This window comes from Brevundimonas sp. PWP3-1b1, from assembly GCF_049896065.1.
Lineage (GTDB): Bacteria > Pseudomonadota > Alphaproteobacteria > Caulobacterales > Caulobacteraceae > Brevundimonas > Brevundimonas intermedia_B.
The window spans coordinates 614971-730313 of sequence record NZ_JAFCTO010000002.1; the positions used below are offsets into that span (position 1 = coordinate 614971).

Annotated in this window: 89 protein-coding genes, 1 tRNA gene and 1 pseudogene (1 of these 91 running past the window's edge); 44 read left to right on the plus strand and 47 right to left on the minus strand. The window is 66.0% G+C overall.

Annotation, left to right across the window (positions count from 1 at the left end):
- Positions 1–4 precede the first annotated feature (4 nt).
- From ACP69V_RS14905 to mutM, 4 genes are read right to left on the minus strand one after another with little or no spacing between them, the layout of a single operon-like run.
- Entirely contained in the window at positions 5–793 is a 789-nt protein-coding gene (locus ACP69V_RS14905; protein WP_426024543.1) for an enoyl-CoA hydratase-related protein, read from the minus strand.
- 47 nt (positions 794–840) lie between these two features.
- Entirely contained in the window at positions 841–1284 is a 444-nt protein-coding gene (locus tag ACP69V_RS14910) for a hypothetical protein (RefSeq protein ID WP_426024544.1), read from the minus strand.
- A gap of 3 nt (positions 1285–1287) precedes the next feature.
- Positions 1288–1827 (minus strand): DUF1697 domain-containing protein, encoded by a 540-nt coding sequence (locus ACP69V_RS14915; protein WP_426024545.1) that lies wholly within the window; start codon positions 1825–1827, stop codon positions 1288–1290.
- Between the two features lie 4 nt (positions 1828–1831).
- Positions 1832–2695, minus strand: a complete 864-nt coding sequence (mutM, locus tag ACP69V_RS14920; protein WP_426024546.1) for a bifunctional DNA-formamidopyrimidine glycosylase/DNA-(apurinic or apyrimidinic site) lyase — start codon at positions 2693–2695, stop codon at positions 1832–1834.
- Positions 2696–2823: 128 nt separating this feature from the next.
- On the opposite strand from mutM, the gene ACP69V_RS14925 reads away from it, so the two are divergent.
- Positions 2824–3606, plus strand: coding sequence for a phosphatase PAP2 family protein (locus ACP69V_RS14925; protein ID WP_426024547.1), 783 nt, complete (start codon positions 2824–2826; stop codon positions 3604–3606).
- A gap of 59 nt (positions 3607–3665) precedes the next feature.
- The gene (locus ACP69V_RS14930; protein ID WP_426024548.1) at positions 3666–5711 is read left to right on the plus strand and encodes an OPT family oligopeptide transporter; all 2046 of its coding nucleotides are present in this window, start codon (positions 3666–3668) and stop codon (positions 5709–5711) included.
- 188 nt (positions 5712–5899) lie between these two features.
- Here the strand turns inward: ACP69V_RS14930 and ubiG are convergent, their stop codons facing one another.
- Positions 5900–6718, minus strand: a complete 819-nt coding sequence (gene ubiG, locus ACP69V_RS14935; protein WP_426024549.1) for a bifunctional 2-polyprenyl-6-hydroxyphenol methylase/3-demethylubiquinol 3-O-methyltransferase UbiG — start codon at positions 6716–6718, stop codon at positions 5900–5902.
- A gap of 56 nt (positions 6719–6774) precedes the next feature.
- Here ubiG and ACP69V_RS14940 point away from each other — a divergent pair, with 56 nt between their 5' ends.
- The 6 genes from ACP69V_RS14940 to ACP69V_RS14965 all read left to right on the plus strand — a co-directional run bounded on the left by ACP69V_RS14940 (position 6775) and on the right by ACP69V_RS14965 (position 13907).
- A complete protein-coding gene (locus tag ACP69V_RS14940; RefSeq protein ID WP_426024550.1) occupies positions 6775–8064 on the plus strand; it encodes an aspartate kinase in 1290 nt (429 codons plus the stop codon).
- A gap of 67 nt (positions 8065–8131) precedes the next feature.
- Positions 8132–10390 (plus strand): phosphoenolpyruvate--protein phosphotransferase, encoded by a 2259-nt coding sequence (gene ptsP, locus ACP69V_RS14945; protein WP_245159394.1) that lies wholly within the window; start codon positions 8132–8134, stop codon positions 10388–10390.
- A 101-nt stretch (positions 10391–10491) separates the two neighbouring features.
- A complete protein-coding gene (locus tag ACP69V_RS14950) occupies positions 10492–11604 on the plus strand; it encodes a helix-turn-helix domain-containing protein (protein ID WP_426024551.1) in 1113 nt (370 codons plus the stop codon).
- Positions 11605–11652: 48 nt separating this feature from the next.
- On the plus strand, positions 11653–12789 hold the full coding sequence (gene ispG, locus ACP69V_RS14955) for a flavodoxin-dependent (E)-4-hydroxy-3-methylbut-2-enyl-diphosphate synthase (protein ID WP_426024552.1): 1137 nt from the start codon (positions 11653–11655) through the stop codon (positions 12787–12789).
- A 126-nt stretch (positions 12790–12915) separates the two neighbouring features.
- Positions 12916–13377 carry a PEGA domain-containing protein gene (locus ACP69V_RS14960; RefSeq protein WP_426024553.1) on the plus strand — a complete coding sequence of 154 codons (462 nt, stop codon included), beginning with the start codon at positions 12916–12918 and terminating at the stop codon, positions 13375–13377.
- Complete coding sequence (locus tag ACP69V_RS14965) at positions 13377–13907, plus strand: hypothetical protein (protein ID WP_426024554.1); 531 nt, start codon at positions 13377–13379, stop codon at positions 13905–13907. The genes ACP69V_RS14960 and ACP69V_RS14965 overlap by 1 nt, the downstream gene beginning before the upstream one ends.
- Positions 13908–13964: 57 nt before the next feature.
- Here ACP69V_RS14965 and ACP69V_RS14970 read toward each other — a convergent pair whose 3' ends face one another.
- From ACP69V_RS14970 to ACP69V_RS14980, 3 genes are read right to left on the minus strand one after another with little or no spacing between them, the layout of a single operon-like run.
- Positions 13965–14741, minus strand: a complete 777-nt coding sequence (locus ACP69V_RS14970) for a sulfite exporter TauE/SafE family protein (RefSeq protein WP_426024555.1) — start codon at positions 14739–14741, stop codon at positions 13965–13967.
- Between the two features lie 34 nt (positions 14742–14775).
- Positions 14776–15216 (minus strand): RrF2 family transcriptional regulator, encoded by a 441-nt coding sequence (locus ACP69V_RS14975; RefSeq protein WP_426024556.1) that lies wholly within the window; start codon positions 15214–15216, stop codon positions 14776–14778.
- Between the two features lie 60 nt (positions 15217–15276).
- A complete protein-coding gene (locus ACP69V_RS14980; protein ID WP_426024557.1) occupies positions 15277–15759 on the minus strand; it encodes a response regulator in 483 nt (160 codons plus the stop codon).
- 362 nt (positions 15760–16121) lie between these two features.
- On the opposite strand from ACP69V_RS14980, the gene prfA reads away from it, so the two are divergent.
- Complete coding sequence (gene prfA, locus ACP69V_RS14985; protein WP_135194440.1) at positions 16122–17189, plus strand: peptide chain release factor 1; 1068 nt, start codon at positions 16122–16124, stop codon at positions 17187–17189.
- On the opposite strand, the gene ACP69V_RS14990 is transcribed toward prfA, so the two are convergent.
- The 8 genes from ACP69V_RS14990 to ACP69V_RS15025 all read right to left on the minus strand — a co-directional run bounded on the left by ACP69V_RS14990 (position 17190) and on the right by ACP69V_RS15025 (position 29456).
- On the minus strand, positions 17190–17528 hold the full coding sequence (locus tag ACP69V_RS14990; protein ID WP_426024558.1) for a hypothetical protein: 339 nt from the start codon (positions 17526–17528) through the stop codon (positions 17190–17192).
- Positions 17529–17692: 164 nt separating this feature from the next.
- Positions 17693–18304, minus strand: coding sequence for a glutathione S-transferase family protein (locus ACP69V_RS14995; RefSeq protein WP_426024559.1), 612 nt, complete (start codon positions 18302–18304; stop codon positions 17693–17695).
- A gap of 58 nt (positions 18305–18362) precedes the next feature.
- Entirely contained in the window at positions 18363–19907 is a 1545-nt protein-coding gene (gene odhB / locus ACP69V_RS15000; protein ID WP_426024560.1) for a 2-oxoglutarate dehydrogenase complex dihydrolipoyllysine-residue succinyltransferase, read from the minus strand.
- Positions 19908–19950: 43 nt separating this feature from the next.
- Positions 19951–22965 carry a 2-oxoglutarate dehydrogenase E1 component gene (locus ACP69V_RS15005; RefSeq protein ID WP_426024561.1) on the minus strand — a complete coding sequence of 1005 codons (3015 nt, stop codon included), beginning with the start codon at positions 22963–22965 and terminating at the stop codon, positions 19951–19953.
- A 291-nt stretch (positions 22966–23256) separates the two neighbouring features.
- Positions 23257–24159, minus strand: a complete 903-nt coding sequence (gene sucD / locus ACP69V_RS15010; protein ID WP_409717347.1) for a succinate--CoA ligase subunit alpha — start codon at positions 24157–24159, stop codon at positions 23257–23259.
- Positions 24160–24218: 59 nt separating this feature from the next.
- Positions 24219–25409, minus strand: a complete 1191-nt coding sequence (sucC, locus tag ACP69V_RS15015) for an ADP-forming succinate--CoA ligase subunit beta (protein ID WP_426024562.1) — start codon at positions 25407–25409, stop codon at positions 24219–24221.
- Between the two features lie 85 nt (positions 25410–25494).
- The gene (locus ACP69V_RS15020; protein WP_426024563.1) at positions 25495–27030 is read right to left on the minus strand and encodes a spinster family MFS transporter; all 1536 of its coding nucleotides are present in this window, start codon (positions 27028–27030) and stop codon (positions 25495–25497) included.
- Between the two features lie 125 nt (positions 27031–27155).
- Positions 27156–29456 carry a TonB-dependent receptor gene (locus tag ACP69V_RS15025; RefSeq protein WP_426024564.1) on the minus strand — a complete coding sequence of 767 codons (2301 nt, stop codon included), beginning with the start codon at positions 29454–29456 and terminating at the stop codon, positions 27156–27158.
- Positions 29457–29648: 192 nt separating this feature from the next.
- Between ACP69V_RS15025 and ACP69V_RS15030 the strand changes: the two genes are divergently transcribed.
- The gene (locus ACP69V_RS15030; protein WP_426024565.1) at positions 29649–30407 is read left to right on the plus strand and encodes a TetR/AcrR family transcriptional regulator; all 759 of its coding nucleotides are present in this window, start codon (positions 29649–29651) and stop codon (positions 30405–30407) included.
- On the opposite strand, the gene ACP69V_RS15035 is transcribed toward ACP69V_RS15030, so the two are convergent.
- Positions 30404–30928 carry a DUF2306 domain-containing protein gene (locus ACP69V_RS15035; protein ID WP_426024566.1) on the minus strand — a complete coding sequence of 175 codons (525 nt, stop codon included), beginning with the start codon at positions 30926–30928 and terminating at the stop codon, positions 30404–30406. The two genes, ACP69V_RS15030 and ACP69V_RS15035, sit on opposite strands and share 4 nt — an antisense overlap.
- 167 nt (positions 30929–31095) lie before the next feature.
- Between ACP69V_RS15035 and ACP69V_RS15040 the strand changes: the two genes are divergently transcribed.
- The gene (locus ACP69V_RS15040; RefSeq protein WP_426024567.1) at positions 31096–31860 is read left to right on the plus strand and encodes a LytTR family DNA-binding domain-containing protein; all 765 of its coding nucleotides are present in this window, start codon (positions 31096–31098) and stop codon (positions 31858–31860) included.
- 71 nt (positions 31861–31931) lie between these two features.
- Here ACP69V_RS15040 and ACP69V_RS15045 read toward each other — a convergent pair whose 3' ends face one another.
- Entirely contained in the window at positions 31932–32375 is a 444-nt protein-coding gene (locus ACP69V_RS15045; protein ID WP_426024568.1) for a COG3650 family protein, read from the minus strand.
- Between the two features lie 78 nt (positions 32376–32453).
- Here ACP69V_RS15045 and ACP69V_RS15050 point away from each other — a divergent pair, with 78 nt between their 5' ends.
- Positions 32454–33572, plus strand: a complete 1119-nt coding sequence (locus ACP69V_RS15050) for a DNA cytosine methyltransferase (RefSeq protein ID WP_426024569.1) — start codon at positions 32454–32456, stop codon at positions 33570–33572.
- 420 nt (positions 33573–33992) lie between these two features.
- On the opposite strand, the gene ACP69V_RS15055 is transcribed toward ACP69V_RS15050, so the two are convergent.
- From ACP69V_RS15055 to ACP69V_RS15065, 3 genes are all read right to left on the minus strand, one after another.
- Positions 33993–34352 (minus strand): YdbL family protein, encoded by a 360-nt coding sequence (locus ACP69V_RS15055; RefSeq protein ID WP_135194427.1) that lies wholly within the window; start codon positions 34350–34352, stop codon positions 33993–33995.
- A gap of 34 nt (positions 34353–34386) precedes the next feature.
- A complete protein-coding gene (locus ACP69V_RS15060; RefSeq protein ID WP_159847615.1) occupies positions 34387–34575 on the minus strand; it encodes a YnbE family lipoprotein in 189 nt (62 codons plus the stop codon).
- A gap of 77 nt (positions 34576–34652) precedes the next feature.
- Positions 34653–37871 (minus strand): intermembrane phospholipid transport protein YdbH family protein, encoded by a 3219-nt coding sequence (locus ACP69V_RS15065; RefSeq protein WP_426024570.1) that lies wholly within the window; start codon positions 37869–37871, stop codon positions 34653–34655.
- A 320-nt stretch (positions 37872–38191) separates the two neighbouring features.
- On the opposite strand from ACP69V_RS15065, the gene ACP69V_RS15070 reads away from it, so the two are divergent.
- On the plus strand, positions 38192–39547 hold the full coding sequence (locus ACP69V_RS15070; RefSeq protein ID WP_426024571.1) for a peptidoglycan DD-metalloendopeptidase family protein: 1356 nt from the start codon (positions 38192–38194) through the stop codon (positions 39545–39547).
- Positions 39548–39563: 16 nt separating this feature from the next.
- Here ACP69V_RS15070 and ACP69V_RS15075 read toward each other — a convergent pair whose 3' ends face one another.
- From ACP69V_RS15075 to ACP69V_RS15095, 5 genes are all read right to left on the minus strand, one after another.
- Positions 39564–41231, minus strand: coding sequence for a TadG family pilus assembly protein (locus ACP69V_RS15075; protein WP_426024572.1), 1668 nt, complete (start codon positions 41229–41231; stop codon positions 39564–39566).
- 11 nt (positions 41232–41242) lie between these two features.
- The gene (locus ACP69V_RS15080) at positions 41243–41671 is read right to left on the minus strand and encodes a TadE/TadG family type IV pilus assembly protein (RefSeq protein ID WP_426024573.1); all 429 of its coding nucleotides are present in this window, start codon (positions 41669–41671) and stop codon (positions 41243–41245) included.
- A gap of 308 nt (positions 41672–41979) precedes the next feature.
- On the minus strand, positions 41980–43455 hold the full coding sequence (locus ACP69V_RS15085; RefSeq protein WP_426024574.1) for an alginate export family protein: 1476 nt from the start codon (positions 43453–43455) through the stop codon (positions 41980–41982).
- A gap of 101 nt (positions 43456–43556) precedes the next feature.
- Positions 43557–44828 carry an Nramp family divalent metal transporter gene (locus tag ACP69V_RS15090; protein WP_426024575.1) on the minus strand — a complete coding sequence of 424 codons (1272 nt, stop codon included), beginning with the start codon at positions 44826–44828 and terminating at the stop codon, positions 43557–43559.
- A gap of 174 nt (positions 44829–45002) precedes the next feature.
- On the minus strand, positions 45003–45953 hold the full coding sequence (locus tag ACP69V_RS15095; protein WP_426024576.1) for a dihydrodipicolinate synthase family protein: 951 nt from the start codon (positions 45951–45953) through the stop codon (positions 45003–45005).
- 128 nt (positions 45954–46081) lie between these two features.
- Between ACP69V_RS15095 and ACP69V_RS15100 the strand changes: the two genes are divergently transcribed.
- The 3 genes from ACP69V_RS15100 (at position 46082) to ACP69V_RS15110 (ending at position 48880) form a co-directional block, all read left to right on the plus strand.
- Entirely contained in the window at positions 46082–47092 is a 1011-nt protein-coding gene (locus ACP69V_RS15100; protein ID WP_426024577.1) for a LacI family DNA-binding transcriptional regulator, read from the plus strand.
- 12 nt (positions 47093–47104) lie between these two features.
- Positions 47105–47848, plus strand: coding sequence for a sulfite exporter TauE/SafE family protein (locus ACP69V_RS15105; RefSeq protein WP_426024578.1), 744 nt, complete (start codon positions 47105–47107; stop codon positions 47846–47848).
- Positions 47849–48457: 609 nt separating this feature from the next.
- Positions 48458–48880 (plus strand): hypothetical protein, encoded by a 423-nt coding sequence (locus ACP69V_RS15110; RefSeq protein WP_426024579.1) that lies wholly within the window; start codon positions 48458–48460, stop codon positions 48878–48880.
- A gap of 76 nt (positions 48881–48956) precedes the next feature.
- On the opposite strand, the gene ACP69V_RS15115 is transcribed toward ACP69V_RS15110, so the two are convergent.
- The 6 genes from ACP69V_RS15115 to ACP69V_RS15140 form a co-directional block, all read right to left on the minus strand.
- Complete coding sequence (locus tag ACP69V_RS15115; protein ID WP_426024580.1) at positions 48957–49871, minus strand: hypothetical protein; 915 nt, start codon at positions 49869–49871, stop codon at positions 48957–48959.
- 31 nt (positions 49872–49902) lie between these two features.
- Positions 49903–52602, minus strand: coding sequence for a hypothetical protein (locus ACP69V_RS15120; RefSeq protein WP_426024581.1), 2700 nt, complete (start codon positions 52600–52602; stop codon positions 49903–49905).
- Positions 52599–53456: a hypothetical protein gene (locus tag ACP69V_RS15125; protein ID WP_426024582.1), complete on the minus strand. Its 858-nt coding sequence runs from the start codon at positions 53454–53456 to the stop codon at positions 52599–52601. Before ACP69V_RS15125 ends, ACP69V_RS15120 begins: the two co-directional genes overlap by 4 nt.
- Before the next feature lie 181 nt (positions 53457–53637).
- A complete protein-coding gene (locus ACP69V_RS15130; RefSeq protein ID WP_426024583.1) occupies positions 53638–54369 on the minus strand; it encodes a hypothetical protein in 732 nt (243 codons plus the stop codon).
- 74 nt (positions 54370–54443) lie between these two features.
- The gene (locus ACP69V_RS15135; protein WP_426024584.1) at positions 54444–55229 is read right to left on the minus strand and encodes a hypothetical protein; all 786 of its coding nucleotides are present in this window, start codon (positions 55227–55229) and stop codon (positions 54444–54446) included.
- Positions 55230–55486: 257 nt separating this feature from the next.
- Complete coding sequence (locus tag ACP69V_RS15140; RefSeq protein WP_426024585.1) at positions 55487–55993, minus strand: hypothetical protein; 507 nt, start codon at positions 55991–55993, stop codon at positions 55487–55489.
- A 1052-nt stretch (positions 55994–57045) separates the two neighbouring features.
- Between ACP69V_RS15140 and ACP69V_RS15145 the strand changes: the two are divergent.
- A pseudogene (locus ACP69V_RS15145) lies at positions 57046–57306 on the plus strand (Arm DNA-binding domain-containing protein); the annotation flags it as partial.
- A 96-nt stretch (positions 57307–57402) separates the two neighbouring features.
- On the opposite strand, the gene ACP69V_RS15150 reads toward ACP69V_RS15145, so the two are convergent.
- The 3 genes from ACP69V_RS15150 to ACP69V_RS15160 all read right to left on the minus strand — a co-directional run bounded on the left by ACP69V_RS15150 (position 57403) and on the right by ACP69V_RS15160 (position 63405).
- The gene (locus tag ACP69V_RS15150) at positions 57403–58113 is read right to left on the minus strand and encodes a hypothetical protein (protein ID WP_426024718.1); all 711 of its coding nucleotides are present in this window, start codon (positions 58111–58113) and stop codon (positions 57403–57405) included.
- Positions 58114–58636: 523 nt separating this feature from the next.
- Entirely contained in the window at positions 58637–60967 is a 2331-nt protein-coding gene (locus ACP69V_RS15155) for an EAL domain-containing protein (protein WP_426024586.1), read from the minus strand.
- A gap of 56 nt (positions 60968–61023) precedes the next feature.
- A complete protein-coding gene (locus ACP69V_RS15160) occupies positions 61024–63405 on the minus strand; it encodes a FecR domain-containing protein (RefSeq protein ID WP_426024587.1) in 2382 nt (793 codons plus the stop codon).
- 192 nt (positions 63406–63597) lie between these two features.
- On the opposite strand from ACP69V_RS15160, the gene ACP69V_RS15165 reads away from it, so the two are divergent.
- The 18 genes from ACP69V_RS15165 to ACP69V_RS15250 all read left to right on the plus strand — a co-directional run bounded on the left by ACP69V_RS15165 (position 63598) and on the right by ACP69V_RS15250 (position 91406).
- Positions 63598–65130: a ShlB/FhaC/HecB family hemolysin secretion/activation protein gene (locus ACP69V_RS15165; RefSeq protein WP_426024588.1), complete on the plus strand. Its 1533-nt coding sequence runs from the start codon at positions 63598–63600 to the stop codon at positions 65128–65130.
- Positions 65131–65353: 223 nt separating this feature from the next.
- Positions 65354–67114 (plus strand): PAS domain-containing protein, encoded by a 1761-nt coding sequence (locus tag ACP69V_RS15170; RefSeq protein ID WP_426024589.1) that lies wholly within the window; start codon positions 65354–65356, stop codon positions 67112–67114.
- Positions 67115–67237: 123 nt separating this feature from the next.
- Positions 67238–71707: a YadA-like family protein gene (locus ACP69V_RS15175; protein WP_426024590.1), complete on the plus strand. Its 4470-nt coding sequence runs from the start codon at positions 67238–67240 to the stop codon at positions 71705–71707.
- Positions 71708–71780: 73 nt separating this feature from the next.
- Positions 71781–72026 carry a hypothetical protein gene (locus tag ACP69V_RS15180; RefSeq protein ID WP_426024591.1) on the plus strand — a complete coding sequence of 82 codons (246 nt, stop codon included), beginning with the start codon at positions 71781–71783 and terminating at the stop codon, positions 72024–72026.
- A gap of 100 nt (positions 72027–72126) precedes the next feature.
- Complete coding sequence (locus ACP69V_RS15185) at positions 72127–72336, plus strand: hypothetical protein (RefSeq protein WP_426024592.1); 210 nt, start codon at positions 72127–72129, stop codon at positions 72334–72336.
- A 236-nt stretch (positions 72337–72572) separates the two neighbouring features.
- Positions 72573–73184 carry a helix-turn-helix domain-containing protein gene (locus ACP69V_RS15190; RefSeq protein WP_426024593.1) on the plus strand — a complete coding sequence of 204 codons (612 nt, stop codon included), beginning with the start codon at positions 72573–72575 and terminating at the stop codon, positions 73182–73184.
- The gene (locus ACP69V_RS15195; protein ID WP_426024594.1) at positions 73184–74416 is read left to right on the plus strand and encodes a type II toxin-antitoxin system HipA family toxin; all 1233 of its coding nucleotides are present in this window, start codon (positions 73184–73186) and stop codon (positions 74414–74416) included. Before ACP69V_RS15190 ends, ACP69V_RS15195 begins: the two co-directional genes overlap by 1 nt.
- A 699-nt stretch (positions 74417–75115) precedes the next feature.
- A complete protein-coding gene (locus ACP69V_RS15200) occupies positions 75116–75811 on the plus strand; it encodes a hypothetical protein (protein ID WP_426024595.1) in 696 nt (231 codons plus the stop codon).
- The gene (locus ACP69V_RS15205) at positions 75808–76341 is read left to right on the plus strand and encodes a hypothetical protein (RefSeq protein ID WP_426024596.1); all 534 of its coding nucleotides are present in this window, start codon (positions 75808–75810) and stop codon (positions 76339–76341) included. The genes ACP69V_RS15200 and ACP69V_RS15205 overlap by 4 nt, the downstream gene beginning before the upstream one ends.
- Before the next feature lie 78 nt (positions 76342–76419).
- Entirely contained in the window at positions 76420–79596 is a 3177-nt protein-coding gene (locus tag ACP69V_RS15210) for a helicase-related protein (protein WP_426024597.1), read from the plus strand.
- A 4-nt stretch (positions 79597–79600) separates the two neighbouring features.
- Positions 79601–80356: a DUF4391 domain-containing protein gene (locus tag ACP69V_RS15215; RefSeq protein WP_426024598.1), complete on the plus strand. Its 756-nt coding sequence runs from the start codon at positions 79601–79603 to the stop codon at positions 80354–80356.
- A 34-nt stretch (positions 80357–80390) separates the two neighbouring features.
- Complete coding sequence (locus ACP69V_RS15220) at positions 80391–82382, plus strand: site-specific DNA-methyltransferase (protein WP_426024599.1); 1992 nt, start codon at positions 80391–80393, stop codon at positions 82380–82382.
- The gene (locus ACP69V_RS15225) at positions 82379–85384 is read left to right on the plus strand and encodes a type III restriction-modification system endonuclease (protein WP_426024600.1); all 3006 of its coding nucleotides are present in this window, start codon (positions 82379–82381) and stop codon (positions 85382–85384) included. Before ACP69V_RS15220 ends, ACP69V_RS15225 begins: the two co-directional genes overlap by 4 nt.
- 423 nt (positions 85385–85807) lie before the next feature.
- On the plus strand, positions 85808–87709 hold the full coding sequence (locus tag ACP69V_RS15230; protein WP_178824435.1) for a DUF262 domain-containing protein: 1902 nt from the start codon (positions 85808–85810) through the stop codon (positions 87707–87709).
- A 999-nt stretch (positions 87710–88708) separates the two neighbouring features.
- Positions 88709–89284: a hypothetical protein gene (locus ACP69V_RS15235; RefSeq protein ID WP_426024601.1), complete on the plus strand. Its 576-nt coding sequence runs from the start codon at positions 88709–88711 to the stop codon at positions 89282–89284.
- Entirely contained in the window at positions 89284–89670 is a 387-nt protein-coding gene (locus ACP69V_RS15240) for a hypothetical protein (RefSeq protein WP_426024602.1), read from the plus strand. The genes ACP69V_RS15235 and ACP69V_RS15240 overlap by 1 nt, the downstream gene beginning before the upstream one ends.
- Positions 89671–90010: 340 nt before the next feature.
- Positions 90011–90304 (plus strand): hypothetical protein, encoded by a 294-nt coding sequence (locus tag ACP69V_RS15245; RefSeq protein ID WP_426024603.1) that lies wholly within the window; start codon positions 90011–90013, stop codon positions 90302–90304.
- The gene (locus ACP69V_RS15250; RefSeq protein WP_426024604.1) at positions 90291–91406 is read left to right on the plus strand and encodes a tyrosine-type recombinase/integrase; all 1116 of its coding nucleotides are present in this window, start codon (positions 90291–90293) and stop codon (positions 91404–91406) included. Before ACP69V_RS15245 ends, ACP69V_RS15250 begins: the two co-directional genes overlap by 14 nt.
- A gap of 84 nt (positions 91407–91490) precedes the next feature.
- Here ACP69V_RS15250 and ACP69V_RS15255 read toward each other — a convergent pair.
- Positions 91491–91567 (minus strand) — tRNA-Arg (locus ACP69V_RS15255).
- Between the two features lie 145 nt (positions 91568–91712).
- On the opposite strand from ACP69V_RS15255, the gene ACP69V_RS15260 reads away from it, so the two are divergent.
- Positions 91713–93473, plus strand: a complete 1761-nt coding sequence (locus ACP69V_RS15260; RefSeq protein ID WP_426024605.1) for a gamma-glutamyltransferase family protein — start codon at positions 91713–91715, stop codon at positions 93471–93473.
- 4 nt (positions 93474–93477) lie between these two features.
- On the opposite strand, the gene ACP69V_RS15265 is transcribed toward ACP69V_RS15260, so the two are convergent.
- Together ACP69V_RS15265 and ACP69V_RS15270 are read right to left on the minus strand one after the other, a co-directional pair.
- Positions 93478–94341, minus strand: coding sequence for a lipid A-modifier LpxR family protein (locus ACP69V_RS15265; RefSeq protein WP_426024606.1), 864 nt, complete (start codon positions 94339–94341; stop codon positions 93478–93480).
- Positions 94342–94513: 172 nt separating this feature from the next.
- Complete coding sequence (locus ACP69V_RS15270) at positions 94514–96403, minus strand: ribonucleoside-diphosphate reductase subunit alpha (RefSeq protein WP_135194422.1); 1890 nt, start codon at positions 96401–96403, stop codon at positions 94514–94516.
- A gap of 274 nt (positions 96404–96677) precedes the next feature.
- On the opposite strand from ACP69V_RS15270, the gene ACP69V_RS15275 reads away from it, so the two are divergent.
- The 3 genes from ACP69V_RS15275 to ACP69V_RS15285 are packed head-to-tail and all read left to right on the plus strand — an operon-like array spanning position 96678 to position 100196.
- The gene (locus tag ACP69V_RS15275) at positions 96678–97472 is read left to right on the plus strand and encodes a phosphatase PAP2 family protein (RefSeq protein WP_426024607.1); all 795 of its coding nucleotides are present in this window, start codon (positions 96678–96680) and stop codon (positions 97470–97472) included.
- Positions 97473–97528: 56 nt separating this feature from the next.
- Positions 97529–98848 (plus strand): acetyl-CoA hydrolase/transferase family protein, encoded by a 1320-nt coding sequence (locus ACP69V_RS15280; RefSeq protein ID WP_426024608.1) that lies wholly within the window; start codon positions 97529–97531, stop codon positions 98846–98848.
- A gap of 46 nt (positions 98849–98894) precedes the next feature.
- Positions 98895–100196, plus strand: coding sequence for a PQQ-dependent sugar dehydrogenase (locus ACP69V_RS15285; RefSeq protein WP_426024609.1), 1302 nt, complete (start codon positions 98895–98897; stop codon positions 100194–100196).
- Here the strand turns inward: ACP69V_RS15285 and ACP69V_RS15290 are convergent.
- Positions 100193–101431 carry an argininosuccinate synthase gene (locus tag ACP69V_RS15290; protein ID WP_426024610.1) on the minus strand — a complete coding sequence of 413 codons (1239 nt, stop codon included), beginning with the start codon at positions 101429–101431 and terminating at the stop codon, positions 100193–100195. The two genes, ACP69V_RS15285 and ACP69V_RS15290, sit on opposite strands and share 4 nt — an antisense overlap.
- Positions 101432–101637: 206 nt before the next feature.
- On the opposite strand from ACP69V_RS15290, the gene ACP69V_RS15295 reads away from it, so the two are divergent.
- Positions 101638–104490 (plus strand): M16 family metallopeptidase, encoded by a 2853-nt coding sequence (locus ACP69V_RS15295; RefSeq protein ID WP_426024611.1) that lies wholly within the window; start codon positions 101638–101640, stop codon positions 104488–104490.
- Between the two features lie 129 nt (positions 104491–104619).
- Here the strand turns inward: ACP69V_RS15295 and yihA are convergent, their stop codons facing one another.
- The 4 genes from yihA to rpmH are packed head-to-tail and all read right to left on the minus strand — an operon-like array spanning position 104620 to position 107645.
- A complete protein-coding gene (gene yihA / locus ACP69V_RS15300; RefSeq protein WP_425981529.1) occupies positions 104620–105273 on the minus strand; it encodes a ribosome biogenesis GTP-binding protein YihA/YsxC in 654 nt (217 codons plus the stop codon).
- Positions 105270–107066 (minus strand): membrane protein insertase YidC, encoded by a 1797-nt coding sequence (yidC, locus tag ACP69V_RS15305; RefSeq protein ID WP_426024612.1) that lies wholly within the window; start codon positions 107064–107066, stop codon positions 105270–105272. The genes yihA and yidC overlap by 4 nt, the downstream gene beginning before the upstream one ends.
- Complete coding sequence (gene rnpA, locus ACP69V_RS15310; protein ID WP_159847677.1) at positions 107063–107479, minus strand: ribonuclease P protein component; 417 nt, start codon at positions 107477–107479, stop codon at positions 107063–107065. The genes yidC and rnpA overlap by 4 nt, the downstream gene beginning before the upstream one ends.
- 31 nt (positions 107480–107510) lie before the next feature.
- On the minus strand, positions 107511–107645 hold the full coding sequence (gene rpmH / locus ACP69V_RS15315; RefSeq protein ID WP_003164000.1) for a 50S ribosomal protein L34: 135 nt from the start codon (positions 107643–107645) through the stop codon (positions 107511–107513).
- Positions 107646–107771: 126 nt separating this feature from the next.
- On the opposite strand from rpmH, the gene ACP69V_RS15320 reads away from it, so the two are divergent.
- Positions 107772–108521 carry a TVP38/TMEM64 family protein gene (locus tag ACP69V_RS15320; protein WP_426024613.1) on the plus strand — a complete coding sequence of 250 codons (750 nt, stop codon included), beginning with the start codon at positions 107772–107774 and terminating at the stop codon, positions 108519–108521.
- Positions 108518–109990, plus strand: a complete 1473-nt coding sequence (locus ACP69V_RS15325) for a sensor histidine kinase (RefSeq protein WP_426024614.1) — start codon at positions 108518–108520, stop codon at positions 109988–109990. The genes ACP69V_RS15320 and ACP69V_RS15325 overlap by 4 nt, the downstream gene beginning before the upstream one ends.
- Positions 109991–109996: 6 nt before the next feature.
- Here ACP69V_RS15325 and ACP69V_RS15330 read toward each other — a convergent pair whose 3' ends face one another.
- The gene (locus tag ACP69V_RS15330) at positions 109997–110260 is read right to left on the minus strand and encodes a hypothetical protein (protein WP_135194411.1); all 264 of its coding nucleotides are present in this window, start codon (positions 110258–110260) and stop codon (positions 109997–109999) included.
- A 152-nt stretch (positions 110261–110412) separates the two neighbouring features.
- On the opposite strand from ACP69V_RS15330, the gene ACP69V_RS15335 reads away from it, so the two are divergent.
- The gene (locus ACP69V_RS15335) at positions 110413–110910 is read left to right on the plus strand and encodes a hypothetical protein (RefSeq protein ID WP_426024615.1); all 498 of its coding nucleotides are present in this window, start codon (positions 110413–110415) and stop codon (positions 110908–110910) included.
- Positions 110911–110923: 13 nt separating this feature from the next.
- Here ACP69V_RS15335 and ACP69V_RS15340 read toward each other — a convergent pair whose 3' ends face one another.
- From ACP69V_RS15340 to ACP69V_RS15350, 3 genes are all read right to left on the minus strand, one after another.
- Positions 110924–111559: a glutathione S-transferase family protein gene (locus ACP69V_RS15340; protein WP_426024616.1), complete on the minus strand. Its 636-nt coding sequence runs from the start codon at positions 111557–111559 to the stop codon at positions 110924–110926.
- 89 nt (positions 111560–111648) lie between these two features.
- Positions 111649–112698: a ribonucleotide-diphosphate reductase subunit beta gene (locus tag ACP69V_RS15345; RefSeq protein ID WP_135194408.1), complete on the minus strand. Its 1050-nt coding sequence runs from the start codon at positions 112696–112698 to the stop codon at positions 111649–111651.
- 182 nt (positions 112699–112880) lie between these two features.
- Entirely contained in the window at positions 112881–115007 is a 2127-nt protein-coding gene (locus ACP69V_RS15350; RefSeq protein WP_426024617.1) for a response regulator, read from the minus strand.
- Between the two features lie 130 nt (positions 115008–115137).
- Between ACP69V_RS15350 and ACP69V_RS15355 the strand changes: the two genes are divergently transcribed.
- Positions 115138–115343: the beginning of a hypothetical protein gene (locus tag ACP69V_RS15355; RefSeq protein ID WP_426024618.1), read on the plus strand. Its footprint extends 583 nt past the window's final position; the window shows 206 of its 789 coding nt (coding positions 1–206); the start codon lies at positions 115138–115140; the stop codon falls past the right edge of the window.

Sequence of the window (115343 nt, forward strand, 5' to 3'; positions counted from 1 at the left end):
CGGCTTATCGCCCCTTGAAGTCCGGTTTGCGCTTTTCGACGAAGGCGGACATGCCCTCCTTCTGGTCCTCGAAGGCGAACAGGGAGTGGAACAGGCGGCGTTCGAACTGGACCCCTTGCGTCAAGGTGGTCTCCAGCGCAGCGTTGACCATTTCCTTGTTCGCCATCACGGCGAGCGGGCTTTGCGAGGCGATCCTGGCGGCGATCTTGCGCGTCTCGTCCATCAGGGCGTCGTGCGGGAAGACGCGGGAAGCGAGGCCGGCGCGTTCCGCCTCGGTCGCGTCCATCATGCGGGCGGTCAGGACCATGTCCATGGCCTTGGACTTGCCCACCAGACGGGTCAGGCGCTGCGAACCGCCGATGCCGGGGGCGACGCCGAGGTTGATCTCGGGCTGGCCGAACTTCGCCTTGTCCGAGGCGACGATGAAGTCGCACAGCATGGCCAGCTCGCAACCGCCGCCCAGGGCGAAACCGTTGACGGCGGCGATGATCGGCTTCCTGAAACGGGTGATGCGGTCGTGGCCGAGGGCGAAATAGTTGCCCGTGTACATCTGGGCATAGGTCTGATCCGCCATCTCCTTGATGTCGGCGCCGGCGGCAAAGGCCTTTTCGCCCGAGCCGGTCAGGATGAGGCAGCGTACGCTGTCGTCGTGCTCGACACTGTCGAGGAAGTCGGCGAGGTCCTTGAACAGGGCCGAGTTCAGGGCGTTCAGCGCCTCGGGCCGGTTCAGGGTCACCACCGCATAGCCGTCGGCGTGGCGTTCGATCAGCAGGTTGGAATAGGTGTCGGCCATGGTCGGTCTCCTTTGACGGCGGTCATACAGGCGCAGAGCCCGACGATCTAGCGGCGCGGCATCAGCGCCAGGGTCAGGCCCGCCCGCACCAGTTCGGCGACGACCACCATGGCCAGCAGCAGATTGGCGGCGATCACCTGACCCCGCGCGCCCGACAGGTCCAGCGTCCAGCCGAAGACGGACGACAGGGCCAGAACCAGGGCCGAGAGCAGGATCAGCCCGACCAGCAGCATCAGGGCGACATGCCCCGCCTTCAGCGCCGCCTGAAGCGTCGGCCCCTCGTCCAGCACGCGGGCGCGGCGGCGGAACAGGCGCGCGATCAGCCCGGTGGCGGCGGCCTCGGCCACAGCGGCGACGATCAGGGCGGCGACGAACCACCAGACCAGACCGCCCAGGTCCCCGGCGCGCAGCCCCTGAACGAAGTGAAGGAAATAGGCGCCCCAGACCAGGACGCCGACCACCAGACTGATCCACAGATGGATCTTGCGCATCGCTCAGCCCTCCAGCCCGACCATGGCGGCCAGCTTCTGCACCGTGTTCCAGTTTCGGCCGGTGCCGGCGCCGATCAGGCGCGGCTGGGCCTTTTCCGCCATTTTCGACCGACCCAGGCCGTCGGGATGCCAGAAGAACAGGTCGCCGCCGACAGGCTCGATCCGTTCGTCGCCGGCCGCAAAGCCGCGCAGCGCCTCGACCGCGCCGTCCTTGATCCCCGCCTTCATCACCATGACCAGCAGTTTGGAGCCGTCGAGACCGGCCTCGTCCGCAAACGGATTGGCAGCCATCAATGCCGCCCATTGCACAGGCGTGCGTACGATCACGTCGATGGGGCGGCCGAAATGGGCGGCGATCCCCTGCTCCAGCCGCGCCTCGACATCGGCCGGTTCGGCGTCGCTCTCGACCACCAGATTGCCGCTGGCCAGCAGGGTGCGGGGATGGGCGAAGCCGGACGCGACGGCGATGACCTTGAGCTCGGCCATCGGAACCTTGACCCCGCCGACATTGACGCCGCGCAACAGACAGATGCGGTCGCTCATGGCGTCACGCCTTCTGGCAGGAGGGGCAGTAGAAGGTGGAGCGGCCGCCCTGGACGATGCGGGCGACGACGCCGGTGCATTTGTCGCCGCGACACGGCTCGCCCTCGCGGCCATAGACGTCGAACCGATGCTGGAAATAGCCCTGGCCGCCCTCGGCGTTGGCGAAGTCGCGCAAAGTCGAGCCGCCCGCCGCGATGGCGTCGTCCAGCACGTTGCGGACCTCGGTCGCCAGGCGTTCCAGCCGCGCCTTCGACACCTTGCCGGCCGCGACCAGGGGCGAGATGCGCGCGCGGTAAAGCGCCTCGCACACATAGATATTGCCCAGGCCGGACACGATCCGCTGGTCCAGCAGGCTGACTTTGATGTTCTGCTTCTTGCCCGCGAACGCCTCGACCAGATGCGCGCCGGAAAAACCGTTGCTGAGGGGTTCGGGGCCCAGGCCGGCGAACCAGGGATGGGTCTCGACCTTGTCGGTGGGGATCAGGCCCATGAAGCCGAACCGGCGGGCGTCGGCATAGCCGATGCGGGTCGCCGCCCCATCGCGGATGGCGCAGCCGCTGAAATGCTCGTGCTTTCCGGCGATGGGCGCCGCCTCCTCGAACTCGCCCAGCAGGGTTCCGTCCAGGGTGAAGCGGCCGGTCATCCCTAAGTGCGTGATCCAGGTCTCGCCGGTCGACAGCGGCATGAGCAGATATTTGGCCCGGCGATCGATCCGCTGGACCGTCACCCCCTCCAGCCGTTCGACGAACCGCTCGGGGAAGGGAAAACGCAGGTCAGGCCGGTTGATCCTGACCCGCGACAGCCGCGCGCCCTCCAGCACCGGCGTCAGGCCGCGTCGGACGGTTTCGACCTCGGGAAGTTCAGGCATGAGCGGTCCTAGCCCGCCCGTGCGGCCCCGCCAAGCCAGGTCGCACATCATGGGGTCGTCGCAAGATCGACACGGCGCCGACACGCCTAGAGGGCATGGAGGGCGGACGACGATCCGGGGGGACGATCATGACGGACTTCACCGCCGACGCCATCCCGCCGACCCTGCGAAAGCCTGTCGCCTTTCGATGGCGGATACGGCCGTCCAGCGAGGAGACGGCCATCCTCGCCGCCGCCGCCATCGTGGCACTGAGCGCCGCCTTTTTGCTGTTCCCCGGCGTGGACCTGGCGGTCAGCGGCCTGTTCCACCGGACGCAGGACGGCTTTTATCTGTCCCACGATCCGATGCTGCGCGCCCTGCGCAAGAGCTCAACCCTGGTGATGTCGCTGATGCTGCTGGCGGCGATTGGACGGTGGGTCTGGCGGTTGCTGCGGCGGCGAAAGGCCGATCTGGCGGGGCGCAGGGCCCTGTTCGTGATCGCGGGTCTGGCCCTGGGGCCGGGACTGGTGGTCAACGGCCTGTTCAAGGACATCTGGGGTCGGGCGCGACCGATCGACGTGCGGGTCTTCGGCGGCGACGAGCGCTTCACCGCCGCCTGGCTGCCCAGCACGGCGTGTCAGTCCAACTGTTCCTTCATCTCGGGCGAGGGGGCGGGCGCGGCCTGGATGGTGGCGGCGGCTTTGGTGCTGGTGCCGCGTCGCTGGCGGCCCGTCGCGGGCGGGCTGGCCCTGGCCTATGCCGTCAGCCTGTCGGCCAACCGCATCGTCTTCGGCGGCCATTTCCTGTCGGACGTGCTGCTGTCGTGGGCGGTGACGGCCCTGGTGCTGGCCGTGCTTTATCGCGGCCTGAAGATCGCCTCGGCGGCGCTTCGACGGCGCAAGCTCCGTGTCCTGAACATCGCGATCGCCTGAGACCCGTTGCCGCCTGCGACATAATGCGCTTACGTCCGCGCGAACGTGGGAATTCGCAGATGACAGACGCCGCCGCCGCCCCCAAGGGTCGGCTTGAACTGACGCTTCGCGCCCTGGTGCTGGGCGTTTTGCTGGCGGTGGTCTTCACCGCCGCCAACACCTACCTGGGCCTGAAGGTGGGTCTGACCTTCGCCTCGGCCATCCCGGCGGCGGTCATTTCGATGGCCATCCTGCGCGGGTTCCGCACATCGACCATCTGGGAGAACATGACCGTCCAGACCGTCGCCTCGGTCGGCGGCGCCATGAGTTCGATCATCTTCGTCCTGCCCGGCCTGGTGATGATCGGCTGGTGGCTGGAGTTTCCGTTCTGGGAATCGACGCTGATCTGCATCTTCGGCGGCATTCTGGGCGTGACCTTCTCGATCCCGCTGCGACGCGCCCTGGTGACCAACGGCGGCCTGCCCTATCCCGAAGGCGTCGCCGCCGCCGAGGTGCTGAAGGTCGGCTCGCGCGGCGCCGAACAGACCGAAAGCGCCGTGCGCGAGAACAAGTCCGGCCTGTGGGTCGTGGTCGCCGGCGCCGTGGTGTCGTCGGGCTACGCCCTGCTGGTCGCCGGCCGTGTCTTTGCGGGCGAGGCGGCCAGGTTCTTCAAGCTTCCGGCCGCCCTGGGCGGCGGGGCCACCGGCGTCGGTTTCGGCATGCAGTTCGCCCTGTTGGGCGCCGGGCACCTGATCGGCCTGACGGTCGGCCTGGCGCAACTGTTCGGCCTGATCCTGGCCTGGGTCATCGCCGTGCCGATCCTGACCAGCCCGGACACTATCGCCTGGCTGACGACGCACGGCCTGCCCTCCATCGCCGCGACCCTGCCGGCCGGCACGCCTGCCGAGGAACTGGCCATGACGGTCTGGAGCCGCGAAGTGCGGTTCATGGGCGCCGGCGTCATCGGCGTGGCCGCGATCTGGACCCTGATCAAGCTGGCCGGCCCGCTGATCGGCGGCCTGACATCGGCCCTGGCGGCCCAGTCCAAACGTTCGCACGGCGAGGTGCTGGAACGCGCTGAACAGGACATTCCGATCAAGATCGTCGGCGCCGTCTCGGTCGCGGCCCTGATCGCCATCGCCGGACTGTTGACTTGGATCGCCCTGGCCTCGCCGACGCTGGCGGCGTCCGCGCCCCTCTTGGTCATCGGCGGCCTGGTCTATGTGGTGCTGATCGGTTTCGCGGTCGCCGCCATCTGCGGATATATGGCGGGCCTGATCGGATCGTCCAACAGCCCGGTGTCCGGCGTCGGCATCCTGGCCATCATCGTCGCCTCGCTGCTGATGCTGGGCGTGATGAAGATCGCAGGCGTGCCCGCCGACGGCTCCATCATCGCCTTCGCCCTGATCGTGACGGCGGTCGTCTTCGCCGTCGCCGTCATCGCCAACGACAACCTTCAGGACCTGAAGACCGGCCAGTTGGTCGACGCCACGCCGTGGCGCCAGCAGCTGGCCCTGATCGTCGGCGTCATCGCCGGCGCCCTGGTCATCCCCTTCATCCTGAACAAGCTGAACGGCGCCTTCGGGTTCGAGGGCGGCCCTCCCGGCATCGCCAACGAGCCGCTGGCGGCGCCTCAAGCCACACTGATCTCCGCCTTGGCGCGCGGCGTCATCGGCGGCGACCTGCGCTGGGACCTGATCGGCCTGGGCGCGGTGATCGGCGTGGTCATCATCGTGCTGGACGCCGTCGTATCCAAATCGACCAAGGGCAAGGTCAAGTTGCCGCCCCTGGCCGTGGGCATCGGCTTTTATCTGCCGGCGGCCGTGACGACCATGCTGGTCATCGGCGCCGTGGTCGGCTGGCTCTACGACAAGGCGGTCAAGACGACCCGGTTCGCCGACGTGGCGCGCCGCATGGGCGTGCTGCTGGCGTCCGGCCTGATCGTGGGCGAGAGCCTGTTCGGCGTCTTCTACGCCAGCGTCATCGTCGGCACGAACAGCGAAGCGCCCTTCGCCATGATCCCGGAAGGCTCCGGCTGGCCCGCCATGCTGGCCGGGATCGTCGTCTTCGCAGCGGCGGTGTTCGGGCTTTACAGCTGGACGCGCAAACGGGCCGAGAAGGTCTGAGCCTGACGTAAGATGACGCCTCTCCCTCCCCCTGCGGGGGAGGGTGGCTGAGCCGCAGGCGAAGCCGGGTGGGGGCGGCAGAGCGACGCCCCGCCGATCTGCTTTTGATCAGGCAAGTGCGTCCCTGCCGGGCCGCCCCCACCCCGTCGCTGCGCGACGACCCTCCCCGGAACGGGGAGGGAGAGTTTCTAGGCCGCCCGCGTCGCCACCATCATATAGTTGATGCCCGCGTCGTCGGTCTGGCTCCAGCGGTCGTTCAGCGGATCGTAGTTCAGGCCGTACGGCCCCTCGACCGTCACAGCCTCCTGCGACAGCATCAACCGTATCTCGTCGGGTTTCAGGAACTGACGCCAGTCGTGCGTCCCGGCCGGCACCCAGCGCAGGATGTATTCCGCCGCGACCTTGCCCAGGGCCAGGGATTTCAAGGTTCGGTTCAGCGTAGCGACCATCATGATCCCGCCGGGCCGGACCAGGCGCGAACAGGCGCGCACGAAGGCTTCAGGATCGGCGACGTGCTCGATCACCTCCATGGTCAGGACCACGTCGAACGGCCCAGCCCCCTCGGCCTCGATCTGTTCGACGGTTGCGGCGCGGTAGGCGATGTCCAACCCGACCATGTCGGCGTGCGCCCGCGCCGTGCCAATGTTCTCGGACGAGGCGTCGATGGCGGTGACGGCGAACCCCATCCGCCGCATCGGTTCGGCGATCAGTCCGCCGCCGCAGCCGACGTCCAGCAGGGTCAGGCCCTCGAAGGGCGCGCGCGCCTTGGGATCGCGGCCCAGGCGCGTGCAAAGCTGGTCGCGGATCAGGGCCAGACGCGCCGGATTGAACCGGTGCAAAGGCGCGAACGGCCCCTTTGCGTCCCACCATTCGGCCGCCTGGGCCGAGAACCGGGCCACGTCGGCGGGGTCGATCGATGCACCGAACGCGCCCTCGGACGAATTTTGCGAAAAACCATGCCCTTCGCGGGGTAGGCGAGACGGTGCGGCGTCGCTAGAAGCGGTCATGACGCGAGGGATGAACCTTCGCGCCCTTTCACGCAAGCAGGGGGCGGAACGCCACGATGACGCGGCCTGATTCTTCACGATCTGATACGACACGACTGGTGATGAAGTTCGGCGGCACCTCGATGGGCGACCTCGAACGCATTCGCCGTGCGGCGCGGATCGTCGCGGCAGAGGTTTCTGCAGGCAAGAAGGTCGCCGTCGTCGTCTCGGCCATGGCGGGCAAGACCAACGAACTGGTCGCCTGGACCGACGGCGCCGGTCCGGCGGCCTCGGGCCTGCCGCTCAGCGACGACGAATATGACGTGGTGGTCGCCTCGGGCGAACAGGTCACCTCGGGCCTTCTGGCTGCGACCCTGCGCAACATGGGTCTCAACGCCCGCTCATGGATGGGCTGGCAGGTGCCGATCATCACCGACGACGCCCACGCCCGCGCCCGTATCATCGACATCCCCGGCGAGAAGCTGGGCGCCGCCGTCGATTCGGGCGAGATCGCCATCGTCCCCGGTTTCCAGGGCGTGACGACGGACGGCAAGATCACCACCCTGGGCCGGGGCGGTTCCGACACCTCGGCGGTCGCCGTGGCGGCGGCCCTGGGCGCGCCGTGCGACATCTATACCGACGTGGACGGCGTCTATACGACCGACCCGCGCATCGAGAGCCGCGCGCGGCGCCTGGCCAAGGTGTCGTACGAAGAGATGCTGGAGATGGCGTCCCTGGGGGCCAAGGTGCTGCAGACCCGCTCGGTCGAGCTGGCCATGGCCAAGCAAGTCCCGGTGCGCGTGCTTTCAAGCTTTATCGAACCCGACGCAAATGGCGTCATGCCCGACAAGGGTGGAACCCTGATCTGCGACGAGGAGGAGATCGTGGAAAAACGTATCGTGTCCGGTGTGACCATGAGCCGTGACGAGGCCCGCATCACCCTGCTGGGCCTGTCCGACCGCGTGGACGCCCCCGCCGACGTCTTCACGCGTCTGGCCGAGGCCAACGTCAATGTCGACATGATCGTGCAGAGCCAGTCGCGCACGGCCGGCACCGTCAACCTGACCTTCACCACGGGCCGCCGCGACGCCGTGCGCGCCGCCGAGCTGATGACGGCCAGCCAGGCGCAACTCGGCTTCGAGGAGATCCGCATCGACGAGGACGTGGCCAAGGTCTCGGTCGTCGGCGTCGGCATGCGCAGCCATGCGGGCGTCGCCCAGCTGATGTTCCGGGCCCTGGCCGACAAGGGCGTCAAGTTCCAGGCCATCTCGACGTCGGAGATCAAGATCAGCGTGCTGATCGACGCCGCCTACGCCGAACTGGCGGTTCGGGCGCTGCATTCGGCTTACGGCCTGGACGCGGTATAGGTGATCTGAACAGGGCGCCTATATCCACGAAAAGGGCGCGGGAGACATGATGCCGGCAGGCGGCGCGATGACCAGGGGACCTCGGATCCTCCTGCGCCAGATCCGCGAGGCTCTGGGCGGGGCCGGCGCGGGCGCGACCCCGGCGCAGGACCGTCTGAACATGGTGGTCAGGATCATCGCCCGGTCGATGGTCGCCGAAGTCTGCTCCATCTATCTGCGTCGCGGTTCGGGCGAGCTTGAGCTGTTCGCCACCGAGGGCCTGAACCCCGACGCCGTCCACAATACCCGCCTGCGGCCAGGCGAGGGCCTGGTCGGCGAGGTGGCGCGGATGGCCCAGCCCATCAGCCTGTCGGACGCGCCCTCGCACCCGTCCTTCTCCTATCGACCGGAGACGGGCGAAGACCCCTATCACGCCTTCCTGGGCGCCCCCCTGCTGCGTGGTGGCCGGGCCATCGGCGTGCTGGTCGTCCAGAACCGCACCGAGCGGCGCTATGACGAGGAAGAGGTCGAGGACATCCAGACCATCGCCATGGTCCTGTCCGAGACGGTGTCGTCCGGCGAACTGCTGGCCCTGGACGAGTTGCGCGACGTCGAACTGGCGCCGCATCGGCCCGAGCGGCTGAAGGGGCAGAAGTTCTCGGACGGCCTGGCCTTCGGCCATGTGGTGCTGCACGAGGCGCCCCTGCCCCCGGAAAAGCTGCTGTCCGAAGACCCGGCGATGGAGGAGGCGCGGCTGAAGCTGGCGCTGGCCACGCTGAAGACCGGCCTGGACGTCATGCTGGACAAGGGCCAGGGCCTGGCCGGTCCCTCGTTCGAGGTGCTTGAGACCTACCGCATGTTCGCCGACGACCGGGGCTGGAACCGGTCGCTGGAAGAGGCGGTGCGCAACGGCCTGACGGCCGAGGCGGCGGTGGACCGGGTCAGGAACGAACACCGCGCCCGCTTCGCCCAGGCGCGCGACCCCTATATCCGCGAGCGGCTGCACGACTTCGAGGACCTGGCGAACCGGCTGTTGCGGGTGCTGGCGGGCGACAAGCCGGGCGAGCGCGAACTGCCCGACGACGCCATACTGGTGGCGAGGAATCTGGGCCCCGCCGACCTGCTGGAATATCCGCGCGACAAGCTGAAGGGCCTGTTGCTGGAGGAAGGCTCGGCCGCCAGCCACGCCGCCATCGTCGCGCGGGCTCTGCAGATCCCCTGCGTCGGCCGCCTGATGGGCCTGCGCGACCGGCTGTCGGAAGGCGACATGGTCATCGCCGACGGCGAGACCGGCGAGACCTATCTGCGCCCCCGCCCCGACATGCTGGAGGCCGTGCAGTCGCGCATGGCCGTGCGCGAACAGCGCCAGGCCGAGTTCGCCCAGCTGCGCGACGTGCCGGCCGTCACCCTGGACGGTCAGCGGATCACGGTACTGACCAATGCGGGTCTCGCCGTCGATCTGGAGAACATGGCCGAGACGGGCGCCGAAGGCATCGGCCTGTTCCGCACCGAGTTCCAGTTCATGGTCTCGGACGAACTGCCCCGCCTGAACGCCCAGACGGCGCTGTACAAGCTGGTGCTGGACGCGGCCGGCGACAAACCCGTCACCTTCCGCACCCTGGACATCGGCGGCGACAAGGTGCTGCCCTATCTGGAGGCCGAGCGCGAAGAGAACCCGGCCCTGGGCCGCCGCGCCATCCGCCTGGGCTTGGACCGGCCGTCGCTGTTGCGGATGCAGCTTCGTGCGCTGCTGGCGGCGGGGGCGGGCCGCGAACTGCGGGTCATGTTCCCGATGATCGCCACGGTGGACGAGTTCCGGGCCGCGCGCGAACTGGTGGACATCGAATGCGCCTGGGCCAAGCGTCGCGGGCGCGCCCTGCCGGCCCTGCTGCGCGTCGGGGCCATGGTCGAATGTCCGTCGCTGCTATGGCACCTGGACGCCCTGTTGCCGCTGACGGACTTCGTCTCCATCGGCACCAACGACCTGTTCCAGTATATGTATGCGGCCGACCGGACCAATCCGCTGGTCTCGGACCGTTACGACCCCCTGTCGCCGCCGACCCTGCGCGCGCTTCAGTCGATCCAGAAGGCCTGCGCCGACACCGGCACGCCGGTGTCGATCTGCGGCGAGCTGGCCGGACGGCCGCTGGAGGCCTTCGCCCTGATCGTCCTGGGGTTCACGCGTCTGTCGGCGCCGGCGGGCGGGGTCGGGCCGGTCAAGCGGATGATCCTGTCGGCGGACCTAAGCGCGGCGCGGCGCGGCATGGCCAATCTGCTGAACCTGTCCACCGGCTCGGTGCGCAACGAGATCGAGTCCCTGGCGCGCAAGCTGAACGTCGCGGTCTGATTCCGACGACGGCGACGGGCCACGCGCGGCGTTGCTGGCTGGCCCGCAATCGTCTATCTCCGGCGACACAGACGGCGCTCGGGCGCAGTGTTTTCCCGAACATGGGGTCAGGCCTAATGGCGCTGAATGCGGGGGCTGCCCCCGACGCGATCAAGACCATATCGGACGGGCAGGATCCGACGGCCGAGTTCGCGGGCGCGGCGAGCCTGGGCGAGGGCCTGCGTCATGCGCGCGAGCGGTCGGGCAAATCCCTGGCCGAGCTGGCCGCCGAGACCAAGGTGCATCGCCGCTTCCTGACCGCCCTGGAACAGAGCGACTGGTCGGCCCTGCCCTCGCGCGTCTTCGCCCTGGGCTATGTGCGGGCCTATGCCTCGGCCCTGTTCCTTGACGAGCAACTGGCGGTCGAGCGGTTCAAGCGCGAAAGCCCCGACACCTCCGTGCCGCTGAAGGCGCCCATCGGCATCGCCTTCGAGGACGTGAAACGCCATTCGCCGCGCATCGTCGCCGGCGTCATCGCCGTGGTGGTCGCCGTCATCGGCTGGAACGTGTTCCAGCGCGCCAGCCTGCATCAGGCGGCGCACCCGTCCGACATCGCCGCCGTGCCCAAGACCTGGGTCAGCGGGGTCGATCCCGATCCGCAACTGGCCCTCAGCGCGCCCATGGCCGCGCCGCCCGACCAGACCACGCCCCAGCTCTACATCACGCCCGGGCTTGAGGCCCAACTGACCGGCGTCGATCCGACCGATCCCGCCGTCATCGCCGCCGCCGCCAATCCCGAGCCGGTGCAGAAGGCCTTCAACCCGCGCGGCGCCGTCTACGGCGCCCCGGCCAACGCGTCGATGGTGGTGATCCAGGCCAAGACGGCCGGCGCCCTGGTGGTGCGGCTGGGCGACGGTCAGGCCCTGTTCGCGCGCCAGATGGCGCCGGGCGAGGCCTGGCGGGCGCCCATTGGCGTGACGGCGACGGTGGACGTGTCCGACCCGGCCGCCTTCGACCTCTATCTGAACGGGGAGTATGGCGGGCCGCTGGCCGGCGTGCTGACGCCGCTGGCCCAGTTGAACAGCCGCGCCGACCAGGCCGCCAAACAGCTGGCGGCGACCCAGGCGCGCGCGCAGGTCGAGGCCCAGGCAGCTCAGGCCCAGGCGGCTCAGGCCCGAGCCCAGACGCAAACGCAGACTTCCGCCCCGTCTCCCACGTCCACGACGCCGAACTGAAACGTCGGCCGTGGTCCCGCCGTCATCAACGGCCTATATGATGCTTCCATGAGCGATCACACGCACGTCCGACCCTGGCGCCATATCGAGCGCCGCAAGAGCCGCCAGATCCGCGTCGGCTCCGTCCTGGTGGGCGGCGACGCGCCGATCAGCGTCCAGTCGATGACCAATACGCCGACGACCGATGCGGCGGCGACGATCGACCAGATCCGCCAGCTGGAAGAGGCCGGCGCCGACATTGTCCGCGTCTCCTGCCCTGACGTGGAGTCGACCGAGGCCTTCAAGACCATCGCGCGCGAAGCCAAGGTCCCCTTGGTCGCCGACATCCACTTCCACTACAAGCGCGGCATCGAGGCCGCCGAGGCGGGCGCCGCCTGCCTGCGGATCAATCCGGGCAATATCGGCAGCGCCGACCGCGTCCGCGACGTGATCCAGGCGGCCAAGGACAACGGCTGTTCGATGCGGATCGGCGTCAACGCCGGGTCGCTGGAAAAGGAGCTGCTGGAAAAATACGGCGAGCCCTGCCCCGACGCCATGGTCGAGAGCGCCCTGAACCACGCCCGCATCTTGCAGGATCACGACTTCCACGAGTTCAAGATCTCGGTGAAGGCCTCCGATCCCTTCCTGACCGTCGCCGCCTACCAACAGCTGGCCGAGGCTATCGACTGCCCACTGCACCTGGGCGTGACCGAGGCCGGGCCCTTGCGCACCGGCACGATCAAGTCGGCCATAGGCATGGGCTCGATGCTGTGGGCCGGCATCGGCGACACCATCCGCGTCTCTCTCGCCGCCGATCCGGTCGAGGAGATCAAGGTCGGGTTCGACATCCTGAAGTCGCTGGGCCTGCGTCACCGGGGCGTCAACATCATCGCCTGCCCGTCGTGCGCCCGTCAGGGCTTCAACGTCATCGAGACCGTGACCCTGCTGGAAGAAAAGCTGGCCCATATCTCGACGCCGATGAGCCTGTCGGTGATCGGCTGCGTCGTGAACGGCCCCGGCGAGGCCCTCTATACCGACATCGGTTTCACCGGCGGCGGCAAGGGCGCCGGCATGATCTATCTGAACGGCAAGATCGCCCACAAACAGGCCAACGACGGCATGATCGAACACATCGTCGACCTGGTCGAACAAAAGGCGGCCGAACTGGACGCCGCGCGGGCGGCGGAGCTTCAGGCGGCGGAATAGGTCTGCACGATCCGCCGCGATGGCGCCTTAAACTTCACCGTTCCGTGATTGACGCTCGATAATGAACGTGCAACCTAGGATATAGGTCCGCCTGGGGAGGCCGGACCCTATTTTATCGAGGGTTCAATGATTTCCAAAACTGTCGCGCGCTTTGGCGCGCGTGCGTTCACGCTGGTCGGCGTGGCGCTTTCTCTGCCTGCGTGCGCCACCATGACGCGCGGCACCACGCAAGAATTCACCGTCGAGAGCACGCCGCCCGGCGCTCAGGCGACCACCTCGAACGGTTTCGAGTGCGCCGCGACACCTTGCACCTTCCGCATGTCGCGCAAGGACGCGTTCAACATCACCGTGTCCAAGGAAGGGTATGTTTCGCAGACGCACGAGGTCACCACCAGCATGTCCGGCGCCGGCGGCGCGGCCCTGGCCGGCAACGTCCTGATCGGCGGAATTATCGGTGGGGCCGTCGACGCGTCGTCCGGCGCCCTGAACGATCTGAAGCCCAATCCGCTGACCGTCGTCCTACGCACGCCTGCCGAGGAAGCGGCGGCTGCCCGCACGCCCGCCGCAACTTCGGCCGGGGGCGAATGATGATCCGCCGCATCGCAGCCGCTGGCCTGCTCGCTGCCCTGATGGGCGTCGCGGCCTGCGCCACGCCGTCAAACCCGGCCATGATGACCCTCTCGGCCACGCCGGGCCTGACGGCCTCGGCCGGGGACCTGGGCTATCGCTCGGTGACGAACGTGACTGTATCCGGAGGTCAGAGCACCAATCCGCTGTGGACCTCGCAGGTCTCCAATGCGGACTTCAAGACCGCGCTTGAAGGCTCTCTGGCCGCTGCCGGCTACATGGGGACCGAAGGCCAGCCCATAAGCGTCTCGGCTTCGTTGATCAACCTGAAGCAACCGCTGGCCGGCTTCGACATGACGGTCACCAGTCAGGTTCGCTACACGGTCGCTCGTGGCGAACGCACCGTCTTTGACGAAACGGTCTCTGCGACGGGAACGGCGACGATGGGTCAGGCCCTCGTCGCCGGCGAGCGCCTTCGCATGGCCAACGAGGCGGCGATCCGCGAGAACATCAAGGAATTCCTGACCCGCTTCCGCGCCCGCGCGCGTTGAGCCGCAGGACATGACAATGAAGCGGCGGCGGGTGCGAACCCGCCGCCGCTTTTCGTTTCAGATCACCTTGAACAGGCGCAACGCCTGATAGCCGGCGGACAGAAGCACCACGGCGCCGACGCCGTAGGTCAGGACCCGGCGCGGGGCGATGCGGGCGATGATCCCGGCGAAGGGCGCCGCGATCAGGCCGCCGAGGATCAGGCCCAGGACCGCCATGGCGTGGCTGGAAATGCCCTCGGCCTCTTGCCAGTGGCCGGTCAGCAAGGCGGCGAGGAAGGTCGCCGAGATGGCCGAGGTGACGAAGAACTCGGCCGTATTGGTGGTGCCGATTGACACGCGGGGATCCTGACCCGTTCCCACCAGGGTGGTGGTGACCGTGGGACCCCATCCGCCGCCGCCGATGGCGTCGAAGAATCCGCCGACTAGGCCCAGGGGTCCGGCGAACTTGCGCGGGAAGATCCGCTCGCGCGTCTGGCGGGTGGCGCGCCAGATGATCACGACGCCCATGACAGCCAGATAGGTGGTGATCCAGGGCTTCAGCAGATCACCGTCGATGCTGGTCAGGACGAAGGCGCCGAGGCCGCCGCCCACGACACCGCCCAGGGCCAGGGGTACGAACAGCTTCCAGTTCACGTTCTTGTTGATCGTGTGCGACCCGGCCGAGGCGGCCGTCGTGAAGACCTCGGCCGCGTGGACGCTGGCCGACGCCGTCGCGGGCGGCACGCCGAACGACAGCAGCACGGTCGAGGAGATGACGCCGTAGGCCATGCCCAGCGCCCCATCCACGACCTGGGCCAGGAAACCGACGAGGAGGAACAGAAGGAAGTCTTGCATGGGCGGCCCCTGAAACGCGGACGAACGGTGCGGTTTATTTCCCTAGTCGGTCAATAGGAGAAGAATTGGCGGCGGCTTGCAGAAGGGTTCTTGCCTCGAACACGGCCGCAATGGCGTCGCGACCGTCCTGAAGCACGGGTTGAAGCGGACAGGTGTCGACATCCGGGCAGGTCTCGCAGGGGCCATAGGCGGTGCGCGAGGCGCAAGGGGCCAGGGCCAGCGGCCCTTCCAGCGCCCGGATCACGTCGGCGAAGCTGATGGCGTCGGCAGGCGCGGCGAGCGCATAGCCGCCCGCCCTGCCCCGTTTCGACACCAGCAGGTGGTGACGGCGCAGGTCCAGCAGGATGGCCTCCAGAAACTTGCGCGGGGCCGCCGCCGCCTCGGCGATCTCGGCGATGGTCGCGGGCCCGCCGCCGGGCAGACCCGCCAGATGGACCATGGCGCGCAGGGCGTAGCGGGACCGGTTCGACAGCATGATCCGTGATCGCCCGCCCGGAGGCGGGACGCAAGACGCCGTTCGCCGGTGCGGACGATCTCAGGCCGAGCGGCCCAGCCGGGCCACGGCCTCAAGGATCTGGGCGCCGTTGTAGGGTTTCAGCACCAGGGCCTCGGCCATGTCGGCGTTTCGGGCGGCGGCGGCGACGTCGCCGGAGATGAAGATGACCCGCACGTCCCAGCGTCCGGTCAGCACCCTGGCCAGTTCGACCCCGGTCATCTCGCCCGACAGATTGATGTCCAGCAGGGCCGCGTCGATGCTGTGGAGCGCCGCCGCCGCCTCGGCGGCCGCCGCGTCGTGGAAGGGCCCGACGACGCTGTGGCCCGCCTCGGTCAGCAGTTCGGTCAGGGAGGCGGCGGCGTCGGGATCATCCTCGACCACCAGCAGGGTCAGGGCCTCGGCGTCGGTCGGCGGCGCGGCGTCGGCCGATGTGGCGGGGGCCTGGCGTGTGATGACGGCGCGCAGGTCGCGCCAGACCTCGGTCGAGGGACGGTCGGTGTCCAGGTCATAGATGGCGGCCATGGCGTTCAACTCCCGAGCGTCTTCAGGTGAGAGGTCTCCGGCTGTCTCGGCCAGACGGGTGTCGTACAGGCGACAAAGGCGTTCGACGCTGCCGGCGAAAGGGTCGGTTTCGGGTTGAGCCCTATCGGGTCCAGACGGGGGCGGGTGGCCGAACATGCGTCCTCCTCACGGTTGCCTATTCAGGTTGCTGGGCGCCAGCTAAACGGTTGTATCCCTCTTCGTAACCGCCCTGACGCCATCGTGACCCTGGCGTCATCGTCGATCACAAGGGCGGCGCCCGGCGCTGGCAGCGGCTTGCAATCGACACGACCGCGCCCGGCGGGTAAGGACGGCCCTTCGCTTTTCCTCAGGATATTTCCGTCTTGCGACTGCCCCAGGCCCGTCTCGATCAAGTGCTCGACCGCTTCCATGAGGTGGAGGCGCGAATGAGCGCGGCGACCGACGGCGTAGAGATCGTGCGCCTGTCCAAGGAACATGCCGAGCTGAAGCCGGTCGCCGACGCGGTTCAGGGCCTGGCCCGCGCCCGCGCCGAGATGGCGGACCTGGAGGCCATGACGGCCGATCCCGAGATGGCGGCGATGGCGCAGGACGAGCTGCGGACCCTGGGCGAGCGCCTGCCGGATCTGGAGCGCGAGGTCGCCCTGCTGCTGGCGCCCCGCGACGCCGACGAGAACGCCTCGGCCGTGCTGGAAGTGCGCGCCGGCACCGGCGGCGACGAGGCGGCCCTGTTCGCGGGCGACCTGTTCCGGATGTATTCGCGCTACGCCTCCACGCGCGGCTGGCGGGTCGAGCTGGATTCGGCGACCGAGGGCGACGCCGGGGGCTACAAGGAGATCATCGCCACCGTCACCGGCGACGGCGTGTTCGGCCGGCTGAAGTTCGAGAGCGGCGTCCACCGGGTGCAGCGCGTGCCGACGACCGAGTCGCAGGGGCGCATCCACACCTCGGCGGCGACCGTGGCGGTCCTGCCCGAGGTCGAGGACGTCGAGATCGAGATTCATGACAAGGACATCCGCATCGACACCTTCCGCGCCTCCGGCTCGGGCGGCCAGCACGTCAACACGACCGATTCCGCCGTGCGCATCACCCACCTGCCCACCGGCATCATGGTGACCTCGTCGGAGAAGTCCCAGCACGTGAACCGCGACAAGGCGATGAAGAACCTGCGCGTGCGCCTGTACGACATGCAGCGCCAGGCCAAGGATCTGGCCCGGTCCGACACGCGCAAGTCCCAGGTCGGATCGGGCGACCGGTCGGAACGGATCCGCACCTACAACTATCCTCAAGGCCGGGTCAGCGATCACCGCATCAACCTGACCCTGCACAGCCTGCCTCAGATCATGGAAGGCGACATCGACCCCCTGCTGAACGCCCTGATCGCCGAGGACCAGGCCGCGCGCCTGGCGGACCTGGAAGCCGAGTTCGGCTGATCAGCCCAGCACGCCCGCGACCGGCAGCCACAGCACCAGGCCGGTGGCGGCGGTATAGCCCGCAAAGGCGTGGACCGAACGCCGACGGCCGGAGGCGGCCGGATCGTTCAGATCGGAACGGTTGGCCCAGAGCAGATAGGCGGCCTGGATCACCCATCCCGCCAGGAAGGCGACGACGGCCCAGGCGCTGAGCGCCGCCAGCGCCGCGCCGGACGCCAGGACCAGCACCCCGCCCAGGGCGATCACCCCGTCAGCGACCTGTTCGGTCGTGGGAACGGAAATCAGGCCGGACAGGGCCCGTTGCAGACGCCAGTTGAGCCAAGCCTGATACAAAAGCATCAGTCCGCCCAAGACGTAAAATACCCCTATCGCGCGCGCCGCCCACTCCATGGCAGGAATAAGGCACCATTTTCCGCAGTTGTAATCGCGGAAAATGCACGGCGATCTGGATCGTTAACGACCGGCGCAAAATAGACACAACCGATGGTATCCCACGCCGCGCGCTAAGCCTTGGCGGCTAGAGCCCGCTGGACGGCGGGGCGGGCCTGGATCCGTTCGAAATGGGCCTGGACCCTGGGGAACTCGGCGATGTCCACGCCGTCGGTTTCCAGCCAGCCTGCGAAGGTGAACAGATAGGGGTCCGCGACCGTATAGGCGTCGCCCATGACCCAATCGCCGGTCAGGTCCGCCTCGATCAGAGCGAAGCCGTCGCGCATGTTCTGCGTCACCTTGGCGGCCATGGTCGCCTGGGCGGCGGCGTCATCGCTCCAGCGCGAAGCCCGCCGTCCATGGGCGTGGGCCACATGGATGGTGGTGGCCAGATAGAGGTTGAAGGCCTGCATCCGCGCAAACGCGAAGGGATCGGTCGGCGCCAACAGGCCGTCAGGCGCAAGCGCGGCGATATGGGCCAGAATGGCCGGGCTTTCGGTCAGCACGCCCTGATCGGTCGCCAGGGCGGGCACGCGCCCTTTGGGATTGATCGCCAGATAGTCCGGCTGACGTTGGTCCGACTTGGCGAAATCGATCAGATGAACCGCGTACGGCAGGCCCGACTCTTCCAGCGCGATATGGCTGGCCCGGCTGCATGATCCGGTGGACGTATAGAGGGTCAGCATGTTCGCACCTCGCAGCAAGAAAAAAGGCGGCGAGATCGTCGCCGCCTTTTCAGGGTCGTTACAGGTCGAGCAGGGCCCGCGCCGGATCTTCCAGCAGTTCCTTGACCCGGACCAGGAAGGTCACGGCTTCCTTGCCGTCCACGATGCGGTGATCGTAGCTGAGGGCCAGATACATCATCGGGCGGATCTTGACCTCGCCGTTGATGGCCATCGGGCGCTGGACGATGTTGTGCATGCCCAGGATGCCCGACTGCGGCGCATTCAGGATCGGCGTGGACATCAGCGACCCATAGGTGCCGCCGTTGGTGATGGTGAAGGTGCCGCCCTGCATCTGGTCCATGGTCAGGTCGCCGTCGCGAGCGGCCTTGCCCAGGGCGCCGATGCCCTTTTCGATGCCGGCGAGGGTCAGGGTGTCGGCGTCGCGCAGGACCGGAACCACCAGACCCTTGTCGGTGCCGACGGCGACGCCGATGTCATAGTGGTTCTTGTAGATGATGTCCGTGCCGTCGATCTCGGCGTTGACGGCCGGGATCTCGTGCAGGGCCGCGACAACCGCCTTGGTGAAGAAGGACATGAAGCCCAGCTTCACGCCGTGGCGCTTCTCGAACACGTCCTTGTATTGGGCGCGCAGGGCCATGACGTTGGTCATGTCCACCTCGTTGAAGGTGGTCAGCTGGGCGGCCGTGTTCTGCGATTCCTTCAGGCGACGGGCGATTGTCTGACGCAGGCGCGTCATCTTCACCCGCTCTTCGCGCGGCTGGTCGGCGCGCGGGGCGGCAGGCGCAGCGGCGGCGGCCGGGGCAGAGGCCTGGCCGATGGCGGCGATGGCGTCGGCCTTGGTGATGTTGCCCTTGGGCCCGGTGGCGGTGATGGCCTTCGGGTCCAGGTTGTTCTCTCCGACCACGCGCTGGACGGCGGGCGACAGGGTTTCGTTCTTGGCGCCCGAGACCTGGGCCGAGCCGGTGTTGGCCGAGGCGGCGGCGGCAGGCGCCGGAGCAGCAGCCGGTGCAGCGGCGGCCGTGCCGGAACCCAAGATCGAGCCGATCTTCTGGTTCGGTGTGACGGTCGCGCCTTCGTCGGCGGCGATGGTCAGGACGCCGTCAGCCGGGGCCGACACCTCGACCGCGACCTTGTCGGTCTCGATCTCGACCAGCAGTTCGTCTTTCTTGACCGCATCGCCGGACTTCTTGAGCCACTTGCCCACCGAGCCTTCAGCGACGCTCTCGCCCATGACCGGCACCATGATGTCGATGGCGGCGGCGGCAGGGGCGGCGGCAGGAGCCGCAGCGGCGGGGGCCGATTTGGTCTCGGCCTTGGCGGTCGGTGCGGCCTTGGCAGCCTGAGCGGGGGCAGGAGCGGCGGCGGACGCGCCTTCGGTCACCGAACCCAGGATCGTGCCGGGAACGACATTGTCGCCCTCGGCCGCCTTGATGTCGCCCAGCACGCCGTCGGCGGGCGAGACGACTTCCAGCGAGACCTTGTCAGTCTCCAGCTCGACCAGCAGTTCGTCCTTCTTGACCGGATCACCGACCTTCTTGGTCCACTTCGCGATGGTGGCTTCGGTGACGGATTCACCGAGGGCGGGGGTCAGGATGTCGGCCATGTCAGGTCCAGCTCGTCTCTAGGTCGGTCTTTTTATACGTGTATCAGGCGAAGGCTTCGGTCGTGAAGGCGTCGAGTTCCTTCAGGTGCCGGCTCATCAAACCGGCGGCGGTCGAGGCGGAACCGGGACGGCCGACGTAGCGGGCGCGCTTGGAGGCGACGTCCAGCTTGTCGAGCGTCAGCTCCAGCCACGGATCGACGAAGGTCCAGCCGCCCATGTTCTTGGGCTCTTCCTGGCACCAGACGACCTCGGCCTTCGGGAAGCGGGCCAGTTCCTTGCGCAGGGACTGGATCGGCCACGGGTAGAACTGTTCCAGGCGCAGGATGTAGACGTCGTCCACGGCCTGGCCGTCCTTGGCCTTCTTCTCGCGGGCGTCCAGCAGGTCGTAATAGACCTTGCCCGAGCACAGGATGACCCGGCGGATGTCCTTGTCCGCCTTGATCGTGATCCCGGCGATCTCGGGACGCGTCTGGGCGTCGTCGTGCAGCAGGCGGTGGAAGGCCGAACCCTCCGCCAGGTCCGCCATGGACGAGACCGCCTTCTTGTGACGCAACAGGGACTTGGGCGTCATCAGGATCAGCGGCTTGCGGAACGGCCGGTGCATCTGGCGACGCAGGATGTGGAAATAGTTGGCCGGTGTCGTGCAGTTGGCGACCTGCATATTGTCTTCGGCGCACTGCTGCAGGAAGCGCTCCAGGCGGGCCGAGGAGTGTTCCGGCCCCTGCCCCTCGTAGCCGTGCGGCAGCAGCATGGTCAGGCCGCTCATGCGCAGCCATTTGCGTTCGCCCGAGCTGATGAACTGGTCGATCACCACCTGGGCGCCGTTCACGAAGTCGCCGAACTGGGCTTCCCACATGACCAGCGTATTGGGGTCGGCCAGCGAATAGCCGTACTCGAAGCCCAGCACCGCCTCTTCCGACAGGGCCGAGTCGATGACCTCGTAGTTGGCCTGGCCTTCGCGCAGGTTGTTCAGCGGGATGTAGCGCTCTTCGGTCGTCTGATCGATGATGCCCGAGTGACGCTGCGAGAAGGTGCCGCGCACCGAATCCTGGCCCGACAGGCGGATCGGGAAGCCTTCATCGACTAGGCTGGCGAAGGCCAGGCTCTCGGCCGTGGCCCAGTCCAGCCCCTGGCCCGAGGTGATGGCCTCGCGGCGACCGTCGATGACGCGCTTCAGCGTCTTGTGCATATCGACGCTGTTGGGGATGGTGGTCAGGCGGTGACCCAGGTCGGTCAGCTTGGCCAGCGGCACGGCGGTGTCGCCGCGCAGCTCGTCCTTGGGCGCTTGGAAGCCCTGCCATTGGCCGTCCAGCCAGTCGGCCTTTTCGGCGGACCAGGTCTTGCCGGCCTCGAACTGCTCGTCGAGGAATTTCTCGAACCGTTCGACCTCGGCGTCCACGTCGGCCTGGGTGATCACGCCTTCGGCCACCAGACGCTGCGAATACAGTTCGCGGGTCGAGGGCTGGGCGCGGATCTTCGAATACATCAGCGGCTGGGTGAAGGTGGGATCGTCGCCTTCGTTGTGGCCGAAGCGGCGGTAGCAGAACATGTCCACCACCACGTCCTTGTGGAACTTCTGGCGGTATTCGGTGGCCACCTTGGAGGCGAAGACGACCGCTTCGGGGTCGTCGCCGTTGACGTGGAAGATCGGGGCCTGAACCATCAGCGCCACATCCGACGGATAGGGCGACGAACGCGAGTTGCGCGGGCTGGTGGTGAAGCCGATCTGGTTGTTGATGACGAAATGCAGGGTGCCGCCGGTGCGGTAACCTTTCAGCCCCATCAAGGCGAAACATTCGGCGACCACGCCCTGGCCTGCGAAGGCGGCGTCGCCGTGGATCAGCAGCGGCACGACCTTGGAGCGGTCCAGCGCCCACTGGCCTTCCGGCACGCCCTCGTTGGCCTCGCGGATGTCGAACGCCTGTTTGGCGCGCGCCTTGCCCAGGACGACCGGGTTGACGATCTCAAGGTGCGACGGGTTGGCGGTCAGCGACAGGTGGACGTGATTGCCGTCGAACTCGCGGTTCGACGAGGCGCCCATATGATATTTGACGTCGCCCGAGCCTTCGATGTCGCTCGGCACGGCCGAACCGCCCTGGAACTCGTGGAAGATGACCTTGTAGGGCTTGCCCATCACGGCGGCGAGCACGTTCAGGCGGCCGCGGTGGGCCATGCCCAGCACGACCTCGTCGACGCCCAGCGAACCGCCGCGCTTGATGACCTGCTCCAGCGCCGGGACCATGGCCTCGCCGCCGTCCAGGCCGAACCGCTTGGTGCCGGGGAAGCGTTTGTGCAGGAAGCGTTCGAAGCCTTCCGCCTCGACCAGCTTGGACAGGATGGCCAGCTTGCCTTCCTTGGAGAAGGCGTTCTGCTCGAACTTGTCAGGCCCCTCGAACCGCTGCTGCAGCCAGGATTTCTCTTCCGGCTCGGCGATATGCATGAACTGGATGCCGACCGTGCCGCAATAGGTGCGCTTCAGGATGTCCAGAACTTCGCGGATCGTGCCGGTCTGAAGGCCCAGCACGCCATCCAGGAAGATCGGACGGTCCAGATCGGCGCCGCTGAAGCCATAGAATTCCGGCGTCAGCTCGGGGTTCTCGACCGGCTGTTCGATGCCCAGCGGGTCCAGCTTGGCCTGCAGGTGGCCGCGCACGCGATAGCTTCGGATCAGCATCAGGGCGCGGATGGAATCATGGGCGGCGGCGCGGATGACATCGGCCGAGACGTCGGCGGGCGCAGCCTTGGCGGCCGGAGCGGCCGGCGCGGCGCCGGGCTTCCTGGGATCGGGTTTCGGGGCCGGCCAACGGCCGTCGAACACGCCGGTCTCCTCGGTGGGTTCGGTCGCCACGCCCCGTCCCCAACTTCCCGCTCCCGCTGAGGCGGTCACCAGCGCGGCGTTGTCGCGCAGTTGGTCGAAGAAGGCTTTCCATTCGGCCGAGACGGAGCCGGGGTCTTTCGCCCACTTCTCCTGCAGCTCCTCCACATAGGCCGCATTGGACCCGTAGAGGAATGAGGTCTCGGCAAAGACCTGGTTCAGCCGACCGGCATCGTCCGCCATCGTTTTTCGCAATCCCTGGGCCCCGACGGACACATCTCCGTGAGGGGCGCGCCCGTCATATAGGCGTCGTTTCCTTATGGGTCATGACCGAAACGGGGCAATTCGGTGAGAAATTGGTCGCAGGCGCAAAGAAAAACGCCCCCGGCCTGAGCCGAGGGCGTCCATTCCTGCGTCACACGGCATTTTTGATGCCGAAAGGCGCTCAAGTCGCGAGCCAGAGCCTGTCCTCCGGCTGATCGAAGATCAGGCCGGGGGCGCGGCGAGCATAGCGCCCGCGCGCAGCGCAATGGATCAGCCCTTCAGCACTTCCACCAGGGTCTTGCCCAGGCGAGCGGGCGATTCCGACATGCGGATGCCGGCGGCTTCCATGGCGGCGATCTTGGATTCCGCATCGCCCTTGCCGCCAGAGACGACGGCGCCGGCGTGGCCCATGGTGCGGCCCTTGGGCGCGGTCCGTCCGGCGATGAAGCCGGCCATCGGCTTCTTGCGGCCCTTCTTGGCCTCGTCGATCAGGAACTGGGCGGCCTCTTCTTCGGCGCCGCCGCCAATTTCACCGATCATGATGATCGAGGTGGTTTCCGGATCGGCCAGGAACAGCTCCAGCACGTCGATGAACTCGGTGCCCTTGACAGGGTCGCCGCCGATGCCGACGGCGGTGGTCTGGCCCAGGCCTTCGTTGGTGGTCTGGAACACGGCTTCATAGGTCAGGGTGCCCGAACGCGACACGATGCCGACCGAGCCCTTCTTGAAGATGTTGCCCGGCATGATGCCGATCTTGCACTCGTCCGGCGTCAGGATGCCGGGGCAGTTCGGGCCCAGCAGGCGCGACTTGGAGCCTTCCAGGCGGCGCTTGACGTTGACCATGTCCATCACCGGGATGCCTTCGGTGATGCAGGTGATGAAGGGGATCTCGGCGTCGATGGCTTCGATGATGGCGGCGGCCGCGCCCGACGGCGGGACGTAGATCACCGAGGCGTCGGCGCCCGTGGCGTCGCGGGCTTCGGCGACCGAGGCGTAGATCGGCAGGCTTTCGCCGTGCGAGCCGGTCCAGTTCGTGCCGCCCTTGGTCGGATGCACGCCGGCGACCATCTGGGTGCCGTGATAGGCCAGGGCCTGTTCGGTGTGGAAGCCGCCGGTCTTGCCGGTCAGGCCCTGAACGATGATCTTGGTGTCTTTGTTGACGAGGATGGACATGGGTCTATCGATCTCTGGAATGTGTCAGTCAGCAGGGCGGTGGCGGTGAGGCGATAGCCTCAGCCGACCGCCGCGACGATCTTCTGGGCGGCGTCGTCGAGGTCGTCGGCGGCCGTGATGGCCAAGCCCGACTCGTTCAGGATTTTCTTGCCCAGTTCGGCGTTGGTGCCTTCCAGACGCACGACCAGCGGCACCTTAAGACCGACTTCCTTCACCGCGGCGACGACGCCCTCGGCGATCACGTCGCACTTCATGATGCCGCCGAAGATGTTGACCAGGATGCCCTGGACGTTCGGGTCGGCGGTGATGATCTTGAAGGCCGCAGCGACCTTCTCCTTGCCGGCGCCGCCGCCGACGTCGCAGAAGTTGGCCGGCTCCTTGCCGTACAGCTTGATGATGTCCATCGTCGCCATGGCCAGGCCCGCGCCGTTGACCATGCAACCGATGTTGCCGTCCAGCGAGACGTAGGCCAGGTCCCACTTGGACGCTTCGATTTCCTTGGCGTCTTCCTCGGTCTCGTCGCGCAGGGCCTTGATGTCGTCGTGACGGAACAGGGCGTTGCCGTCGAAGCTGACCTTGGCGTCCAGGACGCGCAGATGGCCGTCCTTCATGACGATCAGGGGGTTCACCTCCAGCATGTCCATGTCCTTCTCGACGAAGGCCTTGTACAGCGCCGGGAACAGGGACTTGGCGTCTTCGGCGGCCGCGCCGGTCAGGCCGTAGGCGGCGCTGATGGCGGCGACGTCGGCGTCGGTCACGCCCGCGTTCGGGTCGATGACGATGTTCTGGATCTTCTCGGGCGTGTCGTGGGCGACGGTTTCGATGTCCATGCCGCCTTCGGTCGAGACGACGAAGGCGATGCGGCCATAGGCGCGGTCGACCAGCAGCGAGAGGTAAAGCTCACGATCGATGTCGGCGCCGTCCTCGATGTAGAGGCGGTTGACCTGCTTGCCGGCGTCGCCCGTCTGGGCGGTGACCAGGGTGTTGCCCAGCATTTCCTTGGCGTGGGAGACGGCTTCCTCGACCGAGAAGGCCAGGCGCACGCCGCCCTTGGCCTCGGCCGGCAGTTCCTTGAACTTGCCCTTGCCGCGTCCGCCGGCGTGGATCTGCGACTTCACGACATAGAGCGGGCCGGGCAGGGATTTGGCGGCCGCCTCGACCTGATCGACCGACGTCACCGCGACGCCTTCGGCGACGGGGGCGCCGAAACCTTTGAGGACCTGCTTGGCCTGATATTCGTGAATGTTCATGGGGGACCACCGCAACCGCTGCTTGGAGAGTTGCGGGGCTTATAGGCCCCACCCCTTCGCAGGTGCAACCGTCCACAGCCCCCCTTTAGTCGACCCAGTCCCGCTTCAGCGTGCGCGAGGCCCCGATCAGCAGGATCGCCGCCAGCACATAAAAGCCCATGCCAGTGTAGATGGCCCACCGCAGGCTCTCCTCGCCGAAGCGCGGCGCCAACAGGTCGCTCATCCAGCCGAAATAGTAGAAGCCGACCGCGATCCCGAGCAGATTGTTCAGCAGCAGGAACAGGGCAGAGGCGGTGGAACGCATGGCCGCCGGCACCAGATGCTGGACCGCCGCCGTGATCGGACCCAGCCAGGCCAGGTTCAGTCCGGTCGGCAACAGGAAGATCAGGAAGGCCAAGGTCAGCTGCTGCACATGGCTGCCGCCGCCGGGCAGAACCAGGCCGATCAGCCAGGGCGAGTTCATCGCCAGGATGAAGCACGGCGCCGAGATCAGGAAAGCGATGGCCGGCGTCAGCGGATAGGCGCCCTTGCCCTTCTTCGACAGTTTGTCGGCGATCATGCCGCCCAGCCAGATGCCCAGGATGCCGCCGATCAGGGCGATGCCGGAATAGTAGATGCTGGTCTGGCGCAGGGTCAGGTCGAAGCTGCGCATGAAGAACAGGGGCAACCAGCCGGCGACGCCATAACCGCACACCGACGACGAGGCCGCGCCCAGGCCCAGCAGCCAGAAGCTGGGCTTCTTGATCACCACCGAGGCCGTGCGGCGCGCGATCATCAGCGATATGCCGATCACCACCGCCAGCAAGCCGCCGAAGGCCAGCACCAGCGGATTGCCCAGCGACGTGCCCATCAGCCAGCTCAAGCCCCCGAGGATCAGCAGGCCGATCCCCAGCCCCAGCATGATCTGGGCGGCGATCTTGCCCGCCCGGTCCGTTCCGACGGGGGCGGCGGCCAGGGCCGCGACCTGGGCCTCGGTCTTGACCGCATCGGTCCCTCCCCGCCTGGGATCGCGCACCGTCAGACGCAGCAGCGGCGCGACCAGCACGCCTAGCAGGCCGACCACGATGAAGGCCGTGCGCCAGCCGTAGGTCGCCGCCAGCAGGCCGCCGACCAGTGTGCCCGCCGCCATGCCCAGCGGAATGCCGAAGGCGAAGGCGGCCATGGCTCGCGCGCGCTGATGCGGCGGGAAATAGTCGGCGATCAGCGAATAGGCCGGGGCCACCCCGCCCGCCTCGCCGATGCCCACGCCCATCCGACACAGGAACAACTGCCCGAAGGAACCCGCCATGCCGCACAAGGCGGTGAAGCCCGACCAGACCGTCAGGGCGCCGGTCATGATCCAGACCCGGCTGTAGCGGTCCGCCAGCCAGGCCAGGGGAATGGCCAATGTCGAATAGACCGAGGCGAAGGCGATGCCGCCCAACAGGCCGAACTGGCTGTCGGACATGCCGAACTCTTCCTTCAGCGGCGCGGCCAGGATGCCGATGATCTGGCGATCCAGGAAGTTCAACATGTAGATCAGGATCAGGACCGCCAGCACATAGTAGCGGTAGCCAGGCCGTTCCGGCCGCGCCTCACCCTCGACGGCCTTGTCTTCGACCGTCAGCGTATCCGTCGTCATCGGCGTTTCCCTCGGCGTCTTTTTTATTCGTTGAGGCGAGCCTAGCCGCAACTGTGCTCTCTGCAAACAAAAGGGCGGCGGCCCGGAGACCGCCGCCCCTCGTCGTCAGGCGTTGTGGATAGGGATCAGAATTTCAGCCCCAGGGTGGCCGTGACCGTGCGCGGCGGGCCGTAGAAGCCGATGATCGAGTCGCCGGTCAGGGCGCCGGGGAAGGTGTAGCCACCGACCTTATAGCGTTCGTCGCCCAGGTTCTTGCCGTGGACGCCGAAGGTCAGGCGGTCGTCGGACGAGGTCCAGACGATGCTGGCGTCATACATCCAGTAGGCGCCCTGATCGAGCAGAGGCGCCGCCGTCTCGAACTGCTGATAGGCGCCGCGATAGGCCACCGATGGAATGAAGGCGATCGACGAGCCGTTCTCCATAAACCAGTTGTAGGTGGCGCCGATCGAGCCGGTCCATTCGGGGGTGTTCTGGAAGTCGCGCTGCGACGACACATCGACGACGCAGCCCGGCAGGGTGGGGCAGGACGTATTGCCCGACGCTGTCGGAATATAGGCCAGGAACTGGTCAAAGCTGGCGTCGATATAGCTGAGCGAGGCGTTGATCGTCAGGGCGCTGGTCGCGCGCAGACGGCCCTCGAACTCCCAGCCGCGGATCGACGACGAACCGACATTGTCCACCACCGAGGCGACGGTGGCGCCGGCTGGATACTGGGTCGTGATCTGCTGGTTCTCGTAGCTGGAATCGAAGATCGCCGTGGCGAAGGTCAGGCGACGATCCAGCAGCGAGCCCTTCAGCCCGATCTCGTAGGTCTCGACGGTCTCGGGCGCATAGCCGTTGACGGTGGCGGGATACAGGACCGCATCGCCGCGCATGTCGAACCCGCCCGACTTGAAGCCCTCGCCCCACGAGGCATAGGCCGTCAGATCGGGGCCGAACTTGTAGTTGACCGAGACGCGTGGGGTGAACTTCTCGAACTCGCGGGTGCGGGTGTAGTTGGTGCGGGGTGCGCCTGCCAGGACAGAGGTGTTGTTGCCAAAGTAAGGGCTGCGGATGCCAAAATATTGTTGGCGGAAGACCGTGCCTTCCTTCTCGTCCTTGGTGAAGCGTCCGCCGACCGAGACGGAGAGAGCGTCGGTCACGTCGTAGCTGAAGTCGGCGAAGGCGGCGTAGCTCTTGGTCGCCACCGAACCCGAGGTCAGGGTGGTCAGTCCGACAGGGAAGGTGCCAGCCGGCAAGCTGAGAACCACATTGGCGTCATATAGACCCACGACGGTGTCGAAGGCGCCCGAGGCGTTGGCGTCCATGTAGAAGACACCGGCGACACCGTTCAGGCGGCCTGCGCTGACCACCACCTGGAACTCCTGGCTGAACTGGTCGTCGTCATAGGCGGCGGGGATGTCCAGGATCGGTCCCGGCAGGTTGTCGAAGTCGATGTTGCCGCGCGTGAAGCCGTCGCGATAGGCGGTGATCGACTTGAAGGTCAGCAGGTCGCTCATCTCCCATTCGCCGGTCAACGACACGCCGCGCGTCTGGACGCGGTTCTTGTCGCCGGCGCCGGCGTTGGTGTCGTACGGATCGGCCGGCGAAGGGGCGAACTCGCGGTGGCCGTGCCGGGCGTTGGAATCGTCGTTCACCAGATCGCCGGCCAGACGGAAGAACAGGCTGTCGGTCGGGGTCCATTCCGCACTGGCGCGGAAGGCGGTGACGTCCTTGTTGTAGTGCTCGTTGCCGGTGTTCAGGTTCTTGCCGTAGCCGTCGCGCAGATAGCGGGCCAGGGCGGCCGAGACCTTGAATTCGTCGCTGAAGGGCAGCTGGGCGCTGGCGATCACGTCGCGCTGGTTATAGCTGCCGTAGGAGGCGCGGATGCGACCTTCGGGCTCGTCGGCGTCGATGCGGCTCGTGACGTATTTGATCGCGCCGCCGATGGTGTTGCGGCCGTAAAGGGTGCCTTGCGGTCCGCGCAGAACCTCGACCCGCTCCACGTCGAATATGTCCAGAACGGCGGCCTGCGGACGGGCCACATAGACGTCGTCGATATAGAGACCCACGCCGGGATCGAAGCCCCACAGCGGATCCTGCTGGCCCACGCCGCGGATGAAGGAGATCAGGGTCGAGTTCGAACCGCGCGCGGCGTTCAGCGTCAGGCTGGGCGTCGAACGCGCCAGTTCGGTGATGTCCAGGGCGCCGCGCGCCTCAAGCTGTTCGCCGCTGACGGCGGTGACGGCGACCGGCACGTCCTGCAGGCTTTCCGCACGACGACGCGCGGTGACGACGATGTCGTCGACGGTCGCTGCATCCTGATTGTTGGCGGCCCTATCGTTTGCGGTTTGGGCGGCGGCCTCCGCATCCTGGGCGACCGAAGCCCCCGCAAGCACGCCCCACGCCGCGCCGGCCAGCAGCGCGCACTTCACATGACGGTTCATGATCATAGACCCCTTGTTGTCGTTTCCAGCCCGTTGACGCTTTTATTCAGCGTTCAATGATTTTCGTGAACCTACCCGGTTTCGCCCGGCTGTCAAACGCTGTGCTGACGCAGCGTCACATGAGGCGTCCAGCGTGGCGCCGTTGCACCGGCCCCGTTGCACCGGGGTTGGGTCGCGCCTAAGCCTTGCCGCATGAGCAAGCCGGACGCCGCCCTCCCGACACCCCGCCCCGTCGCCGCCGCGCGTCGCAAGGCGGCGGGCGCGGCGCCGGCCCGCCGGGGCCGCCCCCCCAAGGCCCAGGCCAAGGCGGCGGGCGAGACTCGCGAGCTGATCCTGGACGCCGCCGAAGACCTGTTTTCCAAACACGGCTTCTATGGCGTGACCATCCGCGAGGTGGCGCGCGAGGCGGGCGTGGATACCGCCTTGGTCCACTATTATTTCGGGGCCAAGCGCGACCTGTTCGACGCCGTCTTCCTGCGTCGTGCGGCGGTGTGGAACGACGAACGGGTCGCGGCCATCGATCGCTATGCCGAGACGGCGGGCGAGGCCATGACGCTGGAAGGGCTGCTGGAGGCCTTCCTGCGGCCGCCGTTCGAATGGTCGCTGAAGGGCGGGCCGGGCTGGAAACACTATGCCGCCCTGGTGGCCCAGACCAACGCCAACCCCAGTTTCGGCGGCGAGACCATGGCCCGTTATTTCGACCCGGCGATCCACCGGCTGATCGAACTGATCGCGAAGGTGCTGCCGGACGCCAGCGAGGTCGATCTTTACTGGGGCTATCACAATCTGTCGGGCGCCCTGACCCTGACGCTGGGCGAGACGGGGCGGCTGGACCGGCTGTCGAACGGACAGGCGCGGTCGGGCGATCTGGAGACGGCGGGCGACTATATGGTCCGGTTCGCCGCCGCCGGCTTCCGCGCCGTGATCGGGATGTCGCCGCGCCGGCCTTAACCGAAGAAGATCGCCCACATCAGCCGGCCGGGCAGGAAGGTGAAGGCGCCGGCGACGATCAGCCCGCCGACGAACATGCCCGTCATGGCGCGCCGGTGGTCGGCGATGCGGTGGCGACGCGCGGCATGGACCGCCATCGGCAGGGCGATCACCGTCCAGCCGCTGAGCAGGTGGATCAGGGAGAAGCCGCCCGGCCCGCCCGGATTGAGCCGATGGATGAAGAAGGAGCTGACCGCCGTCGTCGCCATGGCCAGCACCCAGGTCCAGCCCAGGGTCCGGTGCAGCCGGTTTCCCTTCACCCCGATCAGCAGGACGATACCGATCGCCAGGGCCGTCAGAGCGGCGGCGACATGGATCTGGATCGCCGGCGGCGAGGCCAGCAGCAGGCGCCAGTCGGGGGCGTGCGGCGTGAACCCCATCCGCGCCAGCCGCCCGTCGTCGACCGCCAGATAGGCGACGAGAGGAACGATCAGCAGAGCGAGGGCCAGGACGGACGGCAAGAGGCGAGACAGACGAGGCATGAGTTTCTCCGTTTCCCCGCTCCTGCCGCAGCGCCCCGAAGGCGGCATCCGAGCTTTCGCCAACGGCCACCCCGGCTGCGTCAGCGCCCACCTGTCTTTCGCCCCCTCTTTTCAACGAGCGGAAAATCATGGTCTCAAGAGGCGATCTTCCGATGCCGAAAGCCGCCATGACGCCCCTTGCCGCCGACCGCCGCCGCGCCTTCCTGCGCGGCCTGATCGTCGCCGTTCTGGGCGGCGTCTTCCTGGCGGTCACCGGGGCGTTCGGGACGGCCGGAGCGAGCTTGGGACCCCGGGCCGCCTATTGGGTCATGGTCATGGTGCTGGGCGGCCTTTGGGGTCATCTGTGCGGTGTGGTGGTCAGCCGGTATCTGGACGTGGACGAACGGCCGTGGCTGACCATCGCCGTAATGGTGGTGGTGATCACGGGGCCGCTATGCGTCATCGTCTGGGCGGCGACGGGCCTGTTCTTCGCCCAGAGGCTTTATCCGCTGGGCGTCCTACCTCAACTGGTCGTGCCGGTCGTGGTGATCACGGCGGCGGTGACGACGCTGAACGTCTTCCTGGGTCGCGCGCGGCCGGTCCAGACCCATGCGGCGGCGACCGAGATGGCGGCCCGGCCGGTGCGGTTTCTCGACCGCCTGCCGATGAAGCTGAGGGGCGCTGCGATCCGCGCGGTCCAGGCCGAGGACCATTATCTGCGCATCCACACCGACCGGGGATCGGACCTGATCCTGATGCGGTTGTCGGACGCGGTGGAGGAGCTGGAAGGGCTGGAAGGCGCCCGGACGCATCGCAGCTGGTGGGTGGCGCGCGAGGCGGTGCGCGGGGTCGAGCGCGGCGACGGGCGGGCGACCCTGACGCTGGACGGCGGCCTGTCGGCGCCGGTCAGCCGCCGCTACGCCCGGATGCTGCGCGACGCCAAATGGTGGTGACGCTCTCTTTGAGCGCATGATTCACGCTTCGGACGGGGCCGCGTTGCGCCCCGATCCGACACGATCATGCGCTAGGGCGCGGGCTGCGCCGTCAGCATCGACGCCGGGGCCGCGCAGCCGGTCAGTGTGTCGTCGCCGATCTCGACCTTGGCCGTCAGCGGATAGGTGCGGTCGCTCATGCCGTCCGAGCATTCGGTGGCGATCAGGACGACGTTCAGGGCCTGGTTCAGATCGGTGGAGCTGGCGAAGGTGGCGACCGTGCCCTGAACCGTCGCGCCGCGATTGGGCGCGCGCTGGGCCGGTTGATCGACGCGGGTGTAGATCAGGGCGTCGGGCGTGATCTCCACGCCCCAGAAGGGCTCGGTGCCGAGCGCCCGCACCGGCTTGCCCAGATCGACGCCGCCCAGGGTCGCGGCGGCCTGCGGCTCGGGCGCGGACTGGGGCTTGGAGTCGTTGCGGTCGTAGCAGGCCGTCAGCGAAAGAGCCGCGACGGCGGCGAGCAGAATGGGGCGCATGACGGTCTCCTCTCTCGTGGCGGAGGTGAGGTCGAGGACGGTCTCGGTCAAGGGGCGGGGCTGCGTTATGCTGATCCCATGTCGATTCGCCCCAGCGCATATGAGTTCTTCGCCGGGGGCGGTCTGGCGGGGCTGGGCCTGTCGGATGCGGGCATGGACACCGTCTTCGCCAACGACATGGACGCGGCCAAGGCGCGAGCCTTCGTCACCAATCATCCGCAGACGCCGTTTCGCCAGGGGGATGTCTGGGGCCTGACGGTCGAGGACCTGCCGGGACGACCGGACATGGCCTGGGCGTCTTCGCCCTGTCAGGACGTCAGTCTGGCCGGCGCGCGGGGCGGACTGGAGGCAGGGCGATCCGGCGCCTTTTGGGGCTTCTGGCGGTTGATGCAGGGGCTGGCGGCCGAAGGGCGCGGCCCGCGCGTGATCGTGCTGGAGAACGTCATCGGCCTGCTGACCTCAGGTCAGGGGCGGGATTTCGCGGCCGTGTGCGCGGCCATGGCCGAGGCCGGATACACGGTCGGGGCGCTGGAGATGGACGCCGCTCATTGGTTGCCCCAATCGCGGCCGCGCCTGTTCGTGGTCGCCGTTCGGGGTGAGGCGCCGCGCGTGGCGGGACCGGTCGCACCCTTCCATTCGACGCGCCTGATCGCCGCCCACGCCCGCCTGCCCGAGACGGTGAAGGCGGCCTGGGCCTGGTGGTCCCTGCCCGCGCCGTCGCAACGCAATCTGGACCTGGCCGCAGTGCTGGAGCCGGACGACGCCGTGACCTGGCTGGAGGATGCGGACGCCATCCTGGCCCTCGCCGGACCGCTGCACCGCGCCCGGATCGCGGCGGCCGTGGCCTCGGGCCGGCGCTGCGTCGGGGCAGCCTATCGCCGGGTGCGGACCGAGGACGGCGAGAAGGTCCAGCGGCTGGAGGTCCGGTTCGACGGCCTAGCAGGATGCCTGAGAACGCCGGCCGGCGGGTCGTCGCGGCAGTATGTGGTGGTGTGCGATCAGGGCCGGGCGCGGGTGCGGCGCCTGACCGGGCGCGAGGCGGCGCGGCTGATGGGCGTCGCCGAAGACTATCGCCTGCCGTCCAGCGAGAGCGCGGCGCTGAAGCTGATGGGCGACGCCGTCGCCGTGCCGGTGGTCAGGGCTTTGGCGGAGGGTCTGTTGCGGCCCGCGCTGCTGGATAGACGCGCGGCGGCCTGATCCGGCGAGGCGGTTAGGGCGGAATTGCGCTCCAACGGAAAAACAGTGCAAGTTGTGCAACTTCACGTCAGCGCGTTGTTTTCGTTTAAGTAAAGTTCAGCCTCGAATTGCACTGGTGCAACAAGGTGCAATTTGCTCGACGAAGTTGGACTCCGACAAAAACAGTCTAACGAGTCCAAGAGTCCAAGTCGTGGGGGTGGCGATGTCAAAGACCGGGCATGCATCTTAACCCGGCCTGACGTGACGCTAAGGAATATGACGATCCGGCAGTGTAGTGGCCTGAAAACGCGTCTTTTCTTCTTGCGCAATAGGATGGGTGAGCAGCCCCGCGAGGGTTGAGGCCGCGCAGCCCAGCCCTGCGAGTCGTGCCTGAACCGCCGTGGGCCCTCGGGACGAGCCCGAGGGTGACGGTCTTTTATTTTAGCGCTGGACCCACTGGCCCTGGGCGTTGCGGTACCACTGGCCCGAGGAGATGCGGGGCAGCAGTTGAGATTCGAACATCCGGGCGCCGGCGACATCGGCCGAGGTGCCGGCGTCGGTCGCGCTGCGGGCGTAGGCGGCGCGGCGGCCGGCGTTGGTGGCGTCGACGGCGGCGCGCAGGCCGGCGTCCGAGGTCGGGGTGCGGAAGCCCAAGTAGCCGTCGGCCTGCTCGCCGACGACGCCGGCGGCCTTGGCCTGGTCGATCTGGGCCTTTTGGGCGCCGGTCTGGGCGATGGCGGCGCCAGCCACGCCCATGGCGGCGACGGCGGCGCCGATGACGAAGAGTTTGCGGAAGGTCATGTCAGCCTGTCCCTTTCAGAAGAGAAGCGGGAGATCAGAAGAGATTGGGGTTCTGCTGGAGCAGGGTTTGCAGTTCCTGGTCCAGGCGGACGCGCACGTCGGCGTCCAGCTTGGCGTAGATCTGGATCGGCGCGACCTCAAGACGGATGGTCGGGGCGCAGGCCGCGAGGGCGACGACGACCGCTCCGAAGCCGAGGCCGGCCAGTTGGCGCTTGTGAATCATGACGTGGGCTCCGGTTCGGCCGAGAATGACAAGTCTAATAGCACGTCGCCAAGTGAACGCGCGCTGAATGGTGAAGTTCAATCGGCGGGCGCCGTGGTCGGGTCCGGCTCCTGCTGACCCCCATCCCCTTGACCTTGGCGGGCGCGATTGACCGCCAGCAGGTCCGAGATCAGCTGGTTGGCGTTCAGGGTCGTGTCCAGCGTCAGGTCGATCTGGGTGTTCGAGGGCAACGGCAGCTTGCGGTTCAGGAACTCGCGGCTGATCAGCTCGGCGATCGTCAGGCGCAGTTCCTGGCGCTGGGGCGGATCGTGGCGGCCGCGAATGTGGAACAGCACCGAGACCCGGCCGCCGTCCAGACTGTTCACATCGGCGCTCAGCATGTCGAAGGACAGGTTCTCCATCGCCTGATAGGCCAGGTCCTCGACCATGCCGCTAGGCAGTTCCTCGCCGCCGCCGCCCGCGTTGACGTCGGTCAGCACCTCGCGCTTGATCGACAGACGGCCCGGCTGGACCGCGCCCAGGGTTCCGGCGGTGATGCGCAGGCCCGTCTTGGGGTCCATGATGAAGGGCAGACGGCCCGAGACCACGGCGTCCAGCAGCACCTTGTCGTCGAAGCCGGTGTCGGCGACGATGTCGCCCAGCTGCACCCGGTCCAGCACGATGACGCCGCTGTAGGGCTGGGTGGCGTCCAGCGGGACGGTGAAGGGCTCGACCGAGACGGTTCCGCCGCCTGCGGCGACCTGGGCGCCGTCGATCAGGACGCCGGACTCGTTGACCGAGAAGGTCACGTCCAGGGCCGTGACCGCCGTGCCGACCGCCAGGCTGTCGGCCGTCAGCTTCTGGTTCGGGGCCGTGATCAGGGGCGTCAGGCTGCTGAAGACCACGTCGCCGCGCAGGTCCTTGACCGCCCCGGCCGGGCTGACGAAATCCAGGCCCGGCGTGACCAGACGCCCGCTGGACGTCGGCTCGGCGTCCTTGGTCCAGTCGAAGCGGCCGTCGAAGCTGACGGAACCGTCGACCGGCGACGCGAGGAAGTCGGCGGCCAGGGGGCTGAGCATCGCCGGCTGAAGGCCGTTCTCGGCGAAGGTCACGTTCGGGGCCGCAATGACGATGCCGCCCGAACCCGTGCGACCGTCGTGCGCCAGGGTCAGGCGGCCCAGCGTATGCGCCGCCGCCTCGCCCGTGCCCTTCAGGTCGAAGGCGCCGCTCCAGCGTTCATTGGCCAGGGTCGCGGCGCCGGTCGCGACCAGGGGTTCGAACCGTGCGGGGGTCAGGGCGTCGATGGCGCGGGCGGTCGTGACGTTCGCCGTCAGGCCGACGCCCGCCTTGGTCCCGTCGACCGTGACCCGGCCCGAGGAGTCGGCGAACCGCATGCCCAGGAAGGGGGCCTGGGCCGAGACCTGATCGAAGGCGCCGACAACGCGCCAGACGCCGTCCTTGGATGTCAGCAGGGGACCGCCGGCGGGGCACAGTTTGCCGGCGACCTGATGCACGTCGTTCTCGTCCAGCTCCAACCGCTCGACCGTCAGGTCCACGCAGTCCGGGGTCGCATAGGTCAGCCGGCCGTCGGTCATGGCCAGGACGCCGCGCGTGCGGGCGTCGATGCCGCGCGCCAGGTCGAAATCGAGACGGGCGCGGCCGTCCAGCGCAGCCTCGAAACCGGTCTCGGTCAGCCGCCAGTTCGGCACGGCGACAGTCATCTCCGGCAGGCCCTTGCCGCGAGTGGCGGTGACGCTCAACGCGCCACCACCCAGACGGCCGGCCTCGGCCTGATAGGCGCCTTCGCCTGCCTGGGCCACCGTCAGGACGCCGCCGTTGGCCGGGGTCAGGGTCACGGGACGCGCCAGGGCGACCGTCGTGCCCGCCGACCCGGTCGCGAACCGGATCGCCGGGGCGTTCAGGGCGAAACTGCCCAGCGCCCGCTTCATCTGCGCCAATTCGGCGATGTCGTCGGGCCCGACAGGCCCGAACAGGGGCCAGGCGCCGTCGGCCGCACGCAGAGATCCGTCGGCGCCGATCTGGATCACGCCGTCGCTGACGACATCCAGGTTCAGGTCGGCGCGTCCGCGCTTCAGCGCCAGGTCGCCGAAGCCGAACCGGTCGAAGGTCGCGCTGACCGGCCCGGTCGCCTCGAAGGCGGCGTCCTTGCCGCCGAAGCTGAGGGCGCGCGAGGTCAGCGACAGGCGGCTGATATTCGTCTGGCCCATCCGCCCCGAGGCGGCCGTCAGGGACAGGGGCGCCTGCACGCTCCAGCGCAGGGCGTCGTCGCGCGAGACGGTCAGTTTGGCCTGGGTCGCCGTCGCCACGACATCGGCGATGCGCAGGTCCGCACCCTGGACCGCCGCCGCCTTCAATGCGGTCGTCGCCGCGCCTTCAAGTCGGAAGGTCTCGATCCAGCCGGAGACGACCCCGTCGAACTGGGCCGTGACGTCCGCATTGCGCGCGCCGAGGGTTTCGGTCTCCAGGCTCGCCCCGCTCAGGCGGCCGTCCAGAACCACGCGGCCGTCTCCGCGTCGGGTCTTCAGATCGGGATAGGGCAGGTCGCCGGTCAGGGTCAGGTTCGCCCCCTGCCCTCTCGCGGCGGGCGTCGTAAAGGCGTCGGCCGCCGCCAGCAGCCGCACCGCCACCCGGTCGCCCGTGGTGATCAGCTCCAGCGTCGCGGACAGGCCCCGCGCCTCGACCTCGCCGCTTTTCAGCGCCGCAGACGGAAGGCGCGCCGCCAGCCGCATCAGCTTGCCGTCGTCGATCCGCGCATCGGCCAGGATCTCGACCGGGCCATATTCGGTGTCCAGCCGCCCGCGACCGCCCTCGATGATGACCAGGGGACTGCGCTGGTCCGGGCGCGGCGGGCCGCCGGTGAACTCCTTGACCAGCGGATCCAGCGAACCCAAGGACAGCTTTCCACCCTTCCAGCTGGCCCGCACCACCGGCCGGACCAGGCGGATGCGGCTGGGCGTGACGCCCAGGCCGGTCTTGGACCACGGCAGGGCGACGGCGTAGTCGACCTCGGCCCGCTCGACCACGACGTCGGGATTCTTGGGGTCGCCGATACGGATGCGGCCGACGAAGCCGTCGATCTCGACCCGCTCGACCTCGACATCGGCCTGGATGCCGCGCTGGTCCAGCCAGCCGACCAGAACGTCGCGCGCCACCGCCCGGCGATTGAGATAGAGCAGCGCCGCCGCGATCCCGACCAACAGCACCACGATCAGCACGACGATCGCAACGACGCGCAGAACACGGCGACGCGGTGGCGTCCGGGACGACGGAGAAGGCTTTGTGGGGGTGTCGGTCAAGCGGATCGATCGCGTGATTGAAACGGGTCGCCGATCACCTTCGTCATCCTGATCCCAAGCACAAGATCAAAGCGTCACCGGCGGCGTTCGACGGCGCGTTCCTTGACGGTGAAGCTGGGCGATAAAGGGGCGCGAGCGGGTGCGTTCGTCCACAGCGGATGATCGCTCCTGATATCGGACGTTAACCGTTTGTAACGGTCTGTCTTCCCAAAGTGAAACAGGCAAGCTATAGGACCGCCTTCGCGCCACGGGCGATCGGCGCGAACTTCGAGAACGAGTAACGCTTTGGCGCCGCAGGCGTCGCAATACGACGGGGACCGATGGCTCAGTTCGACCCACGCCGCCAGCCGACACGGCTCGCGCCGCACATGCTGACTGCGGTCGCCGCAATCTCGGTGGCGATGCTCGCCGGTAGAGCCTATCAACCCGCTCAGGCCGAAGAGGTTCCCGCGCTGACATCGGCCCAGATGGCCGCCATGGAAGCCCAGGCCTTCGCCTCCGCCAACGCCCCCGCCGGCATGACAGCGCCCGAGGCCGTCAACGTCCAGATTCGCCGCGGCGAAACCTTCGAGCAGGCCGTCGCCCGCACCGGCGTCGCGCCGGAAGAAGCCAGCGCCGTCGCCGCCACCGTCGCCAACGCCTTCGACCTCGCCGACCTGCGCGCCGGCCTGAAGTTCGAGACCGCCATCGCCAAGCCGCGCGACGGCCGGGGCGACGCCCGCCTGATCGGCCTGACCATGCGCACCGGCCCGGCGTCGCAGCTGACCGTATCACGCAGCTTCGACGGCGCCCTGCGCCTGCGGTCGCTGGAAGAAAAAGTCACCCACGAGACCGTGGTGCTCAAGGGCGACGTCGAACGGTCCCTGTCCGCCAGCGCCCGCGAACTGGGCGCCACCGCCTCCATCGTGCGTTCCGCCAGCCGCCTGTTCGCCACCAAGTTCGACATGCAGCGCGACATCCGCGCCGCGGATGAATTCACCATGGTCTTCGACCGTGAAGTGACCGAGGCCGGCCGCACCGTCGATGTGGGCGACCTGATGTACGCCGAACTGCGCGGCGTCACCTTCTATCGCTTCAAGCCTGCGGGCGCGAAGGAGGCTCAGTTTTTCGACGCCAACGGCAAGAACCTGCGCTCGGCCATGATGCGCACCCCGCTGCAAAGCTTCCGCCGGGTGTCGTCCAACTTCGGTTTCCGCACCCACCCGATCTCGGGCTACAAGAAGATGCACCAGGGCATCGACTTCGCCGCCGGAACAGGCACGCCGGTCGTGGCCCCCGCGGACGGCGTGGTGGTCGAGGCCCGCCGCTGGGGCGGCTATGGCAACTGGCTGCGCATCCGTCACAACAACGGTCTCGAAAGCGGCTACGGCCACCTGTCGCGCTATGGCTCGGGCATCCGCGCCGGCCAGCGGGTCAGCCAGGGCCAGATCGTCGCCTATGTCGGTTCGACCGGCGCCTCGACCGGTCCGCACCTTCACTATGAGCTGTGGCGCGGCGGCCGACGGATTAATCCTGCCGGCGTGCGCACCCAGGAAGGCACAGAGTTGGCCGGCGCCGACCTGACCGCCTTCCGCGCCGAAAAGGCCCGCATCGACCGCATCATCGCCTCGGGCGGTCAGAAGCGCCCGTCGATGCAACAGGCCTCGGTCGACGGCCTGCGCCCCGCGCGGGGTTGAGGCCTCACGGCTGAGTTCAGCCGACCAGGCGCGGCGTGGATCGGCCTTCGCTCGGGCATGACAGGCCGTGAACCGCCACATCGGCTTCGCCAAGCCTGAGCCCCAACACGTCCAGCACCGGGTTCAGCACGCCGTCCAACACCGGGCCCAATGGTTCGAGCAGCCGACCCAGAGCCTTGGTCAGGTCGCCGAGACCCAAGCCCAGTCCGACCACGTTCACATCCACCTCCAGCCGCCCCAACAGGCTGGACACCAGACCGCTGGCGAAGCTGCGCGAGGCCACGGTCTTGATCCGTTGCGCCTCGATGTCGGCGGCGTCGAATCTCACCGGCTTGAACCCCGCATCGGCCGCCTCCACGTCGGCCTTGCCGGTGATGCTGACCAGACCCAGGACCGACAGCAGGGTGGCGCGTTGCGGCGACAGACCCGTCTTGAAGTCGTCCAGCTTCGTCTCGTCCACGACGCCGATGGCGGCGCGCGCCAGGCTGGGGCGCACCTCGACCTCGACCGACCGCGCGGGATCGCAGGACAGGGATTTCAGCCGCGCCTCGGACGCCGCCAGCTCGACCAGGATCGGCAGTTCGACCCGCGCCAGACCCGACAGGGCCTGGGCCGTCCGTGCACGGACATAGAGCCGCGCCTGGGCCGTGCGGATGATCGGCTGGCCGTCCGCCGTGACCGTCAGCCAGGGCGATCCGTTGGGCCGTTCGCCGATGGCCAGGCTGGTCTTCAGATCGGCAAGGCCGGCGGGCACGCCCAGGTACAGGGCGATCTGGCGGTCCCCGCCCCCGACCTCCAGCATCGCCATGGCCAGGTCCATGGCCGAGACGGACGCATCCAGCCCCTCACGGATTCCTTGCGGCGACTGGGCCTCGACGCCGATCAGATCGCCCAGCTTCACCTTCGTCCCGACCGCGGCCGAGGCCAGCCGGCCCAGGGCTCCGCCGTCGTCGCCGCCCGCCAGCCGTTCCAGCACCTTCAGCGCCCGGCCCGCATCGACATCGGTCGCCAGCAGCCGGTCGTAGTCGCCGATCTCGATGTCCAGATCCGTCGCCAGGGCGTCGGTGAAACCCAGCAGATTGACGTCCAGGTCCGCCAGCCTGCGATAGTCCATGAGGCTGAGCGAGACCTTGGAGCCCGTCAGGCCGCTCAGCACCTGGTTCGCCACCCCGTCGTCCAGCCGCGCCAGGCGTGAGCCGATGGAGAACATGGCCTTGGGCGGGGCGCCGGTCGCGGTCGAGGCCGTGGCGCGCCGCGTCACCCGCACCTCGTCCTTGCCTAACAGGAGTTGAGTGAAGAACAGGGGCGCGCGGCTGGTCACCTGAACCCGCGCGGCGTTGGGCGTCTGACCGCCTGCCGTGAACCGCGCGTCGCGCGCCCTGGCCGGATCAGGCGCATAGACGCCGAGCGTGGTCGCCACCGTGACGGAGATATCCGGGGCCACATTCGCCTGGACCGTCGCCTGGGCCGCGCGGCCGACAATGGCTTCGCCCTGGCCTAGACTGTGCACCGCCGACAGGGCCGCCAAATCCGCCGCCCCCTGAACCCGACGCGTATGCAACACCAGCACGCCCAGATCGATGGTCACAGCCGTGACGATGCACAGCACGCCCCCCGCCACGGCGGCGATCACCGCGACCGCCCCACGCCGATCCGCGCCGAACCGCGCACGCCAGGCGCTCATGGCCCGGCTGCTCACGAGTAGTCCCCCACATGGATCACCGCCGAGCGCCGGATGACCACCGGCGGACGGGGCAGCATTCCGCCCAGCGCCATGACCAGACTGTCGCCGGTGTCATAGACCACCACGACCCGCAGCCGCCCGGCCTCCTCCGCAACCTCGATCGTGGTTCTATCGGGATCCAGCGCCACGCCTCGCACCGCCGCCGTCACCTCGCGTCGCGCCAGCGCATCCCGCTCGACCGCGTCCAATCCGCCGACCGCCGCCCGCGCCCCCTCCGACGCCAGAGCCTGAACCGACTGCGCCATCAGGAACCAGCCGCCATAGACCACGATGGCGATCAGCAGCAGGATCAGTATGGGCCCGACCAGGGCGAACTCCACCGCCGCCGCGCCTTCGCGCCCGCGCCGATTTTTCTGAAGGATGGGGCCAGACGTCCGCATGGCAACCTCACAACTACTCGTGTGGGTTGTATATCATCGCGGTTAAAGGATCGTGTGGCCGCGACGCCGTTCTCGCGAGACCACCTCAGAGCCCAAACCGCCTGAAAGCGTGGTCAGTTGATCAGTAGTTTTAAAGAATGATGGCGCGCTTTGGATGATCCTGTGAACTATTCAGCGACCGTCGGGTGGGCCGCGTAGGTTAGAAATCCGCCATGAGCGGACATTGTGCTTCAGCCTTAAAGGCGACGTTGAGTCCAACTCGATGCTGCTAGCAGCAAGCCCAAAGAACCTAGTAACCGCCATGCGATTCAAAATTTAAAGTTCACCCAGGCCGTCAGATAGTCCGAGCTCTCGTAGCCGGCATCCTTGAGCACCGATCCGGCAGTCAGGTGCTCATAGCGGGCGATCAAGCTGGTCCTGGGAGAGATCGCGTGCGCCAGTTGCAGCTTCCAGACTTCGCCGACACGGCGGCCCTCCACTAGCTCGGTGCCGACATAGGGCAGGTCGGTGGCTCGATAGACGGCGTCGCGTTCCGACGCGCGCCAGGTGAACTGGACCTCCCCCGTGACGCTGGTCCTGCCTTTGCGCACCGTGACGCCCGGCGCGACCGCGATCATGTTCACCGGGTTGAAGACGTTCTGGTAGCTGTAGAAGATCGGCACGCCCTGCGGGGTCAAGGCGTTGCGGATCACGCCGCCGTCATAGGCGCCGCCGCCTGAGCCATAGTCTACGCGCAGGCTGATACGCGGCGCACCGGCTCCTTGGCCCGCCCGCACGCTCTGGGTCGTAAACACTTGCAACGCCTCGATATCGCGATCGCCGAAGCGACCGGTCTGGCGCGCCAGCGTCCAGTCCAGTTGCGCCGGCCCGGCTTCGCCCCACAGACGGGCGCCGACATAGGTCCGCTCTTCCTTAGCCGTCTCGGCGCCCCAGCGACGCGCGTCCTGACTGTAGCGCCAGACGAAAGGATCGAAATACAGCTTCGAGCCGCCGAACCAGTCGCTCGGAACCTGGGTGCTGACATTCAGACCGCTGAACCGTCGGGCTTCGTCTGTTCGGTCATCGGACACGTCTCCGGTCCCCAGACGGGTCGGACGCAGATCAAACAGGTCGGCGCGCCAGTGCTCGCCCCTCACCCACCCCCGGATCCCATTGAAGGGGGTGAGCAGGGTCGCGCCGTTACGGGTGCTGATCAGATAGGGTGAGCCGTCGATGAAGAACTGGCGGCCATAGCGGACGCCGACCTCGCGTCCGCCGAGCTCTCCGGTCACATCGACGAAGGCTTGGCTCACGGCCAGATCGTTGCGAATAGCGCCGACCGGATTGCCATAGTTGTCGCCGCCCGCACCGCCGTGCGCCAGTTCGCCGAAGACGCGCAGATGAGGGCCTATGTGCAAGTCCGCGCCGCCGACAAGGCGCAGGGTGTCCAGCCGCTGATCTGCGCCCTCGCGAAGGCCGGGACTGGTGGTCAGGGCCGTACGCAACCGCATCTCGCCCGACAGGCTGAGCCAGACCTCGCCATCTTGCGACAACGGAATGTATTTCAGCCGATCAAAAACATCCTTGCGCCGTTCCGGGTCGCGCAAGGCGGACCAGTCCTCGGCCCAGCGCGCCTCGGCATAGCCGCCGGCGATCGAACCGACGCCGATGGCGGCGCGGGGATAGGGCGCAGAAGCCTCAGCGCCCTGGGCCTTCGCGGAAGCCGGCACCGCGGCCAGCGCAAGCAGGGTCAGGGCGGCATGGCGCCCACGGCGCATCCCGCGCCGGTCTTTACGAACCGTCATGGTCTCGTCTCCTGGTGTCTTGTTTTCGCTTCGCCCGCCCCGCCGGACGTCTGTGATCCGGCGGGGAACTCCGGGGAGGAGGCAGGCGCGGGCCGGCGCGGTCAGCGCGCGATGACGCCCGTGAGGCTGAGGATCAGCAGGACGCTGGTGGCGAAGATGGAGATCAGCCCCACGCCGGCGAACAGGTTGTGCCACCACCTGTTGCGCAGGTCGCCCAGCAGACTGTTGTTGGCCGTCAGGACCAGCAGAACACCCAGCATGGGCGCGACCAGCACGGTCATGGCCTGGGCCAGAATGATCAGTTGGATCCGCGAGCCGGGTGCGAACGTCACCACCAGCACGCCGAAGAGCAGGACGCATCCCACCAGGATCTTGGTCCGCAGAGAATCGAACGATCCGCCCCAGCCGAGGCCGTCCGACAACAGGGTGCCACCCGCCGTGGCGTTGGCCAGCATCGAGGAGAAGGCGGCGGCGAAGAAGCCTGTGACGAAGACATAATAGCCGACCTGACCGGCCAGAGGTTCGAAGACGCTGGCCAGTTGCGGCAGGGTCTCGACGCGCTGTCCGGTGTGACCCAGCACGGCCGCCGCAACCATGATGACAAGGGCGGTCATGATGCCGGGCGCGACGATGCCCGGGATGGTGTCGGACAAGGTCGCGTCCGCATATTCATCCCGGCGAATACCGCGCGCCTTGGTGGCGTAGCTGGTGAAGAAGGCGGCGTTGATCGAGAAGTTGGTGCCGACGAGGGCGACGATCAGCAGTTCAGCGCCGACGGGGAAGCTGGGCAGCATGCCCGACACACCGGCCGCCCAGTCCGGGCGTGCGAGAAAGGCGCTGCCGACAAAGCCCACCGCCATCAACGCCACCAGCACCAGAAGCGCGCGCTCGACCGTCTTGTAGACATTGCGGACCAGCAGAACGAACCCGACCGCCACGGTGACCAGCAGCGTCCAGAACACCGCGCTGCCGCCAAACAACATCGACAGGGCCAGACCCGAGCCAGCGGCATTGCCGACCGAAAAACACAGGGTGATGAAGAAGACGCCACAGCCGGCCAGCACACCGACCGGCCTTCCCAGCGTCTGTTTGATGGTGCCGATCATGGACAGTGGCGAGGCGATCCCGACCCGCACGCTCATGTCGGTGAAGAAGATCATCAGCACGGTCGAGACCAGGATCACCCAGATGAGGGCGTAACCAAAGGCGCTGCCCGCCTCGATCGCTGAGGTCAGATTGCCGGGCCCGAACTGCCAGGCGCCGGCGATGAAGGCAGGGCCGATCAGCGCCAGCTTGGCCACCAGCGACCGATTTGAAGCGACTTTCGGCGAGAGCACGGGTGGAGCCGCGTCCACGACGTCACGATGCGACATGACTTTCCTTTCGGGCGCGACGATCCTCGGACCGGTCGACGCCTGGCTGTTTCTCCCTTGCACAGTGACGCTTCTTTGGAGCCATCCGTGCGGTGATACGCGTTCCAGGGCCGGTGCGGGACCACCCCGGAAGCAAAAGGTCCCCGCACCCTGCGGCGCGAGGACCTCATCAACTCATTCGGCGGCGATGGCCGAGGCGGAGACCGGACCGATCCCGGCCGCATCGAAGGCGGCGAAGATCTCCCGCTCCGCCGCTTCGCCCAGGTTCTTGAGCGGCTCGCGGATGGTGGCGTGGTCCAGCACGCCGCGCTTCACCAGACCCAGCTTGAGGGCGACCGTGCCCTCCATGTGCGAACCCCGGTGATAGACGGCCTTGGTCACCGGCAGCAGTTGTTCGAAGATGCGGCGCGCCTCAGGATAGTCCTGAGCCTTGCCGGCCTCGATCAACTGAACCAGCAATTCGGGTGCGATGTTGCCGTAGCCGACCAACAGGCCGTCGACGTCGAACATGGTCGGCAGCAACCACTCATCGTGGCAGGAAAGAACCTGCAGCTCGGGGGCGGCCTTCTTGATCTCTGGGATTTCGGTGTACCAGCGCTTCATGTTGCGCACGCCGTTCTTGGTGGCGACGACGCCATCCTGAGTGGCGATGTCGATCTGGGTTTGCAGATCATATGAGGCTTTGGTGGCGTCAGGGTATTGGAACAGGATGCACTCCAGGCCTGACTCCTGCCAAATGGCCTTGTAGCGGTCCTGGGGCGCGCCCTTCTGGAAGCCGAACCGCAGCCAGCCGTGGTTCGGATAGACCAGGGCGCCCGTCGCGCCGGCGGCCTTGGAGGCCTTGGCCTCCTGTGCGGCGACGCGGGTGCCTTCGCCCGTGATGCCGGCGATGATCGGCACGGCGCCGTCGACCGCCTCGGCATAGGTCTCGATCAGCTTCAGGCGCTCTTCGACGGTCAGGAAGGTGCCTTCGCCGGCATGGCCCAGGATAACTAGGCTCTTCACGCCCTTGATGGACACCAGCCATTTGGCCAGCTGCGCATTGGCGGCGTAATCGACCTCGCCATCGCGGGTGAAGACGGTGACGGGGGCGGGGCTGAGGCCGCGCAGGTCCATGACGCTCATGATTTCCTCTCTGGGTTTCTTATGGGGATCGCAAATAGGGAACGATGCCGGGAACGTTCCCACTTTACATCCGAGTTTGTCCGGGTCAAGCGTTCTGGCAGGAGACGTCATGAAATCAGAGCATCGACATGCGTGAGCGGCGCGGTGAAACGGGCCGCGTGACCATTCTGGATATCGCCCGAGCAACCGGGGTGTCCAAGAGCAGCGTGTCGCGTTTTCTTGACGAGCGATCACCGTCCAACAGCGAGACCGCCCGTCTGGTCCGTCGCGTGGCGACAGAGCTTGGTTATGTCCGCGATGCCTCGGCCGCCAATCTGCGTCGAGGCTCGACCGGCACGATCGGCGTGATCGTGCCGCGCCTGACCGATACGGTGATGGCGATGTTGTACGAATCCCTCGCGCGCGCAGCCGGCCGCGCCGATCGATTCACTATCGTCGCCACGAGCAACGACGAGCCGGCCGCAAATCAGCGCGCTGTCGACATGCTGCTCGCGCGCGGCGTTGACGGGCTGGTGCTGGCGACGACGCGGACCGGCGACGGCCTGGCCGACAAGCTGTCGGCCCAGGGCGTCCGCTTCGTGCTCGCCCTGCGCACGGACGGCGTGCATCCGTCATCGGTGGGCGACGACGCTCTGGGGGGCTATCTCGCCGCACGCCACCTCATCGACCTGGGACACCAGCGCATCGGCGTCATCGCCGGGCCCGCCGACACATCCAGCGCAGTCAGCCGGGTCGAGGGATATCGCCGCGCGATGGAGGAAGCCGGCCTCGTCGTTCAGCCGGAATGGATCGTGCCATCCACCTTCGGCTTGGACGCGGGCCATCTGGCGGCGCGCGAGCTGATGACCCTGGCGTATCCGCCCACGGCCATTTTCGCAATCAACGACAACACCGCCATGGGCGCCCTGTCGGCGCTCGCCCAGCTCGGCGTGTCGGTGCCCGGCGACATCTCGGTGGTGGGCTACAACGACATCCCGATCGTCAGTCACCTGCCCACGCCCTTGACGACGGTGCGTACGCCCTTCGATCAGATCGCCGCGGCTGCGGTGAACCTGCTGCTCGACAGCGACGATCCAGCCGAGCTGATCGTTCGGACAGCGCCAACCCTGATCCCAAGACAGTCGACGCGGCGCCTCTAGAGTCCAGATCAGATGGAGCCGACCACACTCGCCCTCATCGCGGCCGCCTTCTTCGCCGCCGGTTGCGTCAAGGGCGTGTCCGGCATGGGCCTGCCGACTGTCGTGATGGGACTTCTGGGCGCGCTGCTGTCGCCATTGACTGCCGCCAGCCTGGCGACCGTCCCCACCTTCTTGACCAATGTCTGGCAACTCTTCAGCGGCGGACGCTTGGGGCTTCTGGCCAAACGTTTCGGGCTCATGCTGGTCCTGACGTTCACAGCGACCCTTGCGGGCACAAGTCTGATCGTAAGACTGGACGCCGCCCAAATCACGGGCGCCCTGGGGATCGTGCTCGCGCTTTACGCAGCCTATGGCCTACTGGCGCGGCCATTCAGCCTTTCGCCGCTATGGGAGCGCCGCCTCGCGCCGATATCAGGTCTTTTCACGGGTGCGATCACGGGCGCGACCGGTGCTGCGGTCGTACCGCTGGTCCCTTTCCTTCAGTCGCTCGACCTGTCCAAGGACGACCTTGTCCAGTCCCTGGGCCTGTCGTTCACCGTCTCAAGCCTCGCCCTTGCGATCGGCTTGGCCTGGCATGGCGCATTCCAGCCCGCTATGGGCCTGATCTCCATTGCAGCGACGATCCCTGCGATCGCCGGCATGATCGCCGGTCAGTCTCTGCGCCGCCGCATCTCGCAAGCCCTATTCCGCCGCCTGTTCTTCATCGCCATCGCCCTCCTTGGCTTAGAAATGGCGACGAGAGCCGTTCGCGGCTGAAATGAAGGCGTAGCTTATTCGACATTGTAAGCAGATCACACCAGTCGCCTGTCGGCCTGCCCCAGCCATCTGGAATGTCTGAACGAGTGAGCCCCCGTCGTAATGAAACGCATCACAGATGGCTTGAGCGAGGTTTGTCGTAGGTGCGCCGCCGTGGACGATGCCGAGAACCATTCAGCGACTGTCGGATGGGCAGCGTAAGTCGCATATGGGTCATTCCAAACACGAACCTCGCTCCGGAAAGGCGACCTTCGCTGAGCCACTGCGGCGCTCACTTCCGCGCACCGGTCCATTGGCAGCCGATCACGGCCGTTAGGTGCTAATCCTAGAGCTGCCAGGGTTTCTAGCTAAACGTTCGGATGAACTGGATAAGTCACCAAGCTCATCGCAGTAGCATTAGGCCCGAGTAAACGTCATGCTGATGACGATCCACCTGTTCGATAGCTCCCCGGACTTGGCTAGGCCGAGTCATTCCAACGATGCAGTCAACTTACTCTCACCCACCTGTCGTCGGCGTTATGGTTTAGGGGCCGTTAGGCGTGTTCGATCGCCTGAACTTAATAGCCAGCGTTCTATTGTTCATCTGCAATGTGCAGATCGGAACGGTCCATGACCCAAGGTATCCTTCGCGTTATCGTCGGCGCCACGTTCGGCTTAGGCCTGATCGCAGCCGCCGCGCCCGCTCTGGCCGGCCCTACGGCAGGCGGCACCTATCGCCTGCGCGCCACCGTGCCCGTCGCCTGCTGGGTCAAGCCGACTTCCCCGGTGATGGCGGCGAGCGGTCGCTCTGGCGAGGTGGTCGAGGCCTGCAACAGCCCGGGCGGCTTCACCGTCTCGGCTCAATATCGTCCGCTGTCGCTGACCGAAAAGGCCGTCATGTTCTATGGCGACAGGATGTTCGATCTGGACAAGTCCGGGGGTCAGATCCTGCGCCGCTCCAGCATCGCAACGATCCGTTCGGTGTCCTATCGCTTCGATGAAGTCGAACTGGACCAACCGCTGATTCTGGCCCTGACGATCCAGCCGATCTGATCGACAGCGACATTGTCTGAGATTGAATAGAGGCGGGGACGCGCAACGCCCCCGCCTCTATTCAATTGTGCCCGCACTAAAGGGCGGCGACGGTGAAGGTCAGGATATCGGAATAGTCGCCGGCGCGCTTGCCGGTCGTGCTGCCCACATTGATGGTCAGCGGATAGTCGTCCAGCCGCGCACGACGCGACACCACGTCCACCCGGCCTCCACGCGACAGGTCCATGTCGCGATCTCCCAGCGCTAGGCTGTAGGGCACGTACCATTCGCTAGCGCCCTGGCGCAGGCGACCTCGGTTCTGGGACGCGACCGACACGCTGTAACCGGCAGTGCTGAGCACATAGAGGGTGGTGCGCAGTTGGCGCACGCCCTGGGTCAACTCCCCCAGGTCGATGGTGGGCATGCCGCCACTGCGACGAAACTCACCCTTCAGACCCATGACGGCGGCAGATGGGACCTGCAGGCTCAGGGTGACGGGCTTTTCCGCCAGTGGCTGACCGTCTGTGGTTTCCAGATTGATGAAGGCGCTCTGAGAATACAGGCCTGCCGACAGGGCTTCTGACGGCGCTGCGGTGAAGGAGAACCGCATTAGACCGCGTTCGCCGGGCGCCAGGTTCAGCGGCCGCACGCCGACACGACGCGCGCTCTGACCGGCGCGGGGCGTCACATCCGTGCCGCCGCGCTCGTCAACGAGTGCATAGGGCATCCGCTGCGCCCCGGCCCCATTGGTCAGTCCGAACGGTTCGCCCCGCAATTCGACCCGACTCACGGTTGAACACGGCGCATCCCCATGGTTGACCACGGCGACGTCGAATTCCTGCAGCGCCACGTCCTGATCGAACGGCTCGTAGCGCAACAACCACTGGTCCGCGCCGGATTCGATCACCAAGCGGCAACCGTCAGTCTGCGCCTGGCTAGGCGCTGCGCCTAGCAGGGCGGCGGTCGCCGCAGCGGCGGCCAGAAGCAGGGCGGATGTACGATTACGGGACATTTCAGCCTCCTCGGCTGTGGTCTCTGGGGCTTTAGTCTTCAGGCACGTCGAGAGGAACGGTCACGATCTGTAGATCGAGCAGGCCCTCGTTGTCTTCCGGCACGGTGAACTCGAAGCCCAGGGCAGGGCTGGAAAACAGCTCGACGCGGTAGCGCTTGCCCGGCTCCAGGTTTTGCACCGCGAAACGTCCGACCGAATTGGTGAAGAACAGCTCGGGTTCGGCGTTCGGATCGTCAACGGGACGGACGCGACCGGACATCAGGGAGACCGGACGGTTGGCGTTGCCGACCAGCCGGCCCAGGGCGCTGACGAACTTGGCGCTGCCGACCTGGATGGCGTAGCCGCTCTTGTAGGTGGGGCGAACACGCGCGATGCCGTCGCCGATATTGTAGCCCAGCGGGGCGTTCAGCACGTCGTATCGGACGGACTGATTGACGTAGGCCGTCAGATTGTTGGCCACGGCGCCGCCCAGCAGTCCGCTGCGGCCGGTGTAGCGGCCGCCCTGGAAGCTGTCGCCGACGATGACCGGATGGTCGTCGATGGACTTGTGCGGATAGACGATGGCGAAGCTGTCGTAGATGTTGCGGCCCACGGCGGCCTTGCCCCCTGTGGTCGAGATCGACGAACCGACCCGCAAGGTGGTGACCTGCTCCTGGGTGATGTCGGAGAAGTCGTTGCCGAAGGCCGTGTGGCTCAGGCTCGCATCGAACCGGTTGGCGATATAGTCGAGCTGGCCCGACAGGGTCGAGGGCCCGTCGTCATAGGTCGAGGCCACCGAATAGCCGTAGGAACCCACGCGGTTCTCTGTCGACTGCTGGAAGCGAACGCTGCCGCTATTGCGCGCCGAACTGTAGCGCGCCTCGGCCCGGCGGTCGTAACGGGGCTGCCAGATCAATGCGAAGGTGGCGCCGAAGCCGGCGGATTCAAAGCCGCCGAAGCTGGCGCCGAAATCCGAATACTCCAGGCCGACCTGGGCGCTCCAGTCGCGGGCGAAGCGGTAGGTGCTGGTGGCGTTGACTGAATAGGAATCGTCGATCACCTCGCTGCGACTCATCCGGTACGAGGCGCTGACGTTGGCCAGCCAGTCCTGCGAGAACTGGTGCGAATAGCCGCCGGAAAAGATCCAGGATGTCGGGTTCTGCGCCGTGGGATTGCCGATCGTGGCGAAGTCCTCTGAGGTGTAGTCCGCGACCACCGTCCAGCTGTCATAGGTGTCGCCCAGATCGACGATGTGGTCATAGCCGAGCGCGAAGGCGTAGCCGGCGCCGGGATCGCCGTTGCTGGCCGCCGCATCGAGACGAACGCGCGCGCCGTTCCGCAGGATGATCTGGCTCTGGCCCGAGAGGGTCTGGGCGTCTTCCGACGCCTGCAGTCCAACGCCGATCGCCGGACGGTTCTCGAACGCCTTGCGCCAGAAGCCGGTGAAGGCGATACGGCCGTCGGAATAGTCGGGCGAGCCGAAGATGCCGTTGTTGATCGCGCCGACGTAGGCCCCGTATTCGTAGTCGCCCGGCTCCAGCTCGATCGCGTCCAGATAGGCGCTGTAGGAGACCGTCTGGGCCCGGCCGGAGTCGTTCTGGATCTCCAGCTGGATGTCGTTCGAGCCGGTTTCGAGCGGCAGATTGGTCAGATCGTACTGGCCAGGATCCAGGCGGAATTCGCGGACGAAGACGCCGTTCCTGAGCACGCGCACAGTGGAGGCTTCCTGCAGCACCAGTTGCCGGCCCCCGGCCAAAACATTGTTGCGGAAGGAATCGAAACGCATGCGCTGGCGCGACACGCCGACGCCGCCAAGCTCGGAAAAGCCCTGGCGGCCGCGGATCTCAGGTTCCAGATCGCCCAGATACCAGCGACGGAAATCCTCGGGCTGATCATAGACGAAGCGGGCGTAGCGCCGCTCGACATTGTATTCGCCGGTGAACAGGTCCTCGCGCCCCTGCACGTCCGCCTCGAACACCAGGCTCTTGTAACGGACGGCGCCGTTCAGGAACACGCTGGGCGTATCCACGTCGCCTGTCGATTCCCGACGCTGGACCGCGATGTTGGCGTTCAGATAGGCGCTGAACGGCTCCGGAGCCTGGCCCGGCTCTTCCGGACTGCCGCCTCGGAAAAGCGACTCCACAGACCGCTTGGTCGGGTCGATCCGCAGCACCAGCACAGCCAACTGCTCAGGATCGTAGTCGAGCTGGATCCCGGTGTCGTTGATCTCCTCCGGCGCGAAGGAGCTGACGCCTTGCAGATGGGCCGTCAGTTCGGCCTGCGCCTCCGGCGTCAGCAGAGGGTCGATCAACGTCTTGAAGCCGGAGCTGTCGACGATGAAGCGGTCGTCGCGCGTCAGCACGACCGGCAGTTCGCCCAGAACACGACTGTTGAAGTTCAGCGGCACCGTCATGGGGATGTCGCGGTCGTAGGGATTGATGTCGCGGCGACCGGGTGCGGCCGGCGGCGGCGCAGCAGCCGTTGTCGTCGGCGGGGACGTCGAAGGGGGCGCTGCGGGCGTTGCGGCTGCGGCTTGCACGGTTTCTTGGGCGGCTTGAACCGCAGTGACGGCGGCTTCGGCGGCTTGCAGGCTGGCGCGGTTCAGGGCCGCTGTGACGTCTTCGGCAGTCTGCGCGGCTTCGGCATAGGCTTGGTGCGCGGCCCGCACCGCCGCGATGGCCGCCGAATCCGGCACGCACGCCAGCCCCCAGGCCAATGCGACCGCCGAAACGCCTCCCCCCAGCGTTCTCATCGTCCGAACCGCAACGTCACGGGCTTGGCGGGATCGAGGGCGACGCCCGTCGGCAGTTTGAAGGTCCGCTTGCCGCCGCCGGGCGCCAGATATCCGACCCCCACGGTCTTGGAGACTTCGCCGCTTTCATATTCGCGCCGGAAAGGCTGGCCCGACGCATCGGTCCCTTCCAGGATCCAGGTCGCGCCGCTCATCAGGGCGTAACGCTTGCCGGTGTTGGAGACGACGATCTCGACGCCCGGCTCTTCGGGGGGCGGAGGCGCCGCCTGACCGTTCGACAGGCTGGGATCGATCTCGGGCGCCGGCGGACTGACCATGGCCGGGGTGACCGACACCACCTCGACCTTGGGTTCCGCTCCGGGCGGCGCGACCACGATCAGCGCCTTCATGGTGTAGAGCACCTGCACCGAAACGGCGCCGCCGCTCTCCGGCGTGGCGTTGGGATCGGTGACGACCGGCAGCTGACGGACCCACAGATAATAGGCGCGCGACGTGTCGATGTTCGGCTCGCCGACCCACTGGACCCGCACAACCTGGCGGCCATTGACCGGCACCAGGCCTTGCGGCGGGAAGACCAGGAAGTCCTCGTCCGCGTCGGTCTCGGTCATACTGCCGTCGGCGTCGATCTCCATCCGGGTGATACGCGTCTCGAACGGCAGGGCTGCGGAGCCGACGTTGCCGACCTCGATCCGGGCGGCGGAGCCGGCGCCGGTTGTCGTCAGTTCGGACACCATGGGCGACACCCGCATGGCCCACGCCGCGCCGGCGATGGCCAGGACGAGGACCGCGGCGAACAGAACACCGATCGCCATGGCGATCGGCCGTCCCGCGCGGACGCTCAGTGATGACAACATGGTCGTATTTCCCCCGAAGACCGATCTGGCGTCGGCTTGAGAATCCCGTCGCGAGCCGTCGCGCCGGAACCTCTGCAAGCGTCGCGCCAGCTTTCGACAGCATGGCGTAACAATGGTAACCGAAACGAAAACAGGGGGGCGCGAAGCCCCCCTGTCCTCGTCTCTCAAGTCGTTCTGAAGATCAGAAGGCTTGGATGGCGACGGTCAGTTGACCTTCGTAGGCGCCGGCGAGCAGCGACTTCGAGGGGACCGGGATGGCGACGTCGAGCGACATGGCCGACTTCCAGGCGCCGTGGCTGGCGCTGGTGGAGTTGGCGGTGGTCGCCAGGCTGATGTAGTTGCCCTGGCTGGCCGGAGCGGCCGAACCGACGGCGCCGGCGGTGTAGGAGCCGGTGACCGAGTAAGGCAGGTTGGCCTGGAAGACGTTGGAGTCGTAACCGGCGCCCGAGTTGTTCACCAGGCCGCGGATGTCGTTCTTGGACACGGTGACGGTGTTGGAGGTGTTGCAGCCGGCCAGGTTGGTGTCGATCGACACGTTCGCCGGGGCGGTCATGTCAAAGGCGTTGGCCGGGCCGGTGTTGTCCGAGGCGTAGATGCCGATGGTGCCGAAGTCGATCGTGGTCGAGGCGTTGCCCGTGTAATAGGCGCAGTCCGTCGAAACAGCGCCCTTCAGGGTGAAGGTCGCACCGTCGCTCGTCGAAGCCGTGCCGTTGTTGCCGGCCGAACCGCCTTGGACGGCGAAGGCCGAGAAGCTGTGTCCGGCGTTGGTCGCAGCGCTGTAGTCGGTCGCCTTGATCGAGGCGTAATCGACACCCGCGTCATTCGTGCGGCTGCCGAACTTGATGGTGTCCGCTTGAGCGGCGGAGGCGATGGCCAGAGCGGCGACGCCGACGAGGAGAGCGTTAAGCTTCACAGTGATGTTTCCTAGGAAGAGAAACGGGCGCCGACAGGATGCCGGCGCCCTTTGGTCTCAAGTCGTTCTGAAGATCAGAAGGCTTGGATGGCGACGGTCAGTTGACCTTCGTAGGCGCCGGCGAGCAGCGACTTCGAGGGGACCGGGATGGCGACGTCGAGCGACATGGCCGACTTCCAGGCGCCGTGGCTGGCGCTGGTGGAGTTGGCGGTGGTCGCCAGGCTGATGTAGTTGCCCTGGCTGGCCGGAGCGGCCGAACCGACGGCGCCGGCGGTGTAGGAGCCGGTGACCGAGTAAGGCAGGTTGGCCTGGAAGACGTTGGAGTCGTAACCGGCGCCCGAGTTGTTCACCAGGCCGCGGATGTCGTTCTTGGACACGGTGACGGTGTTGGAGGTGTTGCAGCCGGCCAGGTTGGTGTCGATCGACACGTTCGCCGGGGCGGTCATGTCAAAGGCGTTGGCCGGGCCGGTGTTGTCCGAGGCGTAGATGCCGATGGTGCCGAAGTCGATCGTGGTCGAGGCGTTGCCCGTGTAATAGGCGCAGTCCGTCGAAACAGCACCCTTCAGGGTGAAGGTCGCACCGTCGCTCGTCGAAGCCGTGCCGTTGTTGCCGGCCGAAGAACCCGAGATCACGATCAGCGAGGTGTTGCTGTTGAGACCGGGATTCAGCAAGTCAGCGGCGGCTACCGCACCAAGACCGATAGCGTTGCCCAAACCCGTACCTTGGATGCTACCGGAATAAGTACCGCCGAAGAAGCCTTGGGTCGTCACCGAGCCTTGATAGATGCTGTCGGCCATGGCCGGAGCGGCGATCAGAGCCAGCGCAGCGGCGCCGGCCATCAGGGAAGCGAACTTTTTCATTTCAGTCTCTCCAAGCGAATGATTTCGCAAATAAAACTCGATCGAGGCGGCAGTCCCTCCCCGTCCGATCGGGAGGAGTTAACGCCGACCTAACAAGCACGTCAACAGTAAAAAACATTGTTAGGTGTGATTTGTGTTAGATTCACCTCACAGGTGAAAACTATAGTTTTACTCAATTAAAGCACAACTGATCCGTCTTCCAGTGAAGATCAATACGTCAATCTTCAGTGGAGAGAACGAATTCTCTGCCAAACCAATCAGACGCGCGGCGTCACCGTCACCGTCAAGGTTTCCGTATATTGTCCGGCCAGGAGCCCCGCACCGGCAGGCCGTCTCGTGCGGAACTCGATCTTGCCGCCGCCCGCTGCGATGCCGTCGCCGCTGCTGAGCAGTCCGGTATGGTCGCTGCTGCTGAAGCTGGCGCGCACCACGCGCGGCTCCGGGCGCAGGGTCGGCACGGTCAGGGTCACGTCATAAGGAAGCACGCCCGAGAACGGCCCCTCGCCCTGCGGCTTGCTGACGTGGGCCAGACCGCCCCGCGCCGAGCTGACACCCAGATCGAACGGGACGTTGCAGTCGAGGCCGAACAGGGCCGTGGCGTGCTCGCCGCCCGTCAGTTCGCCGAAGTCGATGTCGCCGCCGCCCTGGATCTCGCAGCGTGCTGTGATCTGGCCGGTCACTGTGACGTTCAGCGTCTTGCCCACGTCCAGATTGTCGGCGACAGGCTTAGCCAGTGCCGGCGAGCTGGCGGCTGCGATCATCATTACAGCCGCACCGACGGCGACGCTCAGGCGGCATGCCGACGAGCGGAATGGCTTTGACCTATTATACATTGCCCCGACCCCGTTTCCGTCCCCTGGACGGCCCGTCACCCCGACGGTTCGCCCCACCCCTTCCAAAAGCCGTGCCATCCCGAATCGACACGCTCGGGCGCCAGGCACGCCTTGGTTAACAAAAGGTTAACGGCGGTCGATTTACTCCTAAGAGCGGCGTTATGCAACGGATTGTGTGAGGCCAATGACGAGATGGCGCGGGCGTTGGCTTTCCGAGGTGTGAAAAGCAATTTGCTTCACTCGCCAGCCATGGATGCGATGGTTGACGACGGCCTTAGTTCCACGGCGAAACTTGGATTTGAGCCGCTAATGAATTGCCAAAGCCGATATCAGGGCTGTACCAAAATGATACGTTTTCAGCGAGGCTGCACACCTGGCAGCCCGCCTAACTTGAGATGATGTCTTCAGCCGCTTGTCGGTATGATCGTCCTTTGACCGCTTGGTGATACGAAACAGGCTACGTCGTCGATGCGCTTGATGTTGGCGACATCGAGTTGGCACGCCTCGTTTAGGCGCAAGCCGCCGAACATCGACAGCGGGGCATCCAAAACGGGCGTTCTTCGGCCGCTCCGGGCCGGGTGTGGCGTAGCCGTTCCCATCGTCACGGCGCCCCGTGTAGAGGGACACCCCTAAGATCGCCTGTAGTTGACCGGTCGAGAATGGCAGACGGCTTGTCACGCCGTGATGTTAGGATCGGGCAAGCGCCGGCTCTACGCCGGGTTTCGGCCCAGCATCTCCTCCTTCACGGCAAAAAGTGGCGCACCCGGAGCGATTCGAACGCCCGACCCCCAGATTCGTAGCCGACCCAGGCAGCAATCAGGAGCAACCAGCAGTAACCCCAAACAACCACCCATCCTCTTGTTCTGCAACGGGTAAAAGGGAAATTGGTCGCTGCTGGCTATTTCCAGAAATCGCCGCGAAATCCCGCCTCTCGGGTCCCATGCGGGTCCCAGAAACGGGCCGGAAAATTGAGGGCGAAGCGGATGCCTAAGCTCACAAAGCGATTGATAGACGCATTGCAGACCGACGACGCCGAAGCCTTCGTCTGGGACTCGATCGTCCTCGGATTTGGTGTTCGGGTCCGACGGTCAGGCACCAAGAGTTTCATCCTCAAATATCGCATGGGCTCTGCCGTCCGCCGCCACACCCTCGGCCGGGTCGGGAGCCCTCACACTGTCGAAGAGGCGCGTGACGCCGCGTCCGAAATGCTGCGTCAGGTCAAGGCGGGGCATGACCCCATGCAGGCCAAGCGGGCGTCCAATGAGGCGATAACGGTCAACGAACTGATCCAGGCCTACCTCCACGAAGGACGCATTGCGAAACCCAACAAGCGGGAGTCGTCATGGGCCGGCGACACGTCCGTCCTGAACCGGCATGTCAGTCCCCTTCTGGGTCATCGTCTGGCGCGTGACTTGACCCGCCGCGACCTGGAAAAACTCCAAGCCGATGTTCTCACCGGCAAGACCGCCAAGGACGTTCGAACCAAATCGCGAGGCAGAGCCATCATCCGAGGCGGCCCCGGCGCTGTCGTAGTGCTCTCCCGCCACCCACTCCAGCGGCGTGCCCATGTCGGTCGAGACCTGGTCCATGAACCGGCGCGTGAAGGCCTTCAGGTCGGGGAGGTCGCGCCCGTCCTCCGGATTGACGATGATCCGGAAGTGATGCCGATCCCCTTCGCAGCGCCGCGCGAAGCCGGACGCGTCCACCGCATCCTCGCGCGCATCGAAGAAACGACCCTGCTCACCTTCGATCCCAGCCCCCTCGCGGGCCACATAGCGGACATGGGTCATCAGCGCTTTTTTCGCGCCCGGCGTCATCGGCACGACCCGCACCTTGACCATCACCCGACGCATTCCGCCCGCCGCTGAACGAACCTGACGGACGCGCTGGACAGCGCCCTTCGAAGCGAAATGTCGCGCTCTCGCACGCGGCGGCATCGACGGCGTCGCCCGGCTGACCAGACGCCCGACTTTCCAGGTCGGCGGCGTCTCCCGCCGCGCTGTCATCGGCGGCTTGAAGCCGTAGTCTTCAGGTTCTCTCGGCTCGGTCATGAAAGGCTCCCGCGCCCTCGAAACCCTTCGCCTTCACCGATGTACCCGGCCGGCGAGTTCCAAGGATCGCAGGCCGGATTTTATCTTGCCCTGCCACCCTGTCGCTGTGCGCATCGACTCCCGTGATTGATCCTCGTTGACGGGATTGAGCCACGCCGTTCACACGGCGCAGCCGCGCAAAGTCGATCGAGCCGGACAAACGCTCCATATCCGCCGTAGCGGCGCGCGTCGCTTCCGCCGCTATTGGATCGAAAGGACTATGGATCGATCGGGTGGTGATGGCGTTCTCAGCCGATGGGGAAAGCGACGAGCTATAACCGACAGCGAGCTACCACCGCCCGAGCGCTGGCGTGCGGCGCTTCAGTCATGGAGCATCGCCAAGGTCTCATGCGGCTGGCCTTCCAGTATGATGCGATCGCGGACATTGAGGCTCAGCAACCCAAGCTTATGGTCAAGCGCGCCGCATCGGCCGCGCCAGGAACCTAGCGCCGATCCGTCCGCGCGGGTGATCATGGCGCAACAGCTATCCGGCGGTCGCCACGGCATCCCCTTGGTCAGCGCGGATAAGGAACTTCTGCAGCTCTTCACGGGGCAGCGGCCGGGAGACCCAATAGCCCTGAATCGTGTCGCAGCCGAGGGACGCCAGCGCGGCGAACATCTCGCCGGTCTCCACGCCCTCGGCGACGACCGTCATGCCCAGACCATGCGCCAGATCGACCGTCGATTTGAGGATCAGTCGATCGCGCTGACTTTCGACGACATCGAGCACCAGGGAGCGGTCGATCTTGAGCTCGTCGGCATTGAGCATCTTCAGATATCCGAGCGACGATAGGCCGGACCCGTAGTCGTCGATCGAGATGCGGACGCCTGCGGCCTGGTAGACCGCGATCGCCTCGGCTGCGATTTTTGGGTTTTCGATGACGGCGGTCTCGGTGATCTCGAAGATGAGGTCGGCTCCGCTGCCGTCGATGAGATCCAGAGCCTGTTTGCGGAAAGCGTCGTCTACGAGAAGTCGCCCTGACACGTTCAGAGCGATCGCAACCTCAAACCCGAGTTTGCGAAGGTCTCGCTGGTCCTCGATCGACTTTGCGACGCTCCATTCGGTGAGCGCCCTTATCTGTCCCGTCTGCTCGGCGATGGGGATGAACAGGTCCGGTCCGATCCGTCCGCGGACAGGGTGATGCCATCTGCACAGCGCCTCGACCGACGCCGTCCGCCCGTCCGAGGTCTTGCGCTTGGGCTGGTAGTGCAGGCTGATGTCGCCGGCGCGCAGTGCGTCTCGGAGTTCGGACATCAAGGCCAGATTGTTGTCCGGATCAACAAAGCTCGCCTCGTCATAGACGACGGTTCGGTCGTCCGATTGGCCGGCGTGGTTCAGGGCTGTCGTCGCCCGCTCGATCAGGGCGTCGCCGCTCGCCGACGCGGTGTCCAGGGACGCGCTGCCGACCCGGACGAAAAGATCGAGCGGCTGGCCTTCGACGGTGAAGGTCGTCTCCAGCGCCCGCAGGGTTTGGGCAAGCTCCCGCTGGGCGTCGGCGGAGAGATCCGCCCGTGAAAAGGCCAGGACAGATGACGATAGCTGGGCGACCAGACCCACGTCCGCGAGCGCGGCGGTTCGCTCCGCCAACTGAACCATCAGTTTGTTGGCGATGTCGTAGCCGGCCACGCCCCGCATCTCGGCGTGACGATCCACCCCGATCGCGAACACGGCCACGCTGAGTTCAGACGCCGTGATCTTTCGCTCAATGTCAGCGATCAGGGCGCGACGGTTGGGAAGCCCCGTCTCCGGCTGGTGCATCGCCAGATGGATCAGGCCCGCCTCGCGCGCATCGACGATGGCCCGGGCCTGACGGCTGAGTTCAACTCGGGTCGCCCATATGACCATCAGGACCTGGGTTCCGAGAAGAGCGGCGACATCGATGCTGACCGGCAGTCGCCACTGCAAGAGCGTGGGCGTCACGACGATGAGCGCCAGCGCGGTCAGATGGCGAAGGACCAACCCGCGTAGCGCAGAGCCGCCGACACGCACGGGCTGAAGCGTCAGCACCAGCAGACCGCACAGCAACAGAAGGGCCAATGGGCTGAGGCTCATCAGAGCACGTCCGCCGGCCAGGCTCTCGTAGGCGAGCGCGTGAATGATCACGCCCGGCAGCAGACCCACGGGCGTGGCAAATTCATCGCCCAGCTCCAGGGCGGTCGCGCCGATCATCACCGTCCGGCCGCGCACCAGAGACGGATCGAACCGTCCTTGGTAGATGTCCTCGAAACTGACATGGGGGATCGACGCCTGGTCGATCCCGAAATCGACGGTAAAGGCCCCATCGCGTTTCGGCGCGCCGGCCATCAACGCAGCCACCGAGGGCGGACTGTCGTCTGGGCCGCCATAGTCGTAATGGCGTACCCGTCCGTCGCCATCCACCGGCACATTGACCGAAGCGAGGAGGGAATCCTTCAGCAGCGGCGCGATCGGGCGATTGCCCCAGACCCGACGCTCTCCCGCGCCATACGAGTCCATCTGCTCGAACGTGGCGAGGGCCACCTGGCCGGGGCGCCGTGAGACGGCCGCAGCGAGCGCCGCGTCCGAGCTTGGGTTCGAAGGCGCGCTGAAATCGACATCGATAGCGACCAGCGTCGCGCCCGCCTCGAAGAGGTTGTCGATCGCCTGGGCGTATCGCCGTCGGTCCCACGGCCAGGCGCCGGCGTCGGCGAGACTCTTTGAATCGATTTCGACGACGGTGAGCGTCTGTCCGCCTTGCCGGTCCAAGATCGCGAAACGGGTTGCGGCGATGACGTCGTCGATCGGGCGGAAGACGCCGACAGACACCCCCGTCGCCACGACGCAGAGAATCAGCAAACTCAAGACACCCGCGCGGGCCCGGGCGGACCGCATCAGATCAGCCATTCTCATGGTCACATCGCCTGGGGCGGTGGGCCGCCTTTAGGCTTGCCGCCCGGTCCGCCATTGCCGGAGCCCCCGCCGTTGCCGTTGCCGTTTCCAGGACCGCCGGGATCGCCGTTGCCGGGCTTGCCTCCAGGTCTGCCTTCGCCGGGGTTTCCGCCTCCATTGCCGTTGCCGGGGTTGCCGCCACCGTTGCCGTTGCCCGGATTGCCGCCAGGATCGCCCCCTCCGTTACCGTTGCCCGGATTGCCACCGCCGTTGCCTTCGCCTGGATTCCCTCCAGGCCCGCCGTTCCCCGGGTTGCCACCACCGTTGCCGTTGCCCGGGTTGCCGCCAGGGTCGCCCCCTCCGCTTCCATTGCCCGGATTGCCGCCCGGTCCGCCGTTGCCCGGGCCGCCGCCAGAGTCGCCCCCTCCGTTGCCGGTTCCAGGGTTGCCACCGCCGTTGCCTTCGCCTGGATTCCCTCCAGGCCCGCCGTTCCCCGGGTTGCCGCCACCGTTGCCGTTGCCCGGGTTGCCGCCAGGGTCGCCCCCTCCGCTGCCATTGCCCGGATTGCCGCCCGGTCCGCCGTTGCCGGGATTGCCAGGGTCGCCCCCTGGGCCGCCGTTGCCGGGGTTGGCCGGATTTCCGCCTGGCCCGCCATTACCGGGGTTGCCGCCTGGCTCACCACTGCCCGGGTTGCCAGGATTTCCACCCGGTCCGCCGTTGCCTGGATTTCCGGGATTCCCGCCGGGTCCGCCATTACCGGGGTTGCCGGGATTGTCGCCTGGCCCAACGTTGCCGGGGTTGCCGGGATTTCCACCCGGTCCGCCGTTGCCTGGGTTTCCGGGATTCCCGCCGGGGCCGCCGTTGCCGGGGTTGCCCGGATTGCCGCCCGGTCCGCCATTACCGGGGTTGCCGGGGTTGCCGCCTGGCCCACCGTTGCCGGGGTTGCCGGGATTGCCGCCCGGTCCGCCGTTGCCCGGGTTTCCGGGATTCCCGCCGGGGCCGCCATTGCCGGGTTTGCCCGGATTGCCGCCCGGCCCGCCGTTACCGGGGTTGCCGGGATTGTCGCCTGGCCCACCGTTGCCGGGGCTGCCGGGATTTCCACCCGGTCCGCCGTTGCCGGGGTTGCCGGGATTCCCGCCGGGGCCGCCATTGCCGGGGTTGCCCGGATTGCCGCCCGGTCCGCCATTACCGGGGTTGCCGCCTGGCCCACCGTTGCCGGGATTGCCGCCCGGTCCTCCGTTGCCCGGGTTTCCGGGATTCCCGCCGGGGCCGCCATTGCCGGGGTTGCCCGGATTGCCGCCCGGCCCGCCGTTACCGGGGTTACCCGGATTACTGCCCGGTCCACCGGCGCCTGGGTTTCCATCTGGACCACCAGCGCCGGGGTTGCCGCCGGATCCATTACCGCCGTTACCATTACCAGGATTCTGGACCGTCCCGCCATTTCCAGGATTGCCGGAACCACCACTCGCTGGGGCGCCAGGATTGGCGCCATTGCCTGAGTTGCCAGGAGCGCCGCCGTTTCCATTGCCGGGGCTGCCTCCTCCGCCGTTGTTGGTCGGACCCGTCGGGTTTCCTCCGGCAATACCGCCGGAATTTCCAGTCGTACCGACGCCGCCATTGGCTCCATTGCCAACGGGAGCCGACGACGCCGTCGATGGAGCCGGAGTCCCGTTGGGCGTGGTCGTCGCCGGTGTGTTCGACGCGCTTGGTGTTGTAGCCGGGGCTGTGGAACCGCTGGCCGCAACCGCGACCGGTGCGGTGCCCGGCGTGTTCTGGACGAGGCCGTCCGTCAGAGCTTCGTAATCCAGTCCCGGCGCCGCGACTGGGAGGGTTTCAGCCGGAACGGTCGTCGCGGGCGCCGTGAGCTCGACGGCGGTGGGTTGTTGACGAGGGACGAGCGCCGTGGCCCCCGCCGCTACGTCGCTGACCGCATTTCCGCTGTTCGAGCGAACCTCAACCAGACCTTCGGCGACGTGGACGCGATCGCCCATCGGATCGACCGTGACGGTGAAGGTCGTGCCCTTCACCACGGCGGCCAGCAGCGGCGTCTCGACCCGGAAATGCGGACGACGTTGACGATCGACCTGGAACAAGGCCGACCCCAGATCCTGCAGAACCCGGGTCATGCCCCCGGCCTCCGGAGCCAGGGTCGTGCGGCTGTTCGGACCGACTGTGACTCGTTGGTCCCCATTCGTAATGAGCGCGCGGCCGTTCCCGCCCGTCGTGACGCTCGTACCTGTCGGCAACACCAGGCCGACCGTGCCGCTGGCGACCGGGCGTGCCGGTATGGCCACGCGAACAACGCCCGAGATTTCCCGGACGCGCCACTCGTCGGCCCAAGCTTGTGTCGGATATCGTACACAGAATAGAATTATTGCGAATAGTATTGCGTATCGCTTGGCCACCAAAAACTCCTGACATCCCGTTTGATCGACCGGATACCAGCAGGTGCCTGCGAAGCTCTTAACTCGCGGTATTAACGCGATTTTCAGTTCAAGTGCTTAGCTGGTCGCCGGGACTTGGAGAACGGCGTGCGACTAGGCTCTTTTACTTCATGGTTAAGAACAGCGACAAACCTCTTGGGGGCGGCGCTGATCATGACTGTGGCGGCTGTCGGTCCCGCCCACGCGGATGCCGAGCCGTCGCCTGCCCTTGAGCCCGGCTGCAGCGGCTGTCTTGTGCTCACCAGCATGCTGATCCAGGGCGTGAGCGCCTATCCGCTTGCGGACCTCGCCAGCGCCTATGATCAGCAACTCGCACGTCAGGTGACAGTCGATGACCTGGTCCAGTCGGCGACGGCGATCACGGCGCGGTATCGGAACGACGGATATTTCCTGACCCGGGCCGTCGTCGCCGAGACCGACCCCTTGGCGGGGTCGGCCCGGATCGTCGTTTTCGAAGGCTACATCGCCGAACTGCAGATCATCGGCGAAGGGGCGCGCGCCGTCCGGCCGATCCTCGCGCCGTTGCTGAACCGTCGCCCCCTGACCATCGGCGAGTTGGACCGCCGGCTGTCGCTGGCGTCCGATGTCCCGGGAGTGAAGCTGACCAGCCGGATCGAACCCGTCATCGGCGAACCGGCTCAGCACCGACTGGTCGTCGAGACGCAGATGTCTTCCGGGAGCGCCGGGCTCTACGTCGATAACCGCGGTCCGGAGGCGCAGGGCCCCTGGCAGGTCTACCTTTCCGGCAGCAGGAACTCGACCTTCGCGCCCGGCGACCAGATCTCGGCGGCGGTTCTCACCGTGCCGAACAGTCCCGACGAACTCACCTATGTCGACGCCTCCTATTCGGTCGCCGCCCCAGGCGGCGGACGTCTTCGTTTCGGCGTCTCGGGGTATGAGACGGACGCCCCTGTACAGAACGCCGGGAGTTGGATCGGCGGGAGCAGTCGTGTGGCGTCGGTCGCCCTTTCGCGCCCCGTGATCCGGTCGCGGGATAAAAATCTCTGGCTGAATGCGGGCCTCGACGTTCGTCGGGTCAAGCAGCGCTACGCCGAGACGGGTCTCGCCAAAGAGACCCTGGCGGTGGCGCGCTTCTCGGTCGCGGGACAGCGGCGCTATAGCCCGGGCTATGTCGCGGGTTCGGTGCAGCTTTCCAAAGGTCTCGACGCTTTCGGCGCCACGACCCGGTCCTCGCCCCTCAACACGCGCACCGACGCGACGGCCGAGTTCTTCAAGATCAACGCCCAGGTCAGCGCCTATCGCGACCTCGGAAAATATGTCGGCGTCTATGTCGAGGCGGCCGGCCAGTGGTCGGACGACCCCTTGCTGAGTTCCGAGGAATTCTTCGTGGGCGGGCCGACCTACGGCCGGGCCTACGACTATGGAGAGGCCAGCGGCGACAGAGCCGCGGCCGCAATGATCGAAGCCCGGGTCGGCTACGATCCAAAGGGAGACCTGATCTCATTCGCCCAGGCCTTCGCCTTCGTCGATTCGGCCAGGGTCTGGAACGTCGCGCCCGGCAAGGACTGGTCCGAAAGCCTGACCTCCGCCGGAGTCGGCTCTCGGATCACGTTCGGACGCAAAACCACGCTACGGGTCGAATTCGCAAAACCGCTTTCGCGCGCGCCCTACAATGAGCGGGACAAGGGCTGGCGAACATTCGTGTCGCTGTCGCGACAGTTCTAGAGCCCGGCCCCACCGAGGACTGCAGCGCCCGCCGGGCGCGTGATGATCGACCGAACGACTGCCGCGCTCGGCCGGGCATAAAGGCTCAGGCCCAACCGAGGCGCGCGCCGCGAAAGTTAAGCTTCTGAAAGAATCGGACTTTTCATCACGCCCGGCAGATGCACGGTTTACCGGGAGTTGCGTTTAGACCAAGGTCGCAGAGGAGCTGTGGGAGCGGAAGAGCATGTTGAATGCGATGGCGCAGGGCCTCGCGGGCGCAGAAAAGGCCGGGGGCTCGTGCGCCGAAAGCGATCTCGACTGGCTGATACAGGCCGTCGAATCGATGCTGAGACAGGCGTTTCCGACGCTCGTCATCGTGGGCAGCGGATCGGCCACCTACTTCAACGAGGCCTGCCGCCAGCTCGCTCTGGCGCCTTCCGCATCCCAGGGCGGCTCCCTGGCCGATATCGCCCCCTCGCTCTCGACCCAGCTCTCCACCGCCCTTGCGGCGGCCTGGGCCGGAGAGGCCACGACGGCGGAGGGGCTTCACCTGCAAGTTGATCGGGTTGAAGGCGCGCAGGAGACCTGGGTCAACGCCGCCGTCTCGCCGGTCGCCCGCGAAGGCCGGGTCTGCGCGGTCCTCTGCGTCCTGCGCGACGCCACGGAGGAGCGACGGCTGCGCGCCCGCCTGGCGACGGCGGAGGCGACGCTGGAATCCATGGCGGAGCTGACGCCCGCCTTCCTCTGGCGCCTCGACGCCCTGGGCGCCATCCGTTGGATGAACCCGCGATGCCAGGACTATCTCGGCCTCGGGCTTAAGGAGGCGCGGGAACATGGCTGGTCCGGCTGGCTCCATCCCTGCGATCGAGCACGCGTTATGGCGGAGTGGGGGCTCTCGCTTGCTGCGCCCCGTCCGTTCGAAAGTCGTCACCGCCTGCGCGACGCCGGCGGGTATTTCCGATGGTTCGTCGTCCGCGCCCTCCCGCAATACAATGAGGCGGGCGAACTGTTCGAGTGGCATGCGGCGGCACTCGAGGTCCTGGATGCAGCGGGCCCCTCGCACTCGGCCGAGCGCCGTCTGCTGTGGATCGCCGACCCGAGGGATTGGTCCCGGCGATACATGAACGCCGGGAGCGCCTCGAGCTGGCCGAGCAGCGGGCCCGATCAGGCAGTCAGCTGGGACGACCTGCTCAACGCGCTCGTCGAGGACGATCGCCCGGCCCTGCGCTATGCGTTCGAAAGTCTCATGTCCGGCCGACAGGGCGACGCGGCCTATCGCGCGCGCAACCGCGTCGGCGACATCCTGTCCATCGAGGAGACCGCCTATCCCATCGTCGAACCGGACGGCTCCATCAGCCGCCTGATGGGCGAATCCCGCATTCGGGCCGTCGTTCCGGCGGAGGTGATTATGATCGACGCGGCCCGTCGGGGTTGCAGCATGCGCCTCGCTCTCGAGCGCGACGGATTCCGCGTTCGGGTGGTTGCGGATCTTTCCCAGTCCGGTCTGGGTCGCGGCGCGGCCAGCGCGGCGGTCTATTGTTCGGACTCGACCGTCCCGGACATCCTCCATGCCTCCGAGGTCTTCGCGCGGGACCTCCCCGGGCTTCCCGTAGTCGTACTGGGCGATCCGGTGGCCTCTCCCCGGGAGATCATGGCGCTTCACCGCGCAGGAGTGAGCGACCTGCTGTCCTACGATGCGGAGGATATCGCCAAGGCCAGGGCGGTGCGCGAGAGCGTCGAATATCTCAATCAAGTCAATGATAACGCCCTACCAGGTAGCGACACCAGGGATCAGTTGAGCCGTCTGTCAGAGCGCGAACGGGACATTCTCGAACAGGCCGTCGCGGGCGGTACGTCCAAGACCATCGGACGGGCCCTCGGCCTCAGTCCGCGGACTGTGGACTTCCATCGCAGCAAGGCCTTGGACAAACTCGGCCTGAAGGCGGTCAGGCAGGCGTCTGACCTTTTCACCCCGCAAACCGCCATACTCGCGCGCCGTTCCTAGGCGCCGGAAGTAGGTCCCCTGCGCGGGACCCAGGGGGGCGCAATCGCGTCACGATTGTGTCCATCGCCGCATTAGCCTTTCCGATCGGGAGGCGCCCCACGCCTCCCCGCTGGGAGGACACTGATGCACGCACTGCAAACCCGCACCCGCCGCGCCCAAGCCCCGTCGGGAACGACACGGGCGACACGGCTGCTTGTCGCGCTCGTCTATATGGTCGGAACCTTCGTTCCCTTTGGGATGCTGGCGGCGCCGGAACGGGCGCGCGCCCAGACAAGCCTGGTCAATGTCTGTACGGGCGTGGCCCTGCCCCGCTCGGTCGTGACTGACATCTTGGGGCCGGTAATCACCGGGGTGGTGACGCCCTTGGAGGATACGCTCGACGGACTGCTGGGCATTCTGGTGCCTGACGTCGATGTCGGGGCCGATGATCTGTTGAGCGATGCGGCGAACGGGGAGGACATCACCCTTCAGGTGCTCGATGTGAACGGCGGCGTGGTCGATCCCGACAACGCCTGCGTCAACCAGGCCGACGGCTTCACCCTCGCGGAAGAAGCGGGCATCGCCATCGGCGGCAATCAGATCACGGGTCTCGGTTCGGGCGGCGCGATCGCGACGGCGGGCGAGGCTAACTCCATCGCCTTCGGCAATGGCGCTGCGACCGCCGCCACCTCGGCGGACGCCCTGGCCCTGGGACGCGACGCCGAAGTCCTGGGCGGCGCCGCCGGCTCGATCGCCCTTGGCGCCGACGCCTCGGCGGCGGTCGCCAACAGCCTTGCGCTCGGCGCGGGCAGCACCGCGCTTCGCGGCGCCCAGACGGGCTATTCCCCGATCGGCGTCGTCGATCCCCAGAACTCCGTCGGCGAAGTGTCCTTCGGCACGGCCGGGGCGGAGCGCCAGCTGACCAATGTCGCCGCCGGCTCGGCCGCGACCGACGCCGTCAACGTGAGCCAGCTGCAGACGGTGGCCACGGGCATAGACGCCTTGGCGGCGCTGGCCGTCACCTATGACGACGACACCGCCGCCACCCTGACCTTGGGCGGCGCGAGCGGGACCCTGATCACCAATCTCGCGACCGGCGGCCTCGCCCCGGGTTCGACGGACGCCGTCAACGGCGCCCAGCTGTTCGGTCTGGGCTCGAGCCTGGCGTCGGAGATCGGCGGCAGCACGGCCTTCGATCCGACGACCAGCACGATCGACATCGGCCTGACCTATGACGGCGTCGTCTACGGCAGCGTCCAGGAAGCCCTGGACGCCGTTGTCGCCGGTCCTGGCGGCGGCACCCCCTTCCTGGCCGTGAACTCCGCCTTAGGCGGGGCGCTTGCGGACGGCGTGGACTCCACCGCCGTCGGCCCCGCCGCCTCAGCCTCGGCCGACAACAGCGTCGCCCTCGGCGCCGGAAGCACGGCCGTTCGCGGCGGCGCGACCGACTATGCGGCGCTCGGCCTCGACACCCTTCAGACCGCAGCCGGCGAAGTGTCCATCGGCGCCGTCGGCGCCGAACGCCAGCTGACCAATGTGGCCGCCGGCTCGGCGGCGACCGACGCCGTTAACGTGGGCCAATTGCAGGGGGTGTCCGACGACGTTCAGGCGCTGGCGGACATCGCCGTCGCCTATGACGATCCGACAGCAACCAGCCTGACCCTGGCTGGCGTCGGGGGCACGGTGATTGGCAATGTGGCGGCGGGCGAGCTGAGCGACACCTCAACCGAGGCCGTGAACGGCGCTCAGCTATTCGCCACCAACACCCAGGTCGCCGCCAGCGTCGATGCGATCGACGAACTCGGCACGGACGTGGAAGACCTATCGCAGATCGCGGTCAAGTACGATGACGTCCTGGCGGGCCGGGCCACGCTCGCCGGCGTGGACGGCACGGTCCTGGCCAATGTGGCGGCCGGCGACCTGAGCGCGGCTTCCACCGAGGCGGTCAACGGCGCCCAGCTGTTCGCGACGAACACTCAGGTCTCGACCAACACCACCGCCATCACCAACCTCGGCGACGACCTCGGCGCCCTGTCCGACACGGCCGTCATGTACGACGACCTGCTGGCGGGCCGCGTGACTCTGGCCGGCGTCGACGGCACGGTGCTCGCCAATGTGGCGGCCGGAGACCTGAGCGCAGCCTCCACCGAGGCGGTCAACGGCGCCCAGCTGTTCGCCACCAACACCCAGGTCTCGACCAACACCATCGCCATCACCAATCTCGGCGACGACCTCGGCGCCCTGTCCGACACGGCCGTCATGTACGACGACCTGCTGGCGGGTCGCGTGACCCTGGCCGGCGTCGATGGCACGGTTCTGGCCAATGTCGCGGCCGGAGACCTGAGCGCCGCTTCCACTGAGGCGGTCAACGGCGCCCAGCTGTTCGCCACCAACACCCAGGTCTCGACCAACACCACCGCCATCACCAACCTCGGCGACGACCTCGGCGCCCTGTCCGACACGGCCGTCATGTACGACGACTTGCTGGCGGGCCGCGTGACCCTGGCCGGCGTCGATGGCACGGTTCTGGCCAATGTGGCGGCCGGCGAGCTGAGCGCCGCCTCGACTGAGGCGGTGAACGGATCGCAGCTGTTCGCCACCAACACCCAGGTGGCGCTGAACACGGATGCGATCGCGGACTTCGCCGATCTCTCCGCCCTGGCTGTCACCTATGACGATGCGACGTCGGACACGCTGACGCTGGCCGGAGCCGCCGGCACCACCCTCCGCAATGTGGCCGCGGGCGATCTGAGCGCGTCCTCCACCGAGGCGGTCAATGGCGCCCAGCTGTTCGCCACCAACACCCAGGTGGCCGACAACACCGCCGATATCGTCACCAACACGACCGACATCACCACCATCACCAACAATCTGAACAATGGCGCGATCGGCGTGGTCCAGTATTCCAATGCTGCGAATCCGACGACGCCGAACGGCGGCGTCGCCACGAACGACGTAACCCTCGTGGGCGCCCTCGCCGGTCCCGTCGGCCTGCACAATGTCGCTGCCGGCCTCATCGGCGCCGGGTCGAGCGACGCCGTCAACGGCGCCCAGGTCTTCGCCTTCGGCCAGAGCGCGGCCGCCGGCTTCGGCGGGGATACGGCCTTCGATCCTGCGACCAACACTCTGGACGTCACCCTCACCTATCAGGGCGTCGAATACGCCAGCGTTCAGGCCTTCCTCACCGCCCTGTCGGCCACACCGCTGGGCGGCGGCTCCAGCGTCTATCTGGCCGTCAACTCCAACCGGGGCCCCGCGACAGCGCAGGGCCAGGACGCCGCCGCCGTCGGGCCCGAGGCCCAGGCCGTCGCCGACAACAGCGTCGCCCTCGGCGCGGGCAGCATCGCCGATCGCGAGGCCCAGGCCGATTATGCGGCGCTCGGCCTCGCGGCCCTGCAGACCTCTGTGGGATCGGTCTCTATCGGCGCCCCCGGAGCGGAACGTCAGCTGACGCATGTCGCGGCGGGCACCGCGGCCACCGACGCCGTGAACGTCGCCCAGCTTCAGGGCGTGTCGGACCGCGTCGACGCCATCGCCGACACGGCTGTGGCTTACGATGATCCGTCGGGCGACACCCTGACCCTGGCAGGCGCAGACGGCACGACGATCACCAATGTGGCGGCGGGCGACGTCAGCGCGACCTCCTCCGACGCGATCAACGGATCGCAGCTGTTCGCCACCAACAATCAGGTGGCCCAGAACACGACGGCGATCACCACCCTGACCACCAACATCGCCAACGGCGGCGTGGGGCCGGTGCAGTACAGCGACGCCGGCGATCCCGCGACCCCGAACGGCGGCGTTCGCTCCGATGACCTCACCCTGGTCGGCGCCAGCGGCGGCGCGGTCGGCCTGCACAATGTCGCGGACGGCCTCATCGCCGCCGGCTCGACGGACGCCATTAACGGCGGTCAGATTTACGAACTCGCCTTCGCTGCGACCAACGCCGTGCAGTATGACACCGACGCCGACGGCGCGCGCACCAACAGTATCACCTTCCAGGGCGGCGACGCTGCGGCCCCGGTGACGCTGAACAATGTGGCCGCCGGCGAAGTCAGCGAGACCTCGACCCAGGCGGTCAACGGCGCCCAACTGTTCCAGACCAACCAGGCGGTCGTCACCGCCCAGACCACGGCGGACACCGCCCTAGCTCTTGGACAGAACTCGCTGCAGTACGCCGACGCGGGCCAGACGCGGGTCGTCCTGGGGCGCAGCGACGGACCAGCGGTCACGGTCAGCAACGTCGCGGCCGGCGTAGCCGACACCGATGCGGTCAATGTGATGCAGCTGCGCGAAAGCATGAACGCGGCGGTGGAACAGTCCAACGCCTACACCGATCTGCGCATGGCGGCGGTCAACTACAACCTTCAGGAAGTGCGCAAGCTGGCCTTCGCCGGCACGGCGGGCGCCCTGGCCGCCGCCGGGATGCCGCAGATCGCGGAACGCGGCAAGTCGATGTTCGCGGTCGGCTACGGCACCTACGAAGGGCAGTCGGCCATGGCGATGGGCTTCTCTCGCGCCCTGGGCGACGGCTCCATGGTCTTCCGGGCCGGCGCCACCTTCGACACTCAGAACCATGTCGGCGCCAACGCCGGCATCGGCTGGCGCTTCTGAACCGACCAGGGGGAGGCTTGTCTGTCCTCCCTCTGGTCGCCTCCCTGCATCTTACGGCCTGATTGAGTCATGCATGCCTCCTGTATCCCCCCTGCTCAGCGACGCCGACTTCGCCGCCATGAAGGCCCGGTTCGTCGCCGCCGGAGACCGGTTGACCGATCTGCAGTTGCTCGACCTCGCGGACTGCTATCACGAGATGCTTCGCCAACGCCGCGCGATCCGGGCGCGCCATCCTTCGGTGGCGCCCGCCAAGGGGTCATGCATCGCGCCAGAGGTGCGGTCCTTTTCTCCCGCCTCGGAAGAGCGGTCCGCCGAATGACCGCGTGACAGCGACGAGACCGAGATCTGCGGCGGGCGCGGGAGGACGCGGAACGGGACGCGGCGTCTTCGGTTGATCCAGAACGCCGGGAGAACACCGAATGGATCAACCACAGCTCAACAGCGCCGCCGTGACCCTGCAGGCTGGAAACCTCCGCTTCAAAGCGAAGGTGAAGGTCACCAACGCCGGCCTGTTGGCCGTCGGCGGACTGGTTTCGAGCATCCTGATCTCCACGACCGCTCTGGTCTGGGTCGCGACGGGTGTCGCCCGTCGCCGGACCGGGTCGATCGAGGCGCCGCTTCGGCGGTGAACCCGATGGGTCGCGCGCCAGCCAATGCCTGAAGTCTCGGGAGGGTGTTCGGCCTTCAGTTCCTGATGAGGAGGTCTGTCGGACGAGCCGTATCAGAAGGCCGGATCCGATCTGCGAGGTTGGCGTACCAGAGCCTCCAAAAATCGCATCAGCGACGATGAGAGGGGGAGAATGAGGAGCTGCTCGACTCTGTAAGCCTCTTGTGATACACATTTCTGCATCAAATAGCGCCTGTGATGCAAAAAAAGATATCAAATCAATACGGACTTGAGGGGGTCACCGAGGTGATCCGCAAAGCCCGTCTGGCGAAAGGTTGGAGCCAACGTGATCTCGCGGGCCGCGCTCCGCTGACCCAGCCGCAAATTTCCCGCATCGAAAGCGGCGAGGCGGATCTGCAAGTCTCCACCTTGATCGAACTGGCCAGGTCGCTCGATCTCGATGTCCAGCTCGTGCCGAAGACCGCCCTCGTCGCGGTCGAGGCCGCCGTCCGTTCCGCCGAAGAGCGCGCCGGCGAACGGATCGCTCAAAACCTTGTGGCGACGCTGGTGCGGCTTGCGGACGAGGCCCAGGCGGCCGCGCCGGATCGCGAGGACGTCGCGTTGATCGCCTCCGGCCTGCGGGAGCTCAAGACCCTATTGCCGGTGTCTCCTGGCGCGCTCCCGATTGCGAAACTCGAACGGCTGAAATCCCCTTTGCAGGATCTTCTCGACTCTCCGCCCACGTCCCGACGTCTCCATGCCCAACGCTTCCGCGACGCAGCGGCCTGGTTGAAGCCGCTCAGGAACACCCTGGCGCATGCGCCCCAAGCCGAGCGTCCCGCCTATCGACTCGACGATGAGGACGCGTGATGGCCGCTGACGCCCTGGAAGTTCTGCTCAATGGCCGCAGGATCGGCGTGATCAGCGCGCTCGGCGGAGATCAGTCGATCTTCTCCTTTGACGACGCCTATGCGGAGGACGCGGACCGTCCCACGCTGAGCCTGTCGTTCAAGGGTGAGCACGGGGGCTTGTTGCGCCATCACCGACCCACCCAGACCCGGCTGACGCCCTTCTTCTCGAACCTGCTGCCCGAGGGCCCGCTTCGCGACTATCTGGCCAAACGCGCCGGCATCAAGCCGATGCGGGAATATCCGCTCCTCGAGGTCTTGGGACCCGACCTGCCGGGCGCCGTGACGGTGCGCCCGATCGGCGAGGCCCTCTCCGCCTCCACCGACGCCGAGCACCAGGGAGAGGGCGAGGAGCCGCAAGGGACGGGCGAGGGCCCGTTGCGGTTCTCCCTGGCGGGCGTGCAGCTCAAGTTCTCCGCCGTGGCCGAAGCGCGCGGCGGGTTGACGATCCCCGCCAGCGGCGCGGGCGGAGACTGGATCCTCAAACTCCCTTCCGTTCGCTTTCGCGGGGTGGCGGCGAATGAGTTCTCAATGATGCGCCTCGCGCGGGCGATGGATATGGACATCCCCGACGTGGCGCTCGTGCCGCTCGATCAGATCGAGGGCCTGCCCGAGGGTATTGGCCGGATTGAGGAAGAGGCCTTCGCCGTACGCCGCTTTGATCGCCAGGAGGGCGGCGGTCGCATCCATACCGAAGACTTCGCGCAGGTCTTCGGGGTCTATCCCGGCGAAAAGTACGAGAAGGGCTCCTACCGCGCCCTGGCAAGGGTGCTGTGGCTGGAAACCGGTGAAGCGGGCGTGCGCGAGTTCATCCGGCGACTGGTGTTCAACACCCTGATCGGCAACGCCGACATGCATCTGAAGAACTGGTCGCTGATCTATCCCGATGGACGGACGCCCCAGCTCTCCCCCGGGTACGACTTCCTTTCGACGACGGTCTACATCCCCGATGAGGACGCCGCGCTGAAGTTCGCCCGGACCCGTCGGATGGCGGAACTGACGATGGACGAGATCGGCCATATGGCGGCCCGGGCCGGTCTTCCGGAGACCCTGGCGCGCGGCGCGGCCGCAGAGGCGGTCGATCGTTTCCATGAGGTCTGGCGCAGCGAGCGCGGACACCTGCCAATCTCCAAGCCGCTTAAAGCGGAGGTCGAACGGCTGCTGGCGAGCGTCCCCTTGGCGTCAGGCGGTTAAGCGAGCCCAGCATTTCATCCGGCGTCGCACGGGTCCGACACGCAAAAATGTGCCTTGCAGATTGCTTATGATAGATTGGATTTTCTGCGTCCTGGGTCCCATGCGGGTCCCAGGGCCCCACCCTAAGCGGAGCAATAACAGCAAGTGTTTGAAATGATGGCGCACCCGGAGCGATTCGAACGCCCGACCCCCAGATTCGTAGTCTGATGAAAATTTCAATGATTTCTGATATTTATATATTCAGCCTTGTAACAATCGGGGCTGGCGGGAAGCTGAAGATGGCGGTGGTTACAGGGTTGACGGTAGTCGGCCTGCATTCCTCCAGACTCGTTTCGACACTTCCTAGACGTTCGGAACGTCCGCAGCATGGCACCGAGGCTGCGGACGTTCATAAAGTACTATCGTGGCACTACGTCCATAACAGTACCAAGCGGGCGGCGGTGTCGCCGTCTTAGAAATCTGCATCAAGGCGGTGCTTGCGAAGTGGAAATAGCGTTCCCTCTATAACCTAGCTAAGTCTTCCTGCGTTAGGTCGAGAAGCTGGGGTACTGGACTTACTGGCGCGGCAGCCCGAGGCGTCGTCTTTTGTGCGAAGGCGCGGGCGATATGGACGGCCCGCTTTGTTGCTGCCAGAGATGTCAACGAAGCTGAAAGGGTGGACGGGCGTTATGTCAGTACTACATCCTAGAAGGAGGTCTGATGGAAGAGTTCGATTGGACCTGCGCGGCGGACATGGGCCTCTATACGGTACCGATGGCCGCTCGGCTGCTCGCTGCAAAGCAGAACAAGGTCCGCTCCTGGATCGAGGGCTATCCGAGTAGCGATGCTGAACCCATTCTGAGCCGCGATCTTCCAAAGGTCGGCGGCAAGACGGTTCTCAGCTTTCTCGACCTCGTAGAGGGGGCCTTCATCCGCCACTTCCTGGCCATTGGGTACAGCCCTCAAACGATCCGCCGCGTTTCTCTGAAACTTCGCGAACGACATCTAGTCGACCACCCCTTCGCAATGAACAAGCGCTTCAAGGCCGATGGAAAGCACATCTTCGAGGAGGTCGTTAGCGACGCCGGAGAGCAGAAGCTTGTCAACTTGATGAATGACAACTTCGAGATTGTGTCGGTGATTGAGCCGTCGCTGTTCGACCAAATCTTTTATGTGGAGGACGTTGCTCGGCAGTGGACGCCGCTCGTCGCGCACCCGCGCGTCGTCATCAATCCGAAGATGTCATTTGGCCGCCCGGTTCTGAAAGACCTGTGGGTGCCGACGGAGAAGCTGTTCCGCGCATACGTCAACGAGGGGAGTGCCGAGGCAGCCGCGTCCGAATGGGATGTGACACCGGACGACGTTCTCGCAGCAACCATGTTCGAACGGGACCTTGAACACCGGACGCTGCAATGAGGGTCCGCATTGACGAGAACGTGTCCCGACGCGTCGCCTCGGCCCTCAAGGGTTTCATGGTGAGCCAAGACGGATTCGTCGTCGATCACGTTCGAGATCATCACCCTCCCGGAACTAGCGATCCCAGTTGGATAAGGCAGTTTGCCGCCGAGGGCGGCCATGCCATCGTTTCCGGCGATGCACGGATACTCCAGCACTGGCCTGATCTCGTCGCCTACATGGAAAGCGGGCTGGTGTCGTTCTTTCCACCGGCGAAGTTTGATGATCTCAAAGGGCCAGGCCAAGCCGCGCTAATCATGCGGTGGTGGCCTGCAATCGTCGAACGAGCGAAGGCCTCCTCAGCGAGCCAGTGCTGGCGACTACCTCTCGATTGGAACCCTGACCTGTCCAAGTTCAAGGAGCTGAAGGACCCTCGCTTTGCGACGGATGCGCAGCGCGTCGAGCAAGGGATCGCGCCTGCGATGACCCGGCACCCCTTCCGTCCTGGCGATCTATCCGGCACAACCGATGATCAGCGGGCAGAGGGCTGAACGATTCAACACCGCTAATCGTACCAAGTAAGTGCGTTAAGGTGATGGTTCGTTGGCCCGGTGAGACGGAGGGGCAGCGTGCGGATCATCTCAAATCGGGGGACTGATCGCGCCATCGATCAGATCGAGGGCGTGGCCGCCACCGCTGACGCTAGCGCCATCAGTCCGAGTGTTTCGATCTTCGGCATTTCGGCGCTGCAAGGCGTCTTGCCGCAAGACCTGCCCCTACGGCTGCTGTTGTCCGGCGAAACAATGCTGTCGGAAAGCATACTGGGCGGCGGATCGGATCGTTTCCTGCGAAACAGTCTCACCGTCCGCCGGCTGGCCTCTGATGCCGCGCGGTGGATGTCAGGCGCGCAAGTGCGGATCGCCCAGACCCGTGTGCCGCAGTCCGCCTTCATGCTGCGAAACTCAGACGGCACGCCCTCGCTCGCTATGGTCGGAGCCTGCTCGCTGACCACCTCGGGGCTGGGGGTAACGCCCGCCGACCCGTTTAGCCTACTTCAAACGGCGGAGACGCCAGCCGAACTGACGACGCTGGCGTCCTGGTTCGAGGAGCAGTGGCGAACGCTAGGCGACAAGCCGGATGGGCGGCACGATTTTCTGAAGCGCCTGACTCAGATTGCAGGCCGTCGGTCCGCCTCTGAAGTTCACCTGCGCATCCTGGACGCCCTGTTCAGTGAGATGGGCGAGGCCTTAGATGAAGAGAGGATCGTGCGGTCCGCCACCGGCATCCGCGATACTACGGTATGGTCCAAACTCTATCGCTTCCAGCGCGATGGCGTCGTTGGTGCGATCGATAAGTTGCAGCGGTATGGGGGCTGCATAATCGCCGATAGCGTCGGTCTAGGTAAGACCTTCGAAGCCTTGGCCGTCATCAAGTATCACGAACTGCGAAACGACCGCGTCCTGGTCCTTTGCCCAAAGCGGCTTCGGGATAACTGGACACTTTGGAAAGCGAATGATCGACGCAACAGCCTAGCCGGGGACCGCTTCAACTACGACGTCCTAAACCACACCGATCTGTCACGCGAAAGCGGGATGTCAGGCGACATCCAATTGAGCCACGTCAACTGGGGCAACTACGATCTGGTGGTCATCGACGAGTCTCACAACTTCCGAAACCGGGCCGCCCACAAGGATAAGGAGGGCCGCTACGACAAGCTGATGCGGCAGATCATCAAGGCTGGCGTTAAGACCAGGGTGTTGATGCTGTCAGCGACGCCCGTCAACAATCGCCTGGCGGACATCAAGAACCAGATCGCTTTCGCGACCGAGGGCAACGACGCCGCTCTCGCCAGCCAGAACATCCCGTCGATCGAGGCCACCATCCGCTTCGCTCAGGGACAGTTTAACCGCTGGCAGGAGATGCCCGAAGCGCGACGGACCTCGGCTCGGCTGCTCGATATGCTGGGCTTCGACTATTTCCGGCTTCTGGACCTTATGACGATTGCGCGCAGCCGTAAGCACATCGAGCGCTACTACGGCACCAGTGAGACCGGTCAGTTCCCGGCTCGGCTCGCCCCGCTCAACATCAAGGCCGACGTCGACACCAGCGGTACATTCCCGCCGATTGGCGAGATCAACAATGCGATCCGGCGCCTGAATCTCGCCGTCTATGCCCCCCTCCGTTACGTCTTGGATTCCAAGAAAAAGGCTTACGACGAGAAATACAGCCAGCAGGTTCGTGGCGGCGGCGGCGTCTTCAGCCAGTTGGATCGGGAAGAGAGCCTGGTTCATCTGCTACGGGTGAACCTGCTGAAGCGGATGGAAAGTTCGGTCGCCAGTTTCGCGATGACCGTCCGCCGCCAGCTTGAAGCCGTTGACGTCCTGATCGCGAAGATCGATGCGCATGAAGTGGCCCTGGACGAGCCATCCATCGACGACCTCGACCTGGATGACCCGCTGTTCGAGGCCTTGGCCGTCGGGCGTCGAGTTCGCGTGTTGCTGGCTGACACCGACCGCGTCCGCTGGCGACAGGACCTCGAAGAAGATCGTGCTGGCCTCGCCGCCATGCTGGCCGACGCCCAGGCGATCATCCCCGAGCGTGACGCCAAGCTGGCGCGACTGCGCGCCTATATCGCGGAGAAGGTCGCCAACCCATTCAATCTCGGCAATCGTAAAATCATCGTCTTCACCGCCTTCGCCGATACGGCCAGGTACCTGTACGAAGAACTGATCCAGTCCGGCGATCTGAACACCGCCTTGGTAACTGGCTCTGGCGGGAACCGCACGACGGTCAAGGGGCTGCGCTCCGACCTGGGTTCGATTCTGACCGCCTTCTCGCCCCGTTCGAAGGGCCGCCCCGACGACCTGGCGGAGGAGGGTGAGATTGACCTATTGATCGCTACCGACGTCATCAGCGAGGGGCAGAACCTTCAGGACTGCGACTGCCTCATAAACTACGACATCCATTGGAACCCCGTGCGGATCGTCCAACGTTTTGGGCGGATCGACCGGATCGGTTCGATCAATGACACGATCCAGTTGGTGAACTTCTGGCCCAACGTCGATCTGGACACCTACATCGGTTTGGAGAAGCGGGTCTCGGGCCGGATGAAGCTGCTGGATGTCTCGGCAACGGGCGAGGAGAACATCATCGAGTCGTCGTCCGGCGATGTGATGAACGATCTCGACTACCGCCGTCGCCAGCTTGAGGCGCTTCAGACGACAGTCATCGATCTGGAGGATTTGTCGTCGGGCGTGTCGATCGCCGACATGACACTGAACGATCTACGGGCGGATTTCGCGGCGCTGAAGCCTGAGGCGCGCGACGCCCTGGTCTTACTGCCGCTGACGACGCACGCGGCCGTGTGGGCGAACGACGAGGTTCCAGCGGGCGCGATCTTCTGTCTTCGCGCCGAGACGCCCAAGGCGCTGGCCGCCCTGTCGCCGAACGATCCGCTGCGCCCCCACGTCGTCGTCCACGTTGGGCCTGACGGTGAAATGCTGCTGACGCCTAGCCAGGCCAAGCGCGCCCTGGACCGGACGAAATATCTGGCAGATCGCGGCCAGACGCCCGACGACTCGGCATGGGACCGACTGGACGCCTTGTCTCGTCAGGGGCGCGTCATGAAGCCGTGGCAGGACGCTTTGGCCGCCGCCATCGCCGCCGTCTCGGGCAAGGCCGAGGAGCGCGCTATCGACAGCCTGTTCAGCGCCGGCGAACTGGCCGACCCTGCCGGCTTCGCGGGCATGGAGGACTGGGAAGTCGTGGGCTGGTTCGCGGTTCTGGAACGGCCGGACGGGGAATGACGCCATGCTCGACCGCGTGTACCAGGCCTTGGTGCTGCCGGCAGCGACGGCAATCGACAGGCGAGTACCCAAGACTGTCTTTAATGAACGGGCCGACCTGTCGGCTACCGACAAGCGTTTACTGGACGGCGGGCTAGACCGGCTCGACTGGCGCGCGACCTTGAAGCCTGCATCGGTCGGCCTGGCCGCCTATGCCGATGCGGCTCGTGCCTATCCTCAGGTCGTGGTGATGTCCGCGCGATTGCGAGCCGGCGCGGACGCCGATCGGCTGACAATGGTGATCCATCGGGCGATCGCCCATCCCTTGGTGCTGTTATGCCAAGGCGCTGGCGGCGTGGTCTTGTCCGTCGGTTTGAAGCGGCGCCACGAGCGTGAGGCCGACCGGGTGGTGATCGACCGCGTCGCCGCGTCGCCGCCAATCACGGCGCGCGCGGAAACGATGGCGAATACTTTTCTCAACAGTCTGGACCTGGCCAAAATCGGCCGGCGGGACCTATGGGGGCTTCATGTCGGGTGGTCTGAGCGGATCGAGGCCTTTGCCACGGCGCAGATCACCGGCGTCTTTCGATTGCCCATCGACGAAGTTGAGGCTCAGGCTCGGCGCGACGGCATGGCTGAGCATGAAAAGCAGATCAAGGCGATCTCGGCCTTGCGCAAGCGCGCCCAGGCTGAGAAGCAGCTAAATCGGCGTATCGATCTGGCGCGCGAGGTTACGCAGGCTGAAGATCAGCTTGCCGCCATCGTCGCTCGACTGACCTGACGCCCGACTGATTTGACGGAACGGAGCCTGCCTCATGTCATTGACGACCCTGCGCGCCATCACGCCCGTGACTGCTGACGAGGCTGAGGCGCAGAGCGCCGATCTCGTGGCGGCCAATGTACGGGCGATGAAGGGCCTGTTCCCCGATGCGTTCAGCGAGGGTGGCGTCGATTTCGACATCCTGCGCCAACTGCTGGGTGATGCCGTCGATGACGGGGAGGAGAAGTACGGGTTGAACTGGTCCGGCAAGCGCTTCGCGCGCAGATCGGCACTCTTGCCGTCGCTAGGAACGTTGCTGCCAAATCCCGAGGATAGCGTTGACTGGACCAACACGAAGAATTTGTTCATCGAGGGCGACAATCTTGAGGTATTGAAGATACTTCTTAAAAGCTATAACCGCAAGGTCAAGGCGATATACATCGATCCGCCTTACAATACCGGAACAAATATAGTTTACCCAAATGATTTTGAGGATAGCATTCGCGCTTACCTCGAATTGACCGGTCAAGTGGATGGGGAGAGGAGGCTATCAAGTAATCCCGAGAAGGGCGGGCGCTTCCATTCGAAGTGGCTATCTATGATTTACCCTCGGATAATGCTTGCCAAAGAACTCCTATCTAATGACGGGGTGTTATTTGTTACTATAGACGAGAACGAGCACGCTACTCTAAGCCTCGTGCTTAAGGATATTTTCGGCGAAGATAACTATGAGCACGCCTATGTCTCTATTGTGCACAACCCTCGCGGGCAGCAAGGAAAGAATATTTCCTACGTCCACGAAAGTGCCATCGTCGTTTATCCGTCTGATGGGAAGAAGTATCTATCAGACGTAGCCAAGGCTGAGATTGACTCTAGAAACCTTCGAGATAGCGGGACGGAGTCAGACAGAACTGACGCCAGAACTTGTTTTTATCCTTTCATCGTCAAGGAAGGGAAGATCGTAGATATTGGCCCGGTTCCTCCGGAGGATTTTCATCCAGAGGCCGCAAACGTAAATCGCGCCGACGGGACCATTGAAATATGGCCCATGACTGACTCTGGTGATGAGAAAAAGTGGAGGTACTCCCGTGAGTCTGTTTCTAGGATTTTTGAAAAGCTAGAAGCCAAGCCTGGACGTAATTCTGTGCAGATCATCTTTAATAAAGATGCCGGAACGATGCGCAGCGTTTGGCAAAATGCTCGGTATGATTCGAGCGAGTACGGAACCAAGTTGCTGGACGGGCTCATCCCCGGCATCGGCTTCACTTTTCCGAAGAGTATCTGGTCGGTTTATGACGCGGTGAGCCTCATGACCGAAAATGATCCCGATGCGATTGTGATGGACTTCTTCGCGGGTTCTGGAACCACTGGTCACGCTGTCATGGCGAGAAATGCGGCTGATGGGGGCAACCGGCGCTACATCCTTGTACAGTTGCCAGAACCACTTGACCCCTTTGATAAGGATCAGAAAGCGGGAGCAGCTTTCTGCGATAGCCTGGGAAGACCGCGAACCATTGCCGAATTAACAAAGGAACGGCTTCGTCGTGCCGGAGCCAAGGTGAAGGCTGACAACCCCGACGCGACCGCTGATCTGGGCTTCCGCGCCTATAAACTAGCAACTTCGAATCTGAAGGCCTGGGCACCGGGTGACGACTTGGAAGCCGATCTCCTGTCCGCTGCTGATAACCTGGCTCCCGGCCGCACCGAAGATGACCTGCTGGTTGAACTGTTGCTTAAACGCGGCATCGATCTGGCCGAACCCAGCCAGACGCGCCAGATCGCGGGCCGAACCGTCCACGCCTTCGGCGGCGGCGTCATGCTCGCCTGTCTAGGCGACGTGAGGGTCGCAGATGCGGAGGCCTTGGCCGACGGCATGGCCGACTGGGTCGAGGCTTTGTCGCCGGTCGCGAAAACCATGATCTTCTTCAAGGACGCCGGTTTCGAGAACGACGTGGCCAAGACCAATGTCGCCAAAATTCTGGACCAGCGCCTGAACGGGCGCGGGCCCGGCGAAGTCCACCTGCTGGAAGCGGTGCGCAGCGTATGAAACTGCGTTTCGAATCCGACCTGGGCTTCCAGAAGCAGGCCATCGACGCCGTCTGTGATCTGTTCAAGGGTCTGGAGATCAATCGCACCGAGTTCACGGTCTCGCGCGTCGGCGCCGACGACGCTCAGGCGCAACTGGGTCTGGACGATGACGGCCTGGGAGTTGGCAACCGTCTGACCCTGCTGGACGACGAGGTTCTGGCCAATCTGCGAGCGGTGCAATTGCGCCATGCCCTGGCGCCGGCGGACGCGCTGGACAGTATGGATTTCACGGTTGAAATGGAGACGGGCACGGGCAAGACCTATGTCTATCTGCGCACCATCTTTGAACTTAATCGGCTGTACGGCTTCACCAAGTTCGTCATCGTCGTGCCCTCGGTCGCGATCCGTGAAGGCGTCGCGAAGACGCTGGAAATGACCAAGGAGCATTTTCGCGCCCTCTATGCCGGCCAGCCGATGGACTGGTTCGTCTATGACAGCAGCAAGTTGGGCCAGGTGCGCGACTTCGCCACCTCGTCCACTATCAAGGTCATGGTCGCCACCATCGGCGCCTTGAACAAGCTGGACACCAACGTCTTCTATACGCCCCACGAGCGGACCGGTGGCGAACGCCCTGTCGATCTGGTTCGGGCGACCCGCCCCGTGGTTATCGTCGATGAGCCCCAGTCCGTGGACGGTGGCGCGACGGGCAAGGGCAAGCAGGCGCTGGACGAAATGCGTCCGCTCTGCACTCTGCGCTACTCGGCCACTCATGCCACAAAGCATCACATGGTCTATCGGCTGGATGCGGTGGACGCCTACGAGCAGAAGCTGGTCAAGCGCATCGACGTCGCGGGGCTGGAGATCACCGGCGCCCACAACACCCCCTATGTGCGGGTCACTGATATCAAATTCTCCAAGTCCAAGGCGCCGGTAGTCTCGGTCGAACTAGACGTGCAGGGCAAGGGAACGGTCTTGCGTCAAATCAAGACCGGCCTGACCGACGGACGCGACCTAGCCGACCTGAGCAAGCGCGAGGTCTATCGGGACATCTCCATCGGGACGATCGGGAAATCGGCGACCGGTGAGGCGCTGATGCAGTTGAACCTGCCCGGCGACGTGAAGTGGCTGCGTGTCGGAGAGGCGCACGGCGACGTCGATCGCGGCAGCATCGTTCGCCGCATGATCCAGCGCACCATCAAGGAGCATTTTGATCGCGAGCGCGTGCTGAGACCCTTGGGCATCAAGGTCCTGAGCCTGTTCTTCATCGACCGCGTCGACCATTACCGCGTCTATGGCGACGACGGCTCACGTTCGCTCGGCATGTATGGCGTGATGTTCGAAGAGGAGTACCGAAAGCTGGCGGCCCACCCTGACTACAGCGCCAGCCTGTTCGGCGACGGGGCGATCGAGCCCGAGCGCGCCCACGACGGTTACTTTTCCCAGGATCGCAAAGGCAAGGTCACCGAGCCTGAGGTCAATGCTTCGGGCGACCTGAAGAACGCTTCCAGCCGAGAAGACGCCGAGCGCGGCTTCCGCCTGATCATGCGCGACAAGGAGAAGCTGCTGGACGAGAAGGAGCCGCTGCGCTTCATCTTCTCGCACTCGGCTTTGCGCGAGGGCTGGGACAACCCCAATGTCTTCCAGATTTGCGTACTGCGCGAGATGGGCGGCGACCGCGAGCGTCGCCAAACCATTGGTCGAGGTCTTCGCCTCTGCGTCGACAGCAAGGGCGAACGACGCCGCGACGAGGGCCTGAACGTCCTGACCGTCGTCGCCGAAGAAAGCTACGCCAGCTTCGCCGAAGGCCTCCAAAATCAGATCGAAATCGATCTGGGAATTCACTTCGGAACGGTGACCAGAGAGGCCTTCGCCCACTTGCCCATCGAAGGAGAGGACGGTGTTCTGGCCCCCTTGGGCGTGGCGGCTTCGACTGCCTTGTTCGAACACCTTCAGGCCCTGGGCCATCTGACCGCCAAGGGGCGGATCGAGGACAGCCTACGACGAGAACTCAAGGCGGGTACGCTGAAGCTGCCGGAGGCCTTCGATGGCGTCGCCGCCCATGCGCGCGCGCTTTTGACCAAGCTGGCGGGCCGGCTGGATATCCGCAATGCCGATAATCGTGTTCAGATCAGCATGAACCGGGAAGTGTTCCTCAGCGACGACTTCCGCGCCCTGTGGGACCGCATACGGGCCAAGACGACCTATCGCGTCGCCTTCGACAACGAGGCCTTGATCTTGGCGGCGATCGACCGGCTCAAGGCCTCGATCCAGGTCGCTCCGGCGCAGGCCAGATGGCGCAAGGGTCAGATGGAAATCTCCAAGGCCGGTGTCGCGGGCGTGCGCGAAACGACATCGCAGTTCATGACGCTGTCGGCTGAGAACGCTGCTGTGCCCGACGTCCTGGGCGAACTTCAGAACCGCACTGAACTGACTCGCCGTACCCTGGCCCGTATCCTGATCGATAGCGAGCGACTGGATGATCTGCGCCAGAACCCCGCCTCCTTCATCGACCAGGCCGCTGACCTGATAAACCGCGCCAAGGTGGACGCCTTGGTCGATGGCGTCCGCTACCAAGCCATCGGCCCCGACAGCTTTTACGCGCAGGAATTGTTCGAGACTGAGGAACTTAACGGCTATCTGGACAAGATGGTCGAGGTCCAGAAGTCGGTCAGCGACGCGATCCGCTACGACTCGACGGTCGAACGGACCTTCGCCGAGGCCCTCAACGCCAACGAGGCCGTGAAGGTGTTCGCCAAGCTTCCCGACTGGTTCAAAGTTCCGACTCCGCTGGGCTCTTACAACCCTGACTGGGCCGTGTTGCTGAGCAGCGAGGCCGGTGACCGGCTCTATTTCGTCGTGGAAACCAAGGGCAGCCAGTTCCTGGAAGACTTACGAGCCTCGGAGGCGGCTAAGATCCATTGCGGGGCCTCGCATTTCCGCGAGATCGCCCGCTCGGAGCAGGAGCCGGCGTTTGTGCAGGCGGTGACGGCCGAAGACATCCTTAAGCGAGCAACGGCATGAGGAATGTCCTGCGCAGAAAAGACTGAGGCAGCGTGGGGCTCGAGCGCCCGCGCGGTCGAGTCACGTTTCCCACCGGGCGTGACTCCAATCCCCCGACCGGATTAACAAATAGTTCAGTCACGTTAGCCACCAACGATGACTCCGAGCCTTTTCGCCTGAACCGCTACCTCGACCAGTCACGTTTTCCACCTGACGTGACTCCTGACCAAGTCTAACTGGTAGAAAATGAAGGGTTTTTTGTTCGGAAAAACCAGCATCAGTTTCTGCCGTTGCGCGGAAACGATGAGAAGGACGCCTATGCGGCGGAAAGGTGCGATGCTGAAGACGGAAGTCGCGCTGTGAGCCGAACATCGGTACGAGTTCGTTGAACGCCGTCGCGGATACGATCTATCGTGGCGCAAAGCACGATGGAATGCACTCGCCATGGATACCAAGGACCACCCCGTCATCGCCGTGCTCGGCGACCAGCGCCGGTTTGTGGTGCCGATCTTCCAGCGTCAGTATGCGTGGGGTGAGAACAGGCTTAGGCCTTTCTGGGACGATGTAGTCGCGAAGGCTGAAGAGGCTTTGGAAGGCAAGCCAAAGTTCAGTCACTACATGGGAGCGCTGATATTGGCTCCGGGCGGCGATGGCTTCACCATCGGCTCCACTCCGCGCGTCCAGGTGATCGACGGTCAACAGCGGCTGACCACCTTCCAACTGTTCCTGGCCGCGATCAGAGAGATTGGCCACAAGATCGAGGCTCCCGAGGTCGGCTCCCTGGTTCACAACTACCTTTATATGCCGCAGATGCTGGGAGATGCTGGCACTGATACGCCGTTCCGACTGATCCCCACGCCCGAAGATCGGGCAGTCTTCCACCTGATCATAGATAAAGGGATGAAGGGTGTTCGTGCTGAATACCCCAGGCTGTTCTACCAGAACGGAAAACTGATAAAGGGACAGGCGCCAAATGCGGTGCGCGCCTTATGGTTCTTCATGGACCGCATCGAAACCTATGCCCGCCTCGGCTTGGTTGACGATGATGGCGAGCCCGGACCGGTCGGTGATGACGATGGTGTCGATGCGCCGAAGAAGCGGCTTCATGCCCTTCTCCAAGCGATGCTCAACCATCTCAAGCTGGTTGTGATCACCTTGTCTGAGGACGACGACGCGCAGGTCATCTTCGAGACATTGAATAGCAAGGCGGAACCGCTTCTCGCGATGGACCTCGTCCGAAACAACATCTTCCATCGCGCTTCGGCCCAAGGAGAATCCGTCGAGGCCCTGTTCGAACAGAAGTGGCGGCCCTTTGATCGGGACGGTCAATTCTGGAAGGCCGATTCCCCAAGGGCGAAGCCGAAGCGCCCCCGCATTGACCACTTCCTAAGTCATGCACTCACCGCGCAAACCGGTGAGGAAATTTCGTTGCGTGAACTGTACTCGGAGTACCGTGCCTTCACGCGGCCCAAAGGCAAGCCACGCTTCGAAACGGTCGAGGCCGAACTAGACGCTCTCGTGATGTTCGCTCCCATCTATAAATCGCTTGAGCAGGGCGGGGAGGACAGCGATTTGGCCCGGATAGGTGCCAAATTGAACCTGTGGGAGGTCTCGACTGCCTATCCGTTGGTGTTCAGGATCGCCGCGTCCGATGCTCCGACTGAGGTGAAGGCTCGACTCTACGACCTGATTTACAGCTATCTTGTTCGACGGGCGCTCTGCGGTCTCACGCCCAAGAATCTGAACAAGACTTTCGCCCGTTTGACACGCGAACTCATCGAGCACGGAGTGTCGGTTGAAGCTTTCGGCGCTGCCTTTGCCAACCAGAAAGGCGACACGGTCAGATTTCCTGATGATGCAGAACTGCGTCAGGCGATCAGGACACAGCCCGTCTATCATACGCTCAGTCGTAAAGACCGGCTCGCAGAACTGCTGTGGGACCTCGAATGCGCCACACGTACCAAATTCAACGTCAATTCGCCCCGGCCCGGCGCCATGTCCGTGGAGCACGTCTTACCGCAGACATGGACGACGCATTGGCCTCTTCCAGACGAACGCATGGCGCCGGCGGACAAGTTCACGGGCGCTGATGAAGCGATGCTCGCGCAAATCCGTGCGCGCGACGGCGTGCTCCATACCTTGGGCAACCTCACGCTCATCACCGTGTCCGGGAACAGCGCCGCATCGAATTTGTTCTTCACCGACAAGGCGGCTTGGCTGAGCCAGAGCCTTCTCGGCCTCAACCTAGAGATCATGGGCAAGGAAGCCTGGGACATTGATCAGATCATCCAGCGAGCCGACATCCTAGCTGATCGTGCAATCACCATCTGGCCGGCCCCGGGGTAACTGCTCGTTGCGATCCATATGTGTGACGCAGCATCGTCAGATCGGTCCTGGGGATCGCGCCGCCCGTGGAGATTTTAGCTGGGGGCGCGGCTGGGGGTGAACCCCCCAGCCCCTGCCGCGCCCCTACCTCCGGTCTGACCTGCACCAGGGTCAAGAGGTAGGCCTGACGGAGTCATCGTTCGTGCGTAGTGTGACTCAGGTCGCGAATGTCCCGATTTCCTCAATCTTTTCAATGTGCAAACAGAGTCACGTTTCCAGAGACCCCTCCCAAACGGCCGATCTGAAATTGTTTCACGGCCGCCACCCGGTCCCCGACCCCGCCCAGATCGCCGCTAAGTCATTGATTCGTGGTCGGCAAACGTGACTCCCCGTCCGGCAATCGTGACTCCACCGATTTTGCGCCGATCCTGCAAATCCCGCCACATTCCGTGCCAGATCGATACATCTGTCCACAGTCCAGGGACACAGGACAAGCCCGCCAGCAGTCACGCCGCCCAGGCTATCGTGACTGACCATTTTGCCTGTCGAGTCACAGTTTATTACTAAAGTGACTCAAGATTCTAGGCTGCGTCAGGGTTTGAGCGGCGCAGATGAATAACGTGACTCCTTTGGTGGAGTCACGGTTGACGGTTGGCCTCAGTCCGCCGACGCGCCAGTGAGGGCTGTTCAGGTGATGCCAATCGCACGCCGGAGCCCGCATCACCCGACGCTGGGAGGAATATCACTCCAGCCGACTGAAGGATGGACACCATCAGCTTGGCATTTGCGGCATTCACCGGGGCCGGACCGTTGTTGCCCTCCGCGCGCTTGATCGTGTTTGGCGCCAGTCCAGTACGCTCAGCCAAGTCCAACACGGACATGTTCACCAATCCCCGGGCGGCCCGCAATTGTGCGCCAGTCGGGTGATCAGCGGGTTTTGACCTCGGCGCATTCATGATTCAATTTGACTCTTTAGACCAAGTTTGAATTCTAGAACTCATTCTGATGAAGGAGTCTTACATGACTGTTTACGATCCGCCCAACCCATCTTGCCCGATCCATGGCGCACGCCTCCAGCGCTCGACCTGCGCAAAGTGCAACGCCGCCTATATGCGTCGCTATCTCAAGGTTCAGCGGCGAGTGACCCCCGCCGTCGCGCTCCATAGCCGCGCCCGCCAGCGGGCTGCCCGTCGCGGGCTGCCTTTCGATCTGGATGTGAACGACGTGGTTGTGCCTTCAATCTGCCCCGCGCTGGGCGTGCCACTCGTTATTGGCGAGATGCGGTCGCCCTATTCGCCATCACTAGATCGTATCCGCCCCGCCCTCGGCTATGTTCGTGGCAACACCCGCGTGATCAGCGACAAAGCGAACCGTTTGAAAGGCGCCCTCGACATCGAGGGGCTGATCAAGCGCGCTGTGGCTTCGGTTGATCAGCGCCATAAAGACTATGCACGCCTGGCCGCGTACCTCGACCGGGAACTCCTGCTTGCCGACGTGCGGCGCAAGGCGGCGCTGGCGGGGCGCGTGGGCGAGGAATGGGCAAAGGTGGCCAACTTCCTGGAGGCGGCGTTCATTCGCGCTGATTGGAAGCGCTGATGCTCCACCAGATGGGTCACCCCGAAGGGTTGCAGCGCCATTTTATGGGGATCGAGGTCACTCCAGGCCACCAGCGCGTCCTCGTCGGCACCAAGCCGCTAGACGACGGCTGGGTCATGTCGATCATCAAGATCGATGGGTGCACCAACGAAACTGAAGCTGTTTGGCTCGGCCAATGCATTCAGTCTGACATGATTGAGTACATCAGCATTGCAAACGACGAGGTCACGCCAGTTGAGGCGGTCATGGTCGAGTCCGGCCAGATTGCCCCCGGCACCGGCTGGACTGTCGCCGTCTACGTAATCTTGGCGTCGCCTGAGGAGGCGGCCGCGATGTTCGACTTCATGACAGCCTATGCCACTAAACCCTCCACATGGAAGCACTGAACGGCAGCGACGCCAACGCAGAACATTCCTTTACGATAACAATATGTTAAATGGCATTCTCGGTTGCGTTTGTACCCGAGCCTGCTATCATCGGCCGCAATCACGTTCTCCCTCGGCAGTGACGACAACCGAGGGAGGCGCCGCTCAATCCCGAGCCCACACACCTATCGCCTGTCGTCAAATGCGCCCTCGTCCCTCCCCGTCCGCCGACAAGGCGTTAACAGACTGGTCCCGACTTAAGGCCGTCGCCTTTCACCTGCTGCCCCCCGGAAAGATCGGCCAAGAGAGCAGACCGTCTGCACCCCCAGCGTCCTGGCCGCTGCTGCTCACGAAGGAGCAGTTGAGCGCCTACCTGGCGCTGTCGTGGTCCACCATTTCCAAGATTTGCACAGTGGCTCCTGTTGATGTCGGAGCCAGCGTGATCCGGTACAACCGTCTTCAGATCGACGAATGGGTTGCGGGCCTGCCGCCCAAGACGATCAATCACGCTGCGCCGGCGACTCCGTCGTTTACGGACCTGGAAACCAAAAGCGACGAACGGCGAACTTCCGCGCTGGATAGGGTTCGGGCACGCACCCTCCTTAGCCAAAGCCACGGCCCTTCGAGCGACGGAGTGCGCAATGGACAAGGTTAAATACGTCCAGCGCATCCGACGCCCGAACGGCGCCGTTGACCTCTATTTCCGCAAGGGAGACCATCGTGAAGGCCCCCTGCGGTCGCTCGATCGGTCTCCAGAACTGAAGGCGGAGGTCGATTTAATTCTCGCTCGACTCGCCAGGGCGCAAGCCGCTCAGGCGCCGAGGGCGGGGACTGTAGGCGGTGCTATCCAGCGCTACAGGAAGTCCGCCGATTTCATCCGGCTCGCCCAGTCGACACAGATAGAATATGGGCGCCTACTCAATGAGATCGAAGTAGATGTCGGCGACGTTCGCCTCGCTGAAGTCGATAAAGGCTGGGTCAGAGACCTGCGCGATCTGTGGGCGCCGCGTGGCCATAAAGCCACGAATGACCGCGTTCAGATGCTCAAAAATGCCTTGATGCCGGCCGTTGAGGACGGCCGCATAAAGACTAACCCCTTCTTGGCGCTTAAGAAGCTGGCCCCGCCCCACGACGCCGATGAGGTGAACCTTGCCTGGACAGACGAGGAAGTGGACGCGTTCATCACGCTGGCCCTCCAGCGCAACATGCCGGGCTTGGCCCGTGCCGTGGCTCTGGGGCGCTGGGGCGGCTTCCGTCGGGGTACACTCTGCAACATCCCCCTGAACGCTCGGGTCATCGCGCAAGATGATGACGGTTTGTCCCAGCGTCGGCTCTACTGGACGACCGAGAAGCGCAAGGTCTTGTGCGACAAGCGAGAAGACAGCCGTCTCTCCGCCTTTCTGGAAAGCACGCCCGCCAAGGCCCTTACCATCGCATACGACCAGCGAGGTCACCCTTGGAAGGAGCGATCTCTAAACCAGGCCGTCGCTCGTCTGGTCGATACGCTTGCTCTAACCAAGCGCGCCCGTCCCAACCTCACACCGCATGGTCTACGCCATGCCCGAGGGCTTGAACTGGCGTACGCAGGCGCATCTGATGCCGAAATCATGGCGCAGCTTGAACACACCACCGAACGGGCGGCGCGGATTTACCGCCGGCAGGCGGAGCGTCGCCGCATGGCGGACAGCGGGCAGGACCGAGTCGATAATGTCGTAGCGCTCAAGGCAGAGAGAAAACGGTCTTCGAACGGGGCGTGAACGCCGACTGTAACGAAGGGTGTAAAACGACTGTAACAGCGCGGCTAAAAACACGCGCCTCGACCACTAAGTCATTGAAAAAGATGGCGCACCCGGAGCGATTCGAACGCCCGACCCCCAGATTCGTAGTCTGGTGCTCTATCCAGCTGAGCTACGGGTGCGGCTGCCTTGCGGCGAGGGCGGGTCTTTAGCTCGCGGATCGGGCGGACGCAAGCGGGGGAATGCAGTTTTGCGCAGATAGAGCGGTTGGCGCGGCGCGCGCGACGGATTAGGCCTTTCGGACGCTCTCGCCGCCCCGGATATGTCATGCGCTTGTTTCATCGTCAGATCGCCGCCCTGCTCGTGCCCGTCGTCCTGGCGGGGTGTCAGACGGCGGCGGGGATGGATGCGGCGGCGACACCCCAAGACATAGCGGGCGCTCCGGCTTCGGCCACAGCGTCATCCCCGGCGTCATCCCAGGCTCGGGGGCCGTTCGTGACGGCGGCCAATCCGTTGGCGGTCGAGGCGGGGATGACCGTGTTGCGGCGCGGCGGGTCGGCGGTGGATGCGGCGGTGGCGATCCAGGCGGTTCTGGGGCTGGTGGAGCCGCAGTCGTCGGGCCTGGGCGGCGGCGCCTTCCTGATGAGCTATGACGCCGAGACCGGGACGGTGACGGCCTATGACGGGCGCGAGACGGCGCCGGCGTCGGCGACGCCCGAGCTGTTCTATGAGGATGGCAAGCCCCTGCCCTTCATCGACGCGGTGCTGTCAGGGCGGTCCACGGGCGCGCCGGGGGCGGTGGCCATGCTGGCCATGGCGCAGAAGGATCACGGCAAGCTGGCGTGGCGCGACCTGTTCGGCGATGCCGAGCGGCTGGCCCGCGACGGATTCACGGTCAGCCCGCGTCTGGCCGGCATGATCAACGGGCGTTTTCCTCAGTCGCGGACCCGGTGGGCGAGCGCCTATTTCACCAAGCCGGACGGCACGCGGTATCAGGCGGGCGACACGCTGAAGAACTCCGCCTATGCCGACACGGTCGCGCGGTTGGCGCAGGAGGGGCCGGGCGTCATCTATGGCGGGGCGATCGGGGGCGAGATCGCCGCGACCGTGCGTCAGGAGCCGCGCCCCGGAGCCCTGACCGAGGCGGACATCGCCGGCTATCGTCCGCTGCGTCGTGACGCCATTTGCCGGCCGTATCAGGCCTATGTGATCTGCGTGCCGCCGCCGCCGTCCAGCGGGGTGGCCCTGCTGCAGTTCCTGGCCATGGCCGAAGAGACGCCGGATCTGGACAAGGGCGCGGCGAGCCCCGAGGCGTGGGTCGCGTTCGGGCGGTTGCAGCGGCTGATGTATGCCGACCGTGATCGCTATGTCGGCGACAACGACTTCGTCGGCGTGCCCATCGCGGGCCTGCTGGATCCCGACTATGTCGCCGCGCGCGCCGCCCTTGCGCCTCAGGTCAACGGGCCGGTCGAGGCGGGCGCGCCGACGGGATCCCCGTCGCGCGGGGCCGACCAGACGGCCGAACCGGGCGGCACCTCGCACATGGTCGTCGTGGACGCCTGGGGGAATGCGGTCAGCATGACCACGACGGTGGAGAGCATCTTCGGCAATGGGCGGATGGTGGGCGGCTTCTTCCTGAACAACCAGCTGACGGACTTCTCGTTCACGCCGCGCGAGGACGACCATCCGGCCGCCAATGCGGTGGCGGCGGGCAAGCGACCGCGGTCGTCGATGACGCCGGTGTTGATCCTGGATCGACAGGGCCGTCTGGTCGGGGCCATCGGGTCGCCGGGCGGGTCCAGCATCCTGGCCTATGTGGCCAAGGCCCTGGTCGGGACGATGGATTGGGGCCTGTCGATGCAGGCGGCCATCGCCCTGCCCAATCTGGTCGTGCGGGGCGACATGGTCGGCGCCGACACAGACATGATCGCGCCGGATATCCGCGACGCCCTGGGCGCGGCGGGCATGGCGTTGAGGCCCAACGCCACCGAGACCTCGGGGCTGCATGGGGCGATCTGGCGCGACGGTCGGTGGGATGCGGGGGCCGATCCGCGTCGTGAAGGCGTGGCGGTGTCGGAGGTTCGCTAGAGGCTCAGCGGCCGGGCCGGATGGTCATTTGGAAGGCGACCAGGCCTTCGTCCAGATCGGTGTCCAGGCCGTCCATGCCGCGCAGACCCTTGCCGGCGTCGATCTCGCGGTAGACGATCCCGACCGAGGTCTGCACGTCGCCCCGACGGTAAGCCACGCCGACCGAGGCGTCGCCCAGGAAACTGCCCTTGTCCTGGGTATAGCCGGAGCGGGCGTAGTCGCCGTCGCGCGTGCGGGCGAAGTTGTAGCCGACCGCACGACCCGATCCGGCGGCGTACAGATACCAGCGCGGCCGTTCGCCGAACCGTTCGCGGCCGTCGGGCGCAAGGCGGTCCAGCCCCTCGCCGATCTTGAGCGTGACGCCGGCCTCGGCCGAACGGCCCTCGCTGCCGACGCCCAGGCCGGCGTGGGGCGTCAGGCTGACTTCCAGGCCCGAGGCGGTGTGTCCGCGCGCGCCGCGGAACCCGCGCACATAGCGCAGGTCATAGGCGTCGGGGTCCAGCTCGGCCCGGTCGACGGGGGTGACCGGAAGGGGCGAGCCGTCGGCGCGACGAAGCCGACCGGCGGTCTCCAGCGTCACGCGGTCGGTGAAGTCGGTGCGGTCGATCCAGACGTCGCGCCGGGTGCTGGCGGACAGGCCCGATCCGTCCTCGGGACGGAAGGCGGTCGGGATTTCGATCTCGGGGCCGAAACGGGCGTCGGGCGCGACGCGGAAGCTGGTCTGGTCGGTCAGGCGGGCAGTGACGGCGGCGGCAGCGTCTGGCGCAGCGTCGAAGACGTTGGGGGCCCAGGTCTGTGCGGAAACGGCGTTCGCACCGGCCATCGCCAGCACGCCCCCCACACCAAAAATCCAGGCCTTCAAACGCATCCGGTCTCCCCACCGATCCGCTGACCTCACACTGCAACCACCCGGCGCAGGAGTCCAACAGGATTTCGACATGGTTTCGTCGCTTTTCAACGACGATGACCGGCGAGGGTTCCCAGATGCAAAAAGGGCCCCGCTTTCGCGGAGCCCTTTAAGGATTTTCAGTGTGGCGACCTTACTGGCAGGCCAGGCACTCGTCGTAGTCGGTCTTGGGCATGGAGAAGAGATCGGGTTGGTTCGGGTCGATCACGGCTTCGGCCTTGTCCTGGGCGCCGGCGAAAGCGGCGCGCTGCACCGACTTGGAGCGCAGATAGTAGAGCGACTTCACGCCGCGTTCCCAGGCGGACCAGTGCAGCATGTGCAGGTCCCATTTGTTGACGTCGCCGGGGATGAACAGGTTCAGCGACTGGGCTTGGCAGATCTCCGGGGCGCGGTCGGCGGCCAGTTCGACCACCCAGCGCTGGTCCAGCTCGAAGGCAGTCTTGAAGATGCCCTTCTCGTCCTCGTCCAGTTCGTCGAGGTGCTGGACGGACCCTTCCTGTTCAAGGATGGAGCTCCAGACGGCCTCGGTGTTGATCCCCTTCTGGTCGAGCAGGCGCTCCAGATAGGGGTTCTTGACCGCGAACGAGCCCGACAGGGTCTTGTGCGTATAGATGTTGGCCGGGATCGGCTCGATGCCGGCGCTCGTGCCGCCGCAGATGATCGAGATCGAGGCGGTCGGGGCGATAGCCAGCTTGTGGCTGAACCGCTCCATCACGCCGCGTTCTTCGGCGTCCAGGCACGGACCCTTCTCTTCGGCCAGCAGGCGGCTGGCCTTGTCGGCTTCGCGACGCAGATGCTTGAACAGGCGCATGTTCCACGACTTGGCCATGGCGCTTTCGAAGGCGACGCCCTGGCCCTGCAGGAAGGAGTGGAAGCCCATCAGGCCCAGGCCGACCGAACGCTCGCGCTTGGCCGAATAGACGGCGGCGGCCATGGCGGGCGGGGCGCGGCGGATGAAGTCCTCCAGGACGTTGTCCAGGAAGCGCATGATGTCCTCGACGAACATCGGCTCTTCGCGCCATTCCAGGAAGGTCTCGGCGTTGACCGACGACAGGCAGCAGACGGCGGTCCGGTCCACGCCCAGGTGGTCGCGGCCGGTGTGCAGCATGATCTCGGCGCACAGGTTGGACTGTTTGACCTTCAGGCCCAGCTCACGCTGGTGCGGCGCCATCTGGCGGTTCACCGTGTCGGAGAAGATCATATAGGGCTCGCCGGTCTGCATCCGGATGTCGAGCAGCTTGGTCCACAGCGAACGGGCGTCGACGGTCTTCATGACCTCGCCGTTCTTGGGCGACTTCAGGTCGAAGGTCGCGCCGACCTTCACCGCCTCCATGAACTCGTCGGTGATGTTGATGCCGTGGTGCAGGTTCAGGGACTTGCGGTTGAAGTCGCCCGAGGGTTTGCGGATTTCGAGGAATTCCTCGATCTCGGGGTGGTGGATGTCCAGGTAGACGGCGGCCGAGCCGCGACGCAGGGACCCTTGCGAAATCGCCAGGGTCAGGCTGTCCATCACGCGGATGAAGGGGATGATGCCCGAGGTCTTGCCGGCGCCCTTGACCTTCTCGCCGATGGAGCGGACGCCGCCCCAGTAGGTGCCGATGCCGCCGCCGTTCGAGGCCAGCGAGACGTTCTCGTTCCAGACGTTCTGGATGCCCTCTAGGCTGTCGCCCACGGCGTTCAGGAAGCAGGAGATGGGCAGGCCGCGATCCGCGCCGCCGTTCGACAGGACGGGCGTCGCCGGCATGAACCACAGGCGGCTCATATAGTCATAAAGACGCTGGGCGTGTTCGGGATCGTCCGAGAAGGCGGTCGAGACGCGGGCGAACATGTCCTGATAGCTCTCGCCGGCCAGCAGGTAGCGGTCTTCCAGGGTCTTCTTGCCGAAATCGGTCAGCAGGTCGTCGCGCGACCGGTCCACCTGGACCGACTTCACCACCGTCAGGTGGGGGCGTTCAGGCGTCTGCGTTCCCGCAACACCTTGGAATTCCGTCGTCTTCAATGCCTCGCCGCCAGCCATAGTCATCCGCGTCCTGAACAGAAAAAGCCTAGAGCCACCTGCGCCGTAACCACATCATCTTGTGGCCTCTGCGCTCCCCGAGCCCACATATAGGGCGCATATGCCTAATGACCCGTCAACGGGCTTGACGGACGGTTAGTGGGCGAATCGCTTGGACAAGTCGCGCAGGCCTGGGGAAAAGCCAGTGCGCAAGCCAGCACGGCCCCTTTACGTTCACGCGACAACACGATCACGAACGCGTGATTGGAACATAGGACGAGCTTGGCCGTTTGGGCCGTCCATGACCCAATCCCTGACCTTGGCTGATCTTCGTCCCTTTTTGATACGCGTCCTGACGGTCGCCCGCACGGAGATCGCGGCGCTGGCCGCCCTCTTCGTCGTCGCCGCCGGCGTGCTGAGCTTCGTCGAACTGGCCGACGACATGACCGAAGCGGACGGCATCGCCTTCGATCATCACATTCTTTCGTTGATGCGGCCCTATGCCGACGATCCCGGCCGACCGTGGGGACCGTGGTGGCTGAAGGAGGCGGCTGCCGACCTCACCTCGCTGGGCGGCATTTCGGTGCTGGGCCTGTTCGCCCTGATCGTGATCGTCTTCCTGCTGAGCCAGAGGAAATGGCTGTCGTCGCTGCTGCTGGTCGTGGGCCTGGCTGGAGGCGTCGCCCTCAGCGAGGGCCTGAAGGCCGTGTTCGAGCGCGCCCGGCCGCCCGCCGCCATGCAGGCGGTGGAGACGATCAACGCCAGCTTCCCCTCGGGTCACGCCCTGCTGTCCACCGTCTTCTATCTGACCGTCGCCGTCATGCTGACGCGCGCCTTTCCGCGAGAGCGGTTCAAGGTCTTCGTGCTGGGGGTGGGAATCCTGATGGCCCTGCTGGTCGGCCTGACCCGCATCTATCTGGGCGCCCACTGGGCCACCGACGTCTTCGCCGGCTGGGCCGTCGGCGCGGCCTGGGCCATGGCTCTGTGGCTGGTCGCCTATGGCGTGGCGCGCTGGCAGAAGCGTCGCCGGGCGCCGCTGCAGGACGAGCCGTCGCCGGTCGAGGTCGAGACGGCGGCCGACACGACCAAAGTCTAGGCCCGCGGTCCTGTCCGCGACGGGCTAGTCTGGCTGGACGCCGCGAGAGATGAGCCATGGACCACGCCGCCCAATACGCCGAACGCCTGAAGACCCCCGATCAGGCCGCCGCCCTGATCCGCTCGGGCGCCAAGGTCGCCATGGGTCTGGGCGTGTCCCAGCCGCCGGCCCTGCTGAAGGCCCTGGCCGAACGAGCGGAGCGGGGCGAGGTGGAGGATGTGAACCTCTACTATCTTCTCTCAACCCCCATCGCGGGCGATACGGTGCTGCGCTACGAACTGATGGACCGGATCCGGCCATGGAGCCTGTTCCACAGCGCCATCGAACGGCGGCTGGAACAGCGGGCCCATGAGGACGGCCGGCCCAATCCCGTCCAGTTCATCCCCACCGGCTTCCAGCAGTCGCCACGCCTGCTGTGCCACGAGGTCGGGGTGGACACGCTGGTCTGCACCGTGTCGCCGATGGATGAGGACGGCTTCTTCTCGTTCGGGACAAACACAGACTATTCCAAGCCGGTGTCGCAGACGGCGAAAACCGTGATCGTCGAGGTCAATCCGCACATGCCGCGCGTGTTCGGCGACTGCACCGTGCATGTGTCGAAGGTCGCCGGCATCGTCGAACACTCCGCCCCCCTGCTGGTCGTGCCGCGCGCCGAGCCTCAGCCGGCCGACCTGATCATCGGCCGGATCATCGCCGATCTGGTCGAGGACGGGGCGACGCTGCAGATGGGGATCGGCGCCCTGCCCAACGCCGTCTGCGACGCCCTGAAGGACCACCGCGACCTGAGCGTCCATACCGAGATGCTGACGCCCGGCCTGGTCGAGCTGATGCAGGCCGGGGTCGCCAACCATGCCCGCAAGACCCTGCATCCCGGCGTGGGGGTGTTCGCCTTCTCGATGGGCGACCTAAACACCTATGAATTCCTGGACGGCAATCGGGGCATGGAGGCCCATCCGGTCTCCTATGTGAACGACCCGGCCGTGATCGCGCGCAATGCGAGGATGATCTCGGTCAACGCCACGCTTCAGGTCGACCTGACCGGCGCCTGTTGTTCGGAGTTCCTGAACGGGCGCCAGTTCACGGCCGCCGGCGGCCAGCTGGACTTCGTGCGCGGGGCCTATGGATCGCAGGGCGGCAAGTCGATCATCGCCTGTCACTCCACGGCGGCCAAGGGGACGGCGTCGCGCATCGTGGCGCGGCTGGACGGGCCGGTCACCACGCCGCGCAACGACACCCATATCGTCGCCACCGAACACGGCTGGACCAATCTGAAGGGCCAGTCGTCCAGCGAACGCGCCCGCGCCCTGATCGCCCTGGCCGCGCCCGAGTTTCGCGACCGGCTGACAGCCGCCGCCCGCGAGCAGGGCCTGATCTGAAGCCCGACCGCTTGATCTTCGGTCGCTCGTCGGGACTTCTGCGTCCATGAAGACCCCTCGCCTGCTGGCCCTGCTCGCCCTTCTCGTCGCCGCGCCCGTCAGCGCCAGCGCGGCCCAGGGCGCCTATGCGACACAGGGGGACTGCGGCGGCCGGCCGATGACCGGGGTGCGGATGGCGCCCGGCTATTGCCTGGGGCTGGTGTGGCAGGGGTCTGGCGCGGATGGGCCTCGAATGCCGCGCGGCCTGTTGGCGCTGTCCGGCGGTGACTGGTTGGTGACGGACCTGGGCAACTGGTATCCCGGCAACGGCGCGATCTGGCGGCTGTCGTTCGGGGCGGACGGCGCCCCGCGCTGGCGACGGCTGGCCCACGGGCTCAACATGCCGCACACGGCGGCGCGCGGGCCGGACGGGCGCCTCTATGTGTCCGAGATGAACCGGATCCTGACCCTGGATCCCGACGCGGCCGATCCGGCGGCGACGGTGCGGACGGTGGTCGGCGACCTGCCGGACAACCGGTTGCACGCCAATCGTCACCCCCTGTCCAGTTTCGTGTTCGACGGGAACGGCGACCTGCTGGTCAACGTCGGCGCCCCCAGCGACCGCTGCGTGGACGCCAGAGGCCGGGCGCGCACGGATGCTTCGGGCGCCTGCGTCGACAGCGCCGCGACGGCCCAGGTGCGCCGCCACGCCTATCTGGGGAACGGTCGGTGGGCCGAAGACAGCACCGTCTTCGCCTCTGGCCTGCGCAACTCCATCGCCCTGGCAAGGCACCCGTCCGGGACCATTCTGCAGGGCGAGAACTCGGTCGACCTGACCACGTCCGACCATCCCTATGACGAGATCAATGTGCTGCGTCGGGGCGGCCATTACGGCTGGCCCTATTGCGTAGACCTGGCGACGCCCCTGCCCGGCTGGAGCGCGGCCCAGGCGCGGTGCGGCCAGCGCGAGCGGCCGCTGGCCCTGCTGCCGCCGCACGCCGCGCCTTTGGACCTGATCTATTATGAGGGGGCGATGTTCCCCGAACTGCGCGGCCGGCTGCTGATGAGCTGGCACGGCTATCGCCGCGCGGGCGGCCGGATCGTGGCGGCCGAGACCGACGCCCAGGGCCGCCCCCTGACCGACACGGGCGGACGCTACGCCATCTATCCGCGCGGATCGCTGACCTATCCGGCCGGCGCGCCCAGCATACGCGGCAAGGTGCTGACGCCGGGGTGGGACACGGTCGCAGGCCGCCAGCCGCGCGGCGCGCCGGTGGTCCTGGCGGTCGCCGCCGACGGCTCGATCTGGGTCACGGACGACCGCAGCCGGGCGATCCTCAGGATCGCCCGGTCCGACGTCGCAAACTAGGCCTTGCGCGCGTCGCGCTTGGCCAGGACGCGCAGGCGCAGCGCATTCAGCTTGATGAAGCCCTCGGCGTCGTGGTGGTCATAGGCTTGGACGCCTTCCTCGAAGGTCACCAGGTCCTGGTCGTACAGGCTGTTGGGGCTTTCGCGGCCGATGACGCTGACATTGCCCTTGTAGAGCTTGACCTTGACCGTGCCGGAGACCTTTTTCTGGCTGAGGTCGATGGCGGCCTGCAGCATCTCGCGCTCGGGCGAGAACCAGAAGCCGTTGTAGATCAGCTCTGCGTATTTCGGCATCAGCTGGTCCTTCAGGTGCATGGCGCCGCCGTCCAGGGTTATGCTTTCGATACCGCGGTGGGCCGCGATCAGGATGGTGCCGCCGGGCGTCTCGTAAACGCCCCGCGACTTCATGCCGACGAAGCGGTTCTCCACCAGGTCCAGTCGACCGATGCCGTTGTCGTGGCCGTACTGGTTAAGGGCGGTCAGGATCGTGGCCGGCGACATGGCCTCGCCGTTGATCGAGACGGCGTCGCCTTGCTCGAAGCCGATCTCGATGACGGTGGCCTTATCCGGCGCGTCCTCGGGGCTGATCGTGCGCTGGTGGACGAACTCGGGGGCCTCGACCGCCGGGTCTTCCAGCACCTTGCCCTCGGACGAGGAGTGCAGAAGGTTGGCGTCGACGCTGAAGGGCGCCTCGCCGCGCTTGTCCTTGGAGATCGGAATCTGGTTCTTCTCGGCGAAGTCCAGCAGGGCCTCGCGGCTGCGGAACTCCCACTCGCGCCAGGGGGCGATGACGCGGATGTCGGGCTCCAGAGCATAATAGCCCAGCTCGAACCGGACCTGGTCGTTGCCCTTGCCGGTGGCGCCGTGACAGACGGCGTCGGCGCCGACCTGACGCGCGATCTCGATCTGGCGCTTGGAGATCAGCGGGCGGGCGATGGAGGTGCCCAGCAGATAGTCGCCCTCATATTGGGCGTTGGCGCGGAACATCGGGAAGACGAAGTCGCGCACGAACTCTTCGCGCAGGTCGTCGATGAAGATGTTCTCGGGTTTGATGCCCAGCTTCAGCGCCTTCTCGCGTGCGGGGCCCAGCTCCTCGCCCTGGCCCAGGTCGGCGGTGAAGGTCACGACCTCGGCGTTATATTCGGTCTGAAGCCACTTCAGGATGATCGAGGTGTCCAGGCCGCCGGAATAGGCGAGGACGACTTTCTTCACGGGCTTGTCGGCGGGGGCGGACATGGCGGCTCTTTCAGCAGGATCGGGCGACAGGATCGGGGAGTTGACGCGCGCATAAGACCGGGGGTCCGGCGATGCAACCTTTTCCGGGGTCTCCTGACGAAGAGAGGGCGGCGAACATGAACCTTTGGTCATGTTTCATTCCGTCGCGTTGCCAGCGCATCGACCAGCGTTATGGTCCGTACCAACTGCAATCCTGAGGATCTCGCATGCGCCGCACCGGCTCTCTCGTCGCCGCCGCCGCCCTTCTGGCGGTTTCAACCCCTGTCTGGGCCTCTGTCGCGCCCGCCCCGGCCGCTCAGGCGGCTGCGCCCGCCGTCCAGGCCGCTCCGGTCGCCGATCTGGTCGCCGAAGTCGATATTCCCTACACCAAGTTCACCCTGGACAACGGCCTGACCGTCCTGGTCCACGAGGACCACAAGGCCCCGGTCGTCGCCGTGTCCGTCTGGTACAATGTCGGCTCCAAGGACGAGCCGGCCGGCAAGACCGGTTTCGCGCACCTGTTCGAGCACCTGATGTTCGGCGGGTCCGAGAATGCGCCGGGCAGCTATTTCACCCCGATGCGCAACATGGGCGCGACGGACATGAACGGGACGACCTGGTTCGACCGCACCAACTATTTCGAGACCGTCCCGACCCCGGCGCTGGAACAGGCCCTGTTCATGGAAAGCGACCGCATGGGCTACATGCTGGGCGCCATCAGCCAGGAGACGCTCGATCTGCAGCGCGGCGTGGTCCAGAACGAGAAGCGCCAGGGCGACAACCAGCCCTATGGCCTGAACCAGTACAAGCAGCTGGAAGCCCTGTTCCCCGAAGGCCACCCCTATCGCCACTCGACCATCGGTTCGATGGCCGATCTGGACGCGGCCTCGATGCAGACGGTGCGCGACTGGTTCACCTCGAACTACGGTCCCAACAACGCGGTGCTGGTGCTGGCCGGCGACATCACGCCCGCCAAGGCGCGTGAACTGACCGAGAAATATTTCGGCCCCATCGCCAAGGGTCCGGTCAACACCCCCGCCCAGGCGCCGATCCCGACCCTGCCGGCGCCGGTCAACGAGACGACGCACGACCGCGTCTCCAACGCCCAGGTCGAGATCAGCTGGGTCGTGCCCGGCATGCTGGACGCGGATTCGGTGCCGCTCAGCGTCGGCGCCTCGGTGCTCGGCGGTCTGGCGTCTTCGCGCCTGGACAATGAGCTGGTGCGCGGCGACCAGAGCGCCGTGTCAGTCAGCGCCGGCAATAGCGCCTTCCACCGCGTCGGAATGTTCGAGATCAGCGCGACCGTGAAGCCCGGTGAGGATCCGGCCGCCGTGGAGGCCCGCACCCGCGAAATCCTGAACGGCCTGATCGCAAACGGCCCGACGCAGGACGAGATCAACCGCGTCGTGACCCAGTACGCCTCGCGTCGCATCCAGGGCCTGGAACAGGTCGGCGGCTTCGGCGGCAAGGCCACGGCCCTGGCGGAAGGCCAGCTCTATGCCGGCGATCCCGAGTTCTACAAGAAACAGCTGGCCGCCTATGCGGCGGTGACGCCGGCCCAGGTCCAAGCGGCGATGCAGAAGTGGCTGACCCGTCCGGCCTATACGCTGACGACGCTGGTGGGCGAGCGTGAAGCCTATGCCGAGGCCGCCGAGGCCCCGTCGGGCGCCAACCATACGCCGGCGCCGGAAATCCAGCGCGTCGCCCGCATGGCCAAACCCGAGATCGGCCAGGTCGCCAACGTCGACTTCCCGGCCGTCGAACGCGCCCGCCTGTCGAACGGCATGGAGGTGATCTACGCCCAGCGCGACGCCGTGCCGGCGACCAAGATCGCCATCGACTTCGACGCCGGCCTCGCCGCCGACGACCGGGCGAAACTGGGCCTTCAGACCCTGATGCTGGACCTGATGGACGAGGGCACCCGCACCCTGAACGCCACGCAACTGGCCGAGGCCCAGGAAGCCCTGGGCGCCAGCATCACCACCGGCGCGACCATGGATCGCTCGGTCGTGCAGCTGTCTGCGGTCACGCCGAACCTCAAGCCGTCGGTCGACCTGCTGGCGGACGTGGTGCGCAATCCCGCCTTCGCCTCGGCGGAGCTGGAGCGTCTGCGCGCCACCCGACTGTCGCGCATCGCCGCCGAACGCACCCAGCCGGCCGCCCTTGCCAGCCGCGCCCTGCCGGAACTGATGTACGGCGCGGACAGCCCCTATGGCCGTCCGTTCAGCGGCAACGGCGACGAAACCAGCGTCAAGGCCATCACCGAGGCCGACATCCGCACCGACTACGCCCGCTGGATCCGCCCGGACAACGGCAAGATCTTCGTCGTGTCGGACCGTCCCTTGTCCGAGATCACGCCGATCCTGAACGCCAGCTTCGGCCAGTGGGTCCCGCCTGCATCCGCCAAGGCAGTCAAGGACTTCTCGGCCCCGATCCCGGCCTCGACGCCCAAGATCGTGCTGATCGACCGTCCGCAATCGCCGCAGTCCTACATCATGGGCGGTGAAGTGCTGGCCGCTTCGGGCACGGACGATCTGCTGATGCTGAACGCGGCGAACAATGTGCTGGGCAACGACTTCCTGTCGCGCATCAACTCCGACCTGCGCGAGACCAAGAGCTGGTCCTACGGCGTCAACGCCTCGGTCGCCGGTTTCGCCGGACGCGTGCCCTATCTGGTCACCGCCCCGGTCCAGGCCGACAAGACCGGTCCCGCCATCGAAGCCCTGAACCTTCAGTTCAACGACTTCCTGAAGGGCGGCAAGGGGGTCACGCCGGCCGAGCTGGAGCGGACCATCAACGGCAACACCCGCCGTCTGGCCGGCAGCTACGAGACCTCGGCGGCCGTTCTGGGCGCATTGCGCAGCAACGACCTGCTGGGTCGCCCGGACGACTATCCGGAAACCATCGCCGCCCGCACCAACGCCCTGACGGCGGCCCAACTGGACGCCGCAGCCAAGGCCGCGATCGACCCGTCCAAGTTCGTCTGGGTGGTCGTCGGCGACGCCTCGGTGGTCAAGCCGCAACTGGACGCCCTGGGCATCCCGGTCGAGGTCCGCTCGGCGGCCGGCGCCGCCCAGTAGGGCGACGACAGTCCAGAACGACGAAGGCCCGGAGAGCGATCTCCGGGCCTTTTTCGTGTTTGTTTTTCTTTCGTCATCCTCCGGCAAGCCGCGTCTTCGCGGCGCAGACCGGGGGATGACGATGGATGTTCAGTCGGTCGTCGCGCCGGTGGTGCGCATGATCTCGGCGCGCAGTTCGGGCAGGCCCAGGCCCTTTTCCGACGATGTCAGCAGCACCACGGGGAAGGCGGCGGGGCGTTTGGAGATGGCCTTCAGCGTGGCTTCCTGCACGACCTCGCCCTCGCCCTTCTTCAGCTTGTCGGCCTTCGTCAGGACGATCTGATAGCTGACGGCGGCCAGGTCCAGGGCGTCCAGCGCCTCCTTGTCCACCGACTTCAGACCGTGGCGGCTGTCGATCAGCAGATAGACCCGTTTCAACGTCACCCGGCCGCGCAGATAGTCGCGGCCCAGATCCTGGAACTTCTTGACCGTGGTCTTGGACGCCTTGGCCCAGCCGTAGCCGGGCAGGTCGACCAGACGCATCCGGCCGTCCAGGTCGAAGAAGTTGACCTCGCGCGTCCGGCCCGGCTCGTTGGAGGCGCGCGCCAGCTTGTGCATGCCGACCAGGCCGTTGATCAGGCTGGACTTGCCGACATTGGAGCGGCCGGCGAAGGCGATCTCGGGCAGGTTCGGTTCGGGCAGCTGCTCGATCTTGGCCGCGCCCATGATGAAGGTGGCGGGCCGCGCGAACAGAACCCGCGCGGCCTCGATTTCCTCGGGCGTGAACTCGGTTTCGTCGATCACGCCGGTGACTTCTTGAACCGGGCGAAGAACGTATCGATCGGGTTCTCGGCCTTGTAGCGGTGCATGATGATGTACTGCTGCAGGATGGTCAGGACGTTGGACCAGGCCCAGTAGATCAGCAGGCCGGCCGCGAACGGCGCCATGATGAAGGTGAACAGCAGCGGCATGAACTGGAAGATCTGACGCTGGATCGGATCGGTCGCCGGCGGGTTCATCGCCGTCTGCAACCACATGGTCAGGCCGTAGGCGATGGCCAGCAGGCCCAGGTGCAGCGGGCCGGCCAGCAGGCCGCCGATCAGCGGCGCCATCGACGGATCCCACGGGATCAGGCCGAACAGGTTCCAGATCGACGACGGATCGCGCGCCGACAGGTCGTTGATGAAGCCCAGGAACGGCTGGTGACGCATTTCGATGGTCACCGTCAGCACCTTGTACAGGGCGTAGAAGACCGGGATCTGCAGCACCAGAGGAAGGCACCCCGCGACCGGATTGATCTTCTCCTTCTGATACAGGGCCATCGTCTCCTGCTGCTGCTTCTGCGGGTCGTCTTTGAACTTCTTCTTGATCTCCTCCATCTTGGGCTGGAGGTTCCGCATCTTGGACATGCTGGCGTAGGCGTTGTTGGCCAGCGGGAACATCACCAGCTTGACGATGACGGTCAGGGCCAGAATGGCGACGCCGAAGCTGCCGACCAGGCCGAAGACGTTCTCCAGGATCCAGAAGATCGGGCGCGTCAGGAACCAGAACATGCCCCAGTCGATCGCATAGACGAAGCGCGGCAGGCCCAGGCTTTCCTCATAGGACTTCAGCACCTCGGCGCGCTTGACCCCGGCGAACAGGCGCTGGGTCTCGGTCGCGGTGGCGCCAGGCTGGATGGTGCGGGTCGTGCCCAGAACATTGGCTTCCAGCTGCTGGGCGCCGTTCAGCTCGCGTACGCGGAATTCGGTCTCGACCGCCTCGTTCTGCTGGGGCAGCAGGGCCGCCAGCCAGTATTTGTCGGTGATGCCCAGCCAGCCGCCGGTCGAGGCGTTCTCGATCCGGGGCTCCTTCAGCCAGTCCTTGTATTTCTTCTGCTCGGTGCGGTAGCCGCCCGGCTCGCCGAAGGTGCCGATCGCGCCCTCGTGGACGATGTGCGACGACCCGGCTGCGGGCGGGACGCCCTGGCGCTGGACGCTGCCGTAAGGCGCGATGGTGATGGCCTGCGTGCCCAGGTTCTGGACCGTGTCCTGGACCGAGAAGACATATCGATCATCGACCGACATCACGCGGGTGAACCGCAGACCCTGGCCGTTGTCCCAGGTCAGGGTGATCGGCGTGGTCGGCGTCAAGGACGACCCGTTCGTCAGGCGCCAGACGGTGTTGGGTCCGGGCACGCCGCCGGCGACGTTGGGACCGGTCCAGCCGAACTGGGCGAAATAGGCGTTCTGCATCCCCTGCGGGCGGAACAGCTCGACCGGCTGCGGCTTGTCCTGAACCTCGCGATAGTCGGTCAGGAACAGGTCGTCGATGCGCCCGCCCTGAAGCGACAGCGAGCCCTTCAGCGTGCCGGACTGGATCGGCACGCGGGCGGCGGTGCTCAGCGCCTGGCTGCGGTCGGTGACGAAGGTCGCCCCCTGCGGGCTCAGCGCCGTCTGGGCAGCATTCTCGGCGGTCTGCGACTGCTCGGCCTGGGCCTGCTGCTGCACCGCGCGACGCTCGGCCTGCGGACGCAACACGGCGAAATAATAGATCCCCATGATCAGGGCCGAGCACACGATGAAGATGATCGTATTGCGCGTGTTCTCGTTTTTCATGGATTCTGGCGGTCCTGGCCGGATGGGGCGCGGGCGGGCGAGGGCTTGGCTGCCCCCCGATCATGTCGCGGTGTCGCCAGCCTTGTAAGCGTCGATTTCACGTCGTCAAGCAGACGGTCCCACGCACGCTCGGTCGTGCCCATGCGGGCGATGAAGACATAGTCGCTGCCGGGCACGCCGTGCTGGGCCAGCATGGCCCGCGCAGCCTCGCGCAGACGGCGTTTGGCGCGGTTGCGAACCACCGCGCCGCCGACCTTTTTCGTGGCGGTGAAGCCCAGGCCGATGTGCGGCGAACCGTCGCCGCGCTCCAGACGCTGAATGACCACGGCCCCGCGGGCCTCGGAAACGCCTTTGGCGGCCGCCAGAAACTGGGGCCGCCGCAACAGACGTTTGATCTGTAAAAGGTCGCTCATGCGTCCAAATATTCCGGACGCTGAAAGCCGCTTACGCCGTCAGGCGCTTGCGGCCCTTGGCGCGACGGCGCGCAACAATCTTCTGGCCGTTCTTGGTGGCCATCCGGCTGCGGAAGCCGTGACGGCGCTTGCGCACGAGTCGCGACGGCTGATAGGTCCGCTTCACGGTCGGCTCCTGACGTTAAAAGGTTGGGCGACGGGGCAAGAGGCGTCCGTCGCAGGAAGGGCGGGCGTATAAGTCGCATGTCCGCGTGAGTCAACGCTCGGACGGCATTTCGGGAACGATGAACGGATGGCGAAACGAACGGCGAAGGAATGGAGCCTGCGGCTGCTGCCGCTCGCGGCCATCGCCGGCCTGGTGGTCGCCTTCTTCGCCCTGGGCTGGAACCGCTATCTGTCGATGGAACTGATCCGCGAGCACGGGCTGAACCTTCAGGCCTATGCGCGCGCCCATTGGTGGACGGCGCTGGCCGCCTTCATCGCCGTCTATGCCCTGGCGACCGCCTCGACCATCCCTGGGCCGGTCTTTCTGACCCTGCTGGGGGGAATGATGTTCGGACCCTATGTCGGCGCCCTGGCCCAGGCGACGGGGGCCACCATCGGCTCTGTCGTCATCTATTATGTGTATCGTACCTCGATCGGGACCTGGCTTCGCGCCAAGTTCGAGGCCGACGCCGGTTTCATGGATCGGCTGGCCAAGGGGATCGACCGCAACGCCTTCACCACCCTGTTCACCCTGCGCGTGATCCCCAGCGTGCCTTTCGTCCTGGTCAACGCCACGGCGGGCATGATGGCGGTGCCGTTGCGGCCCTATGTGATCGCCACCTTCATCGGCCTGTTGCCCTCCACCTTCATCTACACATGGATCGGGTCGCAGCTGGGCGACCTGCTGCGCGCCGGTGTGCGGCCGGATCTGCCCATGCTGCTGCAACAGTTCTTCTGGCCGCTGATGGGGGTGGTCTTCCTGTCCCTGCTGCTGCCCATCGGCATCAAGCTGTTCCAGATGATCCGTGCACGGCGCAACGCGGGAGCGCCGGCATGAGCGCCCTGTTCGACCGGATCGCCACACGGCTGAACCTGACGCCGGAACAGGCGACCCTGTGGCGCGAACGCCTGACGCCGCGCGCGCCCGACGGCCTGTCGGCGCGGCTCTTGCTGCTGACGGTCGCCTTCACCCTGGCAGTCGAGGGCCTGATCATGGGGCCGAACCTGGCCGCCTTCCACGAGCGCTGGCTGCGTGACCGCCTCCAGGCCGCCGAACTGGCCTCGGTGGGCGTCGAGGCCCTGCCCTATAGCGCGGTCGAGGACGACACGGCGGCCGAACTGATGCGGATCGGCGGGGTCCAGGCCGTGGCCCTGACCGAACAGGGTGTGCGCCGCCTGCTGCTCCAGGCCCCCAACCTGCCGCGCGCGCCCGAACTGATCGACTTGCGGCGCCAGAACAGCTGGGGGCGGCTGACGGACCCCTGGCGCACCCTGTTCGGCCATCCGGACCGCTCGCTGCGGGTGCAGGCCAAGCCGCGCTATCGCTCGGGCGACTTCATCGAGATCGTCACCCCGGCCCAGCCGCTCAAACTCGAACTGAAGGCCTTCCTGCTGAACAGCCTTCTGGTGTCGCTGTTGGTCTCCCTGACGGCGGGCGCCCTGCTCTATGGCGGTCTGGCGCTTCTGGTGCTGCGCCCTCTGCGCCGCGTCACCCGCTCCATGGAACGGTTCGCCGCCGATCCCGAGAGCGAGGCCGAGGCGCCGTCCGACCGGCACGACGAGATCGGCCGGGTCGAACGCGAGCTCAGCCGCATGCAGGAAGAAGTGCGCCATTCGCTGCGTTCGCGCGCCCGACTGGTAGCCCTGGGCGAGGCGGTGGCCAAGATCAATCACGACCTGCGCAACATGCTGACCTCGGCCCAGATGGCGTCCGAGCGGCTCGCGACCTCGGCCGACCCCCAGGTGGCCAAGGCCCTGCCCCGGCTGGAGCGCGCGCTGAGCCGCGCCGCCAATCTGTCGCGCAATGTGCTGGAATACGGCCGCAGCGAAGAACCCGCCGCCCAGAAGACCCGCGTCGTCCTGACCAAGGCCCTGACCCTGGCGGCCGAGGATGCGGGGCTGGAGCCGGAAGGCGTGGCCCTGGTCAAGCAACTGCCGCCGCGCTTCGCCGTCGAGGCCGACCCGGACCAGCTGTATCGCATCCTGGTCAATCTGATGCGCAACGCCCGTCAGGCCATCGAGGCCGATCCCGGCCGTCCGCCGGAGCGGCGCGGCAAGGGTGCGATCACCGTCAGCGCTTTCGGCGAGGGCGGCTTCTGCGTCGTCCGCATCGCCGACGACGGGCCCGGCATTCCGCCGCGCCTGGCCGAGCGCCTGTTCGAACCCTTCGTCAGCTCCAAGAGCTCGGACGGCTCGGGCCTGGGCCTGACCATCTCGCGCGAACTGGCCGCCCTGAACGGCGGCGATCTGCGACTGATCGAGACGGACGGCGCAGGCGCGGTGTTCGAACTGCGCCTGCCCGACTGACTGGCCCTATTCCAGTCCGTCGTCGGACACGACGAAAGGCCGGTTCTCGGCCTTGGCCTGGGCCGCCAGTTCGTCCTGGACCAGATGCCAGCGCCGCAGTCGTTCGTAGTCGATGGCGTGTTCCGGCGAGGCGTCCAGCCAGTGGCGGAAGTCCTCGATCTGAAGTCGGGCGTTGGGCGCGGCGGTATCGGGCAAGGCCGGGACATTCGGCAACTGGCGCGCGACATCGGCGGGAATGGGGAAGTCGCCGGACGAGGTGCTGAGGATCATGCGTCTTCTCGGATGCGGAAACGGTCGGGGAGGTTGAGACCATGCCGTGAAGCTCGGCCGCGCGCCACCTTTTCATGACTGCGGCGTTTTGCATCGGAGCAGTTTATGGCCAAGCTCAATCCGACCGCGGCCCGCATTCAGGAGACACGTCCATGATCGTTCGCACTTCCCTCTCCGTACTGATGCTGGCGGCGGCGCTGTCGAGCCCGGTTCAGGCGCAGACGACCTCGCCCACAGCGCCCGATCCCTATCGCGATCAACGCGCCCTGCCCGATCCGGCCAACCCCGCCAGCCGCGACGCCCTGCTGCAGGCGCGGGGCGAAGCCTACCACCGCGCGAGCGACGATCAGCAGACCGAAGATGAACTGCGCACCACCCGCGCCCTGAACGACGAGATCGCGGCCCAGAACGCCTTGGCCGACAAGGCCGACGAGGCGGCCCGCCTGGACTATGACGCCGCCCTGGCCCGGCATCAGATCGAGGTCAGCCAGGGCGAGGAACAGGCTCGCGCCGCCGCCGAGAGCGCCCGCGCGAGCCAGGCGCAATACGACAGCGACTACGCCGCCTGGCAGGAGCAGGTGCGACTATGCCGGTCAGGCTTCCGCGAGGCTTGCTCCGCGCGGCCGGCCTGGGTCAGGCCGGCGCAATGACCGAGGCCGGCCGCTAGGCCTCCTCAGCCTTCGCCTCGGCGATCAGGGCGTCGTCGATCGCTCGCGCACGGACGGCCGCCGGACGCGACGCAATCCGCTCGGCATAGGCCTGGAAGGCTGGTCGGGCGGGCAGGCTCTTGAACATCAGGCCCCAGGCGATCTGGCTGCCGACATAGACGTCGGCGGCGGTGAACTGATCGCCCAGCAGCCACGGGCTCTTGTCTAGGGCGTGCTCCAGGCCGTCGACGACCTGATCGAACGAACCATAGCCGACCATGGCCGACTTTTCGGCGGGCGGCAGCTGCCCGAGCGACTTGGCCGTCACCGCCGCCTCGACGGGGCCGGCGGCGAAGAACATCCAGCGATAATACAGGCCACGCAGCGGGTCGTCGGTCGCGGGCGCCAGACCGGCGTCAGGGAAGGCGTCGGCCAGATAGGCGCAGATGGCGGCGCATTCGGTCACGACGACGCCGCGATGGATGATCACCGGCACCTTGCCCATCGGATTGATCGCCAGATAGTCGGGCGCCTTCATCCCCGCGTAATCGACCACCACCGTGCGATACGGCTGGCCCACCTCCTCCAGCATCCAGCGGACGATCCGTCCGCGAGACATGGGGTTGGTGTAGAAGACGATCTCGTCGGTCATGGCGCTCTCCCATTTTTCTTGGGCCTACCGCGCTTCGCGCTGCTTGAGGCCGACTATTCTTGGCCTATCGCTTCGCTGCTTGAGGCCTGTCAGCCCGCGACCAGGCTCATGTCGCGACGCGCCATCATGCGGTCGAACTCGGTCCAGACGCCTTCGACCCCGTGCCAGTCGCCTTGCGTCGCGGCCTTGGAATATTCGGTGGCGCGGGCCTCGAAGAAGTTGGCGTGTTCGACGCCCGACAACAGCGATTGCAGCCAGGGCAGCGGGTTTTCCTTCACGCCGAACACTTCCGGCAGCTTCAGCTGACGCAGGCGCCAGTCGGCGATGAAGCGGATGTATTGCTTGATGTCCTCAGGCGTCATGCCCTGGACCGAGCCCATCTCGAAGGCCAGGTCGATGAACTTGTCCTCCATGTTCACCACCGTCTTGCAGCAGTCGACGATATCGTCGGCCACGGTCTTGGTGACGGCCCCCGTCTCCTTGTTGAAGGCGTGGTACAGCTTGATGATGCCTTCGCAGTGCAGGCTTTCGTCGCGCACCGACCAGGACACGATCTGTCCCATGCCCTTCATCTTGTTCTGACGCGGGAAGTTCATCAGCATGGCAAACGACGCGAAGAGCTGAACGCCTTCGGAGAAGCCGCCGAACATGGCCAGGGTCCGGCAGATGTCGGCGTCGGAATCGACCCCGAACTTGCCCATATAGTCGTGCTTGTCCCGCATGGCCTCATATTCCATGAAGGACCCGAACTCGCTCTCGGGCATGCCGATGGTTTCGAGCAGCAGGGCGTAGGCCGCGATATGGATGGTCTCCATATTGCCGAAGGCGGCCAGCATCATCTTCACCTCGGTCGGTTTGAAGACCCGGCCGTAGCGCTCCATGTAGTTGTCCTGAACCTCGATGTCCGCCTGGGTGAAGAAGCGGAATATCTGGGTCAGCAGGTTGCGTTCGCCGTCGTTCAGCGTCGAGGCCCAGTCCTTGATGTCCTCGCCCAGCGGCACTTCTTCGGGCATCCAGTGGACCTGCTGCTGCTTCTTCCACATGTCGAACGCCCACGGATAGCGGAACGGCTTGTAGGCGGCGGACGGGGTCAGCAGACCGGCGCGTTCGGGAAGGATGATCGGGGTGATGGCGTTCATCGAACTGGACCTGAAGCGATTCCGGAGAGACGTTCACCATGCGACTCTCGAACCCCGGCGCCAAGTCGAATTTGGTCTATGTTGCGTCACATTTTCTGACAGACGCTATATCTGGTAGATTTGCTTCAGGATTCTGGGGAGGGAGCTGGGGACGAATTCGCGCCCTCCAGCAACGCTTGGCCTCAGGCGGCCTGGGCGTCCACCTGGCGCTCGGCGACCGCATCGAACACGGCCTCGATGGCGGCGTAGAGTTTGGCCTGAGTGACGGGCTTGGCCAGATGGCCATCCATGCCGGCGGCGATACACCGGGCGGCGTCCTCGGGCATGGCTTCGGCGGTGACGGCCAGGACCGGCACGTCGCGCAAGGGGGCGTCCAGGGCGCGAATGGCGCGGGTGGCGGCGATGCCGTCCATCACCGGCATCCGCACGTCCATCAGCACCAGATCGAAGGGCTGGACCGCCAGCGCCGCCAAGGCCTGTTGGCCGTCCGCCGCCTCTACGGTCTCGCAATCGGCGGCCTGGAGCATGATCCGCAGCAGGTCGCGATTGGCCGGATGATCGTCGACGATCAGGATGCGCGTCCGCCGGCTGTGCAGCGGCACGGACTCCGGCCCTTCGACGGCTTCGATCGCCGGGGCGGGAATCATCAGGGTGAAGGTCGAGCCGCCCCATTTCGTGCTGTCGACCGTGACGACGCCGTCCAGACAGTCGATGTGATTCTTCGCCAGGGCCAGACCGACGCCGGCGCCCTCGTGGGCCCGGCTGGTGGTGGCGTCGGCCTGTTCGAACAGGCGGAAGACCCCGGCCCGCGTCAGTTCGTCCATGCCGCAGCCGGTGTCGGAAACGACGAAGGAGAGCCGGTCGTCGATCCGGTCGACGGCGATGGTCACGCCGCCCCGCCCGGTGAACTTGACCGCGTTGTTGCTGAGGTGATGCAGAATCTGACGCAGGCGCCGGGCGTCGATCATGACCGGCCCCTCGGCGGCGGGGGTAATGGTGAGGGCGAAGTCCAGACGCTTGACCGAGGCCCATTCGCGCGCCGGGCCCACGGCCTCTTCGACCACCGCGCGCACGTCATTGGGCTTGGGCGTGACCTCGGCGCCGCCGCACGAGACCTCCAGCAGGTCCTCGACCAGCCGCAGCATGGTCTCGCTGCAGTGACGAATGGCGTCGACCTGGCGCAGGCCTTCGTCGTCCATGCACGGACGCCGCGACAACAGATCCGCATAGCCGGTGACGCCGGTCAGAGGCGTGCGCATCTCATGGCTCATCATGGCCAGGAACCGACCCTTGACGGCATAGGCCGCCTCGGCGCGCTGACGGGCCGACAGCGCCGCCTCGGTGCGCGCCTTCAGCCGCTCCACCAGGCGACGGCGCTCGGTGGACAGGGTGGTGATGGGCAGGGCCGTACCGACCACGCACAGCAGAAACAGATGGAAGGCGTTCATCTGACGCATGACCGTAGGCAGAGCGTCCAGAACCGGGTCGTGCGTCAGACGTGTCAGGACGATCGGTCCATGACCGCTGAGCGTCGCCACGCCGCCGATCACGGCGACCATCACCACCGAACCCGCCGTCGTCGGGGGACACAGACGGAAGGCCAGCAGGATAAGGGGCGGGAAGATCGCAAACATGATCGGCGCCGCGGACTGGGAGAAGACCCACAGGCTGACGCCCCCGACCAACGCCAGCAGGGCGGCCGCCTCCGTCAACGTGGCCTGGGCGTCTTGGCGGAAACGGTGGTTACGAGCCAGCAGCAACAGGGACGGCGTGACGATCATCATCGCCAGCATCTCCATGTCGAACAGGTGGTGCATGCGGAAGCCCAGTGTCCCCGGCACCTTCCAGCTCATCAGTATGGCAACGCCGCCCGCCAGCAGGGTGCTGAGGAGGACCGCAGGCGCAGCGGCGAAGACGGCGAAACGGAACAGACGCCAGGGCCGGCGCATATCCAGCGCGGCGCCACAGAATCGACGCGCCAAAAGGACGGCGACGACCACCTGGGTCATGTTCAGGGCGACATTGGTGAACATCATCACGACGGGGCCGCCCCGCACGATGTTGCCGATCAGATTGATGGCGGCGCAGGCGGCCATGACGGCGACAGCCGGGCGGCGATGAAGTTGCAGCACTGCGGCCAGAAGCACGGCATTCGCGGGCCACAGCACGGTGGCGCCGAAGGTGTTCATGCTCCACTGACCCACCACCAGGCACAGAACGAACAGCGCGACATAGGCGTACGGGGGCGGTCCTGCCGCCCTGCCGGCCTCATGGCGGAAGAACCGCCAGCGCCCGCGTTCTGCGTTCACCCACTTCAATCCCATGACCGAACGGTGACATGCAGGAGTTAAGGAGACCGTAGCAGCCAACCTAGGTAGAATTGCGGAACCGCCGTTCAGCGTCGCCGTTTCCCTGCCCTCGCAGGAAGGGCCCGAACCGATGTCAGATATGATTACCGAACCGACGTTCGAACCGCCTGCGGACGCCCTGGCCTTCTACGAGGAAAGCCTGCGCCTGCTGAAGGAGAGCGGCATTCCCTTCCTGCTGTCTGGCACCTATGCGGTCACGGCCTATACGGGCATCCGCCGTCCGACCAAGGACCTGGACGTCTTCTGCAAGCCCGGCGACTATCCCCGCATCCTGGC

Excerpts from the sequence above, each read along its gene's own strand:
- ACP69V_RS14905 (WP_426024543.1), bottom strand. The coding sequence starts at position 793 with ATGGCCGACACCTATTCCAACCTGCTGATCGAACGCCACGCCGACGGC.
- ACP69V_RS14910 (WP_426024544.1), bottom strand. The coding sequence starts at position 1,284 with ATGCGCAAGATCCATCTGTGGATCAGTCTGGTGGTCGGCGTCCTGGTC.
- ACP69V_RS14915 (WP_426024545.1), bottom strand. The coding sequence starts at position 1,827 with ATGAGCGACCGCATCTGTCTGTTGCGCGGCGTCAATGTCGGCGGGGTC.
- mutM (WP_426024546.1), bottom strand. The coding sequence starts at position 2,695 with ATGCCTGAACTTCCCGAGGTCGAAACCGTCCGACGCGGCCTGACGCCG.
- ACP69V_RS14925 (WP_426024547.1), top strand. The coding sequence starts at position 2,824 with ATGACGGACTTCACCGCCGACGCCATCCCGCCGACCCTGCGAAAGCCT.
- ACP69V_RS14930 (WP_426024548.1), top strand. The coding sequence starts at position 3,666 with ATGACAGACGCCGCCGCCGCCCCCAAGGGTCGGCTTGAACTGACGCTT.
- ubiG (WP_426024549.1), bottom strand. The coding sequence starts at position 6,718 with ATGACCGCTTCTAGCGACGCCGCACCGTCTCGCCTACCCCGCGAAGGG.
- ACP69V_RS14940 (WP_426024550.1), top strand. The coding sequence starts at position 6,775 with ATGACGCGGCCTGATTCTTCACGATCTGATACGACACGACTGGTGATG.
- ptsP (WP_245159394.1), top strand. The coding sequence starts at position 8,132 with ATGACCAGGGGACCTCGGATCCTCCTGCGCCAGATCCGCGAGGCTCTG.
- ACP69V_RS14950 (WP_426024551.1), top strand. The coding sequence starts at position 10,492 with ATGGGGTCAGGCCTAATGGCGCTGAATGCGGGGGCTGCCCCCGACGCG.
- ispG (WP_426024552.1), top strand. The coding sequence starts at position 11,653 with ATGAGCGATCACACGCACGTCCGACCCTGGCGCCATATCGAGCGCCGC.
- ACP69V_RS14960 (WP_426024553.1), top strand. The coding sequence starts at position 12,916 with ATGATTTCCAAAACTGTCGCGCGCTTTGGCGCGCGTGCGTTCACGCTG.
- ACP69V_RS14965 (WP_426024554.1), top strand. The coding sequence starts at position 13,377 with ATGATCCGCCGCATCGCAGCCGCTGGCCTGCTCGCTGCCCTGATGGGC.
- ACP69V_RS14970 (WP_426024555.1), bottom strand. The coding sequence starts at position 14,741 with ATGCAAGACTTCCTTCTGTTCCTCCTCGTCGGTTTCCTGGCCCAGGTC.
- ACP69V_RS14975 (WP_426024556.1), bottom strand. The coding sequence starts at position 15,216 with ATGCTGTCGAACCGGTCCCGCTACGCCCTGCGCGCCATGGTCCATCTG.
- ACP69V_RS14980 (WP_426024557.1), bottom strand. The coding sequence starts at position 15,759 with ATGGCCGCCATCTATGACCTGGACACCGACCGTCCCTCGACCGAGGTC.
- ACP69V_RS14990 (WP_426024558.1), bottom strand. The coding sequence starts at position 17,528 with ATGCTTTTGTATCAGGCTTGGCTCAACTGGCGTCTGCAACGGGCCCTG.
- ACP69V_RS14995 (WP_426024559.1), bottom strand. The coding sequence starts at position 18,304 with ATGCTGACCCTCTATACGTCCACCGGATCATGCAGCCGGGCCAGCCAT.
- odhB (WP_426024560.1), bottom strand. The coding sequence starts at position 19,907 with ATGGCCGACATCCTGACCCCCGCCCTCGGTGAATCCGTCACCGAAGCC.
- ACP69V_RS15005 (WP_426024561.1), bottom strand. The coding sequence starts at position 22,965 with ATGGCGGACGATGCCGGTCGGCTGAACCAGGTCTTTGCCGAGACCTCA.
- sucD (WP_409717347.1), bottom strand. The coding sequence starts at position 24,159 with ATGTCCATCCTCGTCAACAAAGACACCAAGATCATCGTTCAGGGCCTG.
- sucC (WP_426024562.1), bottom strand. The coding sequence starts at position 25,409 with ATGAACATTCACGAATATCAGGCCAAGCAGGTCCTCAAAGGTTTCGGC.
- ACP69V_RS15020 (WP_426024563.1), bottom strand. The coding sequence starts at position 27,030 with ATGACGACGGATACGCTGACGGTCGAAGACAAGGCCGTCGAGGGTGAG.
- ACP69V_RS15025 (WP_426024564.1), bottom strand. The coding sequence starts at position 29,456 with ATGAACCGTCATGTGAAGTGCGCGCTGCTGGCCGGCGCGGCGTGGGGC.
- ACP69V_RS15030 (WP_426024565.1), top strand. The coding sequence starts at position 29,649 with ATGAGCAAGCCGGACGCCGCCCTCCCGACACCCCGCCCCGTCGCCGCC.
- ACP69V_RS15035 (WP_426024566.1), bottom strand. The coding sequence starts at position 30,928 with ATGCCTCGTCTGTCTCGCCTCTTGCCGTCCGTCCTGGCCCTCGCTCTG.
- ACP69V_RS15040 (WP_426024567.1), top strand. The coding sequence starts at position 31,096 with ATGACGCCCCTTGCCGCCGACCGCCGCCGCGCCTTCCTGCGCGGCCTG.
- ACP69V_RS15045 (WP_426024568.1), bottom strand. The coding sequence starts at position 32,375 with ATGCGCCCCATTCTGCTCGCCGCCGTCGCGGCTCTTTCGCTGACGGCC.
- ACP69V_RS15050 (WP_426024569.1), top strand. The coding sequence starts at position 32,454 with ATGTCGATTCGCCCCAGCGCATATGAGTTCTTCGCCGGGGGCGGTCTG.
- ACP69V_RS15055 (WP_135194427.1), bottom strand. The coding sequence starts at position 34,352 with ATGACCTTCCGCAAACTCTTCGTCATCGGCGCCGCCGTCGCCGCCATG.
- ACP69V_RS15060 (WP_159847615.1), bottom strand. The coding sequence starts at position 34,575 with ATGATTCACAAGCGCCAACTGGCCGGCCTCGGCTTCGGAGCGGTCGTC.
- ACP69V_RS15070 (WP_426024571.1), top strand. The coding sequence starts at position 38,192 with ATGGCTCAGTTCGACCCACGCCGCCAGCCGACACGGCTCGCGCCGCAC.
- ACP69V_RS15075 (WP_426024572.1), bottom strand. The coding sequence starts at position 41,231 with ATGAGCGCCTGGCGTGCGCGGTTCGGCGCGGATCGGCGTGGGGCGGTC.
- ACP69V_RS15080 (WP_426024573.1), bottom strand. The coding sequence starts at position 41,671 with ATGCGGACGTCTGGCCCCATCCTTCAGAAAAATCGGCGCGGGCGCGAA.
- ACP69V_RS15085 (WP_426024574.1), bottom strand. The coding sequence starts at position 43,455 with ATGACGGTTCGTAAAGACCGGCGCGGGATGCGCCGTGGGCGCCATGCC.
- ACP69V_RS15090 (WP_426024575.1), bottom strand. The coding sequence starts at position 44,828 with ATGTCGCATCGTGACGTCGTGGACGCGGCTCCACCCGTGCTCTCGCCG.
- ACP69V_RS15095 (WP_426024576.1), bottom strand. The coding sequence starts at position 45,953 with ATGAGCGTCATGGACCTGCGCGGCCTCAGCCCCGCCCCCGTCACCGTC.
- ACP69V_RS15100 (WP_426024577.1), top strand. The coding sequence starts at position 46,082 with ATGCGTGAGCGGCGCGGTGAAACGGGCCGCGTGACCATTCTGGATATC.
- ACP69V_RS15105 (WP_426024578.1), top strand. The coding sequence starts at position 47,105 with ATGGAGCCGACCACACTCGCCCTCATCGCGGCCGCCTTCTTCGCCGCC.
- ACP69V_RS15110 (WP_426024579.1), top strand. The coding sequence starts at position 48,458 with ATGACCCAAGGTATCCTTCGCGTTATCGTCGGCGCCACGTTCGGCTTA.
- ACP69V_RS15115 (WP_426024580.1), bottom strand. The coding sequence starts at position 49,871 with ATGTCCCGTAATCGTACATCCGCCCTGCTTCTGGCCGCCGCTGCGGCG.
- ACP69V_RS15120 (WP_426024581.1), bottom strand. The coding sequence starts at position 52,602 with ATGAGAACGCTGGGGGGAGGCGTTTCGGCGGTCGCATTGGCCTGGGGG.
- ACP69V_RS15125 (WP_426024582.1), bottom strand. The coding sequence starts at position 53,456 with ATGTTGTCATCACTGAGCGTCCGCGCGGGACGGCCGATCGCCATGGCG.
- ACP69V_RS15135 (WP_426024584.1), bottom strand. The coding sequence starts at position 55,229 with ATGAAAAAGTTCGCTTCCCTGATGGCCGGCGCCGCTGCGCTGGCTCTG.
- ACP69V_RS15140 (WP_426024585.1), bottom strand. The coding sequence starts at position 55,993 with ATGATGATCGCAGCCGCCAGCTCGCCGGCACTGGCTAAGCCTGTCGCC.
- ACP69V_RS15150 (WP_426024718.1), bottom strand. The coding sequence starts at position 58,113 with ATGACCGAGCCGAGAGAACCTGAAGACTACGGCTTCAAGCCGCCGATG.
- ACP69V_RS15165 (WP_426024588.1), top strand. The coding sequence starts at position 63,598 with ATGACTGTGGCGGCTGTCGGTCCCGCCCACGCGGATGCCGAGCCGTCG.
- ACP69V_RS15170 (WP_426024589.1), top strand. The coding sequence starts at position 65,354 with ATGTTGAATGCGATGGCGCAGGGCCTCGCGGGCGCAGAAAAGGCCGGG.
- ACP69V_RS15175 (WP_426024590.1), top strand. The coding sequence starts at position 67,238 with ATGCACGCACTGCAAACCCGCACCCGCCGCGCCCAAGCCCCGTCGGGA.
- ACP69V_RS15180 (WP_426024591.1), top strand. The coding sequence starts at position 71,781 with ATGCCTCCTGTATCCCCCCTGCTCAGCGACGCCGACTTCGCCGCCATG.
- ACP69V_RS15185 (WP_426024592.1), top strand. The coding sequence starts at position 72,127 with ATGGATCAACCACAGCTCAACAGCGCCGCCGTGACCCTGCAGGCTGGA.
- ACP69V_RS15190 (WP_426024593.1), top strand. The coding sequence starts at position 72,573 with ATGCAAAAAAAGATATCAAATCAATACGGACTTGAGGGGGTCACCGAG.
- ACP69V_RS15195 (WP_426024594.1), top strand. The coding sequence starts at position 73,184 with ATGGCCGCTGACGCCCTGGAAGTTCTGCTCAATGGCCGCAGGATCGGC.
- ACP69V_RS15200 (WP_426024595.1), top strand. The coding sequence starts at position 75,116 with ATGGAAGAGTTCGATTGGACCTGCGCGGCGGACATGGGCCTCTATACG.
- ACP69V_RS15205 (WP_426024596.1), top strand. The coding sequence starts at position 75,808 with ATGAGGGTCCGCATTGACGAGAACGTGTCCCGACGCGTCGCCTCGGCC.
- ACP69V_RS15215 (WP_426024598.1), top strand. The coding sequence starts at position 79,601 with ATGCTCGACCGCGTGTACCAGGCCTTGGTGCTGCCGGCAGCGACGGCA.
- ACP69V_RS15220 (WP_426024599.1), top strand. The coding sequence starts at position 80,391 with ATGTCATTGACGACCCTGCGCGCCATCACGCCCGTGACTGCTGACGAG.
- ACP69V_RS15225 (WP_426024600.1), top strand. The coding sequence starts at position 82,379 with ATGAAACTGCGTTTCGAATCCGACCTGGGCTTCCAGAAGCAGGCCATC.
- ACP69V_RS15230 (WP_178824435.1), top strand. The coding sequence starts at position 85,808 with ATGGATACCAAGGACCACCCCGTCATCGCCGTGCTCGGCGACCAGCGC.
- ACP69V_RS15235 (WP_426024601.1), top strand. The coding sequence starts at position 88,709 with ATGACTGTTTACGATCCGCCCAACCCATCTTGCCCGATCCATGGCGCA.
- ACP69V_RS15240 (WP_426024602.1), top strand. The coding sequence starts at position 89,284 with ATGCTCCACCAGATGGGTCACCCCGAAGGGTTGCAGCGCCATTTTATG.
- ACP69V_RS15250 (WP_426024604.1), top strand. The coding sequence starts at position 90,291 with ATGGACAAGGTTAAATACGTCCAGCGCATCCGACGCCCGAACGGCGCC.
- ACP69V_RS15260 (WP_426024605.1), top strand. The coding sequence starts at position 91,713 with ATGCGCTTGTTTCATCGTCAGATCGCCGCCCTGCTCGTGCCCGTCGTC.
- ACP69V_RS15265 (WP_426024606.1), bottom strand. The coding sequence starts at position 94,341 with ATGCGTTTGAAGGCCTGGATTTTTGGTGTGGGGGGCGTGCTGGCGATG.
- ACP69V_RS15270 (WP_135194422.1), bottom strand. The coding sequence starts at position 96,403 with ATGACTATGGCTGGCGGCGAGGCATTGAAGACGACGGAATTCCAAGGT.
- ACP69V_RS15275 (WP_426024607.1), top strand. The coding sequence starts at position 96,678 with ATGACCCAATCCCTGACCTTGGCTGATCTTCGTCCCTTTTTGATACGC.
- ACP69V_RS15280 (WP_426024608.1), top strand. The coding sequence starts at position 97,529 with ATGGACCACGCCGCCCAATACGCCGAACGCCTGAAGACCCCCGATCAG.
- ACP69V_RS15285 (WP_426024609.1), top strand. The coding sequence starts at position 98,895 with ATGAAGACCCCTCGCCTGCTGGCCCTGCTCGCCCTTCTCGTCGCCGCG.
- ACP69V_RS15290 (WP_426024610.1), bottom strand. The coding sequence starts at position 101,431 with ATGTCCGCCCCCGCCGACAAGCCCGTGAAGAAAGTCGTCCTCGCCTAT.
- ACP69V_RS15295 (WP_426024611.1), top strand. The coding sequence starts at position 101,638 with ATGCGCCGCACCGGCTCTCTCGTCGCCGCCGCCGCCCTTCTGGCGGTT.
- yidC (WP_426024612.1), bottom strand. The coding sequence starts at position 107,066 with ATGAAAAACGAGAACACGCGCAATACGATCATCTTCATCGTGTGCTCG.
- rnpA (WP_159847677.1), bottom strand. The coding sequence starts at position 107,479 with ATGAGCGACCTTTTACAGATCAAACGTCTGTTGCGGCGGCCCCAGTTT.
- ACP69V_RS15320 (WP_426024613.1), top strand. The coding sequence starts at position 107,772 with ATGGCGAAACGAACGGCGAAGGAATGGAGCCTGCGGCTGCTGCCGCTC.
- ACP69V_RS15325 (WP_426024614.1), top strand. The coding sequence starts at position 108,518 with ATGAGCGCCCTGTTCGACCGGATCGCCACACGGCTGAACCTGACGCCG.
- ACP69V_RS15330 (WP_135194411.1), bottom strand. The coding sequence starts at position 110,260 with ATGATCCTCAGCACCTCGTCCGGCGACTTCCCCATTCCCGCCGATGTC.
- ACP69V_RS15335 (WP_426024615.1), top strand. The coding sequence starts at position 110,413 with ATGATCGTTCGCACTTCCCTCTCCGTACTGATGCTGGCGGCGGCGCTG.
- ACP69V_RS15340 (WP_426024616.1), bottom strand. The coding sequence starts at position 111,559 with ATGACCGACGAGATCGTCTTCTACACCAACCCCATGTCTCGCGGACGG.
- ACP69V_RS15345 (WP_135194408.1), bottom strand. The coding sequence starts at position 112,698 with ATGAACGCCATCACCCCGATCATCCTTCCCGAACGCGCCGGTCTGCTG.